Annotated in this window: 109 protein-coding genes, 5 tRNA genes and 2 riboswitches (1 of these 116 running past the window's edge); of the genes, 39 read left to right on the plus strand and 75 right to left on the minus strand. The window is 42.2% G+C overall.

Features of this window, described 5'->3' with window-relative positions; all coding sequences use genetic code 11:
• Positions 1-149 precede the first annotated feature (149 nt).
• The 7 genes from LVY74_RS08350 to secA form a co-directional block, all read right to left on the minus strand.
• A tRNA-Pro gene (locus LVY74_RS08350) sits at positions 150-226 on the minus strand.
• Positions 227-230: 4 nt separating this feature from the next.
• Positions 231-306 (minus strand) — tRNA-His (locus LVY74_RS08355).
• Between the two features lie 37 nt (positions 307-343).
• Positions 344-420 (minus strand) — tRNA-Arg (locus LVY74_RS08360).
• 42 nt (positions 421-462) lie between these two features.
• Positions 463-539, minus strand: a tRNA-Pro gene (locus LVY74_RS08365).
• Between the two features lie 246 nt (positions 540-785).
• Entirely contained in the window at positions 786-2,006 is a 1,221-nt protein-coding gene (gene argJ / locus LVY74_RS08370; protein WP_237814701.1) for a bifunctional glutamate N-acetyltransferase/amino-acid acetyltransferase ArgJ, read from the minus strand.
• A gap of 196 nt (positions 2,007-2,202) precedes the next feature.
• Positions 2,203-2,559, minus strand: a complete 357-nt coding sequence (locus LVY74_RS08375) for a hypothetical protein (protein WP_237814702.1) — start codon at positions 2,557-2,559, stop codon at positions 2,203-2,205.
• A gap of 133 nt (positions 2,560-2,692) precedes the next feature.
• Complete coding sequence (gene secA, locus LVY74_RS08380; protein ID WP_237814703.1) at positions 2,693-5,431, minus strand: preprotein translocase subunit SecA; 2,739 nt, start codon at positions 5,429-5,431, stop codon at positions 2,693-2,695.
• A gap of 282 nt (positions 5,432-5,713) precedes the next feature.
• Here secA and LVY74_RS08385 point away from each other — a divergent pair, with 282 nt between their 5' ends.
• Together LVY74_RS08385 and LVY74_RS08390 are read left to right on the plus strand one after the other, a co-directional pair.
• Positions 5,714-6,355, plus strand: coding sequence for a peroxiredoxin (locus tag LVY74_RS08385; RefSeq protein ID WP_151708602.1), 642 nt, complete (start codon positions 5,714-5,716; stop codon positions 6,353-6,355).
• A 114-nt stretch (positions 6,356-6,469) separates the two neighbouring features.
• Positions 6,470-7,069: a dual specificity protein phosphatase family protein gene (locus LVY74_RS08390; RefSeq protein WP_237814704.1), complete on the plus strand. Its 600-nt coding sequence runs from the start codon at positions 6,470-6,472 to the stop codon at positions 7,067-7,069.
• Here the strand turns inward: LVY74_RS08390 and LVY74_RS08395 are convergent.
• The 6 genes from LVY74_RS08395 to LVY74_RS08420 all read right to left on the minus strand — a co-directional run bounded on the left by LVY74_RS08395 (position 7,066) and on the right by LVY74_RS08420 (position 13,419).
• Positions 7,066-8,172 carry an SPOR domain-containing protein gene (locus LVY74_RS08395; RefSeq protein WP_237814705.1) on the minus strand — a complete coding sequence of 369 codons (1,107 nt, stop codon included), beginning with the start codon at positions 8,170-8,172 and terminating at the stop codon, positions 7,066-7,068. The genes LVY74_RS08390 and LVY74_RS08395 overlap by 4 nt on opposite strands.
• On the minus strand, positions 8,172-9,446 hold the full coding sequence (gene folC, locus LVY74_RS08400; RefSeq protein WP_237814706.1) for a bifunctional tetrahydrofolate synthase/dihydrofolate synthase: 1,275 nt from the start codon (positions 9,444-9,446) through the stop codon (positions 8,172-8,174). Before folC ends, LVY74_RS08395 begins: the two co-directional genes overlap by 1 nt.
• A 1-nt stretch (position 9,447) precedes the next feature.
• The gene (accD, locus tag LVY74_RS08405) at positions 9,448-10,341 is read right to left on the minus strand and encodes an acetyl-CoA carboxylase, carboxyltransferase subunit beta (protein ID WP_151708599.1); all 894 of its coding nucleotides are present in this window, start codon (positions 10,339-10,341) and stop codon (positions 9,448-9,450) included.
• Positions 10,342-10,343: 2 nt separating this feature from the next.
• The gene (gene trpA, locus LVY74_RS08410; protein ID WP_237814707.1) at positions 10,344-11,141 is read right to left on the minus strand and encodes a tryptophan synthase subunit alpha; all 798 of its coding nucleotides are present in this window, start codon (positions 11,139-11,141) and stop codon (positions 10,344-10,346) included.
• A 423-nt stretch (positions 11,142-11,564) separates the two neighbouring features.
• Entirely contained in the window at positions 11,565-12,794 is a 1,230-nt protein-coding gene (trpB, locus tag LVY74_RS08415) for a tryptophan synthase subunit beta (RefSeq protein ID WP_237814708.1), read from the minus strand.
• Positions 12,769-13,419, minus strand: a complete 651-nt coding sequence (locus LVY74_RS08420; RefSeq protein ID WP_237814709.1) for a phosphoribosylanthranilate isomerase — start codon at positions 13,417-13,419, stop codon at positions 12,769-12,771. The genes trpB and LVY74_RS08420 overlap by 26 nt, the downstream gene beginning before the upstream one ends.
• Before the next feature lie 136 nt (positions 13,420-13,555).
• Positions 13,556-13,765, plus strand: a riboswitch (cobalamin riboswitch).
• 23 nt (positions 13,766-13,788) lie between these two features.
• Between LVY74_RS08420 and LVY74_RS08425 the strand changes: the two genes are divergently transcribed.
• The 6 genes from LVY74_RS08425 to LVY74_RS08450 all read left to right on the plus strand — a co-directional run bounded on the left by LVY74_RS08425 (position 13,789) and on the right by LVY74_RS08450 (position 20,996).
• Complete coding sequence (locus LVY74_RS08425; RefSeq protein WP_442862784.1) at positions 13,789-15,657, plus strand: TonB-dependent receptor plug domain-containing protein; 1,869 nt, start codon at positions 13,789-13,791, stop codon at positions 15,655-15,657.
• A 92-nt stretch (positions 15,658-15,749) separates the two neighbouring features.
• On the plus strand, positions 15,750-16,322 hold the full coding sequence (locus LVY74_RS08430; RefSeq protein WP_151708594.1) for a cob(I)yrinic acid a,c-diamide adenosyltransferase: 573 nt from the start codon (positions 15,750-15,752) through the stop codon (positions 16,320-16,322).
• 50 nt (positions 16,323-16,372) lie between these two features.
• The gene (locus tag LVY74_RS08435) at positions 16,373-17,098 is read left to right on the plus strand and encodes a glycerophosphodiester phosphodiesterase (RefSeq protein ID WP_237814711.1); all 726 of its coding nucleotides are present in this window, start codon (positions 16,373-16,375) and stop codon (positions 17,096-17,098) included.
• A 154-nt stretch (positions 17,099-17,252) separates the two neighbouring features.
• Positions 17,253-18,410 (plus strand): acyl-CoA desaturase, encoded by a 1,158-nt coding sequence (locus LVY74_RS08440; RefSeq protein WP_237814712.1) that lies wholly within the window; start codon positions 17,253-17,255, stop codon positions 18,408-18,410.
• A gap of 114 nt (positions 18,411-18,524) precedes the next feature.
• Positions 18,525-19,967 carry a protein adenylyltransferase SelO gene (locus LVY74_RS08445; protein ID WP_237814713.1) on the plus strand — a complete coding sequence of 481 codons (1,443 nt, stop codon included), beginning with the start codon at positions 18,525-18,527 and terminating at the stop codon, positions 19,965-19,967.
• A 138-nt stretch (positions 19,968-20,105) separates the two neighbouring features.
• Positions 20,106-20,996: a hypothetical protein gene (locus tag LVY74_RS08450; protein ID WP_237814714.1), complete on the plus strand. Its 891-nt coding sequence runs from the start codon at positions 20,106-20,108 to the stop codon at positions 20,994-20,996.
• A 41-nt stretch (positions 20,997-21,037) separates the two neighbouring features.
• Here the strand turns inward: LVY74_RS08450 and LVY74_RS08455 are convergent, their stop codons facing one another.
• Together LVY74_RS08455 and baeS are read right to left on the minus strand one after the other, a co-directional pair.
• Complete coding sequence (locus tag LVY74_RS08455) at positions 21,038-21,724, minus strand: response regulator (RefSeq protein ID WP_151778092.1); 687 nt, start codon at positions 21,722-21,724, stop codon at positions 21,038-21,040.
• 4 nt (positions 21,725-21,728) lie between these two features.
• Positions 21,729-23,417, minus strand: coding sequence for a sensor histidine kinase efflux regulator BaeS (gene baeS / locus LVY74_RS08460; RefSeq protein WP_237814715.1), 1,689 nt, complete (start codon positions 23,415-23,417; stop codon positions 21,729-21,731).
• A 141-nt stretch (positions 23,418-23,558) separates the two neighbouring features.
• On the opposite strand from baeS, the gene LVY74_RS08465 reads away from it, so the two are divergent.
• The 5 genes from LVY74_RS08465 to LVY74_RS08485 all read left to right on the plus strand — a co-directional run bounded on the left by LVY74_RS08465 (position 23,559) and on the right by LVY74_RS08485 (position 29,019).
• Positions 23,559-23,927: a hypothetical protein gene (locus tag LVY74_RS08465; protein WP_237814716.1), complete on the plus strand. Its 369-nt coding sequence runs from the start codon at positions 23,559-23,561 to the stop codon at positions 23,925-23,927.
• A 280-nt stretch (positions 23,928-24,207) separates the two neighbouring features.
• Complete coding sequence (locus LVY74_RS08470; RefSeq protein WP_237814717.1) at positions 24,208-26,010, plus strand: acyl-CoA dehydrogenase C-terminal domain-containing protein; 1,803 nt, start codon at positions 24,208-24,210, stop codon at positions 26,008-26,010.
• A 135-nt stretch (positions 26,011-26,145) separates the two neighbouring features.
• Positions 26,146-27,924 (plus strand): acyl-CoA dehydrogenase C-terminal domain-containing protein, encoded by a 1,779-nt coding sequence (locus LVY74_RS08475; RefSeq protein ID WP_237814718.1) that lies wholly within the window; start codon positions 26,146-26,148, stop codon positions 27,922-27,924.
• A gap of 120 nt (positions 27,925-28,044) precedes the next feature.
• Entirely contained in the window at positions 28,045-28,530 is a 486-nt protein-coding gene (locus LVY74_RS08480) for a phosphate-starvation-inducible protein PsiE (protein WP_237814719.1), read from the plus strand.
• A gap of 42 nt (positions 28,531-28,572) precedes the next feature.
• Positions 28,573-29,019, plus strand: coding sequence for a hypothetical protein (locus LVY74_RS08485; RefSeq protein WP_237814720.1), 447 nt, complete (start codon positions 28,573-28,575; stop codon positions 29,017-29,019).
• Between the two features lie 56 nt (positions 29,020-29,075).
• On the opposite strand, the gene LVY74_RS08490 is transcribed toward LVY74_RS08485, so the two are convergent.
• Complete coding sequence (locus LVY74_RS08490; protein WP_237814721.1) at positions 29,076-30,539, minus strand: phospholipase D family protein; 1,464 nt, start codon at positions 30,537-30,539, stop codon at positions 29,076-29,078.
• Between the two features lie 104 nt (positions 30,540-30,643).
• Positions 30,644-32,659, minus strand: coding sequence for a zinc piracy TonB-dependent receptor ZnuD (znuD, locus tag LVY74_RS08495; RefSeq protein ID WP_237814722.1), 2,016 nt, complete (start codon positions 32,657-32,659; stop codon positions 30,644-30,646).
• A gap of 121 nt (positions 32,660-32,780) precedes the next feature.
• Here znuD and LVY74_RS08500 point away from each other — a divergent pair, with 121 nt between their 5' ends.
• The 6 genes from LVY74_RS08500 to LVY74_RS08525 all read left to right on the plus strand — a co-directional run bounded on the left by LVY74_RS08500 (position 32,781) and on the right by LVY74_RS08525 (position 39,055).
• The gene (locus LVY74_RS08500) at positions 32,781-33,557 is read left to right on the plus strand and encodes a DUF4184 family protein (RefSeq protein ID WP_237814723.1); all 777 of its coding nucleotides are present in this window, start codon (positions 32,781-32,783) and stop codon (positions 33,555-33,557) included.
• A gap of 132 nt (positions 33,558-33,689) precedes the next feature.
• Positions 33,690-35,477, plus strand: coding sequence for an aspartate--tRNA ligase (aspS, locus tag LVY74_RS08505; RefSeq protein ID WP_237814724.1), 1,788 nt, complete (start codon positions 33,690-33,692; stop codon positions 35,475-35,477).
• Positions 35,478-35,583: 106 nt separating this feature from the next.
• Positions 35,584-35,802 (plus strand): hypothetical protein, encoded by a 219-nt coding sequence (locus LVY74_RS08510; RefSeq protein WP_151708580.1) that lies wholly within the window; start codon positions 35,584-35,586, stop codon positions 35,800-35,802.
• Between the two features lie 42 nt (positions 35,803-35,844).
• On the plus strand, positions 35,845-36,897 hold the full coding sequence (locus LVY74_RS08515) for a glycosyltransferase family protein (protein ID WP_237814725.1): 1,053 nt from the start codon (positions 35,845-35,847) through the stop codon (positions 36,895-36,897).
• On the plus strand, positions 36,890-37,723 hold the full coding sequence (locus tag LVY74_RS08520; RefSeq protein WP_237814726.1) for a glycosyltransferase family 25 protein: 834 nt from the start codon (positions 36,890-36,892) through the stop codon (positions 37,721-37,723). Before LVY74_RS08515 ends, LVY74_RS08520 begins: the two co-directional genes overlap by 8 nt.
• A 219-nt stretch (positions 37,724-37,942) precedes the next feature.
• A complete protein-coding gene (locus LVY74_RS08525; RefSeq protein WP_237814727.1) occupies positions 37,943-39,055 on the plus strand; it encodes an acyltransferase family protein in 1,113 nt (370 codons plus the stop codon).
• Positions 39,056-39,068: 13 nt separating this feature from the next.
• Here LVY74_RS08525 and LVY74_RS08530 read toward each other — a convergent pair whose 3' ends face one another.
• The 15 genes from LVY74_RS08530 to LVY74_RS08600 form a co-directional block, all read right to left on the minus strand.
• Positions 39,069-39,806: a hypothetical protein gene (locus tag LVY74_RS08530; RefSeq protein ID WP_237814728.1), complete on the minus strand. Its 738-nt coding sequence runs from the start codon at positions 39,804-39,806 to the stop codon at positions 39,069-39,071.
• A gap of 44 nt (positions 39,807-39,850) precedes the next feature.
• On the minus strand, positions 39,851-40,813 hold the full coding sequence (locus LVY74_RS08535; RefSeq protein WP_237814729.1) for a hypothetical protein: 963 nt from the start codon (positions 40,811-40,813) through the stop codon (positions 39,851-39,853).
• A 228-nt stretch (positions 40,814-41,041) separates the two neighbouring features.
• Positions 41,042-42,106: a glycosyltransferase family 4 protein gene (locus LVY74_RS08540; RefSeq protein WP_237814730.1), complete on the minus strand. Its 1,065-nt coding sequence runs from the start codon at positions 42,104-42,106 to the stop codon at positions 41,042-41,044.
• Between the two features lie 9 nt (positions 42,107-42,115).
• Positions 42,116-42,691 (minus strand): dTDP-4-dehydrorhamnose 3,5-epimerase, encoded by a 576-nt coding sequence (gene rfbC, locus LVY74_RS08545; protein ID WP_237814731.1) that lies wholly within the window; start codon positions 42,689-42,691, stop codon positions 42,116-42,118.
• Positions 42,692-42,715: 24 nt separating this feature from the next.
• Entirely contained in the window at positions 42,716-43,615 is a 900-nt protein-coding gene (rfbA, locus tag LVY74_RS08550) for a glucose-1-phosphate thymidylyltransferase RfbA (protein WP_237814732.1), read from the minus strand.
• Positions 43,612-44,520 (minus strand): dTDP-4-dehydrorhamnose reductase, encoded by a 909-nt coding sequence (gene rfbD, locus LVY74_RS08555; protein WP_237814733.1) that lies wholly within the window; start codon positions 44,518-44,520, stop codon positions 43,612-43,614. The genes rfbA and rfbD overlap by 4 nt, the downstream gene beginning before the upstream one ends.
• A 10-nt stretch (positions 44,521-44,530) precedes the next feature.
• Positions 44,531-45,610 carry a dTDP-glucose 4,6-dehydratase gene (rfbB, locus tag LVY74_RS08560; protein WP_237814734.1) on the minus strand — a complete coding sequence of 360 codons (1,080 nt, stop codon included), beginning with the start codon at positions 45,608-45,610 and terminating at the stop codon, positions 44,531-44,533.
• Positions 45,611-45,692: 82 nt separating this feature from the next.
• Positions 45,693-46,724, minus strand: coding sequence for an ELM1/GtrOC1 family putative glycosyltransferase (locus LVY74_RS08565; RefSeq protein WP_237814735.1), 1,032 nt, complete (start codon positions 46,722-46,724; stop codon positions 45,693-45,695).
• Positions 46,717-47,712, minus strand: a complete 996-nt coding sequence (locus LVY74_RS08570) for a glycosyltransferase (RefSeq protein ID WP_237814736.1) — start codon at positions 47,710-47,712, stop codon at positions 46,717-46,719. Before LVY74_RS08570 ends, LVY74_RS08565 begins: the two co-directional genes overlap by 8 nt.
• A 14-nt stretch (positions 47,713-47,726) precedes the next feature.
• Entirely contained in the window at positions 47,727-48,500 is a 774-nt protein-coding gene (locus tag LVY74_RS08575) for a polysaccharide deacetylase family protein (protein WP_269090990.1), read from the minus strand.
• 45 nt (positions 48,501-48,545) lie between these two features.
• Positions 48,546-49,436, minus strand: a complete 891-nt coding sequence (locus LVY74_RS08580; RefSeq protein ID WP_237814738.1) for a mitochondrial fission ELM1 family protein — start codon at positions 49,434-49,436, stop codon at positions 48,546-48,548.
• Positions 49,437-49,502: 66 nt separating this feature from the next.
• Positions 49,503-50,429 carry a branched-chain amino acid transaminase gene (locus tag LVY74_RS08585; protein WP_045794425.1) on the minus strand — a complete coding sequence of 309 codons (927 nt, stop codon included), beginning with the start codon at positions 50,427-50,429 and terminating at the stop codon, positions 49,503-49,505.
• 26 nt (positions 50,430-50,455) lie between these two features.
• Positions 50,456-53,200, minus strand: a complete 2,745-nt coding sequence (glnE, locus tag LVY74_RS08590; RefSeq protein ID WP_237814739.1) for a bifunctional [glutamate--ammonia ligase]-adenylyl-L-tyrosine phosphorylase/[glutamate--ammonia-ligase] adenylyltransferase — start codon at positions 53,198-53,200, stop codon at positions 50,456-50,458.
• Between the two features lie 75 nt (positions 53,201-53,275).
• Positions 53,276-54,547, minus strand: coding sequence for a sensor histidine kinase (locus tag LVY74_RS08595; protein ID WP_237814740.1), 1,272 nt, complete (start codon positions 54,545-54,547; stop codon positions 53,276-53,278).
• Positions 54,548-54,807: 260 nt separating this feature from the next.
• On the minus strand, positions 54,808-55,725 hold the full coding sequence (locus LVY74_RS08600) for a LysR family transcriptional regulator (protein ID WP_237814741.1): 918 nt from the start codon (positions 55,723-55,725) through the stop codon (positions 54,808-54,810).
• Positions 55,726-55,841: 116 nt separating this feature from the next.
• Between LVY74_RS08600 and LVY74_RS08605 the strand changes: the two genes are divergently transcribed.
• Complete coding sequence (locus tag LVY74_RS08605) at positions 55,842-57,122, plus strand: gallate dioxygenase (RefSeq protein ID WP_237814742.1); 1,281 nt, start codon at positions 55,842-55,844, stop codon at positions 57,120-57,122.
• 153 nt (positions 57,123-57,275) lie between these two features.
• On the opposite strand, the gene LVY74_RS08610 is transcribed toward LVY74_RS08605, so the two are convergent.
• Positions 57,276-57,362: transfer RNA gene (locus LVY74_RS08610), tRNA-Leu, on the minus strand.
• A gap of 182 nt (positions 57,363-57,544) precedes the next feature.
• Between LVY74_RS08610 and queA the strand changes: the two genes are divergently transcribed.
• The 7 genes from queA (at position 57,545) to secF (ending at position 64,933) form a co-directional block, all read left to right on the plus strand.
• Positions 57,545-58,576, plus strand: coding sequence for a tRNA preQ1(34) S-adenosylmethionine ribosyltransferase-isomerase QueA (gene queA / locus LVY74_RS08615; protein ID WP_237814743.1), 1,032 nt, complete (start codon positions 57,545-57,547; stop codon positions 58,574-58,576).
• Between the two features lie 100 nt (positions 58,577-58,676).
• On the plus strand, positions 58,677-59,702 hold the full coding sequence (locus LVY74_RS08620) for a hypothetical protein (RefSeq protein WP_237814744.1): 1,026 nt from the start codon (positions 58,677-58,679) through the stop codon (positions 59,700-59,702).
• Between the two features lie 20 nt (positions 59,703-59,722).
• Positions 59,723-60,292: a LemA family protein gene (locus LVY74_RS08625; RefSeq protein ID WP_237814745.1), complete on the plus strand. Its 570-nt coding sequence runs from the start codon at positions 59,723-59,725 to the stop codon at positions 60,290-60,292.
• Between the two features lie 168 nt (positions 60,293-60,460).
• A complete protein-coding gene (gene tgt / locus LVY74_RS08630) occupies positions 60,461-61,591 on the plus strand; it encodes a tRNA guanosine(34) transglycosylase Tgt (RefSeq protein WP_237814746.1) in 1,131 nt (376 codons plus the stop codon).
• Between the two features lie 82 nt (positions 61,592-61,673).
• Positions 61,674-62,003 (plus strand): preprotein translocase subunit YajC, encoded by a 330-nt coding sequence (gene yajC, locus LVY74_RS08635; RefSeq protein ID WP_151708565.1) that lies wholly within the window; start codon positions 61,674-61,676, stop codon positions 62,001-62,003.
• A 54-nt stretch (positions 62,004-62,057) separates the two neighbouring features.
• Complete coding sequence (gene secD / locus LVY74_RS08640; protein WP_237814747.1) at positions 62,058-63,959, plus strand: protein translocase subunit SecD; 1,902 nt, start codon at positions 62,058-62,060, stop codon at positions 63,957-63,959.
• Positions 63,960-63,967: 8 nt separating this feature from the next.
• Positions 63,968-64,933, plus strand: a complete 966-nt coding sequence (secF, locus tag LVY74_RS08645; RefSeq protein ID WP_237814748.1) for a protein translocase subunit SecF — start codon at positions 63,968-63,970, stop codon at positions 64,931-64,933.
• Positions 64,934-64,987: 54 nt separating this feature from the next.
• Here the strand turns inward: secF and LVY74_RS08650 are convergent, their stop codons facing one another.
• From LVY74_RS08650 to LVY74_RS08805, 32 genes are all read right to left on the minus strand, one after another.
• Positions 64,988-65,617 (minus strand): 4'-phosphopantetheinyl transferase family protein, encoded by a 630-nt coding sequence (locus tag LVY74_RS08650; RefSeq protein WP_237814749.1) that lies wholly within the window; start codon positions 65,615-65,617, stop codon positions 64,988-64,990.
• A 36-nt stretch (positions 65,618-65,653) separates the two neighbouring features.
• Positions 65,654-66,043 carry a hypothetical protein gene (locus LVY74_RS08655; protein ID WP_237814750.1) on the minus strand — a complete coding sequence of 130 codons (390 nt, stop codon included), beginning with the start codon at positions 66,041-66,043 and terminating at the stop codon, positions 65,654-65,656.
• 9 nt (positions 66,044-66,052) lie between these two features.
• The gene (locus LVY74_RS08660; protein ID WP_237814751.1) at positions 66,053-67,279 is read right to left on the minus strand and encodes a beta-ketoacyl-ACP synthase; all 1,227 of its coding nucleotides are present in this window, start codon (positions 67,277-67,279) and stop codon (positions 66,053-66,055) included.
• Positions 67,279-68,004: a 3-ketoacyl-ACP reductase FabG2 gene (locus LVY74_RS08665; RefSeq protein ID WP_237814752.1), complete on the minus strand. Its 726-nt coding sequence runs from the start codon at positions 68,002-68,004 to the stop codon at positions 67,279-67,281. Before LVY74_RS08665 ends, LVY74_RS08660 begins: the two co-directional genes overlap by 1 nt.
• Positions 68,005-68,009: 5 nt before the next feature.
• Positions 68,010-68,441 carry an ApeP family dehydratase gene (locus LVY74_RS08670; RefSeq protein WP_111895138.1) on the minus strand — a complete coding sequence of 144 codons (432 nt, stop codon included), beginning with the start codon at positions 68,439-68,441 and terminating at the stop codon, positions 68,010-68,012.
• Complete coding sequence (locus LVY74_RS08675) at positions 68,438-69,637, minus strand: beta-ketoacyl-[acyl-carrier-protein] synthase family protein (protein ID WP_237814753.1); 1,200 nt, start codon at positions 69,635-69,637, stop codon at positions 68,438-68,440. The genes LVY74_RS08670 and LVY74_RS08675 overlap by 4 nt, the downstream gene beginning before the upstream one ends.
• Positions 69,637-70,173, minus strand: a complete 537-nt coding sequence (locus LVY74_RS08680) for a DUF3261 domain-containing protein (protein ID WP_237814754.1) — start codon at positions 70,171-70,173, stop codon at positions 69,637-69,639. The genes LVY74_RS08675 and LVY74_RS08680 overlap by 1 nt, the downstream gene beginning before the upstream one ends.
• A gap of 1 nt (position 70,174) precedes the next feature.
• Positions 70,175-71,479 (minus strand): NAD(P)/FAD-dependent oxidoreductase, encoded by a 1,305-nt coding sequence (locus LVY74_RS08685; protein ID WP_237814755.1) that lies wholly within the window; start codon positions 71,477-71,479, stop codon positions 70,175-70,177.
• Positions 71,476-73,812: an MMPL family transporter gene (locus LVY74_RS08690; RefSeq protein WP_237814756.1), complete on the minus strand. Its 2,337-nt coding sequence runs from the start codon at positions 73,810-73,812 to the stop codon at positions 71,476-71,478. Before LVY74_RS08690 ends, LVY74_RS08685 begins: the two co-directional genes overlap by 4 nt.
• Complete coding sequence (locus LVY74_RS08695; protein WP_442862785.1) at positions 73,787-74,419, minus strand: LolA family protein; 633 nt, start codon at positions 74,417-74,419, stop codon at positions 73,787-73,789. The genes LVY74_RS08690 and LVY74_RS08695 overlap by 26 nt, the downstream gene beginning before the upstream one ends.
• Positions 74,416-74,847 carry an acyl-CoA thioesterase gene (locus tag LVY74_RS08700; protein ID WP_004902211.1) on the minus strand — a complete coding sequence of 144 codons (432 nt, stop codon included), beginning with the start codon at positions 74,845-74,847 and terminating at the stop codon, positions 74,416-74,418. Before LVY74_RS08700 ends, LVY74_RS08695 begins: the two co-directional genes overlap by 4 nt.
• Positions 74,837-76,393, minus strand: coding sequence for an HAL/PAL/TAL family ammonia-lyase (locus LVY74_RS08705; RefSeq protein ID WP_237814757.1), 1,557 nt, complete (start codon positions 76,391-76,393; stop codon positions 74,837-74,839). Before LVY74_RS08705 ends, LVY74_RS08700 begins: the two co-directional genes overlap by 11 nt.
• Complete coding sequence (locus tag LVY74_RS08710; protein ID WP_237814758.1) at positions 76,390-77,322, minus strand: LpxL/LpxP family acyltransferase; 933 nt, start codon at positions 77,320-77,322, stop codon at positions 76,390-76,392. The genes LVY74_RS08705 and LVY74_RS08710 overlap by 4 nt, the downstream gene beginning before the upstream one ends.
• Positions 77,322-78,068: a glycosyltransferase family 2 protein gene (locus tag LVY74_RS08715; protein WP_237814759.1), complete on the minus strand. Its 747-nt coding sequence runs from the start codon at positions 78,066-78,068 to the stop codon at positions 77,322-77,324. Before LVY74_RS08715 ends, LVY74_RS08710 begins: the two co-directional genes overlap by 1 nt.
• A complete protein-coding gene (locus tag LVY74_RS08720) occupies positions 78,065-79,732 on the minus strand; it encodes an AMP-binding protein (RefSeq protein WP_237814760.1) in 1,668 nt (555 codons plus the stop codon). Before LVY74_RS08720 ends, LVY74_RS08715 begins: the two co-directional genes overlap by 4 nt.
• Entirely contained in the window at positions 79,729-80,277 is a 549-nt protein-coding gene (locus LVY74_RS08725) for a Clp protease (protein ID WP_237814761.1), read from the minus strand. Before LVY74_RS08725 ends, LVY74_RS08720 begins: the two co-directional genes overlap by 4 nt.
• A complete protein-coding gene (locus tag LVY74_RS08730) occupies positions 80,262-80,522 on the minus strand; it encodes an acyl carrier protein (RefSeq protein ID WP_111895127.1) in 261 nt (86 codons plus the stop codon). Before LVY74_RS08730 ends, LVY74_RS08725 begins: the two co-directional genes overlap by 16 nt.
• 9 nt (positions 80,523-80,531) lie before the next feature.
• Positions 80,532-80,789 carry a phosphopantetheine-binding protein gene (locus tag LVY74_RS08735; RefSeq protein WP_111895126.1) on the minus strand — a complete coding sequence of 86 codons (258 nt, stop codon included), beginning with the start codon at positions 80,787-80,789 and terminating at the stop codon, positions 80,532-80,534.
• Positions 80,782-81,582 (minus strand): lysophospholipid acyltransferase family protein, encoded by an 801-nt coding sequence (locus LVY74_RS08740; protein ID WP_237814762.1) that lies wholly within the window; start codon positions 81,580-81,582, stop codon positions 80,782-80,784. Before LVY74_RS08740 ends, LVY74_RS08735 begins: the two co-directional genes overlap by 8 nt.
• Positions 81,576-82,211: a beta-ketoacyl synthase chain length factor gene (locus LVY74_RS08745; protein WP_237814763.1), complete on the minus strand. Its 636-nt coding sequence runs from the start codon at positions 82,209-82,211 to the stop codon at positions 81,576-81,578. The genes LVY74_RS08740 and LVY74_RS08745 overlap by 7 nt, the downstream gene beginning before the upstream one ends.
• 192 nt (positions 82,212-82,403) lie before the next feature.
• Positions 82,404-83,813, minus strand: coding sequence for a ribosome biogenesis GTPase Der (der, locus tag LVY74_RS08750; RefSeq protein WP_151708561.1), 1,410 nt, complete (start codon positions 83,811-83,813; stop codon positions 82,404-82,406).
• Positions 83,814-83,816: 3 nt separating this feature from the next.
• Complete coding sequence (gene bamB / locus LVY74_RS08755; RefSeq protein WP_151708560.1) at positions 83,817-84,968, minus strand: outer membrane protein assembly factor BamB; 1,152 nt, start codon at positions 84,966-84,968, stop codon at positions 83,817-83,819.
• Positions 84,969-85,670: a YfgM family protein gene (locus LVY74_RS08760; protein WP_237814764.1), complete on the minus strand. Its 702-nt coding sequence runs from the start codon at positions 85,668-85,670 to the stop codon at positions 84,969-84,971.
• Positions 85,671-85,700: 30 nt separating this feature from the next.
• Positions 85,701-86,993: a histidine--tRNA ligase gene (hisS, locus tag LVY74_RS08765; RefSeq protein WP_237814765.1), complete on the minus strand. Its 1,293-nt coding sequence runs from the start codon at positions 86,991-86,993 to the stop codon at positions 85,701-85,703.
• On the minus strand, positions 86,990-88,105 hold the full coding sequence (gene ispG / locus LVY74_RS08770; RefSeq protein ID WP_237814766.1) for a flavodoxin-dependent (E)-4-hydroxy-3-methylbut-2-enyl-diphosphate synthase: 1,116 nt from the start codon (positions 88,103-88,105) through the stop codon (positions 86,990-86,992). Before ispG ends, hisS begins: the two co-directional genes overlap by 4 nt.
• 21 nt (positions 88,106-88,126) lie before the next feature.
• Positions 88,127-88,912, minus strand: coding sequence for a helix-turn-helix domain-containing protein (locus tag LVY74_RS08775; protein ID WP_237814767.1), 786 nt, complete (start codon positions 88,910-88,912; stop codon positions 88,127-88,129).
• The gene (gene pilW, locus LVY74_RS08780; protein WP_237814768.1) at positions 88,903-89,763 is read right to left on the minus strand and encodes a type IV pilus biogenesis/stability protein PilW; all 861 of its coding nucleotides are present in this window, start codon (positions 89,761-89,763) and stop codon (positions 88,903-88,905) included. The genes LVY74_RS08775 and pilW overlap by 10 nt, the downstream gene beginning before the upstream one ends.
• Before the next feature lie 21 nt (positions 89,764-89,784).
• Complete coding sequence (gene rlmN, locus LVY74_RS08785) at positions 89,785-91,020, minus strand: 23S rRNA (adenine(2503)-C(2))-methyltransferase RlmN (RefSeq protein WP_151777255.1); 1,236 nt, start codon at positions 91,018-91,020, stop codon at positions 89,785-89,787.
• 121 nt (positions 91,021-91,141) lie between these two features.
• Positions 91,142-91,573: a nucleoside-diphosphate kinase gene (gene ndk, locus LVY74_RS08790; protein WP_004902254.1), complete on the minus strand. Its 432-nt coding sequence runs from the start codon at positions 91,571-91,573 to the stop codon at positions 91,142-91,144.
• A gap of 108 nt (positions 91,574-91,681) precedes the next feature.
• Positions 91,682-91,882: a Fe-S cluster assembly protein IscX gene (gene iscX, locus LVY74_RS08795; RefSeq protein WP_111895116.1), complete on the minus strand. Its 201-nt coding sequence runs from the start codon at positions 91,880-91,882 to the stop codon at positions 91,682-91,684.
• A gap of 54 nt (positions 91,883-91,936) precedes the next feature.
• Positions 91,937-92,491 carry a phosphatase PAP2 family protein gene (locus tag LVY74_RS08800; RefSeq protein ID WP_237814769.1) on the minus strand — a complete coding sequence of 185 codons (555 nt, stop codon included), beginning with the start codon at positions 92,489-92,491 and terminating at the stop codon, positions 91,937-91,939.
• Between the two features lie 36 nt (positions 92,492-92,527).
• Positions 92,528-93,787 (minus strand): glycosyltransferase family 4 protein, encoded by a 1,260-nt coding sequence (locus LVY74_RS08805; RefSeq protein WP_442862786.1) that lies wholly within the window; start codon positions 93,785-93,787, stop codon positions 92,528-92,530.
• Between the two features lie 429 nt (positions 93,788-94,216).
• Between LVY74_RS08805 and LVY74_RS08810 the strand changes: the two genes are divergently transcribed.
• Positions 94,217-95,110, plus strand: a complete 894-nt coding sequence (locus LVY74_RS08810) for an amino acid ABC transporter substrate-binding protein (protein WP_237814770.1) — start codon at positions 94,217-94,219, stop codon at positions 95,108-95,110.
• Positions 95,111-95,378: 268 nt separating this feature from the next.
• On the opposite strand, the gene ilvC is transcribed toward LVY74_RS08810, so the two are convergent.
• From ilvC to LVY74_RS08825, 3 genes are read right to left on the minus strand one after another with little or no spacing between them, the layout of a single operon-like run.
• The gene (gene ilvC, locus LVY74_RS08815) at positions 95,379-96,395 is read right to left on the minus strand and encodes a ketol-acid reductoisomerase (protein WP_151708551.1); all 1,017 of its coding nucleotides are present in this window, start codon (positions 96,393-96,395) and stop codon (positions 95,379-95,381) included.
• Between the two features lie 24 nt (positions 96,396-96,419).
• Positions 96,420-96,911: an acetolactate synthase small subunit gene (gene ilvN, locus LVY74_RS08820; protein ID WP_151708550.1), complete on the minus strand. Its 492-nt coding sequence runs from the start codon at positions 96,909-96,911 to the stop codon at positions 96,420-96,422.
• Positions 96,908-98,635, minus strand: a complete 1,728-nt coding sequence (locus LVY74_RS08825) for an acetolactate synthase 3 large subunit (RefSeq protein ID WP_237814771.1) — start codon at positions 98,633-98,635, stop codon at positions 96,908-96,910. Before LVY74_RS08825 ends, ilvN begins: the two co-directional genes overlap by 4 nt.
• A 477-nt stretch (positions 98,636-99,112) precedes the next feature.
• Here LVY74_RS08825 and LVY74_RS08830 point away from each other — a divergent pair, with 477 nt between their 5' ends.
• The 4 genes from LVY74_RS08830 to holA all read left to right on the plus strand — a co-directional run bounded on the left by LVY74_RS08830 (position 99,113) and on the right by holA (position 103,845).
• The gene (locus tag LVY74_RS08830) at positions 99,113-99,487 is read left to right on the plus strand and encodes a DUF4124 domain-containing protein (RefSeq protein ID WP_237814772.1); all 375 of its coding nucleotides are present in this window, start codon (positions 99,113-99,115) and stop codon (positions 99,485-99,487) included.
• 141 nt (positions 99,488-99,628) lie between these two features.
• The gene (gene leuS, locus LVY74_RS08835) at positions 99,629-102,253 is read left to right on the plus strand and encodes a leucine--tRNA ligase (RefSeq protein WP_237814773.1); all 2,625 of its coding nucleotides are present in this window, start codon (positions 99,629-99,631) and stop codon (positions 102,251-102,253) included.
• Between the two features lie 17 nt (positions 102,254-102,270).
• Positions 102,271-102,846, plus strand: coding sequence for an LPS-assembly lipoprotein LptE (locus LVY74_RS08840; RefSeq protein WP_151777251.1), 576 nt, complete (start codon positions 102,271-102,273; stop codon positions 102,844-102,846).
• Between the two features lie 12 nt (positions 102,847-102,858).
• Positions 102,859-103,845 (plus strand): DNA polymerase III subunit delta, encoded by a 987-nt coding sequence (gene holA / locus LVY74_RS08845; protein ID WP_237814774.1) that lies wholly within the window; start codon positions 102,859-102,861, stop codon positions 103,843-103,845.
• A 67-nt stretch (positions 103,846-103,912) separates the two neighbouring features.
• Here the strand turns inward: holA and LVY74_RS08850 are convergent, their stop codons facing one another.
• The 4 genes from LVY74_RS08850 to orn form a co-directional block, all read right to left on the minus strand.
• Positions 103,913-104,713, minus strand: coding sequence for an enoyl-ACP reductase FabI (locus tag LVY74_RS08850; protein ID WP_045794395.1), 801 nt, complete (start codon positions 104,711-104,713; stop codon positions 103,913-103,915).
• Positions 104,714-104,857: 144 nt separating this feature from the next.
• On the minus strand, positions 104,858-105,586 hold the full coding sequence (locus LVY74_RS08855) for a Bax inhibitor-1/YccA family protein (protein ID WP_237814775.1): 729 nt from the start codon (positions 105,584-105,586) through the stop codon (positions 104,858-104,860).
• A gap of 217 nt (positions 105,587-105,803) precedes the next feature.
• Entirely contained in the window at positions 105,804-107,219 is a 1,416-nt protein-coding gene (locus tag LVY74_RS08860; protein ID WP_237814776.1) for an NAD(P)/FAD-dependent oxidoreductase, read from the minus strand.
• 404 nt (positions 107,220-107,623) lie between these two features.
• Positions 107,624-108,178 carry an oligoribonuclease gene (gene orn, locus LVY74_RS08865; protein ID WP_151708542.1) on the minus strand — a complete coding sequence of 185 codons (555 nt, stop codon included), beginning with the start codon at positions 108,176-108,178 and terminating at the stop codon, positions 107,624-107,626.
• A 120-nt stretch (positions 108,179-108,298) separates the two neighbouring features.
• On the opposite strand from orn, the gene rsgA reads away from it, so the two are divergent.
• The 7 genes from rsgA to LVY74_RS08900 all read left to right on the plus strand — a co-directional run bounded on the left by rsgA (position 108,299) and on the right by LVY74_RS08900 (position 114,104).
• Complete coding sequence (gene rsgA / locus LVY74_RS08870) at positions 108,299-109,357, plus strand: ribosome small subunit-dependent GTPase A (RefSeq protein ID WP_237814777.1); 1,059 nt, start codon at positions 108,299-108,301, stop codon at positions 109,355-109,357.
• A gap of 92 nt (positions 109,358-109,449) precedes the next feature.
• Positions 109,450-109,860 (plus strand): rhodanese-like domain-containing protein, encoded by a 411-nt coding sequence (locus LVY74_RS08875; protein WP_151708540.1) that lies wholly within the window; start codon positions 109,450-109,452, stop codon positions 109,858-109,860.
• A gap of 13 nt (positions 109,861-109,873) precedes the next feature.
• Positions 109,874-110,131: a glutaredoxin 3 gene (gene grxC, locus LVY74_RS08880; RefSeq protein ID WP_237814778.1), complete on the plus strand. Its 258-nt coding sequence runs from the start codon at positions 109,874-109,876 to the stop codon at positions 110,129-110,131.
• Positions 110,132-110,160: 29 nt separating this feature from the next.
• Positions 110,161-110,613, plus strand: coding sequence for a protein-export chaperone SecB (gene secB, locus LVY74_RS08885; protein WP_151777247.1), 453 nt, complete (start codon positions 110,161-110,163; stop codon positions 110,611-110,613).
• A 277-nt stretch (positions 110,614-110,890) separates the two neighbouring features.
• Complete coding sequence (locus tag LVY74_RS08890; RefSeq protein WP_237814779.1) at positions 110,891-112,216, plus strand: sensor domain-containing diguanylate cyclase; 1,326 nt, start codon at positions 110,891-110,893, stop codon at positions 112,214-112,216.
• A gap of 79 nt (positions 112,217-112,295) precedes the next feature.
• On the plus strand, positions 112,296-113,633 hold the full coding sequence (locus LVY74_RS08895; RefSeq protein ID WP_237814780.1) for an ABC1 kinase family protein: 1,338 nt from the start codon (positions 112,296-112,298) through the stop codon (positions 113,631-113,633).
• A 138-nt stretch (positions 113,634-113,771) separates the two neighbouring features.
• Positions 113,772-114,104 (plus strand): HopJ type III effector protein, encoded by a 333-nt coding sequence (locus LVY74_RS08900; RefSeq protein ID WP_151708535.1) that lies wholly within the window; start codon positions 113,772-113,774, stop codon positions 114,102-114,104.
• 44 nt (positions 114,105-114,148) lie between these two features.
• Here LVY74_RS08900 and LVY74_RS08905 read toward each other — a convergent pair whose 3' ends face one another.
• The 3 genes from LVY74_RS08905 to LVY74_RS08915 form a co-directional block, all read right to left on the minus strand.
• Positions 114,149-114,469 carry a DUF190 domain-containing protein gene (locus LVY74_RS08905; RefSeq protein WP_151777244.1) on the minus strand — a complete coding sequence of 107 codons (321 nt, stop codon included), beginning with the start codon at positions 114,467-114,469 and terminating at the stop codon, positions 114,149-114,151.
• Positions 114,470-114,482: 13 nt separating this feature from the next.
• Positions 114,483-114,866 carry a fluoride efflux transporter CrcB gene (crcB, locus tag LVY74_RS08910; RefSeq protein WP_151708533.1) on the minus strand — a complete coding sequence of 128 codons (384 nt, stop codon included), beginning with the start codon at positions 114,864-114,866 and terminating at the stop codon, positions 114,483-114,485.
• 119 nt (positions 114,867-114,985) lie between these two features.
• A riboswitch (Fluoride riboswitch) is annotated at positions 114,986-115,052 on the minus strand.
• A 50-nt stretch (positions 115,053-115,102) separates the two neighbouring features.
• A protein-coding gene (locus LVY74_RS08915) for a GFA family protein (protein WP_237814781.1) crosses the window boundary here: on the minus strand, positions 115,103-115,343 show its 3' portion. 167 nt of this gene lie beyond the right edge of the window; the window shows 241 of its 408 coding nt (coding positions 168-408); its start codon lies off the right edge, out of view; its stop codon occupies positions 115,103-115,105.

Genomic DNA, 115,343 nt, shown 5'->3' on the forward strand with positions numbered 1-115,343 from the left:
AGCGAATAGCGAATAGCGAATAGCGAATAGCGAATAGCGAATAGCGAATAGCGAATAGCGAATTATAATATTAACAAATAATAGAATAAGAAATTTCAGACATAAAAAAACCGCATTTAAGCGGATTATTTATTTCATCTCTTAGATGATGGTCGGAGCAGTAGGATTCGAACCTACGACCCCCTGGTCCCAAACCAGGTGCACTACCAGGCTGTGCTATGCTCCGAAATTGGGGTGAATGATGGGGCTCGAACCCACGACAACCGGAATCACAATCCGGGGCTCTACCAACTGAGCTACATCCACCGTAGTGTTTTGGTTCTATTCATCAGACACCATAAAATGGCGCGCCTGACAGGATTCGAACCTGTGACCATCCGCTTAGAAGGCGGATGCTCTATCCAACTGAGCTACAAGCGCTTGATCGATGATAAAACATCATGCGATACCGCCTTGAGGAATTGGTCGGAGCAGTAGGATTCGAACCTACGACCCCCTGGTCCCAAACCAGGTGCACTACCAGGCTGTGCTATGCTCCGATTCATCTCAGCTTTCGCTGTATCGCACATCGTGCGGTACGGTGTGCATTCTAGGCGTGAGTCTTGTTTTGGTCAATACCTTAATTCAAAAAAATATACATTTATTCATTCAAAAGCTTATTTATTCAGCATTTTTATTATTTTTGTGCTTTTTTTAGGCATTTCTTTCTAATTTTCAAGCATATATCTCCAATAAAAAAGCCTCATTCTAAGATGAGGCTCATTTTAAAATCTTGGATTAGTCATTTAAGAACGGTAATCGGCATTAATTTTCACATAATCATAAGACAAGTCACAGGTATAAACCGTGTCTTTCGCTGACCCACGCCCCAAATCCACTCGAATGGTCATTTCAGATTGCTGCATGACACGTGCGCCTTCAGCTTCTGTATAGTCAGCGGCTGCGCCACCATCTTTACACAATTGAACCTCATCCAACCAGACTTGAACTTTTTCAACATCTAAATCTTGAATCTTGGCATAACCAATCGCACACAAAATACGACCCCAGTTTGGATCTGATGCAAAAATTGCAGTTTTAACCAACGGTGAATGTGCAATGCTATAAGCAACCTCACAGCATTCATCGGTATTGTTTCCACCCTCAACTGTTACCGTAATGAATTTGGTTGCCCCTTCACCATCACGTATGATTAATTGAGCAAGGCGCTTCATGACTCGGATCAGGACTTCCGCAACAACCGTATATCGAGAATCATCTACAGATTGAATTTCTTCACCACCTGCCTGACCTGTTGCAACAAAAATACAGGAGTCATTGGTTGAGGTATCGCCATCAATCGTAATACGGTTGAATGATTGATCAGCTGCATCTTTCAACAGTTTTTGTACGAGATCTCGTGCAATTGGCGCATCAGTCGCAACAAAGGACAGCATGGTTGCCATATTTGGGCGAATCATACCTGCACCTTTACTAATACCTGTCATGGTATAAGTCACACCATCTAATTCAAATTGTTCAGATGCACCTTTTGGCGTGGTATCTGTTGTCATGATCCCTTTTGCTGCATCTGTCCAAGCATCTGCCTGCAAACTGTCAAATGCAGGTTGTAATCCAGCAACAATACGCTCCACAGGAAGTTGTTCACCAATTACACCTGTTGAAAAAGGTAAAATTTCTTGTGTAGCAACGCCTGCAACTACAGCTAAGCTTTCACAAATTTTTTGGGCATTTTGTAAACCCAATGAACCTGTACCTGCATTGGCATTGCCTGTATTAATTACCAAATAACGTGCATTACTTTCTGCTAAATGAGCTTTAGAAATGCGCACAGGCGCAGCACAAAAGGCATTTTGCGTAAAAACACCTGCAACATTTGCCCCTTCAGAAAATTCAAAGATCACCAGATCTCGTCGGTTTGGATAACGTACATGCGCTTCTGTAGAGCCAATTTTTACACCTTTTACCACATGCATAAGTGGCATAGTAACGTCACCAACAGCCATTTTAATGATCCATTTTTAGAAGTGAAAATAAAGTTCTAGCTTATTAGATATACACCAAAAAATCGAGCCTCTGATCTTAAATCCAATAAAAAACCAGCAAGGTAGCTGGTTTTCTATTTCAACAATTAAATCAACTTCTTTTGCCTACGCTGTCTTTCCTTTTTTAGCATAAGGAAAATAGGACTTTGAAAGATATTTAATGTGTTGCCTGATTCATGCTTAATAAAGATTGTTCCGCTTTTTGCTGACTCTCAACAGACAATGCAGGGTTAGTCGCAAGAATTCGTTTTACAGTCACATTATTTGCAGGTGCGATCGCAGCCGTTTGAATCACAATTGCACGACCTTGTGTATCACCTAGTGCATAACGTATGCCCGTACGAGGGCTAATAATCATAGTGTTATTTCCTTGCACTACAGTTTGTGCAGTTGTTGCACCTTTTGCAGCCAGAACATTGCCAACAGTTGTGGTAAATGGCTGAGCCTCTGCTGCCCATGTGATTGCAGGAGCAACACAGATACTAAGCAAGATCGCCTGTTTGATTTTTTTCATGTAAGCACCAACACTTTAAATTTTACAAAGTGAATTTTGGTTAAAAGTGTACTGGAATTTCATGACCGAGCCTATGACCTGCCAATAAAAAAGCAGAACATCTTGTTCTGCTTTTGTAAAATAGGTCTAAGCTTTAAATTTTACCATGACATTGCTTATATTTTAAGCCTGAGCCACATGGACAAGGTGCATTACGGCTCGCTGGTGGTGCAATCTGATTTTTATTCAGATTTAACCCAGAGGAATTCGTAATTGCATCATCACTTTCATCCATCATGAGCGTTGCGCCTGTTAAACCATCAACATTGTCATGTTCAAAAGACAAACGCATTGCATCCGCCTGTTGTTGTTGACGTGCTTCAAGTTCAGCCAATTCTTCTGGCGTTGGTACATGTACCAATGACAAGTCTGTCACCACATCAGATTTAATCGCACCCAACATGCTTACAAACAGGTTAAAAGCTTCTTTTTTGTATTCTTGCTCAGGATTTTTCTGTGCATAACCACGTAAATGAATCCCTTGACGCAAATAATCCATTGCAGCCAAATGATCTTTCCAGTGGCGATCAAGTGCATTCAATACAAAGTGACGCTCAAGTGTTGACGCCGAATCTGCACCCATTTGCTCACGACGCGCACGGTAACGCGCAACCACTTCATCACTAATGCGTTCAACCAAACCTTCTTCATCTAAACGACGATCTTCATCTAGCCATTGTTGAATCGGTAATTCAATACCTAAATCGGTACTGAGTGCTTTCTCTAGACCTTCGATATCCCATTGATCATGAATGGACTCAGGTGGAATAAAGTTAGCAATCAAGGCCTTCATCACATCGTGGTTCATTTCCTCGATATAATCTTGCAAGGTCGTTTCAGCCAATACCGCATCACGTTGAGAATAAATAATCTTACGCTGTTCGTTATTAACATCATCGTATTTCAATAAGTTTTTACGGATGTCAAAGTTACGTGCTTCAACTTTGCGTTGGGCATTTTCAATTGAACGACTCACCATTTTGTGTTCAATGGCTTCGTCTTCTTTCAAACCCATCGCGCGCATCATGCCAACCACACGATCACCCGCAAAGATACGCATCAAATCATCTTCTAAAGACAAATAGAAACGTGAAACACCAGGGTCACCCTGACGTCCTGCACGACCACGTAATTGGTTATCAATACGGCGTGATTCATGACGTTCAGAACCAATGATATGTAAACCACCAGCATTTAACACAGTTTCATGGTCACGTTGCCATTCAGCTTTTAAACGCGCTTCATCTTCAGCCGTTGAGTTTTCAATTTTAGCGAGTTTAGCTTTCCAGTTACCACCAAGCAAAATGTCTGTACCACGACCTGCCATGTTGGTTGCAATGGTCACAGAATCTGGACTACCTGCTTGGGCAATAATGTCGGCTTCACGCTCATGTTGTTTGGCATTCAGAACTTCGTGTCTGATACCCGCAGCAGTCAGTTTTTGTGACAGAATTTCACTGGCTTCAATCGTTGCAGTACCCACCAAAATTGGCGCACGAGTTTCTTGAATACGCTTAATTTCTGCAACAATCGCGCTGTATTTCCCATCACGATTTAGATAAATCAGGTCATTATGATCTTGGCGAACCATTGGGCGATGCGTTGGAATCAAAACCACGTCCAAACCATAAATTTCTTTCATTTCTGACGCTTCGGTATCCGCAGTACCTGTCATGCCTGAAAGCTTTTTATATAAACGGAAATAGTTTTGGAATGTTGTGGTTGCCAATGTTTGGTTTTCTGGTTGAATTTCCAAGCCTTCTTTGGCTTCGACCGCTTGATGTAGACCTTCAGACCAACGTCGACCTGGCATGGTACGACCTGTATGTTCGTCCACAATCACCACTTCACCATCATGAATAATGTAGTGAACGTCACGTTGATACAGAAAATGCGCTCGAATTGCCGCAGATACATGATGAACCAAGTTTAAGTTCGTTGCTGAATATAGACTCTCGCCTTCTTGCAACAAACCCATCTGAATCAATTCACTTTCCACAGCTTCATAACCGACTTCGGTCATTTCCACTGAGCGTTGTTTTTCATCAATCCAAAAGTGACCACCATCAGCCACTTTTTCTTCTTTTTGTGGATGAAGTTTAGGAGCAATATGATTAATTGCAGCATAAAGCTGTGAAGAGTCTTCACTTTGCCCTGAAATAATCAGTGGTGTGCGCGCTTCATCGATCAGGATTGAGTCAACCTCATCGATAATGGCATATACTAAACCACGCTGTTTTTTCTCTGCGAGTGAAAACACCATGTTGTCACGCAGATAGTCAAAACCAAATTCGTTGTTTGTACCATAAGTAATATCGGCTTTATAGGCTAAGGCTTTTTCGTCTGGCGCTTGCATTGAGTAAATCGTGCCAACGGTTAAACCCAAAAACTCAAACAAAGGTCGGTTTAACTCAGCATCACGCTGTGCCAAGTAGTCATTTACCGTAATGACATGCACACCCTGAGCAGTTAACGCATTGAGATAGCACGCCAACGTTGCCATCAAGGTCTTACCTTCACCTGTACGCATTTCGGCAATTTTGCCTTCATGCAAAGTGATACCACCAATTAGCTGCACATCATAGTGACGCATACCCATGATACGTTTACCCGCCTCACGGCAGACTGCAAACGCTTCAGGCAATAAATCGTCTAAACTTACCCCAGTTTGATAACGATCTTTAAATTCTTGAGTTTTTGCAGATAAGTCTGCATCGCTAAGAGCGGCTATCGTCGGTTCGAGCGCATTAATTTTCTCGACAATTTTACGCATGCGTTTCAGTTCGCGCTCATTTTTTGTACCGAAGATACCTCCGATCAGACCTGCCAACATGGATAAACTCTCTAAATTTTGCTAGTCAAAAATGAAAAATGAATTTCTAGTTAGACGTTATTATGGAGTTAGATTTTTGAAGTACAAGTTTTTTACGTAAAAAGCAGCATTTTTTTCAATATTTCAGTCACAAATCAACCGATCCTGATCACCTATTTTGATCATTCAAAACCATGCTTTATTCATTTTATTCATATCAACATCATAAAGCTGTATTTTCTCTGCAAAAGAATTGGTTCATAGTGAATTTATCAACACAATAAAATACTTTTGAGGATTCACATGAGTTTACGTCTTGGCGATACAGCCCCAAACTTCCAACAACAATCAAGTGAAGGCGAAATTGATTTTTATCAATTTCTTGGTCAGCATTGGGGTATTCTATTTTCACACCCTGCGGATTACACGCCTGTATGTACCACCGAACTGGGCTATACTGCCAAATTACATGATGAATTTAGCAAACGTGATGTCAAAGCCATTGCGTTATCGGTCGATGATGTCGAATCTCATCAAGGCTGGATTCAAGATATTAATCAAACTCAAGACACCACAGTGAATTTCCCAATCTTGGCAGACCAAGATCGTAAAGTTTCTGAGCTATATGGTTTTTTACATCCGAATGCGAGTGAAACCACAACTGTACGGTCTTTGGTAATTATTGACCCCAACAAGAAAGTCCGTTTAATTATTACCTACCCTGCATCAACAGGACGGAATTTCAACGAAATTTTACGGGTGATTGACTCTCTACAACTGACCGATCACTACAAAGTTGCAACCCCTGCCAACTGGCAACAAGGAGATGATGTGGTGATTGTACCCAGCCTAAAAGATGAAAATGAAATCAAACAGCGCTTTCCTAAAGGCTATAGCGCTGTAACACCTTATTTGCGCTTAACTCCACAACCAAACTTAGACTAAAATCAGATTTCTCTCCAAGCCTATTCTTGAATAGGCTTTTTTTACAGAATCACTGCTGTATATATAAAAAATTATGCTTAATTTAAGGGCTATTTTTCTGCTTTATTGATTTTTATGCGTATTTCTTCTTATGCATTTGCAGCAGCACTGCTTGGCTCAAGTCTAATTTTACAAGGCTGCATAGAAAGCTCCGTCTTAGCGGATGCCCAACGCCCCGATCATTGGGGACTTGCGATTGCCAAAAAGCACAATTTTTATCAAGTGAATTCTTGGCTTTACCGTAGTGAACAACCCTCTGACTTACTGCTTCCCTATTTACAGCAACAAAAAATCGATATCGTGATTAATCTGCGGACTCGAAATGAAGACCTTACATTACTCAAGCATCAAAATATTCAACTGATTCATATTCCAATCAATACATGGGATATTCAACGACAACAGATTGTCAAAGTCATGCAAATTTTACAAAAGGCTCAAGCAGCACATCAACGGGTTTTAATCCATTGCTATCATGGCTCAGATCGTACAGGTACCATGATAGCAATGTCGCGTATTTTACTTGAGGGCTGGACAACACAAGAGGCTTTACAAGAAATGAAACATGGTGGCTATGGCTTCCACCCCATTTGGATCAATATTGATCGATTATTCTACCCCCAAAATATCGAATGGATGCGTCAACAATTAACGCATCCACATCAAGCATCTTAGCGTTGATCGAGTGGAACCCAATCAATAACCCAAGCAGACTTCATTCCCAAGCTTGCATCACCTTGGATTTTACGACGAGCAGTATCTGCACCATCACGATCTTTAGAAGGCCCGACCATAATCCGAATCCCTTTTGAGGTTGGACTAGTGACCACTTTATAACCTTTGGCACGAAGTTTAGAAACCGTTGCATCGGCATTGGCTTGGTTCGCTGCCAAAGAAACTTGTACCATCCACTTTTTCTTACCTTCTAGTAGATCACGTGCTTTATCCGCATCAGCTTGTTTTTTGCTTGTCGATTTTTTAGCATCTGCATCAGCTTGTTTTTTTGCCTTTGCATCTGCCTCAGCTTTTTTCTTCGCTTCTACAACTGCTTTATGTTTCGCTTCTGCATCTGCTTTGCGTTTTTCTTCAGCTTCAGCCTTACGTTTCTCTTCCGCATCTGCTTTTTTCTGTGCCTCTAATTCGGCTTTCTTTTTGGCAGCAGCTTCATGACGAGCATCTTCATCTGCCTGTTTTTTTGCCTCTGCATCGGCTTGTTTTTTCGCCTCCAAATCAGCCTGACGTTTCGCTTCTGCATCTGCTTTTTTCTTGGCATCTAGAGTTGCTTTATGTTTGGCTGCCTCATCATCGGCGTGTTTCTTTTTTACATCAGAATCTGCCTGATGCTGTTGATCCACAATTTTACCATCAGGCTTGACTTCAGGTGGAATGTTATCCGAGCTGTCTTGACCTGTACGGCGCTTATTGATTTCAGCATATTCTTCAGCAGCTTTACGAGCAGCGTCGGCTTCTGCTTGTTGTTGTTGTTGCAAATACTGTTGTGTTCTTGCTTCTTGTTCAGCAACTGCACGTTCGCGTGCCCGCTTTTGCTCTTCAAGCAAACGCTTCTCGGTTTCAACATCAACCGTTAAGGGTTGCAAAGCCTGCATATCGCCTGATTTCTGCGTATTTTTTTGTTGTGCTGTCGCTGTTTGAGTTAAGGGAGCGGCTTGTTTATGCTGTAATTCTTGTGTGCCTTTCATCAGCAATGCTGCAAGCAGCACGCCGCCACCCAATAAAACAACGCCTCCCATCCAACGTTGTTTGCTATTCATTGACATTATTCAATGTACTCCCAAACCGCTTCTAAGGTATGAAACGAACCACAAACCAAAATCAGTTGTTGATCTTGTAAATGATCGAGAGCTGTTTGAAAGGCTTCTTTCACATTTGAAAATTGTTGTGTCGTTGTATTGTTTAAAGCCTGCTGAATTTTTTCAAGTTTTGCCGCACGTGGCACAGTTAACTCAGCAATATGCCAAGTCGATACCACAGGATTCAGCAATTCAACCACTGAATCTATATCTTTGTCAGCCAACATTGAAAAAACTGCAACAACTTCAGAATACTGTTTATTGTATTGCATAAAATTCTGCAATTGCTTTAACAAAAATTCAACACCATGCGGGTTATGCCCTGCATCAAAAATCACGGTTTTGTTCTGGATTTGACGAACTTCAAAACGCCCTGCAATTTTTGCTGTTTGAATTCCCTGACGAATTGCCTGATCAGAGACAGTTAAACCACTCACGAGCACAGCAGCAACTGCGGTTGAAATGTTATCGAGTGCCAAATGCCCTTTAGGTAGCAGCAAAGTGGATGCAGGTGTGGCAAATAGCCAAGTATCTTCCGACTGCTCTTGATAAAAATAATCACGATTCAACACATACAGTTGAGCATTACATGCTTGAGCTTTGTCTTGAATGGCTTGTGGAAGTTGTTGCTGACCTGCAAAAATCACAGGAATGTTAGGGCGAATAATACCAGCCTTTTCAAAAGCAATTTTTTCAATGGTATCACCTAGCCAATCCACATGATCCAAACCAATATTGGTGATCACGGCAACATCTGGCTCAATAACATTGACAACATCAAGTCGCCCACCGAGTCCAATTTCAAGCACCCAGACATCACATTGTTTTTGTTGAAAAATAAGAAAAGCAGCTAAGGTGGTTGCTTCAAAAAATGAAAGACTTAAACCACATTCACGGCGTGCTTGATCGACTTGAACAAAAGCATCAACCAGTTCTTGATCACTGGCTTCCAAGCCTGAAATTTTGACACGTTCATTAAAACGGTAAATATGCGGAGATTGGTAAAGTGCAACTTTATAGCCCGCGTGTTGAAGAATCGCGGCAATTGTTGTTGTGGTTGAACCTTTCCCATTAGTACCCGCAACCGTAATCACTTTGGCTGAGGTGGTTGTCACATTTAATTTTTGAGCAACAGGAATGACGCGCTCTAAGCCCAAATCAATTCCTGTTACATGCACATGACCCCAATAGTTGAGCCATGTGAAAAGACTATCCGTAGCTTGTGGTGCTATTGTGTTCAATTTAGATGTTCATCAGTTTACTTACGATTCTGTATACAGTATCACGTAATGAATGACGATGAACAATTTGATCGACCACACCATGATCAAGCAAATATTCAGCACGTTGGAATGGTTCATCGAGTTTTTCACGAACAGTTTGTTCGATTACACGTTTACCTGCAAAACCAATCATTGCCTTAGGTTCAGCGATATGAACATCACCCAACATGGCTAAAGACGCAGTTACACCACCATAAACAGGGTGAGTCAACACCACGATATATGGCAAGCCTGCTGCTTTCACTTTTTCAATCGCTGCTGAAGTACGTGCCATTTGCATCAAAGACAACATGCCTTCTTGCATACGTGCACCACCAGAGGCAGCAAAGCAGATGAACGGTTGTTTTTTCGCAATCGCACTTTCAGCCGCTTGTACAAAACGGTCACCAACCACTGTACCCATTGAACCGCCCATAAAGTCGAATTCAAATGCACATGCTGTCATTGCCACGCCTTTTAACGTGCCTTGCAATACAACCAATGCTTCAGATTCGCCAGTTTTCTTTTGCGCTTCTTGCATACGTGCAGGATATGGTTTGCTGTCCACAAAATTCAGTGGATCTTTCGCACTAAATTCTTGACCAAGTTCTTTATCAACTTGATCAAAGAACCATGTTAAACGTTCACGTGCTTTCATACGTAAATGTTCATCACACTGTGGACAAACATAGGCATTAAAGCTCATTGCGGTGACTGTTGTCAGTGAATGACACTCTGGGCATTCAACTGTTGGTTCATTAAAACTTGCTTTGAAAGTTTCTTTTGCATCTGGTACATGGATTCCAGGAACTGGGCGATCAGTCCAAGGTGTCGATGGGTTCAGAACTTTACTTGGTTTAACTTCTTGATTCATACTCACTCATCGAGCGCAGCTCGAAGCTCCTTGACTTTATTAACCGTTTGTTCTGCGGCTTGTTCCGGTGGCAACGTTGCAAAAGGCTTGACGAGAGCACTTCCGACAATGACAGCATCGGCAACTGCAGCCATGGCTTTTGCAGATTGCGCATCGCTAATACCAAAACCCACACCAACAGGAATGCTGGTTTGAGATTTAATTTTCTCGATACGTTGCGCTGCTTCAGACGTATCTAAGGTTGCTGCGCCTGTTACACCTTTCAGTGACACATAATAGATAAAACCACTGGCTTGTTTTATGACATGTTGAATACGTTCATCAGTCGATGTTGGGGCTAACAGGAAAATCTGATTCATGTCGTACTGGCGTAACACCTGATTGAACTGATCCGATTCTTCTGGTGGCAAGTCCACCAACAAAATACCGTCGACACCACTTTGATGTGCTGTTTCAACAAAATTCTCATAACCAATGACTTCTACTGGGTTTAAATAACCCATCAAAACCACTGGCGTTTCCTGATCTTTTTGACGAAATTCTTTGACCATAGCCAAAGCATCTAAGGTATTTGTCCCACCCGCAAGCGCTCGCTCTGCAGCAAGCGCGATCACAGGGCCATCTGCCATTGGATCGGAAAAAGGCAAGCCCAATTCGATCACATCGACACCTGCATCAACCATGCGATGCAATAATGGTACTGTCACCTCTGGATGAGGGTCGCCCGCCATAACATAAGAAACCAAAGCTTTTTGTTGTTTAGATTGAAGCTGTTCAAAACGTGTGGCTAGACGAGACATAAGGTTTACTTTCCTTGCATGAAAAAATAGTGTGTGCTGTGTTTACATGACACCGCATTGTAACGCTATTTTTTAGACATTGCACAGCGCCAAAAGCTGCCTGATTTGATTCAACATTTATGAAACAATCCGCAAGCTACATTAATCAATATTTGATAGCTTTTCTCAATGATCAAAGCTTCCTAATTTTTAGGCATCTTTTGAATTGTTTTTTTGGCTCATCTTGGAATTTTTAATTAAAAAAATCATAAAAATCATAAAAATAAACAAACGACCAAGCTTTACCCACATGGCAAAATGTTTGTTCAAGTCTAATTTTTACCCACTGATCATACGTTCTGCATTGTACTTTTTCGTAGCCCATCACCCAAAAATAAAAAAAGCGAGCTAAATTTAGCTCGCCTTTTGATTAAAACTTAGGATTTACAGATCAACCAACGGAATACCATCAACACGGGCAACCGTCAGTAAATCTTTATCACCACGACCTGAAACCGTGGCAATAATGATCTGATCTTTCGACATGGTTGGTGCGAGCTTAGTGACATAAGCCATTGCATGTGAGCTTTCTAATGCAGGAATAATCCCTTCGATTTTGGTCAAATCACGGAAGCCTTGTAGTGCTTCTTCGTCATTGATTGGCACGTACTGAACACGTTTCATATCTTTCAAGAAGCTATGCTCTGGCCCCACACCTGGGTAATCCAGACCTGCTGAAATACTGTGCGTTTCAATAATCTGACCTTGAGCATCGCTCATCAGGTAAGTACGGTTACCATGGAGCACACCAACATGTCCTGCATTTAAAGGTGCTGAGTGTTTACCTGTTTCAATGCCATAGCCCGCAGCTTCGACACCATACATTTTTACATCAGCATCATTTAGGAATGGATAGAATAGACCCATCGCATTTGAGCCACCGCCCACACAGGCAACCAGTGCATCGGGTAAACGACCTGCTTGCTCTAAAATTTGTTGACGTGCTTCACGACCAATGATCGATTGGAAATCACGAACCAATTGCGGATATGGGTGTGGGCCTGCCACTGTACCAATCACATAGTAAGTGGTATCGACATTACTCACCCAGTCACGCATTGCTTCATTCATGGCATCTTTCAGCGTTTTTGAGCCACTTTCGACTGGCACAACTGTTGCGCCAAGTAAACGCATACGGTACACATTCATTGCCTGACGTTTAACGTCTTCAGCGCCCATGTAAACCACACATTCAAGACCTAAACGTGCCGCAATGGTTGCCGTTGCCACGCCGTGCTGACCTGCACCTGTTTCCGCAATAATACGTTTCTTACCCGACAGTTTCGCCAGCAATGCCTGACCAATGGTATTGTTGACTTTGTGAGAGCCAGTATGGTTCAGGTCTTCACGTTTTAAGTAGATTTGCGCACCACCTAAATGTTTAGACCATCGTTCAGCATGATAAAGTGGACTTGGGCGGCCGACATAGTAAGCCAAATCACGGTCAAATTCTGCCAAAAACTGTGCATCATTTTTCATTCTGTTATACAGATTTTCTAAATCTTGTAATGCAGCCATCAATGTTTCTGACACGAATCGTCCGCCATGAATGCCAAAGTGTCCTTTAGCATCTGGATATTGTGTATAGTCAATCACTTCGTTTTGCTGATCCACAATGGACTCCTTGCATAAATTTTTTGATTAATCGTTGATCTTTAATTCCTTTTTGGGCTTCTACACCGCCACTGACATCCACCGCAAACGGTTCGGTCAGTTCAATTGCCTCAGCAATATTGTCAGGATTTAAGCCTCCCGCCAAAATCAGCGGAATATCAAGTTTCGGGAATTGCGACCAATCAAATTGTAAACCTGTCCCACCCTTTAAATCAGGATGCCAAGCATCGAGTAAGATAGCACTTGCGCCCGCGTGTTGGTAGCGTTGAATTTCGTTTATTAGGTCTAAATCAGGTTTGACCTGTATGGCTTTATACCAGCGGCGTTTGGTGATTTGTGCTATTTCCTGACACAGCTCAGGGCTTTCATCGCCATGCAACTGTAAGACATCTAAAGGAACCTGCTGCAAAACGTGCTGGATTTCTTCTGCGCTGGCATTGACAAACAAACCAACCACTTGCACATAAGGTGGAATCTGTAGCACTAATTTCTGGGCTTGCTCTATAGTCACTGAACGTGGGCTAGGTGGATAAAAGACCAAACCAATCGCATCAGCCCCTTCTTGCACGACGCTGTGTACATCTTCAATACGGGTAATTCCGCAAATTTTTGTTCGGGTTCGCATAAAATCAATCTAATTTGTATTAAAAAGCATGCTGTTGATTAAAACGGAAAAACCATAAAGAAATCTAGGAGAATTTGCAGTTTTCAACGCAATCTCTGTCTACAGATTGTTTCACTAATGTAAAGACCGTATAATTTGGTCTAATTTATCAACAAGTTTTGCATTTTGCTTTAGGGAAGTTGGTGAGAACCCAACACTGCCCCCGCAGCGGTAACAATGAAACGCATATATTTTAAGTGGTGCTTAGCCATTTAACGTCACTGTTTTCAGATGGGAAGACGAATATGCTGGTTATGTGTGTAACTATATTGGAAGTCCGAAGACCTGCTTGTTGTTTACTTCAATGAATCATTCACGGGGAGTGAATGTATGGAGCAAAAAGCCATGTCTATTTTTAAGCCCACTGCTTTGGTCGGTGCGATTGCACTTATCACAGGTTTTTCAGTTACAACACATGCCGCAGATCAGCAAGCAACCAATGACGAGCAAAATGCAACTTCTCTAGATACCATTGTTGTCACAGCATCTCGTACGCCAGAAAAAGTTAAAAATGTGCCTGCACGTATTAATGTCATTGATCAAAAAACGATTGAGCAGTCACCTCTCGCCGACCTACCCATGCTTTTAGAAAGAGAGGCAGGACTTTCAATTAAACAAACTGGTGGTTATGGACAACCCGCATCTGTGTACCTTCGTGGTACAGGTGCATCACATACCCTTTTCTTACAAGATGGGATGCGCTCAAATATTGCTACTGTTGCAGATACAAATATTCATTTATTTGATTTATCTGACATTAAACAAATTGAAATTTTAAAAGGCCCTGCGTCGGTACAATATGGTACAGATGCAATTGGTGGCGTTATTCAACTGATTTCAAAAATACCAACTCAAAATACAGTATTCACGACTACTGAAATGGGTGAACACAACACTTATAAATCGGTTTTAGGTGCAGATATTGCTCAAGATGGTTTTTACGCTCAAATTCGTGGTCAACGCTTTGAAACGGATGGTGACAAAATTATTAGCAATGAAGACCGTAAAGCTGGTTTCGATCAAAAAGGTTATTCTGCAAAAGTTGGTGTAGAAAAGGAAACCTATGGCATCTCTGCTGAAATTAAAGAAAATAAAGGGACGGGAGATTATTTTTCTTATGGCGCACCTAATGCCTATGACTTCCTTAACCGCTTATATAATATTCAAGGGCACTTCAATTTAACTGATGATTTAACTTGGAGCACACGTTTATCTCAATTTAATGATGAATATAACGTCGTTAAAAGTGCTTATCCATCTATTCTAAATACAGAACAGCAAGAAATTGACTCCAATCTCAAGTGGCAGTTAACACCGAATCAAAATATTTTATTCGGCGTAGAATACAATAAAACCAAAGCAGAAAAAGTTGCAGCTTACGTTGGCGATGAAGGCTTCGATTCAGACAATGAAACCATCGGCTACTATGCACAACATCAATTTAACAATGATATATTTTCAACACAAGCTGGTGTCCGTGTTGAAGATAATCAACAGTTTGGAACACATACTGTCGGACAAGTTGCGATCAGATACTTCGCAACGCCAAATACCAGTATTTATACAAACGTAGGAACAGCATTTAAAGCACCTGTTGTGGGGCAACTCATTACTGCACCTTCATGGTGGGGCGGTAATCCTAACCTAAAACCTGAAGAAAGTGTTTCATATGAGCTTGGTTTTGACCATGCTTTTGCTTATGGTCTTCACGTCTACGGTTCTGTATATCAAACCAAAGTGGATAACCTGATGGTTTCCGATTCTTCTACAAACTTTACATATTACAATATCAATAAAGCAACCTTAACAGGTTCAGAACTTGGTTTAAAATGGAAACAAGGTGATCTTTTTGCCAATGCAGAATATGCCTATGTCCAATCTACGAATGAAGCAACAAATAAAGATGCTCCAAATCATCCACGCCAAAACCTATCATTGTCTGCTGGCTGGGATAATGGTATCTATGGCTTTACAACATCTTTAGTTGCTCGAGGTTCTGCACGAGATACTCATAATATTCCAGGTTATGCAACTATAGACATGAATGCTTATTGGCAAATCAACTCGCATTTAAAAGTATTTAGTAATATCAAAAATATTGGTGATACCACCTATAAAACAGCATGGAACAATGAGGTACAATCATACTATATCGCAAGTGGTCGCTTAGCATCCATTGGGGTAACTTTACGCTACTAATATTCATGTTCAAAAAAGTATTTTATCAGCGCATTTTCATGGATAATGTTTGAAAAAACATTATCCTTTTTTATGATCAAAAGGAATGAATTATGGGTCATCGTTTAAGCAAAATTGCAACGCGTACAGGTGATGATGGGACGACAGGTCTTGGCGATGGGACACGCGTCGAGAAAGATGATCTACGGATTCAAGCTTTAGGTGATGTTGATGAACTCAATAGTATTCTTGGCGTACTGCGCGCCCAAATCGTGAATAGTGGGATCGATGCCGATGAAAAGCAGCGTTGGGACAAAAGTTTAAGTTTGATCCAACACTGGTTATTTGACTTGGGTGGTGAAGTGTGTATTCCCAACTTTAACCTTTTACAAGAATCAGCACTCATTTTCTTGGAAAGCGATATCGATGCCATGAATAAATACCTTCCGATGTTGAAAGAATTTATTCTACCTGCAGGTTCATTATCATGCAGTTATGCACATCAAGCACGTTCTGTCTGCCGCCGTGCTGAACGTAGCTTAATCAGCCTGCAAAAACGCGATCAAAATATTCAGAAAACAGCTTTATTACTGTTGAACCGCTTGTCTGACTGGTTATTTGTCGCTTCTCGTAGCCTACAATTGGCTGAACATGGCAAAGAAATTTACTGGCAAAAACAAAAGTAAGTACTTTTAAGCGTAAAATAATTTCATCCTCAACTTCATGTGAAAAATGGATGCAAATTATTGGTCACCGTGGTGCACGTGGCGAAGCACCTGAAAATACGCTAGGTGGTTTTTATTACTTACAACAATTGGGCATTCGGGCTGTTGAGTTCGATGTCCGCCAACTTACAGATGGTACGTTGTTTGTCATGCACGATGATAATTTTCTCCGTACCGCAGGTAAACTCAGCGCGGTTTATTCATGTACTTCCTCCGATTTAAAACATTATGACCATCGTGCACAATGGAAGAATTGGACGTCCACAGAGAGTACGCCTTTACTCTCTGAAGTTTTAACAATATTGCGTGATTTTCAACATATTGAAGTCGAAGTTAAAACTGTCAAAGATACTGCGACAGCTGAACGTTTAATCGACACCTTACAGCAGCAGTTACAAGGTTTTGAACAATCTGCAACCATTACCAGTTTTGATGAAAAAATTTTAATTGCGCTTCAAAAACAAAATAGTCATTTTCAGCGAGGTTTATTAATTGAAGACAACATTAAAAGCCAAGCTATTGAAAAAGCAATAAAATATAATTGTAGCCGCATAGGGTGGAAAGATACATTGGCAACGCCTGACATGATTGAGTTGTCCAAATTGGCAGGGCTTGCTGTCAGCGTCTGGACAGTCAATGACGTTGAAAGGGCAAAAATGCTACAAGATCAAGGCATTGATGGCTTAATCACAGATTTTCCGAAAACAATGCAACAGCAGCTACACGTTTTAGGGTAATATTTAGACAAAACGCATTGGTCGAAAGTTTCGCTTTAGCTTTTAAAATACAAGTGTATAATATTGTTAAAGCATCGATAAAGATGCCTATAAACAGCCATCAGTATTGCGTTTGAAGGTCGACCCTATTTTTCTTTGAGGAGCGTCGCTGCATATGACTCCCCTGCCGCAAGCACCTATTAACTGGACAGCAACCATTACCTTGTTGGGGACTCCAATTGCTGCCCTAATTGCTATACCGCTTTATGCTTATTACCATGATTTTTCTGTCAGTGCGTGGGTAAGCTTATTTTTTCTACTCGCACTGAGTAGTTTAAGTATCACAGCGGGTTATCACCGCTTATGGGCACACCGTGCTTATGAAGCGTCTCTCCCACTCAAAATTATTCTGATGCTCGGTGGTACATTTGCTGTACAGAACAGTATTTTGTATTGGGCATCTGGACACCGTACGCATCATCGTCATGTTGATGATATCGATCAAGATCCATATTCAATTAAAAAAGGTTTCTGGTACGCCCATTTAGGTTGGATGATTCGTGATTATCCTGCGGCTACAGCGAACTATAAAAATGCGCCTGATTTACTCAATGACAAAGTCGTGATGTTCCAAGACAAATACTATGTGCCTTTAGTGATTGCGGTACATGTTGTGATTTTGGGGACAATTGGCTGGGCAGTTGGTGATATTTGGGGTGTAATTTTATTAGGTGGTTTGCTGCGTTTAATCTTGAGTCACCATGTCACATTCTTTATCAACTCACTGTGCCATATGTTCGGTAAACGTCCATATACCGATGAAAATACAGCACGTGATAACTTTTGGTTAGCGATTGCCACTTGGGGCGAAGGCTATCATAACTATCATCATATCTTCCAATACGACTACCGTAATGGAGTGAAATGGTGGCAGTACGACCCAACCAAATGGTTGATTTGGTCATGTTCAAAAGTTGGTTTAGCTAAAAATCTGCGCCGTATCCCAAGCTTTAATATTAAAAAAGCAGAATTGGCAATGAAGTTCAAATATGCAGAGCAAGACCTTGCGGTGTATGGTCTGGATATCAATGAAGATTTACGCACGATGAAACAGCACATCGCGCAAGAATATGAAGCCTTTACCCATACTTTAAACGATATGGCTAAGCTCAAAGAACTGGAGTTGCAGCACAAAAAAGCAGCAATGACCGAGAAAATCCATCAAATTGATCATAAACTGAAGGCAGATTTCCAACTGGTCGAGCAGCGTTTGCAGCACCATCGTGATCGTCTTGAGGTTTTGGTTAAACGTATGCGTAAAATTTCAACCTAATCTCAATCGTATTCAAAAAAGAGATGCTTGAGCATCTCTTTTTTTATAGCTATTTTTCTATAAATCCAAATTTTGCTATAGAGTAATACAGAATCTTTGTAAAACCTGCCGACTATGATCTTTAACACATTGTATCCTGCATTAAATGCCAAGCTGTTTCATCAGCAAATGCCAAAAACATTACAAGGCGCACGCGCAGGACATTTTAATGTTGCCCTCGCCAATGAATTGCAGTGGACAGCCGAAGAACAACAAAACTGGGTGGAGATTTGTAGTGGACAAAAGACCTTTGCCGAGTTTACCCCACTGGCAATGGTGTATGCAGGGCATCAGTTTGGTCAATGGGCTGGACAATTGGGTGATGGTCGCGGCTTATTGATTGGGCAAGTGCTTGACCGTCAGGGTAAAACCATTGACTTGCATTTAAAAGGTGCAGGCAAAACGCCTTATTCACGTATGGGCGATGGGCGTGCTGTTTTGCGTTCAGTAATTCGTGAATACTTAGCAGGACATGCACTCAATTCACTGGGTATTGCTTCAAGCAATGCCATCGGCTTTACCACGTCCAACCATGCCGTACAACGTGAGCAACTTGAACAAGGTGCAATGCTGTTACGTACAGCAGACTGTCATATTCGTTTCGGGCATTTTGAATGGATTAATCAATATGCGCCTGAACTACTCAAAGAATTTACTGAAAAAGCCATCGAGTGGTATTTTCCTGAATGTTTAAATGCAGAGCAACCTATTTTGGCTTTTGTAGATCAGGTGATTGAACGGACTGCAAAAATGATTGCACAATGGCAACTGGTCGGCTTTGCACATGGTGTGATGAACACAGATAATCTCAATATTACAGGTTCAACCCTCGACTTTGGTCCTTATGGTTTTATGGAACGTTTCCGCCCCAATTGGATCAACAATCATTCGGATCATCAGGGTCGTTATACTTATCAAAATCAGCCAAGTATTGGACACTGGAATTTATGGGTTTGGATCAATAATCTTGTACCACTTGCCAAAACTGAAGATCGTGAACAATTTAAGCAAGAGTTAGTCAAAGCCTTAGAACAGTATGAACCGAAGTTTTTAGCGTTTTATCAGCAAGGTCTAGCCGCTAAAATGGGGCTACCTGACTTTCATAAAGATAGCTTTGACTGCGGTATGGCATTTCTAAAAATCATGCAAAGTGAACAGCTCGATTACACGCAAAGTTTCATTCGTCTGCAAGAACAGCAATATCGGGCTATTCAAGATGATTGCCTCAATATTCGACAGTTCGAGGATTTCCTCAAGCAGTATCATGCGATTCGTGAACATCAAGATACTGAACAGCTTGATGCTACTATGCGCTTAGCCAACCCACGTTATATTTTACGCAATCACATGGCACAAACCGCGATCGAAGCAGCACAACGCGATGACTTTAGCGAAGTTGAGCGTTTGTTTGAGCTTTTGGCACAACCATTTACCCACCAATCTGAGCGTGAACGCCCTGCCGATCTTGCACCACTACCCAGTGATGTGCCTGATGTAATGGTGAGTTGTTCATCATAAACATAAAACTTTTATTGGTTTGTGAGTCATTCAGGATTCACAAACCAATTTCACAGAATATAATACAAAACTATAAATACTATTTTTATAAATTAACTTATGATCTTTGAAAAAAAATTTTCCATTATTGCAACTTTCGTGATTATTTTAATTTCACTCCCTTTTGGGTACTCTAAATACCAAAAATATCAAGAAAGACAGGAATGGCTAGCATTTGTAAAAAAGTGGAATGAAAAAGAACGCTATTGTGGTTATCAGCCTTGGATCGATGTGGTTGGGCATCAAGATTATTATCTTGATCAAGCTCGATTAAAAATATTTTATAGAGCATTAGACAATGTGACTCCAATGAAAAAAGAAAATGGCAAGTTTACCCATAGTTTTTCTCCTTCTTGGCGAGCTTTGTATTTATCCAATTTAAAAACTAATGATTATAAACAATTCGTTCAGATGATCGAAAAGATGGATATTTATAAAACCCTAGAACAAAATTTTAGAATTGATGCGGGTGTAATCAATCATGGTGGAAAGATTCGTTATTTTATTTATGAGAAAGATGTTAATAGGGAAGATTTTATTAATTTTTTTCTAGAGAATCGGTATAAATATACACTTATACATGATAATGGTGAAACTTATTTAAATTTTATTCCTCTACAAAAAGAGATACTAACATTTGAAGAAAAACAAAATCGGGATGCTGATCCCTATAAACCTTATAAATATATCGCCCATTATTATAGTTTTCCATTTCATCGTTATTGTTGCAATATTCAGTCTACAACACGTTTTGCTGATTATGAAAAAACACCAAGATTATATACATCTAAGGATATTGTTCATATCGAAGACTATCCTAAAGTTGATATTAATATGTTGATTAAAACACGAGATATTGAATTAATCGGTCGGATTGGAAAGTTTAATACAAAAAAAGATATTGAAGGTGGAAAAAGTACACCGATTCAATCAGTTGGAAAAATTGGGTATTTTTATAGTTTACCGATTAGTTTATGTACCAAATATTAAAAGGGCTATTTCAATCGAATAGCCCTTTGTTCTCATTTTAATTAATCATTGGGATATTCAAAACGGTAACCAACCCCATACACCGCTTGCACCCATTCATGGCGACTGTCATCTTCAGCGACTTCAGAAATCTTACGGCGCAGGTTTTTAATATGACTGTCAATCACGCGGTCTGCCACATCAAAACTGTCAGGATTAATATGGTCGAGCAACTGAATGCGTGAATAAACTTGTCCAACATGTTCTAGAAATAGCTCTAGAAGACGAAACTCGGTTGGCGTTAAATTCAGGGCTTTTTGTTTATACCAAACCCGTTGTTGTGACTTGTCGATACGGAATAAATCATTTTCTTCTGGCTCTGATTTACGCTCTAATCGACGCAAGACTGCCTGTACACGAGCAACCAGTTCTTTCGGGCTAAATGGCTTACAAACATAATCATCTGCCCCCATGTTCAAGCCCAAGACCCGATCAATTTCTTCAGTACGTGCAGTCACCATAATAATCGGCAAGTCAGATTGTTCACGCACTTTACGGCAAATCGTTAAACCATCCATACGTGGCACCATCAAGTCCAAAATCATCAAGCTCGGTTTACGTTGTAAAAAGCTGTTATAGGCTTCTTGTCCATCGTGAAACATACTAACTTCATAGCCCGCAGCTTCTAAATAATCCCGAACAAGACCTGCTAATTCAACTTCATCTTCAACCAAAATAATATGTTTCATGTATTTATTTCCTAGAAATTTTTGGGAAAGTTAATTGGCAGCGCAAACCACCCAAAGGCGAATGATCAAAACTTAACTGACCACCTAAAGCTTTAGCAATTTTAACCGAAAGTGCCAGACCTAAACCTGTGCCTCCCGTGCTCCGTGTACGCGAATCATCGACACGATAAAAACGTTCACCCAAACGCTGTAACTGTTCATCAGATAAACCGAGCGGGCTATCATCGATCAACAGTGTCCATGCCTGTTCATTTTGTACGGTATGGATGCGAATCATTCCACCCATTTCTGTATAACGAATACTATTACCCAACAAATTCACAATAATTTGTTTAAAACGGTCGACATCTAGAGAAAGCAGTGTGCCACTTCCTTCAACCTCAACTTGCAACTGTGCTTGTTCAAGTTTAGGCGTAAAATTAATGACTTCCTGCACGACGGTCTGCCACGGATCGACTTCTGCAAAATAGCATGTCAATTGCTGCGCCTCAACCTGTGCTAAATCTGCCAAATCTTGCGTTAATTTTTTCAGACTACTGACCTGACTCATCATTGAAGCAAAATGTTCAGGGGTTGGTTTTCGAATCCCATCTTGCATTGCTTCAATTTGCGCCTGCAATACAGCAAGTGGCGTTTTCAACTCATGTGAAGTATCGGCGACCCATTGACGGCGTGACTGTTCATGTTGATCTAAAATTTCGGACAAATGATTCATCTGGTTAGATAAATCACCCAATTCATCATTACGCTTGACCTGCATTTTATATTGATAGTGCCCTTTGGTCAGCTCACGAGCCGTTCGTAGCAATTGATGAATCGGTTTCTTAAAGTATGTCGCGAGCAATAAAGCCAAAATGAGACTGGCAACCACAGTCACTGCATAAATCAAGAGCAATACTTTCTTTTGCGTACTAAAGAAATTTAGACTTAAAGCATCTTCCTGATCTAAAACAGGTTTTAAGCCCAGATAACCCACAATTTGATTATTGACTTTAATTGGACGAAATGACACTGCCCCTGTATTTTGCTCACCCACAATAAAATGCTTCTTAGCATCATATAAAGACAAGCGAGAACTTAGCCCCAATTTGTCAGGCATGGGAATAAAGCGCTTTTTACCTTCAGGGGGGGGAGTATCTTCAGGAGGTGGTGTATTGGCATCTTTGGGTGGACGTGGTTGCTGAATGGATTTGCGATTCCAAAAAATTGGACCACTATTGAGTGGAAAACTAAGCCCTTCAAAGGGTTGATATTCAGAAGGTAAATTTTCTTGTAGCAAACGAATTTCATCAACAGACAAACCTTCTTTTTTAATGGCTGTTTGTTGTTCTACGCCTGTGGGTACGTTGAGAATGGTATTTTCTTTAAAATAGCGCTGCTGAAAGGCAATGTCATACTGACGGCGTAACCAGACTCTTGATAAATGGTCATAATCATCAGGGCCGGGTTGACCTTCAATCTGTAAAATCTGTGCCTGAATCGCATTGCCCCAGTCATGGTAAATGCTGTAGACCCCAGCCAGATTTTCAATCAGATGATCAAGTTTCTGCATTTCAACATCTGCCACATATTTGGCAAAGTTTTCCTTCATCGTCCATTGGAACACGCCTAAACTCACTGTGGTAATAATCACCGTGGTCAGTAGCACTGTGAAAAACAGGCGCAAGGCAATCGGAATACGCAGCTTTTTCAACAACTCAACTCAATTAATATCCTGAATTTCTCCATTGTAACCAACATGTCCACAAAAAACTCTTCATTGTTCCTCCATGTTGGTTGATTAAAGTTAACACAGTTGCACTTTTACTCCTTCACATCATATAAGGACAATAATATGAATCTATTTGCAAAAGTTGCATTGGTCAGTGCCGTAATTTTGAGTATGGGGACATTAACTGCATGTCAATCGATGGGGAAACCACATGAACCCCCGATGCAAGCTGGCCCACAAGACCCTCATCACCGCCATCATGCTCCTCGCATGTCTGAACAAGACATGGCAAAACATAAAGCTGAATTTGAACAATTCAAACAGGCATGTAGCAATCAACCTGTAGGTGCCAAAGTTCAAGTTAAACTTGCAGATAAAACCATTGCAGGTACCTGTGAATTGCGTTTTAAACCAGATCAGGACAAAGACCGTCCATTACCACCACCGCCTCCAGCAGATGCACCTGCACCAGCAGCACCTGCAAGCAAGTAATTGCACAGATAGAAAGAAACGGCATACGCTCTGTATGCCGTTTTTTATTTTCAGGTTAAGGTTGGCTAAAGCTACATTTTAACTAAAAATAAAAATAATATTTTTCATAAACTTAGTATTATTAATAAAACTTTCTTTGACTTTAGAGTCACACAGAAACCACGATTTTACTCTTGTCGGATACTGCAACTTGTTGCACGATGTACTGCATACAAAGTGCTGGGAAAGGCACATTTTAAAGACATAAAACTGGGGTTTGCCAGTACAAGAGGACATCATCATGCCACATTACAAAGCGCCTTTACGTGATATGCAATTTGTCTTACATGAATTGCTCGATGCAGAGCAGCACTATGCCAAACTGCCTGCTTTTCAAGATACAGTCAGCCGTGAATTAATTGATCAATATTTAGAGGCTGCTGCAGATTTTTGTGAAAATGAGCTGTCTCCACTCAATCAAGTGGGCGACCGTGAAGGCTGTACATGGCATGACGGTGAAGTCACTACACCCACAGGTTTTAAAGAAGCCTATCAAAAATATATCGAACTCGGTTTCCCATCTCTATCTGCTGAAGAACAGTATGGCGGTCAAGGTTTACCGAACTCACTTGCCACTGTAATTTCAGAAATGGTCGGCAGTTCAAACTGGGCATGGGGCATGTACCCTGGCTTGTCACATGGTGCAGTACGTACCATTGAACATCACGGTTCAGACGAGCAAAAAGACACTTACTTACCTAAACTGGTTTCAGGTGAATGGACAGGCACCATGTGTTTGACCGAGTCCCATGCGGGTTCAGACCTTGGCATTATTCGTAGTAAAGCTGAACCCAATGCCGATGGCAGCTATGCCATTTCTGGAGAAAAAATCTTTATCTCCGCGGGTGAACACGATATGGCTGAAAATATCGTGCACATCGTACTGGCTCGTTTACCAAATGCTCCGAAAGGCACCAAAGGTATTTCACTGTTTATTGTGCCTAAATTCCATGTCAATGCAGATGGCTCTCTTGGTGAGCGTAACAAGGTTCGCTGCGGTTCTATCGAACATAAAATGGGGATTCATGGCAATGCTACCTGTGTCTTGAACTTTGATAAAGCCACAGGTTATTTAATTGGCCCTGAAAACCGTGGCTTAAACTGCATGTTTACCTTTATGAACACGGCACGTATCGGTACAGCCGTACAAGGTTTAGCGGCATCCGAATCTTCTTTCCAAGGCGCACTGGTCTATGCCAAAGAACGTTTGGCGATGCGTTCACTGTCTGGGGCAAAACAGCCTGAAAAAGAAGCTGACCCGATTATTGTGCATCCTGCTGTTCGTAACATGTTGCTCACTCAAAAAGCCTTTGCCGAAGGTGGTCGTGCGCTCGTTTACTTACTCTCCCAATATGCGGACTTGGTTGAACGTGCTGCAACACCAGAAGAACGCGAATATGCGGACAATATCTTGTCGTTACTTACGCCTATTGCCAAAGCATTTTTGACGGAAACGGGTTATGAAGCTGCCAACAAAGGCGTTCAGGTCTTTGGTGGACATGGCTTTATTGCTGAACATGGCATGGAACAGATTGTTCGTGATACCCGTATTGCCTGTTTGTATGAAGGAACCACTGAAATTCAGGCACTGGATTTGCTTGGCCGTAAAGTACTACAGACCAAAGGGGCTTTACTGCGTGATTTCACCAAAATCATTTATGACTTTACCCAAGAACAAGCCAACAATGCTGAATTACAAGCGTTGATCAGCGAACTTGCCAGCTTAAACAAGGAATGGGGACAACTCACCAACCGCATTGGTGAACGTGCTCGCGAAAATGCCGATGAAGTTGGTGCTGCCGCAGTCGACTATTTATATTTTGCAGGCTATGTGACGCTTGGCTATTTATGGGCGCGTATGGCAGTTGTTGCACAGCAAAAACTGGCTCACGGTTCAAGTGAAGTTGAATTCTATAAAGCTAAAATTACCACAGCACAATTCTACTTCAAGAAAGTACTGCCTCGTGTTCACGGACACATTGCCGTGATTGCAGGTGGCTTAGAACCACTGATGAATTTAGATGCTGAACATTTTGCGTTCTAATGCACAGAAAAAGGCTGCCTGACTGTGCAGCCTTTTTTATGAAATGTCTTGCAACGATATTCAGGAAGCGATCCATCAGTATCGTCATAAAAGTTGCTAGAGTTAAAGCAAACTCAAAAAAACAGGTGAACAACAATGCCAATCTACAATGCCCCACTTGCTGATATGCGTTTTATTTTAAATGAAGTCTTTGACGCAGAACAATTTTGGCAAAGCAATGAAAAGCTGGCACATTTAGATGCTGCAACTGCCGAGGCAATTTTAGAAGAAATGGCTAAATTTGCCAAAAATGTTACGCTGCCAATCAATCGGAGTGGCGATGAACAAGGCGCACACTATGCCGATGGTAAAGTGTCTACCCCTGAAGGTTTCAAGGCAGCATTTCAACAATATGCCGAAGGTGGCTGGATTGGTCTAAGTGCCGATGAAGAATGGGGCGGTCAAAGCATGCCAAAAATGCTGACAGTCCTGTCTGATGAAATGATTTTTGCCACCAACCCGTCCTTTATGCTGTATCCACTGTTGTCGGTCGGTGCAGGCATGGCGCTCAACAGCTATGCGTCACAACAACAAAAAGAAACCTATTTACCGAAAATCTATTCGGGTGAATGGTCAGGCACCATGTGCTTAACCGAGCCACATGCGGGTACAGACTTAGGCATTATCAAAACCAAAGCAGAACCGAATGCCGATGGTAGCTACAACATTACAGGTACCAAGATTTTCATTACAGGTGGCGACCACGACCTGACCGAAAACATCATTCACCTTGTCTTGGCAAAAACGCCGAATGCACCTGCGGGTTCTCGCGGTATTTCTCTGTTTATTGTGCCGAAATACATGGTCAATCAAGATGGCTCTTTAGGTGAGCGCAATACCGTTGCACCAGGTTCAATTGAACATAAAATGGGAATCAAGGCATCTGCAACTTGTGTCATGAACTTCGATGCAGCCAAAGGTTTCTTGGTCGGCAAAGAAAATGAAGGCTTGGCGGCGATGTTCGTGATGATGAACTATGAGCGCTTGTCGATGGGGATTCAGGGTTTAGGTGCAGCTGAATTTGCCTACCAAAATGCGGCCCAATATGCCACAGACCGTTTGCAAGGGCGCAGTGCCACAGGCGTGAAAAGCCCAGAAAAACCTGCGGACAGCATTTTAGTACATGGCGATGTACGTCGCATGTTACTCAATGCCCGCGCCAATAATGAAGCATCACGTGCCTTTGCGGTATATGTCGGTCAACAGCTCGACATCACCAAGTTTTCAACCGATGCCGAAGCGGTGCGTAAAGCCAACAACCGTGTTGCCCTGCTCACCCCAATTGCCAAAGCCTATTTAACCGACACTGCATTCAATGCGGTTCTAGATGCGCAAATGTGCTTTGGCGGACATGGTTATATTGCTGAATGGGGCATGGAACAATGCATCCGTGATTTACGTATTGCCCAGATTTACGAAGGAACCAACGGCGTTCAGTCGCAAGATTTGATAGGGCGCAAGGTCATTAAAAATAACGGCGAATTCTTGTATGAATATATCGATGAAATCCGTAGTTTTGTCGATGAACTTGATACTGACCTCACCATTATTAAAGATATGACCTTAGATGCTTGCCTTGAAGTTGAGGCTTTGACACAGCGTATCATTGATCAAGCTCAAGAAGACCCTGACTTTGCCAATGCCGTTGCAGTTGATTTCTTACATGTGGTGGGCTTACTCAGCTTTGCCTATATGTTTGCCAAAATTGCCAAAGCGGCAGAGTCAAAACAAGGTGAGTTTTATGCCAATAAACTGCGTTTGGCACAATACTACATTGAAAAAGTCTTGCCTGAACTTAATAGCCGTTTTGCCAAAATCAATGCAGGTTCGAGTGTCATCATGCAGTTTGATCCAGACTACTTTACTCAACAGTAATTCAATTTCGATCTAAAAAAATGCCTGTTTATCAGGCATTTTTTTGGTTTTATGATTTGTCATCCTGTCATCACAATGCTAATTTAAGCTCATCATAGATTGTTTTAAGGTGTTTTTGCGATGCCTATTCCCAAAGATAAGACCGATCAAATACAACAGTTTCTAGATCGGGTTGGTCATTTAGCCGTAGAGAGTTTTCATTATTTAGCGCTGTTTATTATTGGCTGTATGATCGCGTGGTCTGCGGTACACACCACCATCGATATTTTTACTGAAAAAAGCTATGCCAGCATTGACGATATTTTACTGTTATTTATCTATTTAGAACTCGGTGCTATGGTTGGAATCTACTTTAAAACCAATCATATGCCTGTGCGTTTTTTAATTTATGTGGCAATTACTGCACTCACTCGCCTGCTGATTTCGGTGATTCAACATGACCATAAAGCCTCTATGGATTTAATTATTGTCACAGGTTCAATCCTGATTTTAGCTGTGGCAATTTTTATCGTGCGCTATGCTTCTTGGCATTATCCATCAGCCATTAAAGAAAAAAATGAAGTAGGCAGTAAAAAGCTACAACCGCAAGATGATGAATTGGCTTAATTGTCAGGTATAGTAACGCCGTGAAATCAAGAGAATTACAACGTGTCTAAATTAAATTTTGAACGCCTAGAACAGTTTTTTGCCAAAGTCCCGAGTGTCCAAGCCAGTCGTATTGTTGGACATGGGGATGATGGACAACATGCATGGTGGTTTAAGTTTTTTATTGATATTGAACATCCATTGGCATGGCAAACCGTACAGGAACTTGGGCATGTTTTAAATTACTTGTCGACCAATGAGCGTTTACCGACTCAGTTTTTGCCTGTCTCTCCACCACCTTATATGAATGGTGAAGCCAAAGACTTTTTGGCGTGGGTGATTCAATGCAATCATGCTGAGTTTTCACCCGATGTGGTCTGTGACTGGCTTGAAGCACGTTTGCCTAATCCTATCGAAGATGTTGAGAAATGGAAAATCAAAACCGATTTAAGCGAACTGAATAATCTGGATGACAAAGCACTGGATCAACTGATTCCACCGCAACAGTGATCATTTTGAATAAAAAAAGAGAGGCACATGACCTCTCTTTTTTTACGTTTTCATTTTTAGAATGTCGATAAACCTGACCATTCCATAAAACGATACAACGCATATTTCAATTTTGAACTGTCGGCATATTTGCTGTAATCAACACTGATTTGTCGCCCGTCCAGATTTTCCCATGCGGTATTGAAATATTTTTTGGCATTGACAAATACTGGCGTTTGGCTTGAGCCAATCACGCGCAAATCGGTTTCCAGATTATAGTTTTTTAAATTACGTGCAGTAAAATTGGCTGAACCGAGCAACAATTCAGATTGGGTCGCATTGTGCTTAAACAGCATTTTAGTATGTGCCTGCTCACCATGCGTGTCATTCCAACGCACTTGAATACCTGCATCATGCAATTCAACCGCAACTTCACGATTTGGAATACCATTTTTCTGACGACCAAAAGCATCTTTATTGGGGTCAAGCAAAACACGAACCTGCACACCACGCAGCTTGGCTTGTTTTAAAGCATCGATAATTTTGCGTTCAGACAAATAGAACATTGCCAGATCAATCTGATCTTGAGGTTTTGCCGTATTGATCATATTCAATGCAGCACGATAAATTGCCGCTTCGGTCACAACCTGCACTTGCGGTAAGCGCTTATCACCCTCTTGCTGACCAACAATCACAACGCCCATTTCACCTTGTGACATTTCAGCTACAGGTTGCTCGGAATTTAAAATATCCACAGCAACAGGCCCTGAGACCAACAACGCGACATTATCATGATGTGAACTGCCATCGTGTGGATTGGCAGAAGTGACCAGCCCTTTCCAGCCCTGATCGGTATCGACCACAATAGTTTTACGGTGATTGGCTTTGAAGTTGAGTAAATCTAAATAGCTGCGTAAGGTGACTTTGCCCTGACCAAATGGGTTGGGTAGCCATCCACCTTGCGGATTATTGCCTAAACCCTGACAGCACAAATACCAAAAACCTGACCATACAGGATTAGGCGTGCGTAGTGGTGCAAGGTTGGTTTCAATCACATCAACACCTGCCTGACGCAACTTGCGATAATGCTCAGGTGCAAGTCCACCATAAATCGAGTTAATGGGGTCAGTAATGACTTTAATTTCAACATTTGGAGATTGAATTCGTTTGCGAATCAGGGCTTGTGTCAGTTCTTGGGTCAAATGACGCTGAGGTTGGGCATTTTTGCCCATTTCATCATTAAACAAGAACATATCAATCACAATCGTGGTTTTGGCTTGCGCAACCAAACTCAAAATCTGATCAAAGATATGCTGATCCTGCTGCACTTTACCTGTGGCATCCACATAGGTTTCATCAGCCAAGAACTGTACATCGGCATGATGCAACTTTCCTGTGTAATCAATGCCACGAGGGAGCGGTTTGACTGTGTGATAGACCGCAGAAGAGGCATAACCCAGAAATAAAATACCGACAAACAACCCCGCATAATGGCGGGGAGACCATTGTAACTTATCATGAATTTTGTGAAATATACGCATAAAAATAAACCTAGCCGAATAGTCTCAGGCTAGGTTTTCTCTTCAATTTTTTCAAGAGTAATTTCGTGATGGGAAGCACTCCTGTCACGAATTGGGCTTAAATCTTAGAAGTTAAAATCTACCCCGACCGTAAAGTTACGTCCGACTTGCGGCACATTGGCAAGGAATGATTCATGCTGATAAACATTGGCATCGAGCAAGTTATTGGCCTGTGCATATAAACGATAACCTGTTTTTGCATTCACCTGACCTGTATATGCCAAACCTAGATTCAGCATGTTGTAGCCTTTGGTATCAGTTTCATAATTGGCAATATCATCCTGATTAAACACATGATAATACTCTGCACTTGCCGAGTAGCCATCGCCAAAGTCCGCTTTGAAACGTGTGCCTAAGCGTCCACCTGGAACACGTGGGGCATTGCCATCGTTATCTAGCTTACCGCGTACATAATCCCCAAACAGACCTGCATTCCAGACTGGAGAAAGTTGATAGCTCAGATCAGCATCGACCCCATAGAAACGCGCCTGAGTTTGGCTATACTGAATTAAGCGAAAATCATCATATTGATCCAGCGTTTTGGCATAAATAAAGTTTTCAAACCAGTTTTGAAACACACTGACGTTATATTTCAAACGGTCATTGTCAAAGTGCAGCCCCAGTTCAAGGTTATTGGATTGTTCTTTATCAAGGTTGTCATCGCCCAATTCATAGGTATTGGTCGCCATGTGTTTGCCATCTGAATACAACTCTTGTGCCACAGGCAAACGCTCTTGATGTGATGCAGTCAAAGACAGTTTATAGTTTGGAATAAACTCCCAACTGGTTGAACCTGCAATCGAATAAGCCGTACCACTGTAATCTTTTTGAGTTGAATCAATATTGATATTTTGCTGGTCAATTCGTGATGACACTTCAAAATTCAGGTTATTGATCTGCTTTTGTTGTAAGGCAAACAGACTGTATTTTTTGCTGGTGTTGGGATTCATCAACGATTCATCACCATCAATACTGAGTTTTTGCTGAGTAAATTGCGTTCCAATTTGCCCTGTCCAACCCGCCCAAGGATTATTGCTCAAGGTAATACGCGCATCTGTGCCTTTGCTATTAAAGGTCGTGTCTGGCGTGTCCCCATCCATTTCGGTATGTTGATAATCGGTATAGTTAGCTTGAGCAGAGAGTTTGTTAAAACCTGCAAATGGGTCATTCAACTCAGTTTTAATGTCATAGCGTTTTTCTTTGAGGTTAATCCAACCTTGTGCATCATCACCGCCACCCGTTGCTGTACCACAATTGGTTAAACTGCTGCCGCTACGTTCACACGTGCCGTACAGCTCATTGTCGGCAGGAATACCATATTGATCATGACGCTGGCTAAAGGAAATCCCTGTATAACCACGGTCATAAATCCATGACAACCCTACGTTGTAATCTTTAGAATCGGCAAAAGTGCTGTCTTGGCGACGGCTATCGCTTTGTAAATCTTTCGGCAAAATATAGTTATTGGCGTCACGTTTTAAACCTCCCAAACGTAGGGCAAACTGATCTCCCAGTCCAATCGTGGCATTGCCTGAGTACAACAGTTCATCGCTACCTGAGTTATAGCGCACCGCTGCGCGACCTGTATAACCACCTTCAGGCATTTGAGTCGGAATCTTGTCATCGACCACATTGATCAGACCACCAACCGATCCTGCGCCATACAACAACGCTTCAGGGCCTTTTAAAATCTGAATTTCCTGTGCCGAGTTTGGATCAACCGTCACCGCATGGTCAGGTGAAACACTCGATACATCAAGTGCATCGCCACCGTTTTCAGTAATTTTAACTCGCGCACCATCTTGCCCACGAATCACAGGACGACTTACCCCGCCAGTGTATTGTGCTGAATACACGCCTGCCTGACCATTTAAGGCATTGCCAATAGTGGTTGCCCCTGCGATTAAGGTTTTTTGACCCACAACTGCATCGCCTGCACTGCTATTCACCGTTGATTTTTTATCGGCATGAACCTGAATAGTCGGTAAATCATTTTCTGTAACAGGCGCATCTTGTGCCATGACCTGCTGAATGGTCAGTGATAAAACCGAAAGGGCAAACACATGTTTCTTAAAATGCATTGTAGGCATCCAGTGCTAAATTTGTTGTAATATTATAACGTATCAATTTATTTGCAAGACCCATTCGTACTTTATCCATAATTCCGTTAAACTTCTGCTTTTCGATTTCTCTGACATATTTATGGCATTTACTGTGTCGCATATGCTGATTGCGCCTGTAATTTATCGGCTCAGCCAAAGAAAACTGCCATTGGCTGCGGCTGCTATCGGTTGTATGACACCTGATCTCATTCGCCTGTTTACCCCAAAAGATGTCATGCTGAGTCATTTATGGCAGGGCTTAATTTTCCCCGACTTGTTGATTGGTTTGCTGGCTTCGGGACTGTGGTATCTGCTATATCGCCCTGTGATTTTTACAGGACTGGGAATAAATTCCCCTTTACATTTAAATAGCTTAAAGCAACAAAGTGTCTTTTGTGTGACAACGATTTGTGCATTACTCCTCGGAACTATTAGTCATTTTATCTGGGACAGCTTTACCCATGTCGATGCACGCACTTGGTTAGCCCGTGATTTCTTAGAGCAACGCATTGGGCTATTTGACCATCATTTCCCGATGCATCGGCTGTTACAAATCGGGACATCCGTACTGGCTTTGCCTTGGTTATGGATGTGGACAAAGCGTTATATTGCAGATCATCGACAAGTGACTCCTACAACCTTACAACGCCAATTTTTACAACGCTTATCCATAAACTCATTGCTGTGTGGAATGGCAATGCTGAGTTTTTATCTGTTCAATCATGCTGAGCTTTGGGGAAATCTCTACGAGTTAAGTGGTCGCAGTTTTAAAGCCTTTGTGCAAGGCTGGCTGGTCTGTTTTACTGCGGGTTGTGGTTTATTTTTATGGAAATATTCACAAATTCAAGCGGCTAAAAAATCGCTCCCTCCGTCTTAAGTCGTCTTAGCCATGGTTTTTTCGCGCTAAACCTTGAGCAACATGGTCTAAAAGGGCATAATCGCTGATTGATTCGCGGTACGCTGTTTACGTATACGCTCCTATTGCCAATATAGTTTGGATTTAAAAAACATGATGCGAACTCATTACTGCGGTTCTTTAACCGAAGCCCAAATTGACCAAACCGTGACTCTATGTGGTTGGGTACACCGTCGTCGCGATCACGGTGGTGTCATCTTCCTCGACATGCGTGACCGTGATGGTCTTGTTCAAGTGGTTATTGACCCAGATACGCCTGAAGCTTTCGCAACCGCAGATAAAGCACGTTCTGAATTTGTATTAAAAATTACAGGTCGTGTACGCCGCCGTTATGCAGGCACAGAAAATGCCAACATGGTGAGTGGTCAAATCGAAGTTTTGGGTAAAGAGATTGAAGTTCTTGCAACTTCTGAAACTCCTCCATTCCCACTTAATGACGACAACACCAATATTTCTGAAGAAATTCGTTTGAAATACCGTTTCTTGGACATCCGTCGTCCTGAAATGTTAGATCGTTTACGCTTCCGTTCTAAAGTCACCAACTTGATCCGTAACTATTTCGAAGATCATGGTTTCTTGGACGTTGAAACACCGATCTTAACTCGCGCAACACCAGAAGGTGCGCGTGACTATTTAGTGCCAAGCCGTGTTTCAAATGGTAGCTTCTATGCACTTCCACAATCACCACAATTGTTCAAACAGTTGTTGATGGTCGGTGGTATTGACCGTTATTACCAAATCGCAAAATGTTTCCGTGACGAAGACTTGCGTGCGGATCGTCAGCCTGAATTTACCCAAATCGACGTTGAAACATCGTTCATGAGTGACGATGACATCATGGATTTAATGGAAGGCTTAACGGTTAAAATGTTCAATGAATTATTGAATGTTAAATTCGATAAATTTGAACGTATGACTTATGCAGACGCGATGCGTGACTATGCATCTGACAAACCAGATATGCGTATTCCGTTGAAATTGGTTGACGTTGCAGACCTCATGCAAGACGTTGAGTTCAAAGTCTTCGCTGGCCCTGCAAAAGACCCTAAAGGTCGTATTGTTGCGCTTCGCGTACCAGGTGCAGGTGCACTTCCACGTAGCGCCATCGACGAATACACCAAATTCGTTGGCATCTACGGTGCGAAAGGTTTGGCTTACATCAAAGTCAATGAACTCGAAAAAGGCATCGAAGGTCTTCAATCTCCAATCGTGAAATTCATCGAGCCAATCGTGCTAGATTTGTTGAAACGTGTTGGTGCTGAAAATGGCGACATCGTCTTCTTCGGTGCAGACAAAGCCAAAGTTGTCAATGATGCTATGGGCGCACTTCGTGTGAAGATTGGTCATGACATGAACCTTGCAACTTGCGAATGGGCACCGCTTTGGGTCGTTGACTTCCCAATGTTCGAAGAAACTGACGATGGCAAGTGGACATCTGTTCACCATCCGTTCACTTTACCTAAATCTTCTGTTGAAGAAGTGAAGAACAACCCAGGTGAAGCATTGTCTGTTGCTTACGACATGGTGCTGAACGGTACTGAAATCGGTGGTGGTTCACTGCGTATCTATACTTTAGAAATGCAAAAAGCAATTTTTGAAGCGCTAGGTATTGGTGAAGAAGAAGCAGAAGAAAAATTCAGCTTCTTATTGAATGCTTTACGTTATGGTGCGCCTCCGCACGGTGGTTTGGCATTCGGTCTTGACCGTTTGATCATGTTGATGACTGGTGCATCTTCGATTCGTGATGTGATTGCATTCCCGAAAACCAAAACTGCTGAATGTCCGTTGACTCAAGCACCTGCACCAGTTGAAGCCAATCAATTGCGTGACCTAGGCATCCGTTTACGTGAAAAACCAAAAGCTGAAGCCAAAGAAGCTTAAGTTTTTGTCGATAAGACCCTGCTTCGGCAGGGTTTTTTTATGGTAATTGAGATTGACTCTCTATAGTGGCATAATAAGCTGCTTTTTTTTATGTTAGGTGAAAACCATGGCTATGCGTCCAGAAGTGCGCCGCCGTTCGTTGGTGGTGATTGTGTTTTCTTTAGCCCAATGGGGTATCATGACCTATATTATTCATAATCAACTCATGAATATCACCACTCACCAACGTATTTTATATTTCTGTTTCAGCAGTTTATCTGCTGCCCTGCTAATTTTCTGTGCCTTGATTTATATGGTACTGAAAGGTAATGCGGATAACCAATAAAACCTCGATTCTTGTTCATCTTCTCATTATGGAACAGTAACATTGCGCCATTCATCTTTAAAAATCTTGCACATTGCAAATTTCAAAACTGACAATAATGGCTCAATGTTTTATAACACCGATGCCAAGATTCAACATGGTTTAATTGAACTTGGGCACTATGTCCATGCTTTTGACTATAAGTATATGGTCAGAAAAAGTAATATTTTCAACACCACTTCTCTCTCTCATAAAAAAACACACCAACAACTGATTGAACTTTGTCAAAATATTCATTTTGACCTGATTTTAATTGGGCATATTCATTTACCTAAAGAATTACTCAAACAACTCAAAGCAATTCACCAAGCCAAAGTTGCCATGTGGTTCGTTGACCCGATTAATGAGCCTCACCGTCTCGATCATTTCAAAGAGATGCACAGTGAAGTCGATCATGTCTTTGTGACAACGGCAGGTCAGCATTTACAGAATCTATCTGAAGTTTGTGATCATCCTGTGTTTGCTTTTACCCCGAACCTAAGTTTGCATTCAATCGAGTACGCACGTGAAGACTGGCTTAAATTTGACTACGACTGTATTTTTTGCGGTTCAAATAGCAAATACCCTGAGCGTGAGCAATTTATTAGCCATTTAACTGAGCAGCTTCCTCAGTTCAAATTTAAGCTTGGTGCATGTTTAGGACAACCGTCTTTATTTGGGCATGAATACCAAGCTGCGGTGCGTAGCAGTTTAATGGGCATCAACTACTCAAAATATAATGATATTTATATGTATAGTAGTGACCGTCTGGCTCAACTCACAGGCATGGGCTGTCTGGTTTTTAGCGCAGAAACGCCTGGGATGACTGAATTATTTCCTGAAAATAGTCTGGTGTACTTTAAAGACACGTCTGATTTACTGGAAAAATTAAAATACTACCATGAGCACCCTGAGCAGGCCGTTGAGATCGCGCAGCGTGGCTATGCGCTTGCACACTCAACCTTTGAAGCGAAAAACATTTTGCAGCAATGGCTCAATTTAATTGATCAAAAATCACTAAACTCACCTTGGCAAGCTGAAATCTACGCGAAAGGACAACGTATTGCTCATGTCTAAGTCCTCGAAAGTTCTATTTATTTGTATTTCTCTCAAGCAAAGCTTAGAACGTCGTAAAGCGATAGAGCTTGAGTTTAATAAATTGCGCCAAGCGGTTTCTGATATTGAAATTGAGCTTGAATTTTTTGACGCGATCTATGGTAAAGACTTATCTTCTGAAACACTTGCATTGATTAATATTGCACGTGAACAAGCTGGTCAGTGTAAACGTCCAATGAGTACAGGCGAAATCGGTTGTATGCTCAGTCACCTATTTTTGTGGCAACGGATTTCAGAACAGCGCTATGCGAATTATGATCGTGTGGTGATTATTGAAGATGATGTCTATCTTGCAGCACATCATCAATATACAGCACAATTACACAGCATACTTCATCATCCTGCCGAGTTTATTTTTCTCAGCGGACACTCTAAAAAAGCCCGTACCCGCATTTTAGGCTATGTCTCAGAAGATCAGACTCATTTCAATATGCTTGGCTCTCGTTATCAATACACGATGGCATGTGCCTATAGCGTGACTCCAAACGAAGCAAGTAAACTGGTCAGAAAAATGTTGGCAAAGACTACAGTTGCCGATGACTGGAAATATCTACTCTCAGAAAAATCAGAAATTCCATATTATTATTTCTTTGAACAAGGTGGTGAAAATGACAGTACCATTGAAGCTGTCGATCAAAACCGCCAAGCATTCTTAGCACAATATAAAGAAAATCGTTTTGCTAAAAATGCTTGTAAAATATGGCAAGATTTTTTAACGTACTTAAAATGCTATTCTCATATTTTTAAAATTCGACGCTTAAGCAATTTTATTCAAAAATTAAAATAAACTAGGGCTTGTCATCATTTGAGGAAATAGCTCAAAAATGAGTATATTTATGCTCAAATTTGAATGTTTAACAAACAGTCTGATTGTTTATTGAACAAAATAAGAGCTAATTTTCCTCATAAAATGAAATGAGGACACGCCCTAAACTAAATAATAACTTTTAAATTTTATACAAAAAAAATATACTAAATCATATTTAAACTTATTTAATCAAGTAGCATGAACTCACTTTACGAGCTATATATTATCCCAATCTTAGTGATATGTATTTATAGTGCTAGTGCTTTACTAGCTAAAATCCCACCCAAATATTGTAAAAATTTCGATTCACTTTCACGAAACTCACCTTTAGATAGCTTAAGGGGTATTCTGGCTTTAAGTGTGCTTTCACATCATTTTTACATTACCTATATATGGAAAGTTACAGGAAAATGGAGCAGTCCGAACAACAATATTTTGGATAATTTGGGAGCAATTCCTGTATCATTCTTCTTTCTTATTACTGGATATTTGTTTATCAATAAAATCAAAAAAAACAATATCAATTGGAAATCACTTTATATTTCAAGAATAAGAAGAATATTACCACTATACCTGTTTGTAAGCTCAATTGTTATCTTAATTACACTAATTTCAATTTCACCGCAACCATCTCTAAAACACATATTAGAATGGATAAGTGGTTGGTTAATTTTTAGAGGCGGCTCTTTAGAAGACTTCAAAAGTAGCTTAATTATTGCTTCAGTAAATTGGTCACTACTTTATGAATGGGGATTTTATTTCTCACTCCCTATTATCCATCTAATTTTCAATAAGAAAATGAATTTCACTTGGCTAACACTTTTTACAACGCTTTTATTCATCATTATTTTCATAAAAACCAATAAGTTTCTTTATTGCCTTTTTATTTTTTCCTATTTTTCAATAATTTCAAAAAATATAATTAAAGAAATCTTAGAAAAATACATGAAGTACATTTCCATTCTTATAATAACATTATTAATTTATTGTTTTACATCAACTAAAGCATATTCAATTAATCAGCAAGTTATAATTTCAATAATTTTTATTTTCATCACCAATAGCAATAATTCTTTTAAAATACTCCAAAGCCGTGGAGTAAAAATTTTAGGAGATATTAGCTATAGTATATATTTACTTCATGGATTAATTTTATATATTAATTTCACCATATTAAATTACTTTAATTTTAAATCAGAAATTATTTACTACTATCTGGTTTTCCCTGTAATTTTTACTTTAACAATTTTAGTATCATTACTTAGTTATAAATATATCGAATTACCTTTTTTAAAAAGAAAAGCTGAATAAGATCAGCTTTTCTTTAAAAAATTTTCTTATACCACTGTTTAATTTTTGGCTTTTTAACTACGCGTCCAATATCATTAAATGCAGTCGACGAAATAAAACCTTCTGTTGAAAAGCAGCCATTTAGCACATCATCACAGCGTTGCAAGAATAGTTTGACGTTGTCGGCATGCCGGCTTTGAAATAAATGATAGACACTGTTCGCAAATACAGTACCGATACCATAATAGCCATAGTTACCCAATAGCCAAATACCTTCACGAGGTTCACGCTCGAAACAGGTTGGATATAAAGTCCGATAACGAATCCCTTTTTTCTCTGCAATATAAGCCAGTTGTTCAGCAACATCCGCCTTTTTATTTTGCATGAATGAAGGTTTACCCAATGCTTGATAACAGGATGGTGTAATAAAAAAGAACGCAGGTGAGGCAAAAATATGGGTCGCAGGGTGAATATGGTTCGATGCTTGAGCACAACCTAAAAAGGTATTATTCTGATAAACATACTGGGCTGATTGCTCAACAATTTCACGATTTAAAGGAATCAGGTCTGGCTCAATAATCGCGACCACTTTTGCTGCAGACTGACCAATGACACGATCAAGCCATTCACCATGTGGCATATTTTCTTCGGTATATTTTACATTTAGCCCCAAATGCTGCATCACCTTTTTATGAGCAGCCAAAATATCCCGATCAAAGTTGTCCCAATGAAAGGAATGAAATTCAACTTCATCTAAAGATAGATTATTCATATATATTTACTCAATTTACAATCAAATTTATTGATTAAACCTATCTAATCAATAAAAACCTTTTTAAATTTACGCATGACTGCATGGCAATTATAGCTTTCACTATAGCAATCCCAATCATTATTTGGAAGGTTTTTAAAATTCAATAAAATATCTATTAAATCATCCGTATTATTATATATTAAAGCTTTATCGCCCAAAATATCTAAATGGCTATTTTCATCACTCCCTCCCCAAGTCAAAATTGGCTTATTTTTGATTGAAAATTCACCAATTGCTATGCCAAAACTTTCGCCTTGTTTTCTTGCATGTAAATATGCATTACAAGTATTAATAAATTTTGTTTTATAATTTAAGTCAGTATTAGCAGGAAGAAAAATAATATTTTTATATGGACGAAATATACTCTTTCTAACAAATGGTTTTGTTCCCATGAATAAAAAATAAATATTTTTATCCTTTCTTGAAAATTTTGAAATAAATTTATGAACAAATTTTAAATCAAATGTACCTTCCCCTCCATATCTGCCAAAAACTAAAGCATCCTCAGGAATTCCAAGCTCTTCTCTTAAGTCACCAGAAATATTAGGTAAATTAATCATGTGTGGAACAAAAGGTGCTATGCCTCCTGTCATTTCCTGTGATAGCCATTCCGACACATAAGCATATACATCACCATAAGGTTCATAAACTTTAAAAACAGCATGAATAACGGTCTTAATATTATGACTAATTACATTATCTTTTTTTCCAGAGTTGATTACATACAATAAATCCGACTGTGTTGCTTTAACAACATTATCAATTTGATTAGTATCGGTATAAGAGTACACTTCAAAATTTTTACTAAATCGATCAATTGCAGGTTGAAAATTATTTGGATTATTTTCCTGATATAAGATAACTGATTCATTTCCTAAAATTTCCTGATTATACCAAGCATAATCAAATAATGATGTTGTTGTTCCCCTGTAAGAAAGTTGATTTTCATGAAATAATATTTTCACTCTTACCTCAATACTTTAAAATTAATATAAGTTTAGTTATAAATACCAAGATAAATCTTGGTATTTTCAAAATTTTATTCAATAAATCCTAGGGCGTGTCCTCATTTCATTTTATGAGGCAAATTAGCTCTTATTTTATTCAATAAACAACCAGATTGTTTGTTAAATATTCGAATATGAGCATAAATATACTCATTTTTGAGCTATTTCCTCAAATGAGGACAAGCCCTAATGTTTATCACTATAATAGCTGAGAACATGCTCAACAAACTGATTATGTGCCTTAGCCGTCTGCTCAAAACAGTATTTCTCTAAAGCTTCTTTCTTGCCTTGTTGAGCAAACTTCAAAGCTTCGTCTGGATGCTGAATTAAATATTCAATACCGTCTGCAAGACTTTGCGCATCATCAGCTTTGGCACACCAAGCATTGACACCATGTTTTGCAGTTTGGCGAATACCAATGTGATCTGTGGTAATCAGGGTTTTACCCCATGCAAATGCATCTAAAATCCCAATGCCCTGAATTTCAGTAATCGAAGGCAACGCGACAATGTCGGCATTTTGCAATAATGCAATTTTATCTTCACCCCCAATCCAACCTGGGAAACTGACTTTATCAAGAAGTTGTAACTGCTCAGCCTGATGCTTATAAGTCGGGAGCATCTCACCCTGACCTGCCAGCACTGCGCTAAAATCAATCCCCTTATTACGCAAAATCGCTAAAGCATCGATTAGTACATGCACGCCTTTATTGGGCACCATCCGCGTTAACATCACAATACTCGGTGGAATACGAATTGGATGTGGCTCAGCAACAACTTTAGGTAAATACGTTAAGTTCGAAATCACCTGTTGTGGTTTAGCTGCGCGCTCTTCAGGCGTTTGGCGTTTTTGCACCAACTCTTGGACATACGGCGTAATATGAATAAAGGCATCGGCACGCAAAGTCCGTTTGACATTATGACTATGATTGACCGCAATCACAGGAATTTTTTTGGACATGCCCAACATCGCATTTTTGAACAACCAAACTGCCTTACCGCTATGTGCAATAATCACATCAGGCTGTTGTTGCTCAATGAATTTACGAATTTTTAATGCTGCTGTAATGCTATAAAAACCTTTGTTCGGAATAACGCTAATTGGCCATTCACCACTTTTAAGATGCTGGTTTTCAGTACCACGTAGCAAAACCACTTCATGCCCAAAACTTTTTAAAGTATTGGCAATGTCCAGCATGGCTTGCCAGCGACCACCCGTTGCATCACCATAGACTGCATTCAGAACTTTCATATGCTTTCCTTAAAACAATGCTTGAGCTGCACGTGCCTGAGCGAAAGTCGCAGCTTCCTGATCTTTTGCAGTCAATTTAAGCTGCATACCTGCTTCAACTGGCCATTCAATTGCAAGTTCAACATCATTCCACACCAAACTACGTTCACACTCTTTTGCATAATAATCTGTTGTTTTATATAAAAACTGCGTGTTGTCTTCCAAAGCAATAAAACCATGTGCAAAACCCGCAGGAATCCAGAACTGACGCTGATTTTCACCTGTGAGTTCAACACCTACCCATTGCCCAAACGTTGCTGAGTCTTGACGAATATCAACTGCCACATCCCATGCACGACCTTGCACGACACGTACAAGCTTGCCTTGAGCATGCGGATTTAACTGGTAATGTAAACCACGCAATACCCCTTTTTGTGACATAGAATGATTATCTTGCACAAAGCTTGGAATCGGGAGATTACGTTCCGCCAAAGCCTGTTCAAAGTTTTTCTGATTAAAGCTTTCCATAAACCAACCACGTTCATCAGCAAAAACCCGTGGCTCAAAAATCAGTAAATCTTTAATTTTAGTTTCAATAATATTCATGCGACTTGACTCAATTGGGCTAATTTAGACGTGTTTGGTTTGGTGCTCTTGGTGCAGTTTTAACAAATACTGACCATAACCTGTTTTTTTAAAGAAATTGGCACGTTCTAACAATTGATCAGGGCTGATCCAACCATTGTTAAATGCAATTTCCTCTAGACATGCAACTTTAAGCCCCTGACGATGCTCTACAGTTTGCACAAACTGGCTTGCATCAAGCAATGAGTCATGAGTGCCTGTATCTAGCCAAGCGAAACCACGTCCAAGTAATTCAACATTGAGCTGATTTTGTTGTAAATACACATTATTCACATCGGTAATTTCAAGTTCACCACGTGGCGATGGCTGAATATTCTTTGCGATTTCAACAACGCTATTGTCATAGAAATATAAGCCTGTCACCGCATAATTTGATTTTGGCTGTACAGGCTTTTCTTCAATACTGATCGCCTTTCCTGTTGAGTCGAATTCCACAACACCAAAACGTTCAGGGTCATTGACATAATAACCAAATACGGTTGCACCTGAGGTCTGTGCTGAAGCACGTTTCAATTGTTGGCTGAAGCTTTGACCATAAAAAATGTTATCGCCTAAAATCAGACAGACATTGTCCTGACCAATAAATTCTTCGCCCAAAATAAAGGCTTGTGCCAAACCATCGGGTGATGGCTGAACCTTATAAGATAACTGGATACCCAGTGCTTCACCTGTACCCAGTAATTTTTCAAAGTTTGGTAAATCTTCAGGCGTTGAAATAATCAGAATTTCAGAGATTCCTGCCAGCATAAGCACAGACAATGGATAGTAAATCATTGGCTTATCGTAAATGGGCAACAACTGTTTCGATGTTCCCATGGTAATTGGATACAAGCGTGTCCCTGAACCACCCGCAAGAATAATACCTTTACGTTTGATCTGACTCATACGATGATTTCTCCTAAAACTTGTTCCACACCTTGCTGCCAATGTGGCAAATGCAGATGGAATTGTTGTTGTAATTTTTGAGTATTTAAACGTGAATTTAACGGGCGCTTGGCAGGTGTCGGATAGGCTGTTGTGGCAATTGGGTTCACCTGTTGCAACTTTAAGACTAAACCTTTTTGTCGCGCGACATCAAAAATAAACTGTGCATATTCATACCACGAGGTTTCACCCGAAGCCGCAAGATGATAATGCCCACACAAGTGTTGCTCCTGTTCATTGTCTTGCAAGTTGTAATAACGAATTGCCTGTGCCGTAACATCTGCGATCAATGCTGCACCTGTTGGCGCACCAATCTGATCAGCAATAATATTCAGTTCTTCTTTAGCTTGCGCTAAACGGAGCATGGTCTTAATAAAGTTCTGACCGTGCGTACCGTACACCCAAGAGGTACGGAAATTGATAAATTTTACTGCACTTTGCTCAAGTGCCAGTTCACCTGCACGCTTGGTTTGACCATAGACATTTTGCGGTGCAGTTGCATCTTGCTCTTGCCATGCCGTCACACCTTCTCCAGAGAATACATAATCTGTAGAGTAATGAATCAACAGGGCATTCACTGCTTGGCACTGTTCAGCCAAATGCTTGACAGCTAAATGATTAATCAGGTCAGCTTGTTCAACTTCTGCTTCAGCCTTGTCGACAGCCGTATATGCTGTTGCATTGACTACGACATCTGGCTGAACTTGCTGAATCAGTTGAGTGATGGCTTCAAAATTCGCAATATCACCACACAGCCCTTGTAAATTGGCATGGCGATCTAAAGCCATCACTTCACCTAAAGGCTGCAAAGCACGTTGTAGCTCCCAACCCACCTGACCATTTTTGCCCAATAAAAGAATTTTCATTGATGATTCCTTATTGAACAGATTCAGTATGGTACTGCTGATTCAGCCAGTTTTTATACTCACCACTTTGCACGTGAGCAACCCACTCCTGATTGTTTAGATACCACTCGACCGTTTTACGTAAACCTGTTTCAAAGCTTTCTTGTGGTACCCAACCCAAGTCTTTTTGAATCTTGCTGGCATCAATCGCATAACGCAAATCATGTCCTGGGCGATCCGTCACATAAGTAATCAGGTCTTGATAATGGGCAATACCTTCTGGTTTATTTGGTGCAAGTTCTTCTAAAAGCTGGCAAACAGTTTTAACCACATCAATATTTTTTTGCTCGTTGTGACCGCCGATGTTATAAGTTTCACCGACTTGTGCCTGAGTCACCACTTGATACAGCGCACGTGCATGGTCTTCCACATAAAGCCAGTCACGAATTTGCTGACCATTCCCATAAACAGGTAAAGCACGACCATTCAAGGCATTCAGAATAATCAGTGGAATCAGTTTTTCAGGAAAGTGGAACGGTCCATAATTATTGGAGCAGTTTGTAATTAGTACAGGTAAACCATAAGTACGGTACCATGCACGAACTAAATGGTCAGAACTGGCTTTACTGGCTGAATACGGTGAACTTGGTGCATATGGCGTGGTTTCAAGGAATAAATCTTCTGTACCTTCCAAATCACCATAGACCTCATCGGTTGAAATATGATGAAAACGGAATGCCTGCTTTTTCTCACCGATCTGCTCGTTCCAATACTGGCGAGCAGCTTCAAGTAATTGATAAGTCCCTAAAATATTGGTTTCAATGAAAGCAGCCGAGCCTGTAATTGAACGATCTACATGTGACTCAGCAGCTAAATGCATCACCACATCAGGCTGAAAATCTGAAAACAATTGATCAAGTGCAGTGCGATCACAAATATCGGTTTGGGAAAATTGATAACGCGTACTTTGCGCAATGCTGGATAAAGACTCCAAATTTCCCGCATATGTCAGTTTATCGACATTTAAAACTTCATCTTGAGTATTTTGAATAATATGGCGAATAACAGCCGAACCAATAAAGCCCGCCCCACCTGTGACTAAAATTTTCATCTTAAAATCGGAACACTAAAAATTCTGCTTAGTATAACCAATTCTCTACCGACAACAGTTAAGAAATCATGGAGATTGCAATTTAGTCACTAACAAAGAGTTGTTGATGGAGTTGCCCTGCCAACATTTCACTCGGCTCAATGGCTAAGGTCTGCTGCTGCTCGGCTTTAAATGTACTATTAAGCTGTGCAATAGAAATGACTTGCAAAAGCTGCTGTTGACTCAAACGCTGAAGTACATTTTGGAATTTTTCATCGGGTTGCCAGTGTTCAGGCAAATAAGCCACTACAGGACGCATAGCGGTCACACTTTCCATCATCATCGACATTGAATCAGCACTGCAAAACACGCGTGTTGAAACTGCCAAAAACTGATGTAACACTGAGCGTGGCTGCTCTGACCACCACACCACATCGGCAATCCCCTCAAAGTTGAGATATTGCTGTAAAATTTTCTCAGCCTGTTGCCCTGTACGACGTGAAGTACTCAATAACCATTTAATGCGATGCTGACGTGCCAGCAGATTCATTTGCTTTGCCAGTTGTACCCAGTCTTGTTGCTGATACTGCGCGCCCGCACCATCGCCACCAATCAGCATCGTCCACACTGGCTGCTCAACATGCGGATGCTCAGATCGCCAAACTGTTGCATGCTGCGCTAAAGTTGCCTGACTTAAAGGCATCGGGGATACAGGCAGATTAATAAATGGTTTTGGTAAATCAGGTTCTAATACCAAAATCGCATCAAACAATTCAGCTTTGAGCTGACGCAGTGAACCACAGAAAATATTTTTTGCATCCAGTGCTTTAGATAACCAAACAATGGCATAGGCACTATTTCCGCCCGCACCAATCACAATATCTGGACGACCACTGGGTAAAGCATCCCCCTGATAAAACTGATGAATTTTTTCTGCTTTAGGAATTTTACAATTTAATAACCAAGTCAAAGGGCGACGATAAAACTTATGTTTCAGTGTCAGCTCAATCCAGTGTACATCTAACTCGAAATCACGTTCGAGTGCGAACAATACCCCTTTGGACTGATTAAAATGCCCTGGCACACCATCGCTGATGACCCATACTGTTTTCTTGGTGTTTTGCTGGTCATGCATGGCTCAGTTCCTGATAAACCTGTAGGGTATTGCTTAATACCGCATTTAAGGTCAATTGCTGCTCGGCACGTTGATAAATTGCTTCGGACTGCTGAGTGAGCTGTTCAAACTGCTGAACATGGTGTTGAATTAACTCATGTAATGCAGTGACATCATTGGCAGGGCAAATCAGTTCTGGCGGTAAGATTTCTGCCACCATACCCACATCGGTTGAAATGACGGGACAATGTACCAATAAGGCTTCCGCCAAAGTATAAGGCCCACCTTCATTACGTGATGAAATCACCAAAAAATCTGCCTGCTGCATCAATGCACTAATATCATTACGATGTCCAAGCAATTCAATCCGATCTGCTAAAGCATACTGCTGAATTTTTTCTTGCAGTAAATCTCGATCTGGCCCATCTCCTACAATCCAAAGCTTGGCATCAATGCCTTGCCATGCTTCAACCAGCAAATCAAAACCTTTGGCTGGTACTAAACGTGCAACGGCAATCGCTTGTAAAGGTTGATGAGATTGTTTTTGTGCGGTTTGTAATGTTGGGGGTTGAATGCCATTTAAGACCACGCGTACACGATCTTGCTGAGCAAACTGATTCGCCACTCGTCGGCTTACAGCAATAATTCGGTCATATTTTTCAAATGCTTGCACGTTGCGTTTTAAGTTATGCAGTGTCGCCACACTGGGAATTTTCAGCCATTTCAGCATTGGGGCAATCATTGAAACGGCTTTGTTGGCTTGCACATGCAGGACATCCGCATGCGTGGCTTTAATAGTCTGATACAACTGCCACAGTAAAATCGGATTTTTACGGCTTTTACTCAAATCCAAAGCTTTAAATTCAACACCCTGAACACGCTCTGCATACTTTTCATGGGCAATCAGCGTGACTTTCTGCCCGATCTGAGCCAGACCATTCGCCAGTTCTACCACATGTTTTTCCAAACCGCCTTCTTCGTCACCCGCCATGACCATACAAATGTGCATTATTTTTCTCTCTTTTATAGCCCACGTTGACCCAGTTTCAGGCGACATTTCACTGCAAACATCGAATCTTTACCACTGATCTTAATGCGTTGTAACTGCATAAAATCAGGCTGCTGTGCATCAATCCCCTCTTTGGTGGTCACGGCATTCTGATAACCTGCCTGTTTTGCCAGTTCAACATCACGCTGACTATAAATCCCAAAGGGATAGGCAAAACTCGTCACGGGTTGCTCAATCATCTGTTCGAGCTGTTGCTTGGATTCTGCCAATTCATGCAAACATTCTGCATCATTGAGCTTATCCAAATTGGCATGAGTCAAGGTATGTGAACCAATTTCAACTAAACCACTGTTTGCCAAAAATCGAACTTGTTCATCATTAAGTTTTGGCTCACGTGCCAACTCACCACTGTTATGATGGGCTTTTTTATAGGTTGACCAATCACGATCATGGCGATCAACCACCACATAAATGGTTGCTTTAGCTTGGTATTTTTCTAAAATGGGATAAGCATTTTCAAGGTTATCTAAATAACCATCATCAAAGGTAATCGCCACGGTTTTTTCAGGATGCTTGCCCCAATTGTCCTGAAGTTCCCGCATAGTGACAAAGTGAAAACCTTGCGCTTTCATCCATGCTACTTGTTTCTCAAATTCGGCAGGAGTCACACGCAGTTTATTAAATTTAGCACCATCAATATGCTCACGCACCATGTGATACATCAAGACACGCGGACGTTTCCAATCGATTGCAGGTTTCCACCACGCATATTTATAACTAAATGCCATCACCGCAAGCAGCACAATCAGAGCCAAATAAATCACAGGGTTAACCTAACAAGATTGAAGTAAATATGTTGCCACACGCTCTGCTTCTTTAAAAGCGCTTGCCGCAGGCAGTTGTTGTAAATGGGTGGTCGATGAGACATATTGTTTTTGTAATAACCCATCCACTGCATGAGCAATACGGTCTTGCTTAAGCCGATCAATCTCAATCAATCCAACACGACAACCTGCGGTCAGTGCCTCATAAATCATCGACACACTGTCTTCAGTGACCCAAACTGCTTCGGCTTTTTGCATTTCTTCAAAAATCCAGCCTTGAGGGGTTTGCTCCACAGGGAAAATCTGGAGCTGTGCTGCATAAGGTTGCTGCTGTAACTGTACTAAAAAATCACTCGGAGTACGACGTGATGTGGTTAAGATGATCGTTGCTTGTGGCTGCTGCTCAGCAATTTTTTGAATGGCAGTGAATACTTTTTCAGTATTCCAACCGTGACGTTTAGATGAGCCACCTAAAGCAATCAAGATTCGGTTGGCTTGATGACGCTGCTGATTGACAATCGGATTGAGTGCCCCTTGGGTCACAATGACTTTGTCCGATGCAGGCACAGCGTCATGCTCAGGAATCACCGCATAATCAAAACACCCTAAAGGTAAACTCGGCTTCATTAAAATCACCGTTTTGGCTTTAGGATAAACTTTCCCTATCAGCCACACGCGTAAATGGGTATGACTTCCAACACCAAAAATAAACGTTGGGGTTTGTTCAAGCTGAGCACACTTCCGAGAAAAAATAGCGCCAATCAAACTCAAAACTGGCAAATCAGCAACCGAGATTTCCTGAAAAGAGCAATCTGCATGTTGGCGCTGCATGGCCTGATACAATCCCAAGGCTTGGGAACGGTGCCCCGCCTTACCATCACTGATATACACCACATGCATACTGATTTTTCCACTCGCATAAAAAAAGCGAAACCAAAGTTTCGCTCTTATCTTAACTGATTCAACTTATTTTACGTAAGTTAACCAGTCTTCGTATTTCGGATTTTTACCTTGAACAGCATCAAAGTAAGTTTTTTGAATCAATGTCGTAATTGGACCACGGCAACCTTCACCAATTTGACGGTCATCGTATTCACGAATCGGAGTTACTTCCGCAGCAGTACCTGTAAAGAATGCTTCATCAGCGATGTAGAATTCATCACGCGTAATACGGCGCTCAATCACTTCAATGCCTAAATCTTTAGCAATCGTAATAATGGTTTGACGGGTAATACCATCAAGCGCACCGCCTGCAATATCAGGCGTATGTAATTGACCATCTTTTACCAAGAACACGTTTTCGCCAGAACCTTGGCAAACGTAACCTTGAGGATCCATCAACATTGCTTCGTCGTAGCCTGAATGTGCCACTTCCTGATGCGCAAGAATAGATAACGTATAGTTACCAGATGCTTTTGCTTTACACATAGTCACGTTTGGATGGTGGTGTGTAAATGAAGAAGTCTTCACGCGAATACCTTTCGCCATCGCTTCTTCACCCAAATATGCACCCCAGCCCCATGCTGCAACTGCTGCATGAATGGTATTGTCAGTTGCTGCAATACCGAGTTTTTCTGAACCAATCCAAATAAGCGGACGTAAATAGCAAGAAGCCAATTTATTTTCACGTACCACGTCGATTTGTGCTTGCTCTAACGTTGCTTGATCAAATGGGACTTTCATTTGATAAATTTTTGCAGAGTTAAGCAAACGTTTGGTGTGTTCTTTTAAACGGAAAATCGCAGTTCCTTTTGGTGTTTCATAGGCACGGACACCCTCAAACACGCCCATACTGTAGTGTAATGTATGGGTTAAGACGTGAATTTTTGCATCACGCCAATCTACTAATTTTCCATCTTGCCAAATAAAACCATCACGATCAGCCAAATTCACGGCACACACTCCAAATTTTCACATCATTATTCACTGTCCAAGGCTTGTGCGCTTGGATCAATTAATCTCTGCCATAACTTGCAAACGATCTCGCGGGTGTCGCGCCATTGTACAGCTTGAACTTGCATGTTTTTGTTTGCAAGTGCTAGACGGTGGCTCTCGGCTCGTTCACTGAGATAAGCTTGAATCAAAGCCTGCGCATCTTGGCTGGGTAAGCAATCTAATCGCGCAGCATCTTCAAGGATTCGAACATTGTCAGAGAAATGGGCGAGATCGGGCTTCGTCCCACTCCATGCCAACACCATATACTGTGCCATAAATTCAATGTCAACGATACCACCTGCATCCTGTTTTAAATGAAAAATCCCATCTTTTTTTTGCTCTTTACTTGAGCCGAGATGGTCTTTCATTTTTTGACGCATTTTCAATACTTCAGCCTGTACGTCACTTTCATTGCGCTTTTGCGTGAGAATTTGGCAGCGAATTTGCTCAAATTGCTGTCTTAAGCTCAAATCTCCCGCAATTGAGCGAGCACGAACCAGTGCCTGATGCTCCCAAAGCCATGCACTTTTCATTTGATATTGCTCATAAGCTTTCAGGCTGGTGACCAGCACCCCCGCCTCACCCGAAGGGCGCAATCGGGTATCAATTTCATAGGCACGACCATCGAGGGTTTGTGTGGTCATCAGCGACATAAATTTCTGAGCAACCCTTAAAGCAAACTCAAAACCACTAATGGATTTACGCCCATCGGTATCGGCTTGCTCATCGAGATAGTGAATAAACACCAAATCTAGGTCTGAGCCATAACCGAGTTCAATGCCACCCAGCTTGCCATAACCAATCACAATAAAACCTTTCTGATCGATGGAGCAACGCTGCCCTTCTTGAGTCACAGGATAACCATGCTTTTGTGCCACCATTTCATAAGCCAAATGCAAAGTTGCTTCCACGCAAACTTCTGCAATATCGGTCAGGGCATCAGAGACTTTCATTAATGGACTTTCAGCTAAAACATCGCTGGCAGCAACCGCAAGCACATGGCTTTTCTTGAACAGACGCAAGACACGCATCAAGTCCTCAACCTGATCCAGTTCAATGCGTAATAACTGATAACGCATCGAAGCTTCTAGGTCGGCACGGCGTGGCAACTCAAAGTCCATCGACAGAAATTCATCGAGCAGTACAGGATAATGTGTAAGTTCTTCACAAATCCACGGACTGACCTCCGCCATTTTCACCAAGCGCTGTAATGCCCCTTTACTTTCGATCAGCATCACCAAATACACGGTACGGCGCATCACTGACTCAATTAATGGCATTAGACGCAGCAATGCGACTTGTGGCTGTTCTGCCTGTAAAATCGCTGCAATCAGTGGTGGCCAAAAAGCTTTTAAACGCTCAAGGGCTTTAGCTGGAATTTTTTTAATGGCATGTCCATGCCAAAATTCATGAATTAGTTTTTTCGCATCATCATCCAGCACAGCAAATAACTGCTGTTCAAGCTGAGCACTATCATTGTCTTGCTGATCAAACTCGTTTTCCTGAATGACATTTTTAAACTGTAAACTGACTTTTTCACGCTTCTGATCCAGTACCGTTAAAAACTCATCCCATGAGCTAAAACCTAAAGTTTCCACCATACGCTGACGCAATGCGGGTTCAACAGGTAACGCTTGGGTTTGCTGATCATTCAAGGCCTGAATCGCATGCTCAACACGACGCAAGAACAGATAAGCATCTTCCAAATCATGTACAGCCTGTGGTTCAAGCAAACCCGCTACACCAATATGCGCGAGACTGGTCAAACAGGTTCGATCTTGCAGTTCCAGTTTTGAACCGCCGTGAATGAGTTGAAAGACCTGTACAATAAATTCAATTTCCCGAATACCGCCTGCACCGAGCTTAATGTCATCGTGAATATTTCGACGTGCAACTTCACGCTCGATCATCTGCTTCATTTCGCGCATAGCTTCAAAGGCGCTATAGTCCACATAACGACGGAATACAAATGGACGGGTCATCGCCATCAGGCTCTCACCTTTTTCTCCCGTGATTACCCGTGCCTTAATCCATGCATAACGCTCCCATTCACGCCCATGCTGAATCAGGTATTTTTCTAAAGCCACATGACTGATCGCCAGTGCTGAACCATCGCCCCACGGACGCAGACGCATATCGACTCGGAACACAAAACCTTCTGCAGTCATGTGATCTAGCAAATAAATCAGCTTTTGCCCCCATAAAATACAGAACTGCTGTACTTCGATACACTTGCGACCATTGGTTTCACCCTGTGCATCAAAGGCAAAAATCAGGTCAATATCACTAGATAGATTAAGTTCTTGTGCACCGAGTTTCCCCATGCCAATCACAATCAGGTCTTGTAACTGACCATCGTAACCGACTGGTTCACCATATTTCGCCAAGAGCGCAGGCAAAGCAAAGGCTTTAGCCGCACAAATACAGGCATCAGCAAAATCTGCCAGTTCCCGCGTAAGTTGAGGAACGGTGGTGAATTGATTGGCATCCTGCCAAATCCAGCGAAACATGAGACGAGCGCGCAGAATACGTAACTGGCGCATCCACTGCAATTCATCCTGAATGCCCTGCAGAGTTTGCCCGACATAACTAAAAATTTCTGCGGTCGATAGGGTCTGATGAAAAGGATGATGTTGATCATCTTGCTGTAATTGGTCAGCATACTGCGCCAAAACTTGTTCTGCGTATTGACTAGCGTGAAGTGTTTTTTGTAATTGATCGTGATTCATGATCAGCTTGTTTCCCGTATAGCTAAGCGTAGTTATAGCAGGAGAAACAAGCTTTTGGAAAATAAAAGTTGGCTTTTAATGTGCTGCAAGTTGATCTTGCAATTGAGGTAAAGCGCTATGCTCATCTTGGGCTTTCGGTAAAGTCACCGTGAAGGTTGTACCCTGACCCTCCTTAGACGTTACCCGAATTTCACCGTGATTCATATCGACGAAGCGCTTGCAAAGTACCAAACCAAGTCCTGTGCCACGCTCACCTGCGGTGCCTTTCAACGAAGTTTTAATACGTGGCTCAAAGACATGATACACTTGCTGTTCAGTCATGCCTAAACCTGTATCGGTCACAGAGAGTTCAACATGTTGGTCATAGACTTGTGCACTCATGATCACTTGCCCTGTACCATCCACAGGGGTGAATTTTAGTGCATTTGAAGTCAGGTTTTGCAGCACCGAAGTCAACATATTAATATCAGCAAAAATGCGAATATCTTCAGGAACTCGATCAATCAACTCAATATTTTTTTTGAGTGCCAAGCTCCGCAAAACATCCATTACAATACGTGTAGATTGTTTTAAATTATAATTAATGGGGTGATAAACAAAACGTCCACCTTCTGCCATCGCCCAATCCAACAAATTTTCTAATAAATTATAAGTCGACTTGGCGGTATCGTTGAGATAACTGGCAATATTTTGAATACTGGCATGATCAAGCGTGTCCAACTCTTCTGCCAAAACATCGGTAAAACCCAATAGACCATGAAATGGTGCGCGTAAATCATGGGCGATAATCTGAAAAAATTTGGTACGGCTAAAATTCAAAGCAGCTAACTGCTCATAAGCATCTTTTAACTCTGTGTGCTCAAATTGCAGCTCGATATAACCCAACATCCCTTCTGACAAGACTTCAATTTGAGCAATGTCATCAGGGTCAAACTCGCGCGCGTGCTGATCAAAAAACACCAACTGACCAATACTTTTTTCATTAACCACTAAATTAAGCGCTAACAAGCGTTCATGATCAAAGGAATGACTATGTAAGTACCCTGAAAATAACGGATAGTTCGGATGACTTGGAGAAATGGCGCAACGTTCAGACGTATAACAGCTCTGCAACTTGGCAGCCAAATGATGATTGGCAGGATAAGCCTGAAATCCTTGCGGAGTCACAAACCAAACATAAGGTTCATGATGAAAAGCCCATACTGCACTCTCGACATTCAGGATTCGACGTGCCATTTTCAGAAAAATATCAATCTGATTGCGTGGACTAGACACCCCAAGCAATAGCGATAGCTTACAATCACTCATTTGATCGATTTGACTGAGTTCTAACAATTCTGACTGCATGCTTGCCCCATAAATTAGCGCTGTATTGGCATTGTTTTCATGTATTGATCTGACTGAAAACCCCGTACAACAAGTTAACAAAATAGCACACTAACGCTAAGTTTTTTAAACAAAGTTAAAATCATCTAATTTTTTTTGTAACTGAGAAACCTTAAATATAAGCTAATAAATCAAAACAATTTTTTTAGAAATTTTTAAAAACTACCAGTATAAATATTCAGCATTTTTAACCTCATCGAACAGCCGAAAACAAACCCATTTTAAGCTTGATACGCCAATGTGTAATCACGACAAATATGACTTAAAAAATCTAAAAAAACCCGAACCCGAGGCGAAAGTAAACGTCGGCTTGGATAAACCGCTGTCAGTTGTGAACTAGCCAACTCCAATCGAATATGAGGAAAAACCTGTTGTAAAAGTCCTTCAGATAAAGGCTTAACACAATAATGTTGTGGGAGCATCGAGATTCCCCCACCCGACAATACAACATGACGAACCACGAGAGGATTATTCACCTGAATCACGCCTTGGCTTAAATCCAAAGTATCTAACTGCTCACCTATACAGATCGGTAAACGGCGCTGAGCATAACGTGTTTCACAGATTTGAATAGACTGACGCAAGTCATGCACACTACTTCCTAAAGTATGCTCAGCCAACCATTCAGGGCTGGTTACCCAGATCAATTGCCCACGTATCAGGGGTAAAGACACTAACTCACTATCTTCTAGCTCACCCACCAACACAGCAATATCGACCTGATCCCGAATCAGTGCCGCACCCTGACTGGTCACTACAATTTCTAAATCAATCTCAGGATGCTGCTGCTGAAAACTCAATAGCGACGGTGCAACAAATTCTTGGCTAAAAGCAGGTGGCAGTGCCACTCGCAAACGTCCTTTTGCTACTGAACCCAAATCAGCCATAACACTATCGGTAGCCAAAGCCTGCTCCATAATACGCTGAGCCTGCTGATAAAAAACTTCACCTTCCGCAGTAATCCGCAGACTCCGCGATGACCGATCTATTAAACGCAAGCCTAAGTGCTGTTCTAAACGAGTCAACGTGGTGCTGACCGTTGATTTAGGCATTCCTAAAGTGTGTGCTGCTGCTGAAATACCACCACGCTCAATGATTGCCAAAAATACAGGAAGATCATCTAAATTCCATTTCATCATTTGATTGTTCATTTTTTTGAACGATGAATTTGATTTTAGCCAATTGTTCGCTCAGCAACAATCATTAGAATGGTGAAAAATAGGATCAGAAACAACTCGCTGAAAAGGAATACTTCATGGCACGTATTATTGGTGGCATTGGCGCTTCGCATTCTCCAACCATTGGTTTTGCCAAGGACACAGGCAAACATCAAGATCCTGCATGGAAGCCCATCTTTGAAGGTTTTGATCAAATCCGTCACTGGGTTAAAGAAAAGAAAATTGACGTGTTATTTACGATCTATAACGATCATGTCACTTCGTTCTTTTTTGACCATTATTCATCCTTTACCCTAGGAATTGATGATATCTATGTGGCAGCCGATGAAGGCGGTGGCCCTCGCGACGTTGCGCCTGCACACGGACATCTCGGTTTATCTCAGCACATTGCCAAAGCCTTTGTTGCCGATGAATTCGATCTATCATTCTTCCAAGGCAAACCTGTCGATCATGGTTTCTTATCACCTCTTTCAATGCTCGGTGATGAAGATGGCCCTTGGGCGGGTCAAGTTGTTCCATTACAAGTCGGTGTTTTACAGTTCCCAATTCCAAGTGCTAAACGTATGTGGAAAATGGGAAAAATCTTACGTAAAGCCATTGAAAGCTACCCTGAAGATTTGAATGTTGCGATTATGGCAACAGGTGGACTTTCACATCAGGTACATGGTGAACGTGCGGGTTTTCTGAACGAAGAATGGGATGCAGAATTCCTTGAGTTACTCGAAAAACAGCCTGAAACTTTAGCCAATATGCGTATTGCAGAATTTGCTGAAAAAGGCGGCTTTGAAGGCGCTGAAGTGGTGATGTGGCTGATTATGCGGGGTGCATTATCAGATCAGGTTAAACTAATTCACAAACAAAACTATGCGCCGTCAGTCACCAATATTGCCACATTGGTCTTTGAAGATCTTGGCGATGCACCAAATCCTGAAGACATTGAAGCGTATCGTGAGCATTTGGATTATGAACTCCAAGGTGTTGAGAAACTTGCGGGCACTTACCCATTCACCCATGCAGTCAGCCATGCCAATTTCCGTATTAACTCATTCCTGCGTGATTTAGTTATTCCACAGCACCGTATGCGTTTTGTGAAAGACTTTGAAGCACTTGCCAATGAGCGTGGTCTGACTGAAGAAGAGAAAAACCTGATTCGTGAACGTAAATGGATTGAAATGATTCGTCGTGGCGTGAGTTTCTTCGTACTGGAGAAAATGGCTGCCGTATTAGGTGTACCAAACCCACAAGTCTATGCAGCATTCCGTGGAGAAACTCTTGAGCAGTTCTTGGCAACCCGTAAAGTGCCAATTACGTACTCAGTTGCAGGCGGCAACCAAGCAAAGTCGATGGATAAAACCTAAATTACAACACTTAAAAAAATAAGCTTATTTGCAGTTGATCAGCCTTCATGCGACCGTCCAGCCATGAAGGCTGTTTTTTATGGGTCAAAAAACTCAGGCAATAAAAAACCGAAGCATTTGGCTTCGGTTTCTTTAAATCTTTGACCAGATTTATGGTCCCGAGGGTCGGACTCGAACCGACACGTTCTCTCGAACAGTGGATTTTGAATCCACCGCGTCTACCAATTTCACCACCTCGGGATTAAGTATGGCTGGTTTGTGCTGTGTATATTATCGTATTTTAAAAATGTGTCAACGCCCTTTTAACACTATCGCTCACTTTTAAGGCAACAAATTGATATTTTGTTGTTTTTTTCAGCAAAACCCACTAAAAAAAAGGAAAAAGTCTATAATATTGCCAATATATTTTGCAGATTTTAACTATGCAACTCTCTGACTTTAACTTTGAACTCCCAGATCATTTGATCGCACGCTACCCTCTTCAATCACGTAGCTCATCACGCTTATTGCATTTAAATGCCGATGGACAATATCAGGATCATTTATTTACCGATATTTTAGAATTGTTCAATTCAGGCGATTTAATGATTTTAAATGACACCAAAGTCATGAAAGCTCGCTTAAAAGGCAAACGTGCCACAGGCGGTGCGGTTGAAGTACTGGTTGAGCGTATGCAGGATCAATTTATTGCTCACTGCCATATTAAAGCCAGCAACTCACCTAAAGCAGGTGCTGAACTGTTTATTGGGGCGGATGAGGTCAAAGTGACTGTTCAAGGACGTCACGAAAATTTATTTATTGTGGAATTTTCTCAACCAATTTTAAAAGTACTGGATCGCTATGGTCAGCTTCCAATTCCGCCGTACTTTAACCGTGAAGCTGAAGCGATTGACACCGAACGCTATCAAACTGTGTTTCATGATCCAGAAAAACTGGCAAGTGTAGCTGCACCAACGGCAAGCCTGCACTTTGACCAACAACTTTTGGCTGAGCTTGAGAAAAAAGGCATTCAAAAAAGCTTTGTGACTTTACATGTCGGCGCAGGCACGTTCTTACCTGTGCGTACCGATGATATTGAAAATCACATCATGCACAGTGAATGGTGTGATGTTCCACAGCATACAGTTGATCTGATTCGTGAAACACAGGCACGTGGCAATAAAGTCATCGCCGTTGGGACAACAGCAACTCGCGCACTAGAAAGTGCAGCTCAAGCCAATGGTGGAAAAATTGGTGCATGGACGGGCGATACACAAATCTTTATTTACCCAGGTTATGAGTTCTGCGTGGTGGATCGTTTAATTACCAATTTCCATTTACCTGAATCGACCTTGTTGATGCTGGTTTCGGCTTTATCAAACCGCGACAATATTTTAAATGCCTACAATCATGCAGTAAAACAGCAGTACCGTTTCTTCAGTTATGGCGATGCCATGCTGATTGACCGAGCATAAAACATAAAAACTGAAAGGCTACCTCGCGTAGCCTTTTTTATAGATTACAAAAACATAAAGAGTAGGTAAAATAAACAGATTGAATTAGAGTTCAACCACAATGCCTACCGATACCCTACAGCAAATTTTGCACATTCAGCGCAAGAAAAATCAGCAAGTCATGCGCAATGTAGCACGGCTATGGGATATTGGACGTCAGGCTCAAAGCGCAGATGAACTACTTGATGCACTACACCCTTGGGGAGAAGACCGCGATTTACGCTTTTATAATGTTCTACCGACATTTCTCATCATAGGTAGCGTGATTGTTCTAATTTTAGGTGCTGTGTTGCAGCATTACTTCCCTTTTTTCCTAAGCATACTGATCAGTGCCGCCATCGGTTTTTGGGCTTATCTCGTTTATGAAAGCCAAGACCCAATTGATGAAGTGATTCAATATCTTCGAGAACGTATGCTGACCCTGCGCTATGATCTGAATTTTCAAAAACTTCCTGCCAGCTTCCCTGACCCAACTCGAACATTTTCCGTCATATCACAGCTTAAAATTTTGTTCCCTTTATTTTACAAAGGAACCGAAGAAAACCGTATTGATTATTTTGCATCGACCTTATGGCAACATGAGGGAAAAAGCTACCCTGTGATCATTTTTCAATATGATTATGTGATTGAAATTGCAACTAGGAATCAAAGAGAAACGCGTAATGTGATCCGTAAAATCAATAAACAGCTTTGGGGGGCTTTTATTTTCGATGCAGTCGCAACAGGCTTGGCGATCAGTAACACAGGCAATGACTTTTTCCCGCCTTATGTCCAAAAATGGGAAACCAGTGATATTCAAACCAATCAGCAGTTAGATATTTATGGTTGTGACGCACATGAAATTGTTAAACACGTTACGCCAAGTTTTACCCTCAAATTGTCCCATTTTTTTGAGAAATTCAAAGGCGATCTGATCTTTCATCCACATGAAAATATTGTATGTTATTTAGGTGAACATGATCTGTTTCGTTTGCAAAGTAAGCACACGGATATTCAGGAAATTTCTCATTTACGCGGGCATTTAAGAACGCTGAATATGTTGGAATATGATTTATTTAAAGAACGTATCTCACCGTTATTATCATAATTTTTTATAGGATATTGACTATGTCTGGCTTTATTATTTTTTTTGGGTTGTTTTTTATTTTAATCATTTGGGGCGTCCTGATTCGTAACAATATCGTACGCTATCTGAATGCAACTCAACGTGCATGGGCTGAAGTTGCCAACTTTGAACTACAAAAAGTGAAAACGCTAGACCATCTAGAACAAACCTTAGCGCAATATACTGAGTTTGAAAAAGGAACTTTAGAAAAAGTCACAGAACTACGTCAACAGATTATGAACCTTAATCTGCATCAGACAGACACTTCACATTTACAGCATATTGAGCAACTCAATCAGGAACTCATGCGCAATTTAAATATCGTGGTAGAAAATTATCCTGAGCTAAAAGCAGATACGCTATATAGCCAAATGATGCAGGAAATTCAGGAGCAAAATGAAAATATCAGCGCCGCAATCAGCATTTTTAACCGCAATGTTGAAGCCTTCAATAATCAGATTGAAGTTTTTCCGAACAATATGATCAATACCATTACTTTAGCGAAAAAGCCAATTCGCCCATTCCGCGACCCCATCATGAGTCAAAATTATAGCTATCGTCCTAACTTTTAACGGACATCGTTTTGTCATCAATCGCTGATATTTTCTGAGAAATTGAATACTTACAAAACAACGCAATAAACAGTAGCACAGAAACACAGAATCAAGGAAAATATCGCTCTTTTACACCGAGCTTTAAAATATCAGCGAACTGTTTTTTCGCCTTGATTTGGATGTCGTATGAAGTTTGAAAAATTAGCCCAGTCGGGGCGTGCCCGTCGTGGTCGTTTAACCTTAGAGCATGGGGTTGTTGAAACACCTGTGTTTATGCCTGTCGGAACGTATGGCACGGTCAAAGGCATGTTGCCACGAGACATTGAAGAAATTCAAGCCCAAATCATTTTAGGCAATACCTTCCATTTATATTTGCGCCCAGGTTTAGATGTCATTAAAGCACATGGTGGCTTGCACGACTTTATAAAATGGAATAAACCGATTCTGACCGATTCAGGCGGTTTTCAGGTCTTTAGTCTAGGCGCTATGCGTAAGATTAAGGAAGAAGGTGTCACCTTCCGCTCTCCAATCGATGGTTCAAAAGTATTTCTGTCGCCTGAAATTTCGATGGAAATTCAGCATACCTTGAACTCAGATATTGTGATGATTTTTGACGAATGTACGCCTTATCCTGCAACACATGATGAGGCTCAAAAATCACTCCAATTATCATTGCGCTGGGCAAAACGTTGTAAAACCCATCACCATGATGAACTCAAAAATAAAAATGCCTTGTTTGGTATTATTCAGGGCGGCATGTACGAAGACCTGCGTGATGAGTCTTTAAATGGTTTGCTCGAAGTGGGTTTTGATGGCTATGCGATTGGTGGCTTGTCTGTGGGTGAGCCGAAAGAAGAAATGATCAAGGTGCTAGATTATCTGCCCAACAAAATGCCAGCAGAAAAACCTCGTTACCTGATGGGTGTCGGTAAACCTGAAGATATCGTTGAAGCAGTGCGCCGTGGTGTCGACATGTTTGACTGTGTCATGCCAACCCGCAATGCACGTAATGGACATTATTTTGTCACCGATGGCTTGGTGCGTATTCGTAACAGTAAATACCGTCATGACCAAAGTCCGCTTGACCCGCATTGTGACTGTTACACCTGTAAAAACTTTACCCGTGCATACCTGTTCCATCTAGAAAAATGCGGAGAAATGCTTGCCTCAATGTTAGGCACGATTCATAACCTCCGTTATTACCAACGCCTGACTCAAGCAATGCGTGATGCGCTTGATGCAGGTACTTTTGATGCCTTTGTCGAAGACTTCTATCAGCGTCGTGGTTTAGAGGTTCCAGCTTGCCCTGCCGACTGATTCGCAATATTTGCGCTAGAGGGCAAGACAAGGTAAATTGCTCAATTAAGTCAGTAAATATCATTGTTATTAGGAAACACAAATGAGCCTGTTTATTTCTACAGCTTATGCCGCAGACGGTGCAGCACAACAACCAAGTATGATTGCCAATGTCGGTATGATTGTCGTATTTATTGCGATTTTCTACTTCTTGATCTGGCGTCCTCAATCTAAACGTGCCAAAGAACACCGTACTTTGATTGAAAGCCTAGGCGTAGGTAGTGAGGTTGTGTTTGCTGGTGGTTTAATGGGACGTATCACCAAGATGGAAGGTGATTATGCAGTCATTGAACTAAGCCGTGGCAATGAAGTCAAAATTCAACGTGCAAGTGTAATCTCGGTACTACCAGAAGGCACTTTAAATAGTCTTTAATTTCCTCCTTAAGTCGTGCACACGCACGACTTTCTCATTTTAAGAAGATAGCAAATGCGTTACCCTGCATGGAAATATTTGCTGATAATCGTGGTTTTAATTATCAGTACATTATACGCACTGCCAAGCTTATACCCAGATGAACCAGCGGTTCAGATTTCAGGGGCGAAGGCTGGTACCAATATCGACCAGTCGATTTTGCAAAAAGCAGAGCAAATTTTACAAAGCCAACATATTGCCACTCATGACAACAGCTTTACCAATAATGCTGCCTTGCTTCGTGTTGCCAATTCTGATGCTCAATTAAAAGCCAAAGATGCCTTACGTCAGGCTTTGGGCGATCAATATGTTGTTGCTCTGAACCTTGCACCTACCACCCCTGAATGGCTACAAAAAATTGGTGCAAAACCAATGAAGCTGGGTCTAGACTTGCGTGGCGGTGTTCACTTCTTGCTTGAAGTGGATATGGACAAAGCTTTGTCACAACGTATGGAAACCTCAGCGACTGACTTACGTCGTCAACTACGTGATAACAAATTGAATTTTAACAATCTCGCTGTCAATAACAACGTGATTACCATTCAGTTTGCCAATAACGATGACCGTGATGCAGCAATGGGCTTCTTACGTCGTAGCAATACTGACTATACTCAGCAAGCGCTTGCGACGACATCAGGTTCAACCCTGAATCTGACCTATAGCGATGCGAAAAAGCAAGAAATTCAGTCTTATGCCATCAACCAAAACTTAACGACATTACGTAATCGTATCAATGAGTTGGGTGTGGCTGAAGCCGTCGTACAAAGCCAAGGTAGCAACCGTATTGTGGTTGAATTGCCAGGTGTACAAGATACTGCCGAAGCAAAACGTGTTTTGGGTCGTACTGCTAACTTAGAATTCCGTTTGGTCTCTGACCAAAATGATCAATATATTGACCCATATACAGGTAAATATAATAGTCAACCATTGCCTGCGGGTACAGAGCTATTTGCTTATGAGTCTCTAGACAGTGGTCGCCAATTATTACTTGATCGTAATCGCATCCTGACAGGTGAGCGTGTTCAAAATGCATCTTCAGGTTTAAGCCAAGATTCTGGCGGTGCTGAGGTGAACATTACCCTCGACAGCGCAGGTGGTAAATTGATGTCGGATGCAACCCGCAGTGCTGTGGGTAAACGTATGGCGGTATTGTTTATTGAAAATAAACAAAAAATCACTTACGTTAAAGATCCGAAAACAGGTGCGCAAACAGAAGTTCGTACCCCTTATACTGAATCTGTCGTCATCAATGCGGCAACCATTCAACAGGTATTGGGTTCACAATTCCGTATTACAGGTTTAAGTTCACCTCAAGAAGCCTCTGAGCTTGCCTTGATGCTGCGTGCAGGTGCTTTAGCAGCACCAATGTACTTTGTTGAAGAGCGTGTGGTTGGGCCAAGCCTTGGTCAAGAAAATATTGATAAAGGTATTTTGTCGACTGAAGTGGGCTTCATTTTGGTGGCGATCTGGATGGTGGTGTTCTTCCGTGTCTTTGGTGTGATTGCCAATTTTGCACTTGTAGTCAACATCGCCATGATTTTAACCGTGATGTCATGGATTGGCGCATCGCTATCGCTTCCGGGTATTGCGGGGATCATCATTACCATTGGTATGGCAGTCGATGCCAACGTTCTGATCTGCGAGCGGATTCGAGAAGAAATCAAGTGGGGTGCTTCGCCCAAACAAGCGATTGTGGCGGGGTATGAACGTGCCTATAACACCATTTTCGACTCAAACTTGACCACGTTTATTGTGGCATTCATTTTGTTCGCCATCGGTTCTGGCCCGATCAAGAGCTTTGCGGTCACACATATGATCGGTATTGTCTGCTCAATGTTTACTTCGATCACTGTAACGCGTGCGATTGTTCAGTTGATTTATGGCAAAAGCCGTAACTTGAAAAAGTTGAGCATTTAAGGAGATCAATGATGACCAATGTGACTCAACCTAAATCAAAACAATACGGTCGCCCTGACAATGAACGTATTATTGGCTTTATGAAAATCAGCAAACCTGCTGCCTTCGCGTCAATTTTCATTACCATTGCCAGTATCTTCTTTATTGCCTACCACGGTCTTAACTTAGGTCTGGACTTCACAGGCGGTATTTCTGCGGAAGTGACCTATAAAAAAGCGGTTGACCAAGATCAAGTGGTGAAATCTCTTGAGTCTGCTGGCTTTGAACATGCTGTAGTACAAACACTGGGCAGTAATACGGATCTGTTGATTCGGATGCCTGTGCAAAAAGTCAAAGTCGATGACTTAAGCAACACTTTGTCAAAAGCAGTCCAAGTTCCAAATAACACTGCCACGCTGCATAAAGTCGATTCGGTCGGTGGTCAAGTCGGTAGCGAGTTATATGTACGCTCTGCAGGTGCGGTAGCACTGGCATTGGTACTAATGCTGATTTATGTCACCATCCGTTTTGAGTTTAAACTGGCTGTCGGTGCAATTCTTTCCCTATTTCACGATATTTTGGTGATTTTAGGGATTTTTGCTTTGATGCAATGGCCGTTTGACCTCACCACTTTAGCAGCAGTTTTAGCGGTAATCGGTTTCTCACTCAACGATAACATCGTGGTATCTGACCGTATCCGTGAAAACTTCCGTAAGATTCGTGGTGCCTCACCCCGTGAGGTGGTTGATATTGCCTTAACGGAAACTCTACGCCGTACCGTACATACTTCTGCAACCTTGTTACTGGTTGTGGTTGCCATGCTGATCATGGGCGGTGAAGGTCTACGTTGGTTCTCTGTTGCGATGTTTATTGGTGTGTTTGCAGGAACATATTCTTCGATTTATATCGCGACTGCCTATGCCTTGTGGCGTGGTTTAAACCGTCAGGACTTTATTGTTCAGGTCAAACCTGAATTTGAAGATGAACATAAATAATCATCTTTAGTTTAGGCTAGACATCAAAACAGCATCCGAGGATGCTGTTTTTTTTTATGGCTCGATATACAGAATTTCAGGTGTCACATTTTCTACATCTCGCCATGCCACGGTACATAAAGCATCTTTCCAAAGCATATACTGATAACGAAATTTCCCTAATTCAGGATACTGACAAAAGCCCTGCTGCTGCCCTACCACCGCTTGAGTATTGAGCGTATTGAGACTCAAACGGATTCCTAAACCACAAGCTTTAAGAATCGCTTCTTTGGCTGTCCAGACCTGAAACCAGTATTCAGGGTTTTGTCCCGTGACTTGCCAATGTTGATATTCCTCAGGATGAAAAGCATGTTCAGCCAGTGCCTGAAAACGCACCTTGCGCCGTAACGATTCAATATCCACACCGACATCCTGCACATGCTGACTCAGTGCCAGTGCATAATGCTCACGACCATGACTGTGGTTAAATGCCAGTTCAGGATAATTGCCTAAAAAAGGTTTGCCGTGTTCTGTTTTTTCAAACTGTAAATCTTGCGCTGACACACCCAATTGCACTGCTAGCCTCTCTGCCCGATAAGCATAAATCAGTTGTTGCTGATACTGTTTAAAGTCAGCCCGATGCACAAAAGCATCGGGTTGTTTCGGTGCAAGTTGGGACAGCAATTGGAAATAAACTTTGATCATCAACATCTTCATGAGCTTATTAGAATTTTAACTGCATTATAATACAGCCAATTTTTGGAAGACTCTTTGATCAAGACGAGCTTTCCATCGCAGTGCATTGCGATGAATTTTATTGTTTTTCTGATCTAAATTCTGACTTGCTGTAATTTGAGAAGAGACCTGATGCTGTTGTATAAAATAGGTAATCTGTAAATAGTGACCATGAATATGTAATCCCGCCACTACTTGATTGGTTTCGGCTTTTTCAATTATCCAACCAGACCGAGCCATATTCTGAATTGTAGTTTTAATATTTTTGGAAATCTCAAAATTTCCTGCTTGTGGGCTAACTGTAATATTAGGTGATTGAGGCATTTCTCGTGCTGTACAACCACATAGCATCACAGCAACAGCCATACTTGAAATTAAAAAAACTCTTTTTATCATAACTCATCCTCATACTGGATAACGTTGAAAAATCAGTGAGGTATTAATCCCACCAAAAGCAAAATTATTGGTCATAATGGTCTGTGCCATCATTGATTTTGGTTGTTGTCGAATATAGTCCAGTTCCCCACACAGTGGGTCAACCTCATCAAGGTTTAAAGTCGGAATAAATTGCTGACGCAACAGCATTTCGATACTGAGCCATGCTTCAATCGCACCACACGCTCCCAAAGTATGTCCAAAATAGCTTTTTAAAGAACTAATCGGTTTATAACCTAACACCTGTGCTGTGGCTTGAGTTTCTGCCACATCACCATGATCGGTGGCTGTACCATGTGCATTGACATAATCAATCTGTTCAGGGGCAATGTCAGCATCTTTCAGTGCCAGTTGCATGCAACGTGCCATGCTCGCCTGATCGGGACGAGTCACATGCGTGCCATCGGTATTGCTGGCATAGCCAATAATTTCGGCATAAATCTGCGCGCCACGTGCCTGAGCATGTTCCAATTCTTCTAAAATCAGACAGCCTGCCCCTTCACCAATCACCAGACCATCACGTTTGGCATCAAACGGGCGTGGCGACTGTTCAGGATGTTCATTCATGCCACTGGTGGCAAGCAGCACATCAAACACGCCTGCACCTGGGGCGCTGAGTTCTTCAGCACCACCCGCCAGCATCACAGTTTGTTTGCCATATTTAATCGCTTCATAGGCCTGACCAATCGACATTGAACCTGAGGTACAAGCACTTGAAGTCGGCAACGATAACCCTTTAATCCCGAAATGCACGGTCAGATTGACCAGACTGGTATGTGCCATCATGCGGATGTAGGTTGTGGCATTCATCTGGCTCATGTCATTGTCCAAAATCATGCGCCCCATTTCACAGACCGCATCGACACTACCTGCCGATGAGCCGTAAGCTACGCCTGTTTCGCCACTGCTTAAAATCGGATGGTTCAGCAAGCCTGCATCTTCAAGGGCGCGCTCGGCACTGATCACCGACATCAGCGCCACACGCCCCATGCCACGCATCACTTTACGATTAAAATGTTTGGGAATATCAAAATGATCAACGGGTGCACCCAAACGCGTACGCAAGTCAGTGTATTGATCCCATTCCTGCATATAGCGCACGCCACTTTGACCTTGGGCAAATTTGGCAAAAATCTCATCGGCAGTTTGCCCCAATGAGGTAATCCCTGACATGCCTGTCACCACAACCCGTTTCATCAGATCAGACCTCCATTCACCGAAATCACCTGACGGGTGATATAGGCAGCTTCATCTGAACACAGGAATTTCACCACGCTAGCCACTTCGTCGACCTGCCCCATGCGCTGCATTGGAATCATTTTTAAGGCATGTTCTTTGACTTCATCGGTGACCATTTCCGTTTCGATCAACCCTGGCGCAACACAGTTCACGGTGATTTTGCGTTTTGCCAGTTCCATCGCCAAAGCTTTGGTCGCCCCGATCAAGCCCGCTTTTGCTGCGCTGTAGTTGACCTGACCACGGTTACCCATAATGCCAGACACCGAGGACATGGTGACAATTCGCCCGCCTTTTCTGAGATGAATCATCGGCATGATCAGCGGTTTGACCACGTTATAAAAACCGTCCAGCGAGGTAGAGATGACTTCATCCCAATCATTGTCGGTTAATGCAGGAAATGCTCCATCATGAGTTAAGCCTGCGTTGAGCACCACACCATAAAATGCGCCATGCTGCTCAATGTCCTGCTCTAAACACAGACGTACCGCTTCGCGATCATTGACATCGAATTGCAGCGCATGGCTATTACGTCCTAAAGCCTGAATCTGACTGACCACCGCTTCGGCATCCTGCATGCGAGAACGGGCGTGTACGGTGATATCAAAGCCTGCAGCGGCTAACTGTAGTGCAATGGCACGTCCAATGCCACGGCTCGAACCCGTGACTAAAATTCGTCTGTTCATGACGTTTATTTTCCTAATTGTGGTTGTTCGTTGGGCTGGTAAACACTGAGCACCGCAGAAATACAATGCTGCTCATAGTGCAGTTCACACTGGAACTGTCCCAAGCCTTCATGCAGATAAGATTGCTGCGCCCGAATGGTCAAAGTCGACCCAAGAGCGAAATGTGATACAGGCAACTGCATTTTGCGTGTACCGAGTAAATAGCCAATTTTTGGTGCTTCGCCACCCTGTTGCCCATGCCGACCTGCAAAGACACTTACAGTTTGTGCCATGATTTCAATGGCTGCCCAGCTTGGCAAACCTTCCGCTTCACAAAACATCAGTTCAGGGCGAATGGTCAGTTGAGTGATGGCATAGTCTTCGCCAAATTCGCTGACCGTATCGACAAACACCATTGGGGCTTGATGGGGAATAAATGCCGTTGCATCCTGAATCATGGCTGTTGCCTTGCAAAAATGAGACTGATGTTACTGCCACCAAAGGCAAAAGAATTGCTCATGGCATAGTTCAAGGGTTGATTGTGCTGAGCATGCTGCACATAGTTCTGATCTACCAGTTCAGGGTCAATCTGCCCCGCCTGATGTAACGGCAACCAAGACTGATCAAGCAGAACTTGCTGGCAAATAAAAGCCTCAAGCGCACCTGCTGCTCCCAAGCAATGTCCTGTCTGATGCTTGGTACTGCTCAAATGGACTTGATGTGAACCAAACACCTGACGCACGGCTTTAATCTCCATCGCATCATTTTGCGGAGTGGCTGTACCATGCAGATTCAGATAATCAATATCGGCGGGCTGTAAACCTGCGGCAGCCAAAGCCTGTTGCATGGCTTGCTGTGCCCCGCGTCCTTCAGGATGTGGCGCAGAAATATGCCATGCATCCATCGACTCGCCTGTGCCAAGTAACATCACGGGTGCAGAGTCTTTACTGAGTAAAAATAAACTGGCAGCTTCACCAATATTGATGCCATCTCGATCTGCCCCACATGGTCGGCAAATGTTATTCGACAGGCTTTCCAGACTGTTAAAGCCATTCAAGGTCAACTGACACAAAGTATCCACGCCACCAACCAACACGGCATCGGCAAGATCGGCATTCAATAAACGCTGCCCTGCGGCAAAGGCTTTGGCGCTCGATGAACAGGCGGTGGAAATGCTATAAGCAATCCCTTCCCAGTTGAGATACTGTTTTAAGCCTTGTGCGAGGCTGTTCATTTCCTGTTTCTGGTAGAAAATCGGGGGATGCGCCTGACCTGCAAAATGTTGTTGCAAGACCTGTTCATTATCGGCAATGCCTGAGGTCGATGTCCCGACAATCACCGCCAAACGTTGACGAGGAAACTGTGCCGTATAAGCCTGCACTTGCGCTTCAATTTTCTGTAAAGCGGTAATCGCCAAACGTAAATTGCGTGAATCTAAAACCTGTAAACCACTCGGTAAATCTTGCTGAATTACATCGCCTGTATACGCACCGACTAAACAGCGTTGCCCCAAAAGCAAATCTTCTCGGGCACTCAGGCAACTTTCGCGTTGGGTTAAGGCTTGGCGCACGTCCTGTGCACTAGCACCCAAAGCCGATAAACTGGCGCTACACTGAATGCCGACGGCGGCTAAATGTTGAATCTGCGCTGACATTAATTTCCTGCCTGTAAAGCATCATCAATGGGGCTAAAGACAATGGTGTACGGTACATGTAAATTGTCCAGTTGAATACTGTGTGCTTGCTTTTGAATGGTCAGTACATGCTGCTGAGCAATCTCGATTTGCTGGGTATCGCCTTGCTGTTTGACTTCAACATTGGGCTGTCCTGATTCGGCAAACTTCGGATAAGTCGCAAACAAAATATCACGTACTACAAAATCAAATGGCAACAAGCGCATTTGCTCAATCCGTTGCTCCACCTTGACCTTTTGTCCATCAAATTGCAGTTTAAACAACACCTGTCCTGTCAGACTGAGTCCCAACATGCTGAGGTTTTTACCTTGCTGCTGTTGATACAGCAAGAAACTAAAACTTTGCTGTTTCCACTGCACTTCAACCTGATCTTGGCGTTGGTACTGCTGCGCCTGCCACGCTGGTGCAGCCAATGCAGGGGCTTTGGGATAAAACGACTGACAAGCACTCAAACTACACACCAGCCCAAGCAGAACAATTCGTCCGTATCTGTGCATATTAGCCTCCTAAAATCTGTTCCTGAGGCAAGCCTTCACGACAATACTCGGCAATCATGGTCAGGCGGCGTTTGGCATTTTTATGAATCGGATTGCTTGCATCCCATGCATAACCTGCCAGTAAAGAAGCCACCATTTCACGCAGTTTAATATGCTGATTCTGGCTAAACACCACTTCTTGAAATTCACCGCTATACCATGACTCGACATAAGCACGGAACACCTGAATCCCTTGGCGCAACGGCTTTTCATACTCAGCTAGCCAGTCAACCGCTTGACCTTGCAGAACTCGTTCAACCAGTGGCACAGCCAAACTGGATGACTTCAACGCAATGGTCACGCCCGATGAAAACACAGGATCTAAAAACTCGCCTGCATTGCCGAGCAAGGCATAATTCTTCTGTGCCAAATGTTTGACATTGGCAGAGTAACCCACCAGTGTCCGTACAGGGGTATCAAACTGGGCACGTCGCAGCAGATGAGACAGCGCAGGGTCATCCTGTAAAATCGTTTTAAATAAAGATTCTAAAGCTTCAGGCGTATCTGTGTCTGTATAACCATAATGATCAAAGAAGCTCTGCTCTGCCACCACGCCAAATGAAGAGCGACCATCGGCAAATGGAATCAGCCAGTACCATGCACGGTGATCTTTCTCATGCACGGTAATCAGGATTTTTTCCCGATCAAATTCGGGATCATCCAAAATACCATCTTCAATATGGGTAAACACGGCACGGCGTACAGGAAAATCGGACGGGCTTTCCAAGTCCAAGAATTTTGGCAAGATGCGCCCAAAACCACTGGCATCCAGTAAAAACTTGCCCTGAATCTGATAGACATTTTCGGCTTCATCGCGCACGGTGAGTACAGGCTGCTCGGCATCGACATCCACCTCGATCACTTCATGCCCATAGCGAATGTCTGTGCCATCGGCTTGTGCCTGATTTGCCAGAAGCTGATCAAATGGCGCACGGCGTACCTGCCACGTTGTACCGGGCCCTGCGCTAAACTTCTCACGAAAATCATAAAAACTGCGCTGCTGACCACGCAAAAAACTCGCGCCATTTTTATATTGAAAAGCAAATTCATCGACATGCTCACGCACCGTGTCGAGCAATCCTGCTTCTTCTAAAAACACCATACATTGTGGCAATAACGATTCACCAATCGAGAAACGTGGAAAATGCTGACGTTCCAAAATGACTATCTGATAGCCTTTTTTACGCAGCAAAGCGGCGGCTGAACTACCTGATGGACCTGCCCCAATAATCAAAACATCGGTGTGTTGTTGCTGTAATTCGGTCATTTTGAATCTGACTCCGTTTGTATTTTTAATGTGCTGATCACCTGATGATGCGGATCAGCCATGGTAAATAAAGTGGCATAAATAAAAGAGAAAATCACGCCCAGCAGCACGGTTAAACCAAAACAGTGGATGGCATAGGTGTGGCTAAACGACAATAAACCAAAACCGAGCAAAGTCGACAACATACACAAGAACAATGCCATGCTGACCACTTTGGGATGGTCATGCCCGTGCCGATAGAAAATCGCATAGTCGACTCCAATCCCGATAATCAGGAAAGTGCCCATAATGCTAAACACATTAATTTCCACACCGAGCCATGCCTGAATCGCAAAGGTTGTGAGGAGTGCCATACTAACAGGGAGCACCAAGGGCAACACTGAACGCAAGCCATAAATCGCCCCCAAACCCACAGCCAAACCAATCAGCGCCACAAGCAATAACCACTGTGCCTGCACCCGATAATCACGGAACATATTGGACAATGTGGTGATCGGTTGCTGTAACTGCACATCCGCCGTTTGTAGCTGCTTTAACGCGTTGACATCATGAATGCCTTGCAACAACACCAAACGTTGTTTGGCATTTGGCTGCAAGAAATACAGGGGATGCTGACGAAAATCATGAATGGTGAGCAGCGGCTGCTGTGGCAATTGTTTTTGCCATGTCAACACTTCTGCAACAGGTAAATCCAGTGCTTTGGCATAGGCAGTCAGGGCGGAAGCAGGAATCTGCATCAGCAATTGTTTATTTTGCTGCTGCTCAGTTTGCGAAGGGAGCCATTGACCGAGCGCCTGAAAACCTTGCAATTTTCCCTGAGTCTGTAACTGTTGCAGTTGTTGAATCAGCTGCTGTTCTCGTTGTTCCAACTGCGTCGCGGACTGTGCATGAATCACAAAATAATCGCTTGCCTGCTGCTGTGAAAAACGCTGGCGAATGTACTGGTCTTCCTGCTTGAGCTGCGCATTCATACTTTGCAGATTACGAATATCATCATTACTTTGCAGACGAAGAACACTCAAGCCAGCCACCAGCAAAATAGCCACAATGCTGATATAACGTAAGCGGGTCTTTGCCTGAAAATATTCACGCGCCAGACCAATCCAGTGCAAACGTCGAATCGCAGGTTCAGCATTCAGTGGTGGCAAGCGCGGTAACAGCAAAATACTGGTGATCCATGCCGAAATCAGACCAACCATCGAAAACAGCGCAATCTGACGAAACCCCGGAAATGGTGTGAAACTCAATACCAGATAGGCTGCCACGGTAGTCATCAAGCCCATAAACAGACTTGGTAACAATGGCGTGAGAATCTGAAAACCTTTGAGCTGACGGTGCTGTGACTGCAAAGCCATAAAGTAAAACGAGAAATCGACACATACCCCGATCAGACTGGCACCAAACACCAGCGTAATCAGGTGAATTTCTCCAAACCATGTATGCGTGACCGCAAGTGCCACCAAACTGCCACTACTCACCGCAATAAATTCGGTTAGCATCGGACGTAATGAACGGAAACCAAACCACACCAAGAAAATCAGTCCAAGACTTGAACCTAAACCAATGGTGGAAATTTCTTGTTGTGCCGAATGCGTACCGAAACTGGCAAAAATCAATGTTCCCGTCCAGTGACTGACCACCTGATCTGCTTGTAGCTGCGGTTTAACCTGTTCAATCCACTTCGAGACTTTTTCCTGATAATCAATGTTATACGGACTGTCTTTTAGTTCAAGAACCAACAGGCGCGAAACCTTGTCGTTATCGTGCAAGGTGGCAAAGCCCTGCTCTAGCTGAATATTTTGAGTATTGTGCTGCACCAGTCCCATCGCATAACGTGGAAATAACAACAATGGATCATGCTGCAACAACTGTGCAGTGACAGGCATTCCCGGACTCATCAGTTGCAGCAAACTTTGATCGGACAAAGCCGCATAATCTTTTTGCTGGAGCAACTGCCGATCTTGTGGCGTCAACAGTCCTGCCCGATGCTGAAACAGCACCTTGCCAAACTGCTCACTGTCAAACTGTGGACGTAATGGCTGAATCAGACCGCTCTTGGTCACTTGCTGCTGCAAGTGCTGTGTCGCCTGATCCAGTGCCTGACTATTTTTGGCATCCAGTACCACAAACAGCTTGTTGTTGAGCTGCTGATTCATATACTGCTGCGTGTCTGCCAAACCTTCCTGCTGACTAAACTTCGGCAACAACGCAAAAATATTGGTCTGAATATGAATGTCTTTTTTCAGCCACAACCAGCCCATGCTGACTGCACAGCACAGTAAAATGACCAGCCAAATGGCAGAGGCTTTATTTTGCCAATTGGAATAACGCATGTTCTTGGGCTGTTAGGTTTTGAGGTTGACTGGTTTGCTGACTAAAGCGAATTTGAGTGATGTTGCGGTCTTTTTCCTGAATCACGATCTGATTCACATAGCGTCCACCTTGCACATTGACCTGATTAAACAGTTTTTTGAATAGACTGCTTTTCGGGGTTAATGTTACTGCCCAAGCCTGATTGTTATGTGTGGCACTGACAATATTAAAATTGCTGGCTAAGGCTTTTTCATCGCCTGCCATCAACTGTAAAAACAGGGTTGCCACCGAACCATACGGCGACTGTTGCACATTAATCTGGCTCATGGTGCGCTGGGTTTTCTGCACCAGCTTTTGCGGAGTTACCACCAGATCCGCCTTGACTGGACTTTGCATCTGCCAGAGGACACCCTGCTGTTTGCTAAATACCACATTGCCTTTTGAGACATAAGTTTTATTCAGCGAAGTCAGTTTCTTCTGCTGTTCAAACTGCGCATGTACCACAGGCGTTGCAGACACTTGCTGAAAAATGTCACGGACTTCATTGATCGGTGCAGCAATAACAGTTTGACTGCTAGCAGCCGCGAATACGCCAGCACAGAACATCGCACGGGTGTTGAGTTTCATTTTGTTGCTCCTGTCGGCTGAAAGCCTGACCATGCTTCTAAGCGATCAAACAACACTTGTGGAGATTGCAGACACAGTTCGCGGGTTTTGGCATTGACCGCCACCTGTGTGGTGTAACCTTTGGTCAGACGCTTGCCTGTCTCGGCATCAAACACCAGATAATCAATTTTCAGGCGATTTTCCCATTCTTTTAAAATGGCGCGTACCCGAATTTTCTGTTGAAACTGGATACCATAGACATAGCGCACATGACTTTCAATCACGGGCCACAAATAACCTGATTCCTGCATTTGCAGATAGTTATAGCCGAACTGATCCAGCAAGTGACAACGGGCAATTTCAAAATATTTTAAATAATGTCCATGCCACACCACATTCATACTGTCCACATCATGAAACGGGACATCAAGGGTCACCTCAGCGTACATCTGCATTCTCCACTTGGTTGAACCATGCACTATTCAACAACTGTAACTGCTCGAAACGATCAACAATCTGTTGCAAATCGTATTGTAATGGTCGGTCTTCTTTAACCAGAGTAAAGCTCTGCAATGTCCATGCAACAAACTGCTGCAATACAGGACTGAGTTGCTCGGTCAGCCCACGCAAATGAATCGCCTGCACACTGGCACAGCACAGCGCCGCCACAACCTGTTCCGTCAGCACCAGCACACGGGTTGCATCACGTGCGGCAATGGTGCCCATGCTGACCTTGTCTTGGTTATGACATTCGGTTGAGCGTGAGAAAATGGACGCAGGCAAGGTTTGCTTCAAGGCTTCGGCTGTCCAAGCAGACACCCCGATTTGTACCGCTTTAAAACCATGATTTAGCGGCAAACGCTCAGCTTCTGCACCTGTCAAATTACGGGGTAAACCATGATTCATTTTATGATCGACCAACTGCGCCATCTGACGATCCAGCAAATCGGCAATATTGGCGACCATCAGTTTCAGGCTGTCCATGGCTTGAGCAATGTGTCCACCATAGAAATGTCCGCCATGCAACACGCGTAAATTCACAGGATCAATCAGCGGATTGTCATTACTCGAATTCAACTCATTTTCAATAAACTGACGTAGCCAGACTTTGGAATCTTCAAATACCCCAATCACATGCGGCGCACAGCGTAGTGAATAACGGTCTTGTAAACGTGGGCTTTGGCGCTCGGTTTGTACTTCTGAATTCAGTACCTGACGTAAAATGCAGGCAATTTTCTGTTGCCCAACATGCGGTTTTTGCGCAAACAGCACTTCATCAAAATGGCTCGGATTACCTTCCAGTGCCAAGACATTCAGCGCAGTAATCAGGGTTGCCGCATACGCCGTTTGCTCGGCTTTTTTATAGTTCAAACAGGCAATTGCCGTCATGACTGCTGTGCCATTCATCAATGCCAGACCTTCTTTCGGACGTAGGCAAAGCGGCTCCATCTGATAATGCTGATAGACCTGCTGCATCGTGACAATCTGCCCTTGCCAGTACACATCGCGCTCACCGACCAGTGCCCCTGCGATATATGACAACGGGGTTAAATCGCCACTTGCACCGACTGAACCTTCCGACGGAATTACAGGCACAATATTTTCATTCAGCATCCACACCAAACGCTCTAACAGCGCCAGTGACACACCCGAATAACCCCGCGCCAAAGAACATAAACGAACCAACAACACCGCACGTGCCGTCACCAAATCAAGATTCTCACCCATCCCACAGCCATGAAAACGCGAAAGCTGGAGGGGTAACTCATTCACCTGATGTTTTGGAATTTCGACCAGACAGGAATCACCATAACCAGTGGTCACGCCATAAATTACGCCATCTTCATCAAGCAGTTGATCGAGAAAATCAACTCCGCGTTGAATCAATTCACGCCATGTTTCTGAGCTTGGCAATGCCACAGGCATTTTTTGCTGTGCGACTTGCAGCACCTGTTCGATGCTTAAAGGCTGTTCTCCAACAATAAGCGTTGTCATTTTTTAATATTCCAAAACTGATAAAAATTAAACCACTGATACGGCGCACGTAAGCAATGCTGCTCCAGCAAATCGACATACTTGCGTGTTACAACCGCCATCTCAGGTAAACGCGCTTTGCGGGGTAAATCCACACGCTCGGCAATCGGATGAAAATGCACTTCAAAATTATGCTGTACGCGATAGCAAAAACTGGCAATCACAGGCACTTTCAGCAAACTGGCTAAAATCCATGCACCTTGCGACCACGGGGCATCTTGCCCTAAAAAACTCAAAATCTGTATACGCTGCGAATGCACAGGCACGCGGTCAGCAGCAATCATCACCCACTCACCTGCATCTAATCTGTCCTGCAAAATTATGGTGGTTTCCATACCTAGTTCATCTACTGAAATCAGTGAGACATTGGATTTGGAACTAATTTTTCGCAGAAAGGCATTAAACTTGTCGGCATGCTTCTGATAGACCAAGACATTGATTTTCTGCTGATGTTCGGACTTGAGCGCACGTAACAATTCGATATTGCCAAAGTGCGACACCAAAATAATCAAACCCTGTCCATAGTGACGGCGCAAATGCTCATGCCCATGAATTTGTAAGCGCTGCTCAGAAATTTCCCCGAGCCAACCCTGCATTTTGTCAACGATCGCTTCTGCAAAGGCAATCAAATGCCGATAGCTATGCTGCCATGTCGGCATCTGCTGAAATGGGGATTGCGCCCCCGCAAAACGATGCAGTCTTTGCAAATAGTCCAGTGAAGCCTGACGCGCACTCGGTGACAACAGCCAGTACCACATTACCACCACATACAGCAGTACCTGAATCAGCCAGCGCCCAAACAGGCGATATAACCAAAGCACCAACAGTAAAGGCAGCACACCACCTTTTTCCTTGATTTCATTCCATGCAGGTGGACGTGGGTCAGACATCAATCACGACCTTTCAGGCGCTGTGGCAGTAGGCGTGGTAAGCGGCACAACATGCCTGCAAACAGGCGGGTATGCATTTTGGTCAGTCCCCAATTGTCTTCCCACAAACGGAAATGGGAAATGCCCTGTTCAGGATAAATCACAGGCGTTGCGATATTTTCAAAATGTACTCCTGCCCAGCTTAGACGCACCAAAATTTCACTGTCAAAGCCCATACGTGCAGGCAACTCGACCCGGTCCATAATCGCCAGTGTAGCTGCCAACGGATACACGCGAAAACCGCACATGCTGTCATGAATTTCCAGTGACAAGCTGTTGATCCACACCCAAATGTGGGTGGCATAACGTCCATACAGACGTTTTTTCGGAACGCTGTCATCAAAGATCGGCTGACCAATGACCATTGACTCGGGATGTTGCTCCGACACAGCCAGAAACTTGGCAACATCCTGCCAGTGGTGTTGACCATCGGCATCAAGTTGCAAGGCATGGCTACAGCCTAGTTCAGCCGCTCGGCGTAAACCTGTCATGACCGCCTGACCTTTCCCCATATTTTGCGCATGCTCCACCAAGACCACATCGGCATATTGGGCAGCCAAATCATGTAGAATTTGGGTGGTTTCAGCATCGCTGCCATCATTAACCAATACAATCGGCAAGGCAAACTGGCTCAAATACGCCACCAAATCCGCAATATAATGTGGATGGTTATACACAGGAATCATCAAGGCAGCACGATAGCTCATGATGTGGCATTCTCCTCAACTGCAAACAGTAACCGCCCTGAAGCAATATTTTTGTCTGCATGCTTTAATTCAAAACTGACTTTATGCTGCTTACGGCTCAGACTGAGCTGCAACACATGATAAGGGCGAATCAGGTCTTGAAACTTCAATTGCTCAAAGCCCTGACACCACAGCAAGTCTGCCCAAAGTTCGCGTGCAAAATGTTGTAAAAATGCAATCTGCCCAACCCCAGGGTAAATCGGGAAATTGGGGAAATGCCCCTTAAAACAATTCAATTCAGGGGGAAATTCCAATTGAAAAATATGCTGCTCATCCTGCTGTTGCCGTGACAAAACCACAGGCTGATTGGCATCTTGAAACAGTTTAATCAGGTCAGTTTTATTTAATTTCGACTGACTGTTCATCGGTAACTGACTCAGAAAACGCCACTGGCGAGGAATGGCAATTCGCTCTAATAACGGCTGCAACTGTTGTTTAAGCTGAGTAACAAACTGGTGCTTCGTTTGCTGTTGCAACATATCTCGGGCAGCATCATTCAACACGGCTACACAAACCAAAAGCTGGCGCTGCTCACGCTCAATCAGCAACACATGACACTGACTGATTGCATCGAGCTGTAAAATCTTACTTTCAATTTCATCGAGACTCAGGCGCTTTTCTTCAAGCTTAACAATACGATCCATACGTCCCAATAAATGAAAGGCACTCTGTAGATTGTTCGGTTCAAGCAATTCAGCACGATCCCCTGTTGCAACCCAATCGGCATCGCAAGCATGCGGGCTACGCATCCACAGCTGTTGCTGCTCGTCACTACGAATTTCGACATCAGCAAAAGGTTGCCAGAGTGCATGATCTGCCGCACGGTGAGCAATTCCACCTGTTTCCGAACTGCCAAAGATTTCAGTAATCGGTACATTCACCCCAGCACGCACACCATCTTCAAGTTTGCCACCTGATGAATACAGTGCAGCACAATGCTCAAGCAGCACATCACTCGGCCAACGCTTTAACAATGCAGGACTTGAAATCACATAATTGGGTAACTGAATTTCAGCAAAACGCTGTTGCAATTGCACAACATATTCAGGGTAAATCAACTGCTCACGATAGAAACTGCGCCCAGTAGCAAGCGGTAACAAGACCTTAAACAACAAACCATAAATATGCTGATGACTGACCGTAGCAATCGCAACCGCAGTTTGAGGTAGCTCAAAACTTTGCGCCAAACCCTGAACTTCACAGAGCAGTTGCTGCAAGGAACGTAAGATCTGTTTAGGTGCGCCTGTAGAACCTGAGGTAAAAAAGACAATTTCACTCTCTTTCAGCAATTGGTCAGACAAAGGCTGAATTGGCTCAAGCGTTAAAACGCGTTGGCGCTGAATAAAACCAATGCCCTGCTCAGCCAATTGCTGCTGTAACTGCTGTACCTGATTGGGTGGCAGAATTAAACGTTTATGGGCGAGCAACACCGCAAAAAACAGCACCAGAAACTCGTAGCTGTCCTGTTGCCATAAGGCAAAACTCGATTCAGGCAATTGTTGAATTACCTGTGACTGACTGGCAACATCCTGCCAAAATTCAGCAAAACTCAAACTGTTGAGCTGAGCATCGAAACACAGCGACGTATCTGCGGTTAAATAATCGTTAAAATGGCACAGTTTCATGGTTGATGTCGTCGTTGTTGACGCTTACGCAAAATAAACTCGACGGTAAGCAAAATGCCCATAAGCAAATAAGAAATTAAACCGTTATACAGCACCCAAACCTGCATTGGGGCAAAATATACCGTCCAAAGTGCAATCAAGGCATTGATCACAAAAAAACCACACCACACTTGGGTGACTTTACGCGTCCAGCGCACACCCGACTCAGGCAGATCAGGCTCAAAAACACGAGCAAAACGCTCAATCATAGATGGCGGTCGCCAAAGTGTCAGTGCAAAAATCACGAGGGCTGCCAAACTCATCGCCACAGGATAGAGCTTGAGCCATGCCTGATTGCGTAGCAATAAACTTAAACCGCCACACAGCATCGCCAAATAAGTCAAAGGCAATAACGGACTTTGTCGGGCGCTAAAATAACGAATGATCCCCACCACAAGCAGCAACAGGCTGATCTCCCACAGTTTCCCATGAGATAAACTCCAGCCCACCAAAAACGGATACACCACCAACACGATGGCTGTTGCCAGTTTTACGAGTTTTGACATTCTTTCGACATGTTTTGAATGACCAACACCACATCTTCAATGGTGCGTACATTTTTAAAGTCTTCAGGTTTAACCTGCTTGCCTGTCAGTTGCTTGATTTTCACAATCAAATCGACGGCATCAATACTGTCGACATCAAGATCTGAATACAGATTCGAGTTCATTTGAATTTTTTCAGGCTCAATCTCAAACAGATCTTCCATCCACTCACGTAGCTGAGCCAAAATATGCTCTTGAGTTAACATCCTTCCCCCTTAACTGGCCTGACTTTCAACCAACTTCACTAAACTTTGAATTGAACTGAAATGCTGTTTGGTATCATCTGACTCAGCATTTAAATGGATGTTATAGCGTTTTTTCAGCGCCAAACCTAACTCTAAGGCATCAATCGAATCTAGCCCTAAACCTTCATTAAACAAAGGGGCTTCATCATCAATATCGTCAATCGAAATATCTTCGAGTGCCAAAACATCGATAATCATCTGTTTTAGCTCGTCAGCAAGATTACTCATGTGTAGATAACTCTTGGTTAAATATTTGATATAAATACTGATTCAAGGCACGCACATTTTTAGGCGAAACCGTTGTATCTGCTAAAATGTCCTCAATCCGAATCGGATCAAGTACCTGTATCTGAATATGAAAAGGTTCACTCGGAATGTGATACCACTTTTCATTTTTAGTGAGTGTCGAGGGACTACAGCGAATCAGCACAGGGCGAATCGGCACTTGGGCACGTAAGGCAATATTGGCTGCACCGCGTTGAAATTCGTTGAGCATCTGATCTTTTTCAGTCCGTGTCCCTTCAGGGAAAATCACCAATGATGCTGCATCGGGTTCCTGCAAACGCTGCACACAATCCTGAATAAACTGTTTTGAGCCTGCATTTAAAATATAGGCAGCATTTTGCACAGGGCCTCGGGTAAATGGATTCTGCCAAAGTGCCTGTTTCACCACGCAATTGGCTTTGGGCATCAGACCGATCAACAACATGACATCAATCAGCGTTGGATGATTGGCAATCACCAGTTCCTGCTGACTGTTTTGTAATTTATCTAAGCCTTCTACACTGTAAGTCATTACCCCAAGTTTGGTCATGCTTTCAATAAATCCATGAAATCCATGCCGAATCACTTGTTGAGTCAGTTCAACCCGCCGCTTGGGATCAGAGGTATACAATTTTACAGCAGGGGCAATTACGGTTCCAATGGCAACACCACCTACGCCAAAACTGGCAAAACCCAAGCCTGTAGCCGCCATGCGCCACATATAATTTAAACGTTGTTTAGCTTTGCCTTTTAACATCGTTGCCACTTCCCTGAGGCTGATTGAGGCTGATTGGATTGCCAAAACTGTAAAAACTCCAAAGCATCCTGCTCAGGGGTTTGTTTACCTAACCCCGACTGCATGACTGGATTCAATCGAAGATTAGGTTCTGTCAAGGTCACTATAGCAGCGATTGAAAATGCTTCAAAATGCGTGACCCCTTCATAGACTTCTGGCAACGGCGCATCGTAATACACCACCAAAACACGCTGTGCGATTGGATGAGTTTTCAAAAATGCGTAAGCTTCCACAACTGCTTCAGACCACGAACAACTCAAACTGGTCGAAGGCGTGGCATCCTGATATAAAATAGAATATAAACCCGCAATCGCATTATGCACAGAGGTTGAAAACTGAGTCGGCGATGGTGTCTGTTCTTGTAAAATGTCCTGCAAAATATTCAGTGTTTTTTGTTCATCCCCAAAATGCGATGCCCAGACCATATAGTCAACTTGCTGACCCTCTAAAGCCTGTATTGCACTATTGAATGCCAGTTTTGCCAAGGCAGATAAACGGCGACGCTGCATGGCAGGAATCGCTTGTAACGCCTGTAAATCGGCATCCTGAACTGTACTATAGAGTTGTTGTACTTGTAATTCTAAGTTCACACTCTACCTCGAACTGAACAAAAAATGGAATCTATTATAAATAAACAAGGGCGCTAAAATAGCAAAAAAACATTTAAAAAAAAATGAAAACAATAAGTTTCTATAAAAGATACGCTAAAAGTATAAAGACTCTATATCTTCTCAATATTTACACACCATAAAAAAAGCCATCCGAAGATGGCTTGATGTCGATTAGCGTTTAAATTTCTTTTCCGCTTTCTTAAATTTCTGAATATAACGACGACGACGTGCAGCAACACGCTCATCCACCTGAGTTTTACGCCCTTCAAACGGATTTTCCGAGGTTTTAAAGTCAATACGAACAGGCGTTCCTTCAAGTTTATAGACTTTACGGAATACATTTTCCAAGTAACGACGATAATCCGCAGGCGTTTTATCCACTTTGTTACCGTGAATCACGATGGTCGGTGGATTTTGTCCGCCCATATGCGCATAACGCATTTTAATACGACGACCGCTGATCATTGGGGGTTGATGCGCTTCTGTCGCATCATTCAAGATCTGAGTCAATTTCGCAGGAGAAACTTTCAGATTTGCCGATTCATAAGCACGGTGAATCGATGGATACAACTCACCCACACCTGTGCCATGCAATGCTGAAATTAGGTGAATACGCGCCCAAGGAATAAAGTCAAAACGACGTTCAACATCGAGTTTACATTGCTTGCGGTCATACTCGGTCATGTTGTCCCATTTGTTAATGGCGATCACCATGGCACGACCTGCTTCAAGTGCATAGCCGATGAGGTGCAAGTCCTGCTCAACCACGCCTTCACGTGCATCGAGAACCACAACCACAACATGCGCATCTTTCATCGCTTGTAAAGTTTTCACGACTGAGAATTTCTCAATCATTTCATCGACTTTACCTTTACGACGCACACCTGCTGTATCAATCAAGGTGTACTGACGACCATCACGTTCAAATGGAATATAAACCGAATCTCGAGTTGTGCCTGGTTGGTCAAATGCCACCACACGGTCTTCACCCAATAAACGGTTGACCAAAGTCGATTTACCCACATTCGGACGACCAATAATCGCCAAACGTAGACCTGTCGCCTTGTCATGTTCCTCAGGATTTTCATCTTCAGGAACATCTTCCAACACATCTTCAAGCATTTGCGCTACGCCACGACCGTGACTTGCAGCTACATGCAGTGGCTCACCAAAACCAAGTTTAAAGAACTCAGCAACAGCCGCTTCAGCGTGTACACCATCCACTTTGTTGGCAACCAAGTGGACTTTTTTACCTAAAGTACGTAGTTCACGAGCAATTTGCTCATCAGATGCCAATAATCCCGCACGCGCATCCACCACGAAGATAATCATGTCAGCTTCGTGAATGGCTGTTTTGGACTGTTCTGCCATATAGGCATCAATGCCCTGTTCACTCTCGCCGATACCCCCAGTATCAACCACAATGAACGATTTGTTTTGGAAAACTGCATCACCATATTTGCGGTCACGAGTCAGACCAGCAAAGTCGGCAACCAGTGCGTCACGACTTTTGGTTATCTGGTTAAATAACGTTGATTTTCCGACATTCGGACGCCCAATCAGCGCAATAACGGGTTTCATAAATTAACGATTCTGCCAAACGCTTAACGCGCCCTTTTGAGTTGAAACATAAAGTTGGTTGTCAATTACCTTTAAGGACGTTACTTGCCCTTTGGTTTCTGAACGACCAATCAAATTACCTGTATTTGGGTCGAGTAAGCTCAAAGCACCTTCATAATCCCCAACCACAAGGTCAGAACCCAACATGACAGGGTTACTTAAATTACGATGCAAAAGCTGTGTATTTTCCCAAAGTTTTTGACCGCTCATCAAATCATAAGCAATCACTTTGCCATCGGTCGTGCTGACAAAGACTTTATTCTGTGTGACTTCTGGACGTTGATCGCTACTCGCATCTTCACTCCACACCACTTGCTGTTGTGATAGATCCGTTACTGTAACTTGCCCTTGGTAACTGGTGGTGACCATATACTGACCCATCATGACGGGATCACCACTAATATCATTTAAACGTTGCACATCAGAGCGACCTTCCGCAACCGAAACACGGCGCTGTAAACGAGGTACACCACTAATCACATCAATGATATAAACATATGAATTTGATGTCGCAATCAAAACATTGTTCGGATCGAGCATGACAGGCGCTGCACGTCCACGCAAGCTAAAAGGGACATTCGGTAAACGGTACGTCCACAGTTGCTGACCTGTGCTGACATCATGCGCATAGACATTGCCATCATTGCTCACAGTAATCACACGCCCAGCCTGAATATGTGATGGTGCGATAATTGAACCTGACAATTGTGCTGCCCATTTGATTTGACCTGAGGTCTGATCAAGTGCAAACAATTCACCCTTTTCATTACCAACAACAGCAATTCCCTCACCCACTTCAACACCTGCACTTAAGCCGTGTTTTTTGGTGATTTTGGTTGACCATAGACGTTGCTTACCCTTGTAAGCTTCGACATAACCTTTTGGATCGACCAAGAAAATCACGCCATTGTCTGCAGCCATTTGCAAGCGTAGCGGATCATTTTTATTGGTGGCAGTCACATGTTCAGAAAATACAGGAACGAGTGTTTTTGCTTGCACAATTTTTGGAAGTTTATTGGGTTTAATTTCTTCCACTTTGGTTTTATTGCTAGAGCAGCCAACCAAAGCAACTGCTGCAAGTGTTAGCGCAAACGGTATGGTAAATTTCTTATTCATTTAAGACTCATCCACTTGTGTTTTCAAAATTGGGCGTTCGATATCAGGATCATCAACTAAAACGCCAACACTTTCGAGTTTAATTTGTAAAATTTGTCGTTCTTGTTTACGCGCAACAATCGCATCCCATGCACTTTGATACGCCTTACGTGCTTGAGCTACATCATTTTTTGCAACATAAATATCGCCACGTGCTTCATCTGCTGAAGCCTTGAAAGCAGGGACTTTGACAAGATCCAGTGTTTTCAAAGCGTCATCATATTTTTTCTGTGCAGCCTGTGTATACGCCAAATGTAGGTTGACCAACTGAAGTAAACCTTCATCATCAACCTTCACATTTTGTACTTTTTTCAACTCACGTTCAGCAGCAACATAGTTGCCTTGGTCAAATGCGACTTTTGCCATGACCAATTCAGCTTGAATGGCTTGTACAGAGTCCAGATTTTTTTTCAAAATCGTGTCTGCTGTGGGTGCAAGTTTGTTATACGCACTTTGATCACCCGTCAAACTCTGTGCTTGATCAATTAATTGCTGAACACGAGCCGTTTCATTTTGCGACCCGTGTAGCTGCTTTTTCTGCCAGTAATTCCAGCCAAAAAATGCAATCAAAGCAACTAGAACACCACTAATCGCAGCAGAACCATATTTCTTGCTCATTGATTTTAGATTATCGAGTTGCTGTTCTTGTGTTAGTGCACTCATGTGACTGTCCTTCTGGCGTTCCTATGCAGCTTATTCAGCAAATTTTTCAATTAAAAATGGCACAATATCACTGATCTTCAGTTCAACTTGTTCAGCAGTTGCTAAAGTTTTCAGACTCACTTGCTGATTTTCCCACTCACGCTCACCCAAGATCATGGCAAAGATTGCTCCTGACTGATCAGCCTTTTTCATTTGGCTTTTCATGCTGCCCTGAGAACCTGTTTTCACACGAATCTTGCTTTTTGCTGCTTCAAGCTGATTGCGAAGTTGCTCTGCCAATACCAATCCTTTGCCTTGGCAAGCAGGATCAGCCAACAAGAAAACTTCACAATCACGAACGATTTGCTCTTGCTCAACTTGTTCAAGCAACAACAATAAACGCTCCATCCCCATGGCAAAACCAACCGCAGGAACAGACTGATCAGGCTTGCCTTTCAACTGACCAACCAAACCATCATAGCGTCCACCTGCACAGACTGTGCCTTGTGAACCTAAGTGTGTGGTTGTCCATTCAAATACAGTTTTGTTGTAATAATCTAAACCACGAACCAGTTTTTGATTAATCACAAACTTCACCCCAGCATCAGTCAAATATTGCTGTAACTGAGCAAAATGCTGCATGGTGTCTTCCTTCAGGAAGTCATGCAATTTCGGTGCATTTTCAAGAATTTGTTGAGTACGTTCGTTTTTCGAATCCAAAATACGCAGTGGGTTCGTGCCTAAACGACGCTGAGAATCTTCATCCAATTCATCTTTTTGCGCAGTCAAGAACTCAACCAACGCATTACGGTATTCGGTACGTTCATCCACTTCGCCTAGGGTATTGAGTTCAAGTTGAACTTTATCAGCCACACCCATACGCTGCCATAAACGTGCGGTCATCAAAATAAGTTCAGCATCAATATCTGGCGTTGCAACACCAAAGGTTTCCACACCAAACTGATGAAACTGGCGGTAACGACCTTTTTGTGGTTTTTCATAACGGAACATTGGCCCGATATACCACACACGAGGTGTTGCGCCACGTAATAAGTTGTGTTCGAGCATGGCACGCACACAACCTGCTGTGCCTTCAGGACGTAAAGTCAATGACTCTGGTGGATTACCTTTGTCGAAAAAGGTGTACATTTCTTTTTCAACGATATCGGTGGCATCACCGATCGCACGTTTAAACAAGCCCGTATGTTCAACCATCGGCAAACGGATTTGTTGATAGCCATAGGCATCCATTAACGATGCAAGATGCTGCTCTAGACGTCTCCATGCTGGTGTTTGCGAAGGAAGAACGTCATTAAAACCTTTAATTGCGACAATTGAACTCATGATGAACTACGAATAATCTCTTTAGCTTTAGCTTCTTCAAGCTCTTGAACACGTTGACGAACCATAGCTTCGATTTCATCAACTAACTGATCGGTATCGATAAGGTGACTTTTCTCACCATTTCGATAAACCAGTGAACGAGGGCTTGCCCCTACCACACCAATATCGGCTTCTTTGGCTTCGCCTGGGCCATTGACCTTACAGCCAATTACCGAAACATCCATTGGTGTACGAATACCTTCTAGACGTTGCTCCAAGGTCTGCATCACTTTAATCACATTAAATTCTTGACGCGAACAGCTTGGGCACGCAATAAAATTGATGCCGTTTGAACGAAGTCCAAGTGATTTTAAAATATCAAAACCAATTTTGACTTCATCTTCAGGTTCAGCAGCCAAGGAAATACGCATGGTATCGCCAATGCCTTCCATCAACAGACCACCTAAGGCAATCGCTGACTTGACTGTCCCTGTGCGGTAAATTCCCGCTTCGGTCACACCCAAATGTAACGGATTATCAATTTGTTGAGATAATAAACGATAAGCATCCAAAGTTAAAAATACATTTGATGCTTTTACGCTGACTTTAAATTCTTGAAAGTCTAAACGATCTAAAATATCAATATGACGTAACGCAGATTCAAGGAGTGCCTGACCTGTCGGTTCGCCATATTTTTTTTGCAAATCTTTTTCGAGTGACCCAGCATTAACACCAATGCGAATGGAAATACCATGATGTTTCGCTGCTGCAACGACTTCACGTACTTTCTGGTCTGAACCGATATTGCCTGGATTAATACGCAAACAGTCAGCGCCATAATCAGCAACAGCCAGTGCAATCTTGTGATCAAAATGAATATCAGCAACCAAAGGCACTTGCACACGGCGACGGATTGCTCCGAAGGCTTCGGCAGCCTCCATTGAAGGTACAGAAACCCGCATGATGTCTGCACCAGCCTGAACACAACGTTCAATTTGCGCTACGGTTGCATCAACATCACACGTTTCAGTATTGGTCATACTTTGCACCGAAATTGGCGCATCCCCACCCACATACACAGAACCAACACGAATTTTACGTGTTGGACGGCGTTTAATTGGATTTTCGATCATGACTTGGTCAACTCTGCTGCATTAAGGTGATAAACGGAAGTCCGCCTTACCATTGACTGTATAAGGTGCCAAAGAAATTGCTTCATTATTCAAGCTTAAAGTCACTGCACTGGCATCATCTAGGCGAACCTGAAAAGGTGAAATACCTTTCAAACTCAAATCTGCTGCCTGACGACCTGTTGCCAACACTTTACCTGTTGAATCTACAATGTTGACAGAGGTTGGTTGTGAAAATTTTAAATCCAATTGATCACCCGTGCTGGTGGCATTGGAATCCACAGAAACAACTTGCATCGTGGTTTGTGGATTGGCAGCTGCCGCAGGCTGTTTTTTGGCAGACCATTTCTGCAGGCTTAACACCAGCATACTCACCACAAAAATAACCACAATTGCAATTAAAATGCGTTTCAGCCATTTTTTATTGCGGTCACTATTTGAACCTGGCAATTTGCCCATGATTTTAATCGGTGAATCTTTTAAAGCGTGATTCGGTAATAAACCTGTATCATTGGCATAAATTTCATCAAAACGCTGAATAATTGCTGAAGCATCGACATTGAGAAACTTCGCATATGCGCGATAGTAACCTTTGATAAACGTTGCTTCAGGCAATGATTTATATTCATCACGCTCTAAAGCCTCGAGTGTTTTCACTGGCATATTCAAAGCTTTTGACACATCAGCCAATTCACGCTTTTGAGCAAGGCGGATATGACGTAAATATTCACCTGGACGCTGAACGTTGCCTAAAGTATTAGGGGTTGCTGATGTACCCGTCGATTGCTGTGAATTTGGATTTACTTCCATACCGCCTCAGTACTGTACTGTAATTGCAAATAACGTTGATATTCTTGGCTATTCGGGAATAAAGCCCGCAATTGATTCACCAAAACTTGCATGCTCATGTTGTCACCATTGGCACGAGCAACACGAATACCTACCCATAGACCTCGTGCGCTTTGGTTTTTATCACCAACAGCACGCACATAGTCACCATACGCCTCTGTTGCTAATGCAAACTGTTGACGTTGGTAAAAAATTTCCGCCAACTCTACCATCGAAACTGCAGAATTTCGATTTACTTGCAGGGCTTGCCTGAATGTTTTTTCAGCATTTGGCACGTCACCTAGCTTCAGATAGGTCAGACCTAAGTTTTCCAGTGCCATACCACGCTGATCATAGCCCAATGTTGCACCTGCAATCTGCAATTGAGCAAGCGCGTCATTATAGCGCCCTAACTTAAACAGATAACGCCCATAATTGTTACGTGTTTGTGCATCTTCAGGGTCAATTGAAATTGCACGTTTAAAATATTCTTCAGCTTTTACAACATTACTCGGGCTGCCCTCTTGTTGTAGCAACACCGCCATCAACATATTGGCACGAACATTACGGCTAGTTTCCTCGAATACATCATCCAATGCCCGTTTTGCTGCATCTAGTTGACCTGTCCGTAAATATTCAGCGGCTATCTCAACCCGAATTTCAGCTGCTTTTTTCTTGTCTCGCTTAAACTTATTGACTGGCGTACTAATATCTGCATAACTTGGTGAAGTATCTTTTTTAAACAAACCCAGTGTACTCTGACAACCCTGTAAACTGACTGCCAAGAGACCTAGACCGAAAAATGTCACACAATGTTGTACCGTTTTTTTCACGCCAAACACCTCAGTTGGTTATTATCCTTTTGAGCGTATAATCTCATTTTTTTCGGCGATTTTCTTTTGCCACTGCGCTGCACGACGAGTACGGTCAGCCACTTGACCAACCAGTTGACCACAGGCAGCATCGATATCATCGCCACGTGTCTGACGAATAGTACAGACAAAGCCAGCATCTGACAAAGTTTTTTGGAATGCAATAATACGGTTACGACTTGAGCGACCATAAGGTGCATGCGGGAACGGATTAAAAGGAATCAGGTTAATTTTACTTGGTAAATTCTTTAATAATTTCAATAACTGCTGCGCATGTTCTGGCTGATCATTAACCCCATCCAACATGACATATTCAATGGTGACATGCTTACGCGCACTTTCATTACCATCTTTGCCAATATAGCGCTGACAAGCTGTAATCAGTTGTTCTAACGGATATTTTTTATTGATCGGTACAAGTTCATTACGCAGTTCATCATTAGGCGCATGTAAAGAAATTGCCAAAGCCACATCAATATCTTGTGCCAACTGATCAATTTTTGGCACAACACCCGAGGTAGACAAAGTCACACGGCGCTTGGACATACCATAAGCAAAGTCGTCCAGCATAATGCGCATTGAACTTAATACAGCATCATAGTTGAGCAACGGCTCACCCATGCCCATCATCACCACATTGGTCACTGAGCGTTCGCGCTCTGCAACAGGCACATCTTCCATATAAGAGAAGTTTGCCATCCACAGCTGACCAATAATTTCGGCTGGGGTTAAATCGCGCTGAAAACCTTGTTTGCCTGTTGAACAGAATGAACAATCCAGTGCACAGCCGACTTGTGATGAAATACACAAGGTCTTACGTGAACCTGTTTTGTCTTCCGCAGGAATCAATACGGTTTCAACCAGAGAACCTTCACCCTCACCCACGCGGAACACCCATTTACGTGTGCCATCTTTTGAGTAATTACGGTGAACAACTTCAGGGGCTTTAATTTCACAAAGCTGCTCGAGTTTTTCTCGAAGCTTACCTGAAATATTGGTCATTTCAGCAAAATCAGTCACAAAGAACTGATGAATCCATTTCATGACCTGACCTGCGCGAAACTTTTTTTCGCCCAAATCTTCAAAGAATTTTTCGAGTTCTGCCCGTGACATGCCAAGTAAATTAACTTTTTGCACTGAATTCGCAGGCTGATGCAATGTGGCGGTGTTGTCTTGTCCATCCACAACCAAAGATGAACCAACTGCTTCAAGAGCCATGTGTATTACCTAAACAATGTCAAAGAAAAAACAAGAACGGCTGTATTTTAGCCAAGAGATTTTCAAGAATAAAAAAAACCAGATAAGCAGTATAACACTTATCTGGTTTGAAGTATCTCGATTAACGAGTGCGTGGGCAAACTTCAGTTTGAGCGAAGAAATAAGAAACTTCGCGAGCAGCAGATGCTACTGAGTCAGAACCGTGAGCAGCGTTTTCATCGATGCTTACAGCGAAATCTGCACGGATCGTACCAGGAGCAGCTTCTTTAGGGTTTGTAGCGCCCAAGATTTCACGGTGAGCAAGAACTGCGTTTTCACCTTCAAGAACAGAAACAACCACTGGACCAGAAGTCATGAACGCAACGAGGTCAGCAAAGAAACCACGTTCTTTGTGCTCAGCGTAGAAACCTTCAGCTTCAGCTTGAGAAAGGTGTTTCATTTTAGTTGCAACGATTTTTAAGCCAGCTTTTTCAAAACGAGCAAAAATGTCACCAATGTGGTTTTTAGCAACAGCATCTGGTTTTACGATAGATAAAGTACGTTCAATTGCCATGTCTGGCTCCTTAACTCAAAAAATCAGGATAAATTTTTGCCGCATTATACCGATGTCACTCAAAATAATCAGCTAAGAAAGTGTAAAAGTTTGGGTTTTTAACTCTTTTTAGTTACTTTCATCAATCCAAGCCATCTGAATCGCTTCAAGCAAACCTTCTGTTGACTTGTTTGGGTCATCACTAAAATCAGGCAATGCACAAATCCATGCGTGTAAATCGGTGAAGCGAACCCACTGTGGATCTACATCTGGATGCGCTTCCAAAAGTTCAATTGCGATATCGATTGTATCAGTCCAACGTAAGCCCATCATCTATCCTAGTCTGTCTATAGCTGAGGCTACTTTAAAATCTCAACCTCGCTTTTACAACACCAGATTTAAAATAGGTGCACAAGAAATTACAGCCCATGCCACCAATCCACCCAAAACTGCTCCAATCATCACATCGGTCGGATAGTGCAAACCCAGCACCATCCGAGACAGTGCAACCAAGAGTGTAAATGGCAACATGCAAATCAGTAGAATCGGCTGAATGTATCCAAGGACTGTGGTTGCTAACACCGCATGCAAGGTATGTCCAGATGGAAAACTAAAATGATCCAGCGGGCGCTCACCCAAAATAATCACCTGATGCACCTGATAAGGTCGTGGTCGAACTGTTTTGTGTTTAAGTAACTTATATAACAATGTTCCAATCGAGCCTGCGACAATTAAATATGCGATTTGTAGCAAATAACTCAGTCCTTGATTGATCCATACAATTGCTAGCATGGCATACCAAAACCAGCCATCCCCTAAACGACTGATCACTTTAAAAAACTGACTGACACTTTCAGAATGGGAAAAGTGATTCAGATATAAACACCCTTTTAAATCAAATGCCAAAATAAGAGATTTGGCACGCTGCAAATGGTTCATCTTCTTTCCTCCTCACCTTTCAATCTAGGCTTGAGCTTATGAATGACCTTGTATAACCAACTGATATAAAGCCTGTTCAAATTGTTGTACAGGGCGTTGCCATCCAGCATCTTTAACCTGCTCTCTGGCACATTGCCCCATTTGACGCAATTCAGATAAATTGGGTAAATTCTGCATCTGCGCGATAAATTCTTGTAGATTTTTCATGTCAACCAACCACCCTGAGTGAGAATTGACATAAACATGCGCACAGGCATAGTCGTAAGCCAACACAGGCAAACCACTCGCCATCGCTTCAAGTACGACATTACCAAAAGTTTCTACTCGGCTTGCAAACACAAAGACATCACTACTGGCATAAGCCTCTGCCAAACGTTGCCCTGTCAGATTGCCCATAAAAACCACCTGCTGATCTTGATCCATTCTCTGTAAGCGCTCTTTGTCAGGGCCATCACCCACGATGACCAACTGAACATTTTGCTGCTTTTCACGCGCTTGGAGATAACCATCAATTAACACATCAATTTCTTTTTCAGGCGATAATCGCCCGACATACAGCAATACTTTGGTTTGAGCAGTTGCTCCCCAATGCTGCCGCATTTCTTCACAGCGATGTGTTGGAGAAAACAACTGATGATCGACACCACGACTAATGACCTGAATTGGGCAAGTTACCCCATGTTGGCGCAATGTTCGCTCTGTATCCTGACTTGGCACACAGGTTAAATGGGTATTATTATGAAACCAACGCAAATAATGCTGAATCGGTTTCACCAAAAATGCCAAATCAAAGAATCGACTAAATTCCTGAAAGGGTGAATGAAAACCACTCGAAATCGCAATATTTTTCATTTTAGCGACTTGCAATGCCAACAATCCTAAAGGCCCTTCTGTGACAACATGTACAACATCAGGCTGAAATTGCTCAATTGCATGGGTCACTTTAAGCCATTGTGGACGCCCAAACTGTAAGCTCGGATATTTCGGAATTTTATGCGCAATCACCAAACACTCCTGTTCAGGTTCAAAACGCATATCACTACGACTTTGTTCAGGGCGAATGAGTAAAATTTTATGTCCTTGTTGTTGTAAGCCACGGCATAAGTGCAACAGCGACAAAGCAACGCCATTAATTTCAGGCGGCCAAGTTTCTGTAACAATCGCAATTTTAAGTTTAGGACGAATGAGTTGTTCTACTGCACTTTCCTGTGCAGACTGCCGACCTGAGCGTTTAAAATTAAATTTAAACGGCATGTCAAACTGGCGTTTCAATGCAGCAGTCGATGGCATGAGCATAGTTCCACCATAATTTTGTTGTTATAGGCATAATCTAAGTCATCTTTCTTGCAGTTTAATGATTAAGATATGACGTTTTTTTGACAATTCTGAAGCTTTAAAATACCTACAAATTATTGATTCAAGATTAACAAAATGCACCATTAATAAGCACACCTAAACAACAATCGCACCACGATGTTGCGATCATTTTTTAACCATATTTTAAATGTTCAATTCTTGTGCGCAATTTTGCATTTTTTAGTATTTTAATCGCATAATTCACAAGATAAATAGTAAAATAAAATCAAATATTTAAGCTTTAAAAAACCCATAAAAATCAAAAAAATCAAAATATTACATCGCAAAATATGGCATTTGTTTTGCTTATAAATTACACTGGGTTTAGCCTATTTTTAGAACAAACCATCAAACCATATAAGGGACACCATGAAACTATTTTCAAGATCAGTAATTGCTTCATCTTTGTTCGCCTGTCTCTCCCTCGGAGCAAGCCAAGTTTACGCTGTTGATACGCTTGCTAAGATCAAAAATTCAGGCAAATTAGTCATTGGTTTCAATGATGCATCTATGCCAATTTCGTATGTTGTGAATGGTGCAGCTTCAGGCTATGTCATCGATATTTGTCGTAATGTTGCCAATGATGTAAAAAAAGAACTCAACATGCCAAATCTAAAAGTTGAGTTTCTGGCATTAACTCCAAGCCAACGCATCGAAAGCATTCAATCAGGTCGTGTTGATATGGAGTGTGGTTCAACCACCAACTCTTATAAACGTCAGCAATTGGTTTCTTTCTCAACCAACTTCTACTATACCGAAGTGCGCATGGCTGTGAAAAAGAGTTCAAATATTCACAACTTGGTTGATTTAGATAATAAAGCTGTTGTTACAACTGCTGGCACAACATCTGACCAGTACATCAAACGTAATGAGCGTGGTAAAAATATTAACGTCATTAACGTTTATGGTCGTGATTTTGATGATTCATTTGCCATCTTAGCCAATGGCAAAGCTGAAGCCTTTGTCATGGATGACAACATTCTTGCAGGTCTGATTGCTAGAAGTTCTAGTCCAAGTTCTTATGAAATTACAGGGCCAGTTCTCTCTTCTGAACCTTATGCCATCATGTTGCCAAAAGGCGATGAGAAATTTAAGGCATTGGTTGATGGTACGGTAAACCACCTATGGAAATCTGGACAAATGGGCAAGCTTTACCACAAATGGTTCCAATCTCCTATTCAACCAAAAAACATCAATTTAAATATGGCACCTAGCCGCTCATACTTAAACTTACAACGTCGCCCTACAGATGCAGGTATCTAACATCTCAAAACATGCTGTATGAAGTTTTTCATACAGCATGAGAGATTGGGGAATGAGCAATAAAAACCCTAACATGATGTTAGGGTTTTTTATTCAGAAGAAACTAAAACTTAGTTTTTCTCTGTATCCACGATTTTGTTGGCTTGAGTCCAAGGCACGAAAAAAAATGAAAGCAGTGCTTTCATCTTTTTGAGGTACGTCACCGTAAACATAAAAAACCCACTCAAATCGAGTGGGTCTTTGCATTCAAATCAATTGATTCGAGAAATTAGTTCTTCTCTTTATCAACGATTTTGTTCGCTTGAATCCAAGGCATCATCGCACGTAGTTTCGCACCAGTCACTTCAATACCATGTGCAGCATTTTGACGACGACGTGCAGTCATTGATGGATAGTTCAACGCACCTTCTTGGATGAACATTTTCGCATATTCACCAGATTGAATACGTTTAAGTGCATTACGCATTGCTTCACGAGACTGATCGTTGATGACTTCAACGCCAGTTACGTATTCACCATATTCAGCATTGTTAGATACTGAGTAGTTCATGTCCGCAATACCGCCTTCGAACATCAAGTCAACGATCAATTTAAGTTCGTGCAAGCATTCGAAATAAGCCATTTCTGGTGCGTAACCCGCTTCAACCAAAGTTTCAAAGCCCATTTTAACCAATTCAACCGCACCACCACAAAGAACTGCTTGCTCACCGAACAAATCAGTTTCAGTTTCTTCACGGAATGAAGTTTCAATAATACCAGTACGACCACCACCTACGCCTGAAGCGTAAGAAAGTGCAACGTTACGCGCATTACCAGAAGCATCTTGGTGAACAGCGATTAGATCTGGTACACCTGAACCACGTTGGTATTCAGAACGTACAGTGTGACCAGGCGCTTTCGGAGCAACCATGATTACGTCTAAGTCTTTACGTGGAACAACTTGGTTGTAAAGGATAGAGAAGCCGTGAGCAAATGCTAAAGTTGCGCCTTCTTTGATGTTTGGCTCAATCACGTCACGATAAAGTTGAGATTGGAACTCATCTGGAGTCAAAATCATCACCAAGTCAGCTTGAGCAACAGCAGCTGGAACTTCAGAAACTTTAAGACCCGCATTTTCAGCTTTTTTCCAAGATGCTGAACCAGCACGTAAACCTACAGTTACGTCTACGCCAGAATCTTTCAAGTTAAGTGCGTGAGCATGGCCTTGTGAACCATAACCAATAATCGCTACTTTTTTGCCTTGGATGATAGATAAGTCACAGTCTTTATCGTAAAAAATTTGCATTTGTGTTCTCCAGTAAAATCTTTTTTAAACCGTTAATACTTTTTCGCCGCGTGCAATACCTGACACGCCTGAACGCACCACTTCCAAAATGGTATTTTCAGCTAAAGCATCAATAAATCCGTCGAGTTTTTCAGTCGCACCAACTATCTGAATGGTATAAGTCGTTGGTGTAACGTCAACAATTGAAGCACGGAAAATATCCGTTGTGCGTTTGATTTCATCACGTGCTGCACCCAATGCCTTCACTTTGATCAGCATCAGCTCACGCTCAATGTGCGCACCTTCACTCAAATCAACCACTTTTACAACTTCAATGAGTTTATTGAGTTGTTTGGTGATTTGCTCAATTTTGTGGTCATCGCCATACGTCGTTAATGTTAAGCGAGACAAAGTCGGGTCTTCCGTCGGCGCAACATTGAGGGTTTCAATGTTGTAACCACGTTGACTAAACAAGCCCACTAAACGAGAAAGCGCACCTGATTCATTCTCCATCAGTACAGAGATAATGTGTCTCATTGTGTACGCTCCCCTTTATTTAACCACATGTCTTTCATGGATTGACCCGCGATCAGCATTGGGTAAACATGCTCAGAACGGTCAACCATCACGTTAATAAACACACATTTATCGTTAATTGCCATCGCTTCTTCAAGTTTGGCTTCAAGCTCATCTGCGTGGTCAATTTGAATACCCACGTGTCCATAAGCTTCCATTAACTTGCTAAAGTCTGGTAATGATTCAACATATGAGCTTGAATGACGACCTTCATAGTTCATGTCTTGCCATTGTTTAACCATACCCAAGGCACGGTTATTCAAGCATAGAATCTTGACATTTAAGCCATATTGCTTACAAGTTGAAAGCTCTTGAATACACATCTGAATCGATGCTTCACCCGTAATACACACCACTTGTTGTTCAGGTTTCGCAAGCTTGGCTGCCATTGCATACGGCAAGCCAACACCCATCGTCCCCAAACCACCAGAGTTTACCCATTGGCGTGGTTGATCATACTTATAATACAAAGCAGCAAACATTTGGTGCTGACCCACATCAGACGTGATGATCGCTTCACCATTGGTCACTTTATATAAAGTTTCAACCACTTGCTGTGGCTTCATACCACCATCAACCGCAGGCTGATATTTCAAGCCATGAACTTGACGCCATTCATTGATCTGCTTCCACCAATCCGCCAATGCTTCAGGGTTTGGCTTAGACACATTCAACTGTTTCAACTGGCTCAACATTTCCTGAAGGACTGGTTCAACAGCACCCACGATTGGAATATGCGCAGAAATGGTCTTAGAAATTGTTGCTGGGTCAATATCAATATGAATGACTTTAGCATTTGGACAGAATTTTGCAGGGTTATTGGTGACACGGTCATCAAAACGTGCGCCCACTGCAAAAATCACATCAGCATTGTGCATCACCATATTGGCTTCATAGCAACCATGCATCCCCAACATGCCCACAAACTGTGGATCTGTACCAGGGAAGCCACCAAGACCCATCAAGGTATTGGTTACAGGATAATTCAATAAATGCGCAAGCTCGGTCAACAATGCTGCTGCATTACCTTGTACGACACCACCACCACTGTAGATCACAGGGCGTTTAGCAGAAATCAGTTCTTCAACTGCTTTACGAATTTGACCTGAATGACCACGATAAGGTGGTTGATAAGAACGCATCTTCACTTTTTCAGGGTATTCGTACGCAAATTTTTCTGCTGGATTGGTCGCATCTTTAGGAATATCGACCACAACTGGGCCAGGACGACCACTCGCAGCAATATAAAATGCTTTTTTGATAATCGCAGGAATTTCACTGGCATGACGAACTTGGAAGCTGTGCTTCACGATTGGACGTGACACACCGACCATATCTGTTTCTTGGAAAGCGTCTTCACCAATTAAATGTGAAGCGACCTGACCAGACAGAATCACCATCGGAATGGAGTCCATGTATGCTGTTGCGATTGGTGTAACGGTATTGGTTGCGCCAGGACCTGAAGTGACCAGTACGACACCAGTTTTACCTGTGACACGCGAATATGCATCCGCCATATGTCCAGCCGCTTGTTCATGGCGTACTAGATAGTGCTCAATTTTGTCTTGTTTAAATAATGCATCATAGATGTGCAAAACTGCGCCACCAGGATATCCAAAAACGTGTTCAACACCTTCGTCCGCAAGAGCGCGAACGAGCATTTCACCACCAGATAGAAGTTCCAACGTGATTCACCCTAAATATCTTTTTTCTACGTAATGGGAGACATTACATAGTGTTTAATTCATACAAACTGTACTCTTATAGCACAAATTTTACGCCTAGGCGCTGCAATAGGATAAAAATCAGATGCAACAGAGATATAACCTGTAAATACTGCATCTTTAACGTAAAAAAAACATGCTGGGATAAACATATTTTTAATTCAACATATAGCTCGGCTAGAGAGATATGCCTATTGCACAATTCGTTTAATTATCCGAAGGGTGATCAGATAAATAAGTGTAGCATTTTTGTGGTTTAATCCAAGATTGTCAAGGCTTCTATGATTTTTTTCATCAATAGCATCAATTGATGCTATTTACCTTTTGCATTTTTGGCATTTAAAATAATTTACTCTCGATAAAAATTCATCTTTACCACAAAAAAACACGTTAAAATTTAATCAGCTTTTTCAACTAAAAATGACTTAAGGTTTCCTTATGAAAGCAGCACAACACAGCATCATCGCCAGTCTTATCGGATTAAGTTTTTTAGGATTTACAACGACCAGTTTTGCACAGCAAGATTATTATAAATGGGTAGATTCACATGGCTCAACGCATTACACCACAACACCGCCACCAAAAGTTAAAGGCGTTAAAACCCGTGGTAAAATAAAAACTTATGGTTGGAGAAATACAGCACCTGTGACACCAAGCAACGAAAATGCGACAACGAAAACAACCCAAGCACCAAGCAGCAATACGCAACAAAAAGCCCCTGTTCAAACCACACCACCTGCAAGCCAAGCACCATCCCCTACACCACCAGCACCACAAAATGCACCTCAAGTCAAAGAAGCTCCTGCTCAGTAAAGGGTAAAACCCGTCTGCTTTTTGCTGTTTGTGAAAATTTACGGATAAACAGAGGATATTTTCTTGCGCAAAATTCACTTTTAGGTGCATTTTGCGCTATGCTTTGCCACAAACTATTTTCACATTGTTCTTATTACGTTTATGACTACACCTCATATTGACCCTGAATATCAAGCCAGTGCGATTGAACCACAAGTCCAACAAGATTGGGAAAATCGCAAAGTCTTTAAAGTTGCTGACACGGTAGAAGGTAAACATCGTTATATTCTGTCGATGTTCCCTTATCCAAGTGGCAAACTGCATATGGGTCATGTGCGTAACTATACCATTGGGGATGTCATCAGCCGCTTCCACCGTTTAAAAGGTGAACAAGTCCTACAACCGATGGGTTGGGATGCGTTTGGTTTGCCTGCGGAAAATGCTGCGATTGCACACAAAGTTGCACCCGCAAAATGGACATTTGAAAATATCGATTACATGCGTAATCAATTAAAAAGCTTAGGTCTTGCAATTGACTGGGATCGTGAAATTGCGACCTGTACACCAGAATACTATCGCTGGGAACAATGGCTATTTGTTCAGTTGTATAAAAAAGGCTTAATTTACCGTAAATCTTCAACGGTCAACTGGGATCCAGTCGATCAAACCGTCCTTGCCAATGAACAGGTGGTTGATGGTCGCGGCTGGCGTTCAGGTGCATTGGTTGAAAAACGTGATATTCCAATGTACTACTTCCGCATTACTGACTATGCGCAAGAATTACTCGATGATTTAGAACAATTAAAAGCAGGTTGGCCGCAACAAGTTGTGACCATGCAACGTAACTGGATCGGTCGTTCAGAAGGTATGGAAATCATTTTCCCTTCTGCCGATGAAAGCATTTATGTAGACAGCTTGATGGTATATACCACACGTCCAGATACGTTAATGGGTGTGACTTATGTTGCTGTTGCAGCCGACCATCCTTTAGCGAAAAAAGCGGCTGAGCTTCGCCCTGAACTCAATGAATTTATTGAAGAATGTCGTCATGGTTCAGTTGCTGAAGCAGATCTTGCTACGGCTGAGAAAAAAGGTCGTGCGACTGGTTTATTCGTAAAACACCCTTTAACAGGTGAAAATGTTGAAGTTTGGATCGCAAACTACGTTCTGATGACTTACGGTTCTGGTGCAGTAATGGCGGTTCCTGCGCATGACGAGCGTGATTTTGAATTTGCCAATAAATTCAACTTACCAATCAAGCAAGTGATTGATGCTCAAGGTAAAGATGACACTGCATTCAATGCAACTGAATGGCAAGAATGGTACGGCTCAAAAGAAGGTAAACTGGTTAATTCAGGTGAGTTTGATGGTTTAGGCTTCCAAGCAGCATTCGATGCTTTCCTTGCAAAACTAGAACCACAAACTTTAGCCAACAAAAAAGTTCAGTTCCGTTTACGCGACTGGGGTGTTTCTCGTCAACGTTATTGGGGTTGCCCAATCCCAATGATCAATTGTGATGATTGTGGTCAAGTGCCTGTTCCTGAAGAACAACTTCCAGTGATCTTGCCAACTGACGTTGTTCCAGATGGTTCTGGTAACCCATTGGCAAAAATGCCTGAATTCTACGAAACCACTTGTCCATGTTGCGGAAAAGCCGCAAAACGTGAAACCGATACCCTAGATACTTTTGTTGAGTCTTCTTGGTATTACGCACGTTATGCGTCACCAGATTACACCGATGGCATGATCAAACCTGAAGCTGCGCAAACTTGGTTACCTGTAAACCAATATATTGGCGGTGTAGAACATGCAATCTTGCACTTACTTTATGCACGTTTCTTCCACAAATTAATGCGTGATGAAGGTGTGGTACAAGGCAACGAGCCATTTACCAACTTGCTGACTCAAGGCATGGTGTTGGCAGACACTTTCTACCGTGAAGATGAGTCTGGCAAGAAAACATGGTTTAACCCTGCTGATGTTGAACTTGAGCGTGATGAAAAAGGTCGTATCCTGTCTGCAACATACACAGCAGATGGTCAGCCTGTAATCATTGGCGGTCAGGAAAAAATGTCAAAATCGAAAAATAACGGTGTTGACCCACAAGCGATTATTGACCAGTATGGCGCAGATACTGCACGTGTCTTCATGATGTTTGCTGCTCCACCCGATCAATCTCTTGAATGGTCAGATGCAGGTGTTGAAGGTGCAAACCGTTTCTTGAAACGTGTATGGCGTTTAAGCAGTAACTTCTTTGAGCAAGGTTATGCAACTGTTGCGCTGGATAAAGCGAACTTATCTAAAGAAGCACAAGACTTGCGTCGTAAAGTACATGAAACCATTGCCAAAGTGGGTGATGACGTTGAGCGTCGTTATGCATTTAACACAGCGATTGCCGCTCAAATGGAATTGCTTAACGCAATTACCAAGTTTGAAGTAAAATCAGACAACGATGCAGCGGTTGCACGTGAAGCTGTGATTACCTTACTGACTTTACTCGCACCATTTGCACCGCACTTAAGCCAAACCATTTTGGCTCAGTTTGGTATCGACTTAACCACAACAGCATTCCCAAGTGTTGACGAGTCAGCATTGACCCGTAATACACAAACGATTGTGGTACAAGTCAATGGTAAACTTCGTGGTAAATTAGAAGTAAGTGTTGATATTTCTAAAGAAGATTTATTGGCACAAGCCAAAGCTTTACCTGAAGTTCAACAATTCTTAACGGGTGAAACCAAGAAAGAAATTGTTGTACCAAACAAATTGGTGAACTTAGTCGTTTAATTAGTTGAGGAATACGCATGCACTTAGTCCCACGTTTAGCATCTGTCGTTTTAACTCTTGGTCTAAGTGCAAGCTTAGTCGGCTGTGGCTTTCATTTAAAAGGTCTCAGCCCGACCTCAATGCCTGTTGCATACCCACACATGAAGTTGAACTTACCAAGTGAAGCGCTTCATGTCACCGACAGTAATAATAATTTGATTCCTCAAGGGAACACCTTACAAACCAAGTTAAAAACCTATTTATCGGGTTATGGTATTCAGTTTGATGATGCTAAAGAAGCCTATACCTTACACGTCTTAGACTACAACTATCGTCGTCAAAAACTCAGCGGTCGTGTTGCTGAGGTGATTTTACATTTAAATGTCACTTTCCAAATTGAGGATGCACAAGGCAATCCTGTCACTGCTCCACGTACCATCAACGGTGTAAAAAGCTATCAGTACAATGTTGCCACAGTCAACGTTGATGATAATGAACAAGATTCTGTAATTAGCAATTTGATTGACGATGTGGCTCAACAAATGGCGCGTCAAATTTCGACCAATCGCCTACCTCAGATTCAGCCTGCTCACCCTGCGTCAACAGCGCCTTAATTTGCTGTTGTTATGAAGCTCGACTACCTACAAGCACTCAAACGTGTCCACGAAGCACAGGGTGCTTGGGTCATGCAAGGTCAAGAACCTTTGCTTGAACAAAACCTGCTCGATGCTCTGCGCCGCCATTGGCAAAGTCAGGAAATTGAACGACAACGCTATGAAATTCACAGTGTTCAGGACTGGAAAAATGTCTTTAATGCGCTAAATAGCCTGTCGCTCTTTTCTCAGCAACTGGCAATTGAAGCACATGGCAATATTAAGCCCGATGCAGCAGGACTCAAGCTACTTAAAGAATACCTGCAATACAATGAGCAGAACCTGCTTGTTGTGGTGATGCCCAAACAAGATGCACAAAGCCTAAAATCCAGTTTTTTTCAGACCATTGAAGCCAATGGTGTATTGGTTTCTTTGCAAGCCAATTACCCGCAAGACCGTCAACGTATTTTAGCAACAGAAGCCGACAAACTCGGCATCACTTTAAATCAGGATGCGTGGCAATGGTTGCTTGAACATCATGAGCACAACTTGCTGGCGGCTAAAAACAGTTTGATTCGCGTAAGTGATACTTTTCCCGACTTACAGCACATCGGAATTGAGCAACTTTATCAGTGTCTACAAGACCAATCACGCTATAGCACTTATGATCTAAATGACAGCATGCTACAAGGTGACTTTGCTCAGTCGGTGAAAATTTATCAGTACTTACTCGCTACTGGTGAAGCCATGAGTCTGATTTTATGGTCAATCAGTAAAGAAATGCGTTTGTTAATGCAACTCTATGAGCAACCGCAAAATGCACTACAGCTTGGCATCTGGAAAACCCGTGTTTCTTTATATCAACAAGCCCTACGTCGACTTTCGGCACAACGTTTTTTAGCTTGGTCAGGCTTATTACTTCGAATTGATGCTGCAATTAAAGGTGCTTCTGAAGAAAATCCCGAAGATTTGTGTTTACAAGCCGTTGCCGAACTTTGTGGTAAGCCTTTGTTTAATTAAAGATTCAAGACATAAAAAAATCAGCTCAAAAGAGCTGATTTTTTTATGGGCGAAATAATTTTAAAAATTATTCGTCATCCATCATTGATTGGCTCATACCCACAGTATTGAAACCTGCATCAACATACATGATTTCACCTGTAATCCCTGAAGCCCAAGGTGAGCATAGGAACAACGCAGCATTACCCACTTCTTCAATGGTGACGTTGCGTTTAAGTGGAGAAATTTTTTCGTTGGCATCTAACATTTTACGGAAAGATTTAATACCAGAAGCTGCCAAAGTACGGATTGGACCAGCAGAGATCGCATTCACACGAATACCGTCAACGCCCATGCTTGATGCCAAGTAACGTACACCCGCTTCTAAAGATGCTTTCGCCAGACCCATCACGTTGTAGTTCGGCATTACGCGCTCAGAACCTTGGTAAGTCAACGTCAACAAACAACCTTGACGTGCTTGTAACAATGGCTTAGCAGCACGCGCCATCGCGATGAAGCTATACGCACTAATGTCATGTGCAACGCGGAAGCCTTCACGGTCAGTTACGTCAGTAAAGTCACCATCGAGTGTATGCGCTGGTGCAAAACCGATTGAGTGAACCACACCGTCTAAACCATCCCAGTGCTTTGCAAGATCAGCAAATGCTTGATCAATCTCTGCATCTACAGCAACGTCACAAGGAAACACCAATTTTGAATCAAATTGCTCAGCAAATTCATCCACACGTTTTTTTAGTTTTTCATTTGGGTAAGTAAATGCTAATTCAGCACCTTCACGGTGCAAGGCTTGAGCAATACCAAATGCGATGGATAGTTTGCTTGCAACACCAGCAATTAAAAAGCGTTTTCCTGCTAATAGTCCTGCCATGAATTTTCTCTCATCAAGATGATTTATACATGCATAATGCCAATTCTTCAGACTTTTAGAAATTGCATAATGCGCCTATTTTTACGATTCCCCATAAAAAACGCACCTGATTTCGGGTGCGTTTTTTATTAAAAATACAGTGCATTAATCGCGTGACATACCGATCAGACGTAAAAATGAAATATACATCCAGACCAAAGTTGCCAATAATGCAATGGCACAGGTCCACTCAAATGCTTGTGGTGCGCGCTGAGCGGCGGCATTCTCAATCAAATCGAAGTCTAAAATCAGATTTAAAGATGCAATGATTGCAACAAATGCAGCAAAACCCAAACCTAATACATTACTTTCAAATACATAAGGAATACTTGAGCTAAAAATCATGCTCATCATCATTTGTACGACGAACACAATACAGATCGCTAAAGTTGCTGAAAGCACAATCGCCTTAAATTTTTCAGTCGCACGAATGATCCGCATTTTATACAGACCAAACAACACCAGTGTGGTGACGAAAGTTGCCAATAATGCCTGTAATGGTGCGCCAGGATATTTGGCTTGGAACACAAAGGAGATCCCGCCTAGAAATGCACCTTCAAACAAAGCATAAGGAATTGCGAGTGTACGGGCTGTTTCTGGTTTAAAAGTGGTAATCAGTGCCAAAATAAAACCACCAATGGCACCGACCATTGCACCCACACTGGCTAAACCAAAATTCATGCTCATCGCGCAGTAGAAAAAGAATACGAGACCTAAACCCGCGGCAATACAGGTGAGCATGACTGACTTGTTAACAGCACCCTGAATGGTCATCGGGTGCCGATAATCGCTGTAGGTTTCTACACGCGTTAAAATAGGGTTATTACTTTGCATCATTGAACTCATTGTTATATTTAAATGGATACCCTTCAATTTTAATCATTAACGCTGATTGAATATAGATTTTACGATGTATTTTTGTAACGATATTTTGAGTTATATCTTTAAAAATTAAAAACATAAGATTAATTACAGAATTTCTAATATTTTTATTTCAATCCAAGAAAAAACCGCCATTCACGGCGGTTTTTTAAATTTCCGACTAACTGACCTAGAAAGAAATCAGTTTGGCTGGGTTAAAAAAAGCATTGATTTCATAGGCACCTTTTGCCAAAGGAATCGCAAAAGGAGCAAGTTCCCGACCAAATAAAATGTCTTTATGTGGAATTTTGGTCAGCATTTCATAATCATGTGACACGCCAATAAAATCATGCGCAATAGCTTTGCCAATTCGCACGGTTTGCGCCACACCATGTCCGCTCCAGCCATGTACCGCATAAATTGGGTAACGCTCGCCAAACTTACGACAATCGGTTGCACCATTATAAGTAAGATCGGTTTCCCCGCTCCAGACAAAGTCGAGTTCCACAGATTTTAATTGTGGAAAAACGTGATGAATCCGTCTTTGTAAATACTGATAGGCACGATGTGGATTCCAGCAGGTTCCTGTACCCTCCCCACCAAACAACAAACGATTTTTTGACACCCCTCGATAAAAATCCAGTGCAAATTGAGTATCGTAAACTGCATAGTCAGAAGGAATGATGTCCTTTAAATCCATCTCTAAAGGTGCTGTGGTACACACATAAGTGAATAATGGAATCGTGGTGTGATTATGCGACTCTAGCAATTTAAACGAGGCATGATGAACTGCCAGTACCACACTTTTACGTGCCTTAATCACGCCATGTGTCGTATGCACATAGACACCATCAGCCTGCGTTTTTAATTCTATAACTTCTGTCTGCTCAAAAACCTGACCACCATTTTTAGAGAAGCCATAAATTAAACCACGAGTTAGTGCCAACGGGTGAATTTGTCCACCTAAACTATCGATTAGCCCACCATGATACGCTTCGCTGTTTACATAGTTATGTACTTCATGTTTGCCTATGATTTTTGTGTGATCTTCGCCAAGGAATTTTCGAGCATCTGCACCTTGAGTCAGCGCAATCAAATGCCCTTCATGTACTGCGGTTGTGATATGCCCCTGCTTACGGTCTAGGGACAAATCATATTTATCAATAATGTCATCAATGAGTTGCATGGCTTCATCGGCAGTAAAACGCCAAAGTTTTTTGGCATCTTCTACGCTCATGTGCTCAAGCATTTCCGAAGCTTCCCAACGTGCCAAGCCTGGGGTGAGTTGTCCACCATTGCGTCCTGAAGCGGCACTGCCAATACGGTTTTTTTCCACCAAAATGGTGTCTACACCCATTTCGGATAAATGTAATGCTGTTGATGAGCCGAGTAATCCACCACCAATCACCACAACATCACATTCTTGATCGCTACTCAGGGTGTCGAAACACTGCCAGTCCGCCAGAGAACTTTCATAATAATTGGCAGGCTGATCAATATCGGCACAGTCGGGATTCAACCAACTCCATTCCTTATCGAGTTGGTTGTGAATACTTCGCTTATATTCTACGTCCTCTAAAATAAGAGGTTTATCTATCTTTCGCATAATCGGACTCCAAATCTTGAATTTGATTATTTTGATTGAGCGTTTTCTTGGAGAGGGTTCAATAGTGAGAAAACCAAAGAAACTATAGATAATGAAAAACGTCTTGTGTCGCACTAAAAAAGAAATCTAGAAAAATATTCAAACTTGCCGTGTAACCTCCATGATAACCACAGATTATTCAATATTTGATCGGCCGACATCATCCTTTAAGTTTGAGTGTTTACTGAAAAATTGAGCAATTAATATGCCATTTTCGGCAGTCGTGTATTGTGAAATTGTTGCTCAATAACAACTCAAAGCTTCGACCTTTTCAATATATTGGCGTATTTTCAAATGCTTTTCTAGAGAGCAAATCTGTTTCTTTCAGTCATAAAAAACCTGCCGCTTGGGCAGGTTTCTAAAGATTATTTATTCATGATGAAAAAATATTCACGATAATATTTCAACTCACGAATCGAGTCACGAATGTCATCTAAAGCCAAATGTGAGGCTTCTTTTTTCAAGCCTGACATAATCTCTGGACGCCAGCGTTTTGCCAACTCTTTAACAGAAGACACATCTAAATTACGATAGTGGAAGTATTGTTCTAGCTCAGGCATCAGACGATGCAAGAAACGGCGATCTTGGCAAATTGAGTTCCCGCACATTGGCGATGCTTTTGGGTTGACCCACTTTTTCAAAAATTCGATGGTCTGAACTTCGGCATCACGCGCTGTCAGTTGGCTACGGCGTACACGGTTAATCAAACCTGATTGACCATGTTGGCGGGTATTCCACTCATCCATTGCATTAATAATTGGGTCTGATTGATGCACGGCAAGCACAGGGCCTTCAGCTAGCACGTTTAAATGATCATCTGTAATAATTGTTGCAATTTCAATAATTTGATCATTATCTGTATCCAGACCTGTCATTTCGAGGTCAATCCAAATCAAACGTGTATCTGGGGTGCTGCTCATGTGATCAATTCTTATCTATCTGAAAACCCCAATATTAGCAAATTTCTCGCAACTTCGCTGTAATTCATCGGGGCTTCATGCTATTTTTGCCATTCTCTTCGGTTGGTCTTTAGGATATGCATGGCTCTCATCCGTAAACGTCGCTTAACTGAACAACAACAGCGACGGATTCAAAAACAGCATCAATCACGCCAAGAAGATCTTGATACATCCAATGATCTTGAAGGTTTGGTGGTGCAACATTATGGACGCCAGCTCGAAGTTAAAGCACTCTCTACCCCTGAGCCACATCCTGAAAAACCTGTTGTTGCTGAAGGCGAACCAGAACCATTTTGGAAACCGATTGAAGTGGGCAGCGTGTGGCGCTGTCATACCCGCACCAATTTAGAACTGTTAGTGACGGGCGATCGGGTCAAATGGCAAGCCGACCCCAATACAGGTTTAGGCATTATCACTGCGATTCATCAGCGCCAGTCTTTACTGACCCGCCCTGACCGTTATCACAAGGTTAAACCTGTGGCAGCCAACGTCAGCCTCATTGTGATTGTCTTTTCACCTCTGCCTGAAGTTGCACCCATGTTGATCGACCGTTATTTGGTGGCGTGTCAAAATGCAGAAATTCCTGCGTTATTGGTGCTCAATAAAACTGACTTACTTCAAGATAATGATCCTATTTTAGATCTTGTTGCCGAATATCAGGCTTTAGGATATGAAATCCTACACACCTGTTCTACGGGTGATATTTCAACGCTAGCACAGCGTTTAGACAATGAAACCGTGGCTTTTGTCGGTCAATCAGGCGTTGGTAAAAGCTCACTGATTAATGCAATTGCCCCTGAAGCGGCACAAAAAACCAATATTATTTCCGAAAACTCAGCTCTGGGTCAGCACACCACGACTTCAACCCGTTTGATTAGTTTTGGTGAAACAGGTGCTTTAATTGACTCTCCGGGCATCCGTGAATTTGGGCTTTGGCATTTAACTCTCGATGCTGTTGAGCATGGTTTCCCTGAGATTTTCAACTTGTTAGGCACCTGTCAGTTCCGTAACTGTACCCATAAGCATGAGAAAAACTGCTCCTTGCAAAAAGCGGCTTCCGCAGGTGAAATCCTGCCCCGCCGCCTAGAAAGCTTTTTACGTTTGTGTGACGAGATTCAAGAAGCTCAACAAAAAAATTAAGTTTGTTGAGTTTTACCCTTGAAGCGAGGTTTTTGATCACTATTAATATAAGCTATACTCTAGCTCAATTTTTGATGGTCATAAGGTGAATTGTGGAACGTTGGTTTGAATTCATGGGGAATCACCCCTTCTTATTTGGTATTCTTGCCGTTCTTATCGTGCTGTTCTTTGTATTTGAAGGACGCCGTAGTGGTCGAAAAATCTCCCCACAATCCCTTGGTATTTTAGTCAAAGTTAAAAATGCCATTCTCATCGATTTACGTGATGCTAAAGATTTCCGTGAAGGTCATATCAGTGGTAGCCGTAACATTCCTTACAGTCAAATTGCAAGCCATCTTGAAGAGCTGAAAAGCTCAGATCGTCCATTGGTGTTTATTTGTAATTTGGGTCAGGTTGCAGGCAGTGCTTTACAACAAGTGGGGCATGCTGACAGCTATCGTTTAGATGGTGGCGTTGCAAACTGGAAAGCACAAGGCTTACCGCTTGTTAAAGCGAAAAAATAATTCAGAGGAGAATATGATGGCTGAAGTCGTAATCTATTCAACAAGCGTTTGCCCATACTGTATTCGTGCAAAACAGTTACTTGAGCGCAAAGGCGTTGCTTTTAAAGAAATCAATCTTTCAAATGAAGCACCTGAAGTCCGTGTCGAATTGATGCAACGCACCAATCATCGTACTGTGCCACAGATTTTCATTAATGATCAATTTATTGGCGGGTTTGATCAGCTCTATGCTTTAGAGCGTGATGGCAAACTTGACCCATTACTTGCATAATTTTTACCCAACGAAGGATTTAACTTAAAATGAGTGAAGAACAACAAGCTCAATTAGCTCTAGAGCGTATTTATACTAAAGATGTTTCTTTTGAAGTTCCTGGTGCACAAGTCTTTACTCAAGAATGGCAACCTGAACTCAATATTAATCTATCTTCTGCTGCTGAAAAGATTGATCCAACGCACTACGAAGTTTCATTAAAAGTGGTTGTTGAAGCAAAAAATGCCAATGAAACTGCATTTTTAGTTGATGTTACTCAATCAGGTATCTTCCTCATTAGTGGTGTAGAAGATGAACGTCTACCTTACATTTTAGGTGCATACTGTCCAAATATCTTGTTCCCATTCCTACGTGAAGCGGTGAATGACCTTGTGACTAAAGGTAGCTTCCCTCAATTGCTATTGACTCCGATCAACTTTGACGCAGAGTTTGAAGCCAACATGCAACGTGCTGAAATGGCAGCTGCAGAAGGTCAAGCTTAAGTCGCGTGATCGATGAAAAAGCCACACGATTGTGTGGCTTTTTTAATTTAGATCGGGTCAAGATAAAATAGTTAGATGAAGCGTGATGACATTCACACTATCCCATATTTTTATGAACAATTATTATTCATTATTACAACTATATCCATTACAATCGAAAGCATAGAGAAATAGATCCATGGATGCGTGGCTATAACAGATCTCCCCCCTCAGGTCAGAATAAATTAGAATGCGTGCCCCGATATGTGCTACTGATTCCATACAGCTTTTATCTTTGGTGAGCCAATTAACTGATGCGATTCAGCAAAGCATCACACCATTGAGCTTATTGCAGCACTGCGCGGATGCCCTGCACGCTACAGATGCATGGTTATGTGAGCAATATCATTCTTGGGATGAATCACATTTCTTTTCTGCTTCTAACAGCCTATTTTCAGAACAACAAAGCCAACACTATATCAGTCAGCAACATTTTCATTCACATCATTCATCTATTGCCAGTAATCTGCCAATCAATCCAACGTCGTCAGCCTATGTATCGAAAGTGACATTTCAGCTAACAACCCGTGAGAATCTAGCCAGTATTTATTTATATTTTCAGTTTGCGACACCGCAAGCACAAGCGCTATTGCTCGGGACTGAATTTACCTTACTACTTAATATTATTCGTTTATATTTTTCAGAACGGGCTAGCTTAAAAAATAACTTTTTCAAATCTTTAAATATTCGTGAGTTTTATCAAGATATTGTCGATGATGCACCCATCATGATTTATGCACTTGATGAACAAGAAAAAATCGTGATGTGGAATAAACAGTGCGAACGCGTATTTGGTTGGTCTAAAGCCGAATTACAACAATTTCAACAACCGCTTAAATTGTTTTATCCTGACAAAAAATATCGTGATCAAGTTCTACAACAAGCGGCTCAACACGTCGGCTCAAAAAAACTCAGTGAGTGGAATCCCCTACGCCGTGATGGCAGTATCCTGACCACTTTATGGGCACAGTTACTTTTGCCTGATCAAACTACACTGAATTTTGGCATTGATATTACCGAGCAGCGTAAAGCTGAAAAAATCCTCAAAACCCGTGCCAGTATTGATGGCTTAACCCAATGCTTTAATCGTGATGAAATTTTGCATCAGCTTGAGCAACTGCTCAAGGCTGAACCTGAACAACAGCAAGCACAACTGCCTTTTTGTGTGTTTATGCTCGATCTTGATCATTTTAAAAGTATCAATGATACATGGGGACATCTGGCAGGCGATGAAAGCTTAATTCACTTTAGCCGCCTACTCCGCTCTCAGCAACATCAAATGCTCACGGTTGGACGTTTTGGTGGAGAAGAATTTTTATTGATCATGCGGGCAACTTGTTTGGATGAAGCACTGGCTTTTGATCAAAAATTAAGAATTATTTTAAATAAGAATCCATTGAGTTATCAGCGCCAACCAATTGAACTCAATTATAGTGCGGGTGTCGTCCTTGTTGAAAAAGCACAGTGCAATTTAACTCACCTACTGGCAACGGTTGATCAGGCACTCTATCGTGCTAAAAAAACAGGACGTGGGCGAACTGTACAAGCAGATCAACAATTTTAGCTTAACAATTTTCTATCACACTTCAGCCTAAAGCGCTCTATCATAAATCCAATACAACAACGATAAGGATACTGCCCGTATGGCAAATTCAGCAAATTCCCCGACACGGCGTTTTCTAAAACTTGCAGGGATGACAGCGAGTATTGCCACGAAAACTGTTTCTAACACACTTAAAAGCCTGAGTGCCGATGAAGAACAAAAACACGCAGCAAAGTCCAAGCTGTTTCAGGAGATTGGTGTACAAATTGCAGATACGCTTGGGCAAATGAAAGGCGCTGCTATGAAAGTAGGGCAAATTGCCTCTCAATATAAAGATGTTTTCCCTCCTGAAGTCGCCAATGCGATTAGTAAACTACAACGCCAAGCCCCTGCTGTTGCCTTTAGTGAAATTCGCACGCAGGTTGAAAATGAACTTGGACAAGCTTTAGAGCAAGTTTTTAACGAATTTAGCGAAACACCTTTTGCCGCAGCATCGATTGGGCAGGTACACCGTGCCATTCTTAAAAATGGGCAGGAGGTTATTGTTAAGGTTCAGTATCCAGGGGTTGATGTTGCCTGTGAAAGTGACTTAAAGCAAATCCGCTTGGCTCTACGTATGATGGGCATGCTCAAAATTGATAAAGAACTGCAAGATCAATTATTTAAGGAAATTCAAGAGAGTCTGTCGAACGAGTTAAATTATGAACTTGAAGCCCAAAATCTTGAAATTGCTCGGGCATTTCATCAAAATTTAGATCAGAAAATTATCATTCCTCAGGTATTTAAAGAGTATTCCACCCGACATATTTTGACCCTGAGTTTTGAAGCAGGTGACAGTATTGACCATGCCAGTACATGGTCACAAGAATTACGAAATGAATTGGGCAAACGTTTGTTTACTGCAATGGGACAGGAAATTTTTTATCTCAAACGTTTTCACTGTGACCCACACCCAGGCAATTTGGCTTTTCGCCCTGATGGTAGCGTGATTATTTATGACTATGGCGGTGTGAAACAACTCGATCAGCTACAGGTAGAGGCTTTCCAAAAGCTGATCTATGCTGCGCGACATGGCAATATCCGCTTACTTGAAGATATCTTAGCTGAGTTGAATGTCTTGACTGAAAAGCAATGCTTTCCGCCTGAGCTTTATTTGGAATGGCTTGAAGTATTATTACGTCCTTTAACCCATCATTATGATTTTGCTAAAAATAGTGCGCATCATGATGGGATGCTGCTCATGAAACCGTCTTTAAAGTATTGGCATATTTTTAAGCCATCGCCAAATACTTTGATGCTGAATCGAACTTTTACGGGGCATTATTGGAATTTGGTACATTTAAAAGTCAATGACAATTTAAACAGCCTATTTAATCAACTGGTTCCTGATGCTCAACAACAGATTTCAATACCATCGGATACATCTCTTAAACACTGATTAATCCCGCTTTAAGTTAACAGGAATATGCTGATTTAACTTTGAAGCCTAAAAATATATCCTCCTTTTAGGCTTCTTTTTTTATGTCTGTAAACAATGCTATGCTGCGCTGCATTTTAAATATTTTTCGAGGTTATTATGGCTCAGGTTCTTCTAGAGCAACTCAAAAACGGTCAAGCAAAATTTGCAGATGTGATTGCATTCATTGAACAACACTACACACATACACCGACTGCATTTCAAAATGGTGCTCAGCACAATGCCAGCACTGAAAATCAAGGCAGCGCGAAAGTATTTTCATTTGCTCAGCTCAATGAATTAAATCCACAAGATACCTTAGCCTTGTTTGCAGAGCACTATGCTTCTGTATTGGCAACACCTGAAGGCACAGATCACCAAAATATCCGTCAGTTTATGCAACATGGCTGGTCAGGAATTAAATTTGAAGGTCAGGCTTTAGCAGCAAAATAACACTGACTTTAGTGTTGTAAAAAGCAAGCTTCTCGCTTGCTTTTTTATGACAACTGCCCCAATGAACCAAATTCCACAGGGATTTTGACATAAAACAAAGACAGCTCTTGCTGCTGCACATAATCCAACAATTGTTCGGCTTGCTGTGCGGTGACAATCAATTCCACCTGTATCGGTTGATCCGTAAGCTCAAAGAAATGGCTCGAATGAATTTCACCTTGTCGCCCCATACTTTCAAGTGCGCTTAATACGGTTGCACCCTGAATATTAAATTGCTGAGCAACGCTGAGTAACCATTTTGAGAGTGGTTTGCCACGATACTGTACTCTTTGTTCAGTATAAAAACGCAGTAAATAACCTTGCATAACGATCTCCAACTTAAGCCTGTGCGGTTAAATAATGATGTGCAGCCATTCCCAAAAATGTACACAACAATGAACCAATTAAATGAAGCGAGATTGCTAAACAGGCCAAACTGAATTTGCCATTTTGCAATAAACTGATAATTTCAGCCGAGAATGTTGAAAAGGTGGTTAAAGCTCCACAGAAGCCTGTCACCACAAATAATTTATAGTTTGGACTTAAGCTGCTGTGTGCAAAAAATGAAATGGCAAAGCCAATAATAAAGCCCCCCACCAAATTAACTGCAACGGTTCCAAGTGGAATATCCGGATAAATTGAGTTGAGTTTTAAGCCCACAAACCAACGTGTCCATGCGCCAAATACTGAACCAAGCGCAATCGAGATCAGCGAATAATACATAGATTTGACTCTCCTTTAGCACAAATCTAAAAGAGTAGATGATGAGAATAAAAAGAACATTAAAGTACTCCTTAAACAGAGTACGCACACGAAACCTACGTACCCTGTCATTGATGAAGGGTGGCGTAGGCATCATTAGCCGATACGGCGGTTTGTGACAGGAGGAATGCCATCTCCCGATGGACTTATCTTAGACGATCTTTCAATCCCATGAAAAATTGTTTTTCCCGATCTTTTTAAGGGCGTTCTGCATACTGTGGCAATTCATCACAAATTTCATCCCACTCTGCTTTTGAGGCAGCAAAAATATGCATGGTTGGTTTTTGCGTGAGCGCGGTGTCGAGTGTACCAATGCGTAAACGATACAGGTCTGGTGTTTCTTCTTTTACGCTGATAATCGGTGAGCCACATTCGCTACAGAAACAACGTTGTGTGGTGGCGGTGGATTGGTATTTTTTCAGTAAGTGCTCACCTTGC

Source organism: Acinetobacter sp. ME22 (assembly GCF_022012315.1).
In the GTDB taxonomy this organism is placed as follows: domain Bacteria; phylum Pseudomonadota; class Gammaproteobacteria; order Pseudomonadales; family Moraxellaceae; genus Acinetobacter; species Acinetobacter brisouii_A.

What these genes read in the sequence shown, in the direction of transcription:
- argJ (WP_237814701.1), bottom strand. Translation starts at nt 2,006, where the DNA reads ATGGCTGTTGGTGACGTTACTATGCCACTTATGCATGTGGTAAAAGGT.
- LVY74_RS08375 (WP_237814702.1), bottom strand. Translation starts at nt 2,559, where the DNA reads ATGAAAAAAATCAAACAGGCGATCTTGCTTAGTATCTGTGTTGCTCCT.
- secA (WP_237814703.1), bottom strand. Translation starts at nt 5,431, where the DNA reads ATGTTGGCAGGTCTGATCGGAGGTATCTTCGGTACAAAAAATGAGCGC.
- LVY74_RS08385 (WP_151708602.1), top strand. Translation starts at nt 5,714, where the DNA reads ATGAGTTTACGTCTTGGCGATACAGCCCCAAACTTCCAACAACAATCA.
- LVY74_RS08390 (WP_237814704.1), top strand. Translation starts at nt 6,470, where the DNA reads ATGCGTATTTCTTCTTATGCATTTGCAGCAGCACTGCTTGGCTCAAGT.
- LVY74_RS08395 (WP_237814705.1), bottom strand. Translation starts at nt 8,172, where the DNA reads ATGTCAATGAATAGCAAACAACGTTGGATGGGAGGCGTTGTTTTATTG.
- accD (WP_151708599.1), bottom strand. Translation starts at nt 10,341, where the DNA reads ATGAATCAAGAAGTTAAACCAAGTAAAGTTCTGAACCCATCGACACCT.
- trpA (WP_237814707.1), bottom strand. Translation starts at nt 11,141, where the DNA reads ATGTCTCGTCTAGCCACACGTTTTGAACAGCTTCAATCTAAACAACAA.
- LVY74_RS08420 (WP_237814709.1), bottom strand. Translation starts at nt 13,419, where the DNA reads ATGCGAACCCGAACAAAAATTTGCGGAATTACCCGTATTGAAGATGTA.
- LVY74_RS08425 (WP_442862784.1), top strand. Translation starts at nt 13,789, where the DNA reads ATGGAGCAAAAAGCCATGTCTATTTTTAAGCCCACTGCTTTGGTCGGT.
- LVY74_RS08430 (WP_151708594.1), top strand. Translation starts at nt 15,750, where the DNA reads ATGGGTCATCGTTTAAGCAAAATTGCAACGCGTACAGGTGATGATGGG.
- LVY74_RS08435 (WP_237814711.1), top strand. Translation starts at nt 16,373, where the DNA reads ATGCAAATTATTGGTCACCGTGGTGCACGTGGCGAAGCACCTGAAAAT.
- LVY74_RS08440 (WP_237814712.1), top strand. Translation starts at nt 17,253, where the DNA reads ATGACTCCCCTGCCGCAAGCACCTATTAACTGGACAGCAACCATTACC.
- LVY74_RS08445 (WP_237814713.1), top strand. Translation starts at nt 18,525, where the DNA reads ATGATCTTTAACACATTGTATCCTGCATTAAATGCCAAGCTGTTTCAT.
- LVY74_RS08455 (WP_151778092.1), bottom strand. Translation starts at nt 21,724, where the DNA reads ATGAAACATATTATTTTGGTTGAAGATGAAGTTGAATTAGCAGGTCTT.
- LVY74_RS08465 (WP_237814716.1), top strand. Translation starts at nt 23,559, where the DNA reads ATGAATCTATTTGCAAAAGTTGCATTGGTCAGTGCCGTAATTTTGAGT.
- LVY74_RS08470 (WP_237814717.1), top strand. Translation starts at nt 24,208, where the DNA reads ATGCCACATTACAAAGCGCCTTTACGTGATATGCAATTTGTCTTACAT.
- LVY74_RS08475 (WP_237814718.1), top strand. Translation starts at nt 26,146, where the DNA reads ATGCCAATCTACAATGCCCCACTTGCTGATATGCGTTTTATTTTAAAT.
- LVY74_RS08480 (WP_237814719.1), top strand. Translation starts at nt 28,045, where the DNA reads ATGCCTATTCCCAAAGATAAGACCGATCAAATACAACAGTTTCTAGAT.
- LVY74_RS08490 (WP_237814721.1), bottom strand. Translation starts at nt 30,539, where the DNA reads ATGCGTATATTTCACAAAATTCATGATAAGTTACAATGGTCTCCCCGC.
- znuD (WP_237814722.1), bottom strand. Translation starts at nt 32,659, where the DNA reads ATGCATTTTAAGAAACATGTGTTTGCCCTTTCGGTTTTATCACTGACC.
- LVY74_RS08500 (WP_237814723.1), top strand. Translation starts at nt 32,781, where the DNA reads ATGGCATTTACTGTGTCGCATATGCTGATTGCGCCTGTAATTTATCGG.
- aspS (WP_237814724.1), top strand. Translation starts at nt 33,690, where the DNA reads ATGATGCGAACTCATTACTGCGGTTCTTTAACCGAAGCCCAAATTGAC.
- LVY74_RS08510 (WP_151708580.1), top strand. Translation starts at nt 35,584, where the DNA reads ATGGCTATGCGTCCAGAAGTGCGCCGCCGTTCGTTGGTGGTGATTGTG.
- LVY74_RS08520 (WP_237814726.1), top strand. Translation starts at nt 36,890, where the DNA reads ATGTCTAAGTCCTCGAAAGTTCTATTTATTTGTATTTCTCTCAAGCAA.
- LVY74_RS08525 (WP_237814727.1), top strand. Translation starts at nt 37,943, where the DNA reads ATGAACTCACTTTACGAGCTATATATTATCCCAATCTTAGTGATATGT.
- LVY74_RS08530 (WP_237814728.1), bottom strand. Translation starts at nt 39,806, where the DNA reads ATGAATAATCTATCTTTAGATGAAGTTGAATTTCATTCCTTTCATTGG.
- LVY74_RS08540 (WP_237814730.1), bottom strand. Translation starts at nt 42,106, where the DNA reads ATGAAAGTTCTGAATGCAGTCTATGGTGATGCAACGGGTGGTCGCTGG.
- rfbC (WP_237814731.1), bottom strand. Translation starts at nt 42,691, where the DNA reads ATGAATATTATTGAAACTAAAATTAAAGATTTACTGATTTTTGAGCCA.
- rfbA (WP_237814732.1), bottom strand. Translation starts at nt 43,615, where the DNA reads ATGAGTCAGATCAAACGTAAAGGTATTATTCTTGCGGGTGGTTCAGGG.
- rfbD (WP_237814733.1), bottom strand. Translation starts at nt 44,520, where the DNA reads ATGAAAATTCTTTTATTGGGCAAAAATGGTCAGGTGGGTTGGGAGCTA.
- rfbB (WP_237814734.1), bottom strand. Translation starts at nt 45,610, where the DNA reads ATGAAAATTTTAGTCACAGGTGGGGCGGGCTTTATTGGTTCGGCTGTT.
- LVY74_RS08565 (WP_237814735.1), bottom strand. Translation starts at nt 46,724, where the DNA reads ATGCATGACCAGCAAAACACCAAGAAAACAGTATGGGTCATCAGCGAT.
- LVY74_RS08570 (WP_237814736.1), bottom strand. Translation starts at nt 47,712, where the DNA reads ATGCACATTTGTATGGTCATGGCGGGTGACGAAGAAGGCGGTTTGGAA.
- LVY74_RS08575 (WP_269090990.1), bottom strand. Translation starts at nt 48,500, where the DNA reads ATGGCATTTAGTTATAAATATGCGTGGTGGAAACCTGCAATCGATTGG.
- LVY74_RS08580 (WP_237814738.1), bottom strand. Translation starts at nt 49,436, where the DNA reads ATGCATGTGGTGTATATCAGTGATGGTAAGGCGGGGCACCGTTCCCAA.
- glnE (WP_237814739.1), bottom strand. Translation starts at nt 53,200, where the DNA reads ATGAATCACGATCAATTACAAAAAACACTTCACGCTAGTCAATACGCA.
- LVY74_RS08595 (WP_237814740.1), bottom strand. Translation starts at nt 54,547, where the DNA reads ATGCAGTCAGAATTGTTAGAACTCAGTCAAATCGATCAAATGAGTGAT.
- LVY74_RS08600 (WP_237814741.1), bottom strand. Translation starts at nt 55,725, where the DNA reads ATGATGAAATGGAATTTAGATGATCTTCCTGTATTTTTGGCAATCATT.
- LVY74_RS08605 (WP_237814742.1), top strand. Translation starts at nt 55,842, where the DNA reads ATGGCACGTATTATTGGTGGCATTGGCGCTTCGCATTCTCCAACCATT.
- queA (WP_237814743.1), top strand. Translation starts at nt 57,545, where the DNA reads ATGCAACTCTCTGACTTTAACTTTGAACTCCCAGATCATTTGATCGCA.
- LVY74_RS08620 (WP_237814744.1), top strand. Translation starts at nt 58,677, where the DNA reads ATGCCTACCGATACCCTACAGCAAATTTTGCACATTCAGCGCAAGAAA.
- LVY74_RS08625 (WP_237814745.1), top strand. Translation starts at nt 59,723, where the DNA reads ATGTCTGGCTTTATTATTTTTTTTGGGTTGTTTTTTATTTTAATCATT.
- tgt (WP_237814746.1), top strand. Translation starts at nt 60,461, where the DNA reads ATGAAGTTTGAAAAATTAGCCCAGTCGGGGCGTGCCCGTCGTGGTCGT.
- yajC (WP_151708565.1), top strand. Translation starts at nt 61,674, where the DNA reads ATGAGCCTGTTTATTTCTACAGCTTATGCCGCAGACGGTGCAGCACAA.
- secD (WP_237814747.1), top strand. Translation starts at nt 62,058, where the DNA reads ATGCGTTACCCTGCATGGAAATATTTGCTGATAATCGTGGTTTTAATT.
- secF (WP_237814748.1), top strand. Translation starts at nt 63,968, where the DNA reads ATGATGACCAATGTGACTCAACCTAAATCAAAACAATACGGTCGCCCT.
- LVY74_RS08650 (WP_237814749.1), bottom strand. Translation starts at nt 65,617, where the DNA reads ATGATCAAAGTTTATTTCCAATTGCTGTCCCAACTTGCACCGAAACAA.
- LVY74_RS08655 (WP_237814750.1), bottom strand. Translation starts at nt 66,043, where the DNA reads ATGATAAAAAGAGTTTTTTTAATTTCAAGTATGGCTGTTGCTGTGATG.
- LVY74_RS08660 (WP_237814751.1), bottom strand. Translation starts at nt 67,279, where the DNA reads ATGAAACGGGTTGTGGTGACAGGCATGTCAGGGATTACCTCATTGGGG.
- LVY74_RS08665 (WP_237814752.1), bottom strand. Translation starts at nt 68,004, where the DNA reads ATGAACAGACGAATTTTAGTCACGGGTTCGAGCCGTGGCATTGGACGT.
- LVY74_RS08670 (WP_111895138.1), bottom strand. Translation starts at nt 68,441, where the DNA reads ATGATTCAGGATGCAACGGCATTTATTCCCCATCAAGCCCCAATGGTG.
- LVY74_RS08675 (WP_237814753.1), bottom strand. Translation starts at nt 69,637, where the DNA reads ATGTCAGCGCAGATTCAACATTTAGCCGCCGTCGGCATTCAGTGTAGC.
- LVY74_RS08680 (WP_237814754.1), bottom strand. Translation starts at nt 70,173, where the DNA reads ATGCACAGATACGGACGAATTGTTCTGCTTGGGCTGGTGTGTAGTTTG.
- LVY74_RS08685 (WP_237814755.1), bottom strand. Translation starts at nt 71,479, where the DNA reads ATGACCGAATTACAGCAACAACACACCGATGTTTTGATTATTGGGGCA.
- LVY74_RS08690 (WP_237814756.1), bottom strand. Translation starts at nt 73,812, where the DNA reads ATGCGTTATTCCAATTGGCAAAATAAAGCCTCTGCCATTTGGCTGGTC.
- LVY74_RS08695 (WP_442862785.1), bottom strand. Translation starts at nt 74,419, where the DNA reads ATGAAACTCAACACCCGTGCGATGTTCTGTGCTGGCGTATTCGCGGCT.
- LVY74_RS08700 (WP_004902211.1), bottom strand. Translation starts at nt 74,847, where the DNA reads ATGTACGCTGAGGTGACCCTTGATGTCCCGTTTCATGATGTGGACAGT.
- LVY74_RS08705 (WP_237814757.1), bottom strand. Translation starts at nt 76,393, where the DNA reads ATGACAACGCTTATTGTTGGAGAACAGCCTTTAAGCATCGAACAGGTG.
- LVY74_RS08710 (WP_237814758.1), bottom strand. Translation starts at nt 77,322, where the DNA reads ATGTCTGACCCACGTCCACCTGCATGGAATGAAATCAAGGAAAAAGGT.
- LVY74_RS08715 (WP_237814759.1), bottom strand. Translation starts at nt 78,068, where the DNA reads ATGAGCTATCGTGCTGCCTTGATGATTCCTGTGTATAACCATCCACAT.
- LVY74_RS08720 (WP_237814760.1), bottom strand. Translation starts at nt 79,732, where the DNA reads ATGAAACTGTGCCATTTTAACGATTATTTAACCGCAGATACGTCGCTG.
- LVY74_RS08725 (WP_237814761.1), bottom strand. Translation starts at nt 80,277, where the DNA reads ATGTCAAAACTCGTAAAACTGGCAACAGCCATCGTGTTGGTGGTGTAT.
- LVY74_RS08730 (WP_111895127.1), bottom strand. Translation starts at nt 80,522, where the DNA reads ATGTTAACTCAAGAGCATATTTTGGCTCAGCTACGTGAGTGGATGGAA.
- LVY74_RS08735 (WP_111895126.1), bottom strand. Translation starts at nt 80,789, where the DNA reads ATGAGTAATCTTGCTGACGAGCTAAAACAGATGATTATCGATGTTTTG.
- LVY74_RS08740 (WP_237814762.1), bottom strand. Translation starts at nt 81,582, where the DNA reads ATGTTAAAAGGCAAAGCTAAACAACGTTTAAATTATATGTGGCGCATG.
- der (WP_151708561.1), bottom strand. Translation starts at nt 83,813, where the DNA reads ATGAAACCCGTTATTGCGCTGATTGGGCGTCCGAATGTCGGAAAATCA.
- bamB (WP_151708560.1), bottom strand. Translation starts at nt 84,968, where the DNA reads ATGAATAAGAAATTTACCATACCGTTTGCGCTAACACTTGCAGCAGTT.
- LVY74_RS08760 (WP_237814764.1), bottom strand. Translation starts at nt 85,670, where the DNA reads ATGAGTGCACTAACACAAGAACAGCAACTCGATAATCTAAAATCAATG.
- hisS (WP_237814765.1), bottom strand. Translation starts at nt 86,993, where the DNA reads ATGAGTTCAATTGTCGCAATTAAAGGTTTTAATGACGTTCTTCCTTCG.
- ispG (WP_237814766.1), bottom strand. Translation starts at nt 88,105, where the DNA reads ATGATCGAAAATCCAATTAAACGCCGTCCAACACGTAAAATTCGTGTT.
- LVY74_RS08775 (WP_237814767.1), bottom strand. Translation starts at nt 88,912, where the DNA reads ATGGAAGTAAATCCAAATTCACAGCAATCGACGGGTACATCAGCAACC.
- rlmN (WP_151777255.1), bottom strand. Translation starts at nt 91,020, where the DNA reads ATGGCTCTTGAAGCAGTTGGTTCATCTTTGGTTGTGGATGGACAAGAC.
- ndk (WP_004902254.1), bottom strand. Translation starts at nt 91,573, where the DNA reads ATGGCAATTGAACGTACTTTATCTATCGTAAAACCAGATGCTGTTGCT.
- iscX (WP_111895116.1), bottom strand. Translation starts at nt 91,882, where the DNA reads ATGGGCTTACGTTGGACTGATACAATCGATATCGCAATTGAACTTTTG.
- LVY74_RS08800 (WP_237814769.1), bottom strand. Translation starts at nt 92,491, where the DNA reads ATGAACCATTTGCAGCGTGCCAAATCTCTTATTTTGGCATTTGATTTA.
- LVY74_RS08805 (WP_442862786.1), bottom strand. Translation starts at nt 93,787, where the DNA reads ATGCTCATGCCATCGACTGCTGCATTGAAACGCCAGTTTGACATGCCG.
- LVY74_RS08810 (WP_237814770.1), top strand. Translation starts at nt 94,217, where the DNA reads ATGAAACTATTTTCAAGATCAGTAATTGCTTCATCTTTGTTCGCCTGT.
- ilvC (WP_151708551.1), bottom strand. Translation starts at nt 96,395, where the DNA reads ATGCAAATTTTTTACGATAAAGACTGTGACTTATCTATCATCCAAGGC.
- ilvN (WP_151708550.1), bottom strand. Translation starts at nt 96,911, where the DNA reads ATGAGACACATTATCTCTGTACTGATGGAGAATGAATCAGGTGCGCTT.
- LVY74_RS08830 (WP_237814772.1), top strand. Translation starts at nt 99,113, where the DNA reads ATGAAAGCAGCACAACACAGCATCATCGCCAGTCTTATCGGATTAAGT.
- leuS (WP_237814773.1), top strand. Translation starts at nt 99,629, where the DNA reads ATGACTACACCTCATATTGACCCTGAATATCAAGCCAGTGCGATTGAA.
- LVY74_RS08840 (WP_151777251.1), top strand. Translation starts at nt 102,271, where the DNA reads ATGCACTTAGTCCCACGTTTAGCATCTGTCGTTTTAACTCTTGGTCTA.
- holA (WP_237814774.1), top strand. Translation starts at nt 102,859, where the DNA reads ATGAAGCTCGACTACCTACAAGCACTCAAACGTGTCCACGAAGCACAG.
- LVY74_RS08850 (WP_045794395.1), bottom strand. Translation starts at nt 104,713, where the DNA reads ATGGCAGGACTATTAGCAGGAAAACGCTTTTTAATTGCTGGTGTTGCA.
- LVY74_RS08855 (WP_237814775.1), bottom strand. Translation starts at nt 105,586, where the DNA reads ATGCAAAGTAATAACCCTATTTTAACGCGTGTAGAAACCTACAGCGAT.
- LVY74_RS08860 (WP_237814776.1), bottom strand. Translation starts at nt 107,219, where the DNA reads ATGCGAAAGATAGATAAACCTCTTATTTTAGAGGACGTAGAATATAAG.
- orn (WP_151708542.1), bottom strand. Translation starts at nt 108,178, where the DNA reads ATGAGCAGCACCCCAGATACACGTTTGATTTGGATTGACCTCGAAATG.
- rsgA (WP_237814777.1), top strand. Translation starts at nt 108,299, where the DNA reads ATGGCTCTCATCCGTAAACGTCGCTTAACTGAACAACAACAGCGACGG.
- grxC (WP_237814778.1), top strand. Translation starts at nt 109,874, where the DNA reads ATGATGGCTGAAGTCGTAATCTATTCAACAAGCGTTTGCCCATACTGT.
- secB (WP_151777247.1), top strand. Translation starts at nt 110,161, where the DNA reads ATGAGTGAAGAACAACAAGCTCAATTAGCTCTAGAGCGTATTTATACT.
- LVY74_RS08895 (WP_237814780.1), top strand. Translation starts at nt 112,296, where the DNA reads ATGGCAAATTCAGCAAATTCCCCGACACGGCGTTTTCTAAAACTTGCA.
- LVY74_RS08900 (WP_151708535.1), top strand. Translation starts at nt 113,772, where the DNA reads ATGGCTCAGGTTCTTCTAGAGCAACTCAAAAACGGTCAAGCAAAATTT.
- LVY74_RS08905 (WP_151777244.1), bottom strand. Translation starts at nt 114,469, where the DNA reads ATGCAAGGTTATTTACTGCGTTTTTATACTGAACAAAGAGTACAGTAT.
- crcB (WP_151708533.1), bottom strand. Translation starts at nt 114,866, where the DNA reads ATGTATTATTCGCTGATCTCGATTGCGCTTGGTTCAGTATTTGGCGCA.